The organism is Kocuria sp. CPCC 205260, assembly GCF_040981045.1.
Classification (GTDB): domain Bacteria; phylum Actinomycetota; class Actinomycetes; order Actinomycetales; family Micrococcaceae; genus Kocuria; species Kocuria palustris.
This window is the reverse complement of record NZ_JAVKPT010000001.1, coordinates 1-115,343: the sequence shown is the minus strand read 5'-3', so window position 1 is coordinate 115,343 and position 115,343 is coordinate 1. Positions and strand designations below refer to the sequence as shown.

Here is a 115,343-nt window from a genome sequence, read left to right as displayed (position 1 = left end):
ACCATCCGCTGAACCGCCGCCGAGCGCAACGCAGCGGCCATCCCGTCCTCACCACGACACCTGAGAGCAGCACCTGAAGATGAGCGAGACAACCCGGACCGGCGGCCCCGCGCAGTGGGATGACCCCGCACAGACGCGCGCGGGCTTCGCCGTCTTCGTGGGACGGCCCAACGTCGGCAAGTCCACGCTGACCAATGCGCTGGTCGGCGAGAAGATCGCGATCACGTCCAACCGCCCGCAGACCACGCGCCACACCATCCGCGGGATCGTGCACCGGGACAGCGGCCAGCTCGTGCTCGTCGACACGCCGGGGGTCCACCGCCCGCGCACGCTGCTGGGGGAGCGGCTCAACGAGCTCGTGAGCGAGACCCTCAGCGAGGTCGACGTCCTGGGCATCTGCATCCCGGCGGACGAGAAGATCGGCCCCGGCGACCGCTTCATCGCCCAGCAGCTTGCCAGTGCTGGGCGCAAGCCGATCGTCGCGATCATCACCAAGGCGGACAAGGTCGATCGCGGGGAGCTCGCCGAGCAGCTCATGGCCGTGGAGGCCATGGGTCGCGAGGTGCTCACCGCGGAGCACGTGGAGTTCCAGCGCCGTCAGGCCATCAGGGCCAGGAAGCGCGGGCGCGACTACACGCCGACTCCGGTGCCCGAGGACATCGGATTCGCCGATGTCATCCCCGTCTCGGCGGTCGACAGCTTCAAGCTCGAGGAGCTGGCCGAGCTGCTGATCTCGCATATGCCGATCTCCCCGCCCCTGTACCCGGACGGCGACCTCACGGACGAGCCGGAGATGACGCTCGTGGCCGAGCTCGTGCGCGAGGCGGCCCTGGAGGGCGTGCGCGACGAGCTGCCGCACTCCCTGGCTGCCGTGTGCGACGACATGATCCCGCGCGAGGACCGGCCCGAGGACGATCCCATGCTGGACGTGCACGTCTCGCTGTATGTGGAGCGCCCGTCGCAGAAGGCCATCGTGATCGGCAAGCAAGGGGCCCGCCTCCGCGAGATCGGCGCCACGTCCCGTGCTTCGATCGAGCGGCTGCTCGGCACCCGGGTCTACCTCAGCCTGCACGTGAAGGTGGCCAAGGAATGGCAGCGCGACCCGCGGCAGATGTCACGGCTCGGCTTCTAAAAGCCCCGAGGCCACCCCCCCAGATCGACCGGAACAGAGCACGTGAGCACACACCCCCGAGATGACGCAGCAGCCGACGAGCGCACCACCGAGCCGGAGCAGCTCGGTCGTCACTGGAGTGCCGCGTCCGCGCCGCCGGAGGGGCGGCGCTGGGGACTGATCATCGCGGCCATGCTTCTGGCCGTCGTGGTGGGCATCGGCGGGCTGAGCATCTTCAAGCTGCAGCAGAACCTGGTCACCAGCCCGCTGAACCTGGGGCAGGAAGAGGCGGAGGACTCCGGGGCCACCGACATCCTCATCCTCGGCTCGGACACCCGCGCCGGTGAGGGGAACTCCCGCTACGGGGAGGTCGAGGAGGGCAACGGCGGCGGCAAGACGGACGTCATGATGCTGGCCCACATCTCGGAGGACCGCGAGGACGTCACGGTCGTGTCCTTCCCCCGCGATCTGATGGTGGAGATCCCCGAGTGCACGGACCCGGAGAGCGGAAAGACCTACCCTGCGCAGGATGCCGCCATGCTCAACTCGGCGGGGGAGAACGGCGGCCCCGGCTGTACGGTGGCAGCGATCAATGAGCTCACCGGCCTGAGCATCGATCACTTCATGCTCGCCGACTTCGACGCCGTGACCGAGCTGTCGCGCAGCGTGGGCGGCGTGGAGGTCTGCGTGAACCACGAGGTCGAAGACCCCAAATCCGGGCTCGAGCTGCCGGCAGGCACCTCCACGGTCGAGGGCGAGCAGGCCCTGGCCTTCCTGCGCTCCCGGGCGGCCTTCGGCGACGGCGGCGACGAGTCCCGCATCCGCTCGCAGCAGCAGTTCATGTCCTCGCTGGCGCGCAAGCTCAAGGCCGAGGGCACGCTGAGCAACATCCCTGCCCTCTACGACATCGCCGATGTCATGACGCAGAACCTCCACGTGGACGAGCAGCTCGGCAATGTGACCCGCATCGTGGGGCTGGCCGGGGAGCTGGCGGACGTGGACCTCTCGCGGGTGGTGTTCGTCTCGGTGCCCTCCGAGGTCTACCCCCAGGACCCCAACCGCCTGCAGCTCGACGAGAAGCCGGCCGAGGAGCTCTTCCAGGTCCTGCGCCAGGACGGCTCCCTGACCGAGGACGGTGAGCCGGAGGCCTCCGCATCCCCGTCGGCCTCGGCCGGCGCCAGTGCCACAGCCACCGCCGCACCCACCGGGAATGCGGCCGCCGAGCCCACGGGCGCGGCCTTCAGCCCCGACACGGTGCCCGTGACGGTGAACAACGCCTCGGGCGCCGAGGATCGGGACCAGGAGCTCGTCGACCGGCTCGGCGAGGCTGGCTACGACCTCGCCGAGCTCGGCGAGCAGTCCGAGGAGGACCTGCCGGGCACCCAGCTGCACTACGCCATGGGCTGGCAGGGCGCCGCGGAGCAGGTCGCCGACGAGCTCGGCATCCCCGAATCGCAGATCGCCCCCGGCGACGACCTGCTCAGCGGCCTCTCGCTGACGGTCGGCGAGGACTTCGCCCAGGGGGAGATCATGGACGTCGATGCCGAGGTCCCGGACGAGTACAGCGGCCAGACTGCGGAGCAGTTCACCTGCCAGCAGTGAGGCCTCAGGCGGTGCGCGGGCGGCTCTCGCGTGGTGATACGGTCAGGAGCATGTGCACGGCCGCGAAGCTACTGCTGATCTGCCGCAGCGGGTCCTGATCCTGGCCGGATCCCGTCCCCGACCTCACGGTCGCTCGGACGTCGAGATCGCCAGGAAAGGGCCGGATCCCGCTGCGGCGTCTGCCATGCCCGGCCCGATCCGCTCCGCACCCCTGCCGCCCGGCGCTCCCGCGCGGCGAGAGAGACAGGTTCCACTCATGCAGAATCGCCAGCAGCCCTCGGGAATGCCCACGCACAAGTACCGTCCTTTCCACGAGCAGATCCCGTTCTCGCTGCCGGATCGCACCTGGCCGGACCGCACGATCACCCAGGCCCCGCGCTGGTGCGCCGTCGACCTGCGCGACGGCAACCAGGCCCTGATCGATCCCATGGACTCCCAGCGCAAGCTGATGATGTTCGAGCTGCTCGTGAAGATGGGCTACAAGGAGATCGAGGTCGGCTTCCCGTCCGCCTCGCAGGTCGACTTCGACTTCGTGCGCCGCCTCATCGACGAGGACCGCATTCCCGAGGACGTCTCGATCCAGGTGCTGACCCAGTCGCGCGAGCACCTGATCCAGCGCACGTTCGAGGCCATCGCCGGCGCCCCGCAGGCGATCGTGCACCTCTACAACTCGACGTCGGTCCTCCAGCGCCGGGTGGTGTTCCGCTCGGATGAGGACGGGATCGTCGACATCGCCCTGACGGGTGCGCGCCTGTGCATGAAGTACGAGGAGCAGCTCGCGGCCACGACCGACACCAGGATCGTCTACGAGTACTCGCCCGAGTCGTTCACCGGCACCGAGCTCGAGTTCGCGGCGCGGATCTCCAACGAGGTCGCCGAGACCTTCGAGATCGGCGGCGACCGCGAGATGATCCTCAACCTGCCGGCCACCGTCGAGATGGCGACCCCCAATGTCTACGCTGATTCGATCGAGTGGATGACGCGCAACCTGTACCATCGCGATTCCACGATCCTGTCGCTGCACCCGCACAACGATCGCGGCACCGGCGTGGCCGCCGCCGAGCTGGGCTACCTGGCCGGGGCGGATCGCATCGAGGGGTGCCTCTTCGGCAACGGCGAGCGCACGGGCAATGTGGATCTGGTGACCCTGGGGCTGAACATGCTCACCCAGGGCGTGGATCCCATGATCGACTTCTCGGACATCGCCCACATCCGCTCCACCGTGGAGACCGCGAACCAGCTTCCGGTCCCCGAGCGCTCCCCGTACGGCGGCGACCTGGTCTTCACGGCCTTCTCCGGCTCGCACCAGGACGCGATCAACAAGGGCTTCGACGCCATGCAGGCCGATGCCCAGCGCCAGGGCGTCTCGGTCGAGGAGCTCGAGTGGGCCGTGCCGTACCTGCCGATCGATCCCAAGGACCTGGGCCGTTCCTACGAGGCCGTGATCCGCGTGAACTCGCAGTCCGGCAAGGGCGGCGTGGCCTACCTCCTGAAGACCGAGCGCGGGCTCACCCTCCCGCGCCGTGCGCAGATCGAGTTCTCCGGCGTGGTCCAGCGCCACACGGAGGACAGCGGAAGCGAGATCAGCGGCGAGCAGATCTGGGAGATCTTCCAGGACGAGTACCTGCCTGCCGATCACGAGGGCAACCGCTGGGGCCGCTACCGCCTCACCTCGATCAGCACGCACTCCGAGGACGACGGCGACACTCGCCTGGACCTCGGCCTGGAGATCGACGGCGCCGCGCGCCAGCGCTCCGCCAGCGGCAACGGCCCCATCGACGCCCTCATCCAGATCCTGCGCGCAGAGGGAGTCGACCTGCGGCTGCTCGACTACTCCGAGCACACGCTCTCGGCCGCCTCGGACGCCCACGCCGCCTCGTTCGTCGAGCTCGCGGTGGGGGAGAAGGTCCTGTGGGGTGCGGGCATCGACTCCTCGACCACGCGCTCGTCGCTGAAGGCCGTCGTCTCGGCGGTCAACCGGGCGGCCCGCGCGGCGTCCCAGGAGGCTTGAGGCCGAGATGGCCCGGGGCTCGTCGTTCGCCTCGGCGTCCTACCGGGACACCGGGGTCGTGCTGCGGACCTACCCGCTGGGGGAGGCCGACCGGATCGTGGTCCTGCTGACGCGGGAGCACGGTCAGGTCCGGGCCGTGGCCAAGGGCGTGCGGCGCACGAGCTCCAAGTTCGGCTCCCGGCTCGAGCCCTTCACCCTCTCGGACCTGCAGCTCGTGCACGGCCGCAGCCTGGACATCGTCTCCCAGGCGGTGGCACGCAAGACCTGGTCCACGGCCATCGCCTCGGACTACTCCCGGTTCACCGCGGCGGCTGCCATGGTCGAGGCCGCCGAGCAGCTCTCGACCGACGACGGCCAGCAGACCCGACCGCAGTACGACCTGCTGATCGGGGCGCTGTCGGCGATGGCCCGGGGGCTGCACGCCCCGGATCAGCTGCTGGACTCCTACCTGCTGCGGGCCATGTCAGCGGCCGGGTGGGCGCCGTCGTTCACGGTCTGCGCCCAGTGCGGCGATCCGGGCCCGCATCGGTCGTTCGTCGCCCAGCTGGGCGGGATGGTCTGCGATCGCTGCCGTCCGCCCGGCTCGCTGTCCCCGGACGTGCGGGTGGTCGCCCACCTGCAGGCGCTGCTGGACGGCGACTGGCCCCGGGTGGATGCGGTCGAGCCCCGCACCGCCCGGGCGGCCGCCGGTATCATCGGCGCCTACGTCCAGTTCCATCTGGAGCACGCCGTGAAGTCGCTGCAGCTCGTCGAGCGCGACTGATCCCCGTCGAGAGGACCCCTGTGAGGCGCTTCGCACCGCCCCCGGCCCACCCTTCCGGTGCCGTGGCTCCGCCGATCCCGGCCCAGTTCGTGCCGCGGCATGTGGCCGTGGTGATGGACGGCAACGGGCGCTGGGCCAATGAGCGCGGCCTGCCGCGCAACGAGGGCCACCGCGCCGGCGAGCGCGCCCTGGTGGACGTGGTCGCCGGTGCCATCGAGATGGGCATCCCCTATGTCTCGGCCTACGCGTTCTCGACCGAGAACTGGAAGCGCTCGCCCAGCGAGGTCGCCTTCATCATGAACTTCACGGCCGAGGTCATGCAGCGCCAGCTCGACACGTTCCACGAGTGGGGCGTGCGCATCCGCTGGGCGGGGCGCCGGCCTCGCCTGTGGCGCTCGGTGATCGACCGGCTCGAGACCGCCGAGCGGGAGACCCGCGACCACGACGTCGCCACGCTGACCATGTGCGTGAACTACGGCGGACGGGCCGAGATCGCCGATGCCGCAGCCGCCATGGCCCGCGATGCCGCCGACGGCCGCCTCAACCCTCGGAAGATCGACGAGAAGACCCTTCAGGCCTACCTCGACGAGCCGGATCTGCCGGACGTCGATCTGTTCCTGCGCTCCTCCGGAGAGCAGCGGATCTCCAACTTCATGCTGTGGCAGTCGGCCTACGCCGAGCTCGTCTTCCAGGACGTCCTGTGGCCGGACGTCGATCGTCGGACGCTGTGGGCCGCCGTCGAGGAGTTCGCCCGTCGCGACCGCCGCTACGGCGGGGCCGTGGACAAGGTGACCGGCGGCGCCTGAGCCGGTCCTCAGCCGCCGGGCAGGCGCTGTGCGATCTCGCGCAGCCACCCGCTGAGATCGGCGAAGGCCCGCTCGCGCACCTGCGGGGCGGAGCGGTGGATGTCGTGCAGGCCGCTGTCGTAGGAGATCACCCGCGGCGTGCGGGACAGCACCCCGATCCCGCGCCGCACCTGCCGCACGTCCAGCACCGTGTCGCGGCGGCTGGCCAGCGGAGTCCACCACGGCAGGAACAGGCTGGCGCGGGCGGTCTGCAGCAGCACCGGGGCCTGCACCTGGGATCCGGCGAGGTGCAGCTGGCGCAGCCGCAGATGCCCCTGGTGCGCGGCCAGCAGGAAGCCGACCGTGAGCGGGAACGAGGTCTGCGGGCGCCAGCGCGGGTCCAGCTCCCATTCACCCTCGTGGTCGGCCGAGAGGCTGCGGTAGTAGCTGCTCGTCAGCCGCAGCGGCAGCGGACGGCCGTGCCAGCGCCGCGGCACCCTCCGTAGCACGGCGACCAGGGCCCGGCCCGTGAGGTCGTGGGCATGCGAGGCGATCCACGGCGTAGCCAGTGCGAGGCCCGCCGGAGGCTCCTGGGCCAGCAGGGCCGCAAGGCTGAGCAGCAGCCCTCCGGTCGAGTGCCCGATCCACACGATGCGCCCCGGTTCGGCCGGTGCGCCGTCCTCGGCGATCGCGCGCACGGCCTGCTGCAGGTCCTCGCGGTACTCGCGCATGGACTCGGCGTAGCCGGGGACGTCCGGACGGGCCAGGACGTCGTCGTCCAGGGCGCGGCCGTAGCCGTGCAGGTCCACGGCGTAGAAGCGGAACCCGGCCGCCGAGACCGTGCGGGCGAGCTCGGGATTCGCGAAGTAGTCCGACCACCCGTGGACGTAGATCACCGTGCCGGCGGGCCGCTGCCGCGCCTCGGCGTCCGTGGGACCGCGGTCGGGATCCTGCTCGCAGCCGGGGTCCTGCCCGGGGAGGTGGCGCACCAGCGTGGCGCGATCGTGGACCCCGCGCCCCGTCACCCGAAGCCGTCGGGCCTGGAACCCCGGTCCCAGCACATCCTCGCTCCACGGCCCCTCCGCACTCCCGCCATCCGGGGCGAGGGCCTGCTCCTGCGCGCTGTGCACGATGGCGGGCCTCCTGGGGCGCGATGCGAGGGAAGTGCGCCGGCATTCTGCGAGAATGTCGGACATGCGCCTCTACCCTATGTTCTTCCGCCTCGCGTTCTCCGGGATGGATCCCGAGCGGGCCCATCGCCTCGGCTTCCTGGGCATCCGCCTGTGCCGCAGCCTCGGCGTCTCGGCGGTGCTGCGCCGGCTGTGCAGGCCCGGTCGCGATCAGGCCGTGGAGGTCATGGGCCTGCGCTTCCCGTCGCGCTTCGGACTGGCTGCCGGCTTCGACAAGGGCGCCCAGGGGATCCCCGCGCTGGCGGACCTGGGCTTCGGGCACGTGGAGATCGGCACGGTGACCGCCCAGGCGCAGCCGGGCAACCCGCAGCCGAGGCTGTTCCGCCTGGTCCAGGACCGCGCCGTCATCAACCGGATGGGCTTCAACAACGACGGCGCCGCAGCCGTCGCACCTCGCCTGGCCCAGGCCCGTCGCGAGCTCGACGCCGACTGGTCCGGGCGGGCCCGTCCGGTCATCGGGGTCAACATCGGCAAGACCAAGGCGGTCGCGCTCGAGGACGCCGTGGCCGACTACCGCGCCTCGACCCGCCAGCTCGCTCCGCTGGCCGACTACATGATGGTCAACGTCTCCTCGCCGAACACCCCGGGACTGCGCGAGCTGCAGGCCGTCGAGTCGCTGCGGCCTATCCTCGCCGCCGTGCGGGAGGAGTCAGAGGCCGCTGCGGGGCGCCGCATCCCGCTGCTCGTGAAGATCGCCCCGGACCTGGCCGATGACGACGTCCGCGCTGTTGCCGACCTGGCCCTGGAGCTGGGCCTGGACGGGATCGCCACCACGAACACGACGATCGCCCGCGATGGCCTGGGGCTGCGCACCGATCCGGGGGCGGTCGCGAAGATCGGCGCCGGAGGCCTCTCGGGCGCGCCGCTGGCCCCGCGGGCCGAGGAGGTCCTGCGCATCGTCCGCGCGCACGTGGGGGACCGGCTCACGATCATCGCCGCCGGGGGAGTCGCCTCCGCCGAGGACGCCCGGCGCCGGCTGGAGGCCGGTGCCGATCTGGTCCAGGGCTACACGGCCTTCCTCTACGAGGGGCCGTTCTACGCCGCCAGGATCGTGCGCGGGCTGCGTCGCGGGAGCCGCCGTCCGGGCCTCCGCGCGCGCCGGGGCTGAGCACGAGCCTGCAAGAGCGGCTGAAGGCCCTCTCCCCGCGGGGAGAGGGCCTTCAGCGCAGCTGCTCGCACCGCGCCGGAGCGAGGAGGGAGACTCAGGAGGGGCGCTGGCCCCGCTTGACCTGGGGGCGGGGCATGCGGGTCGAGCGCAGGTTCATGGCGCGGGTGACCGCGTAGAAGCTCGTGCCGGACTCGCGGCTGCCGAACTTGCGGTTCAGGCCGCGACGCACGCCGATGACCAGCAGGATGCTGTCGAGCACCGCCATGGCGATCAGCGCGTAGAACACGGCCACACCGATCTGCTGCAACCCGGAGGGGATCAGCAGGAAGACCAGGGCGATCAGCGCGATGGGCATGAGGAACTCCGCGACGTTCCAGCGGGAGTCCACGAAATCGCGCACGAAGGCCTTCTGCTCGCCCTGATCGCGTGCGGGCAGGTAGCGGCGGTCGCCGGCGGCCATCCCCTGCTGGGCCGTGAGGCGCTGCTCGCGCCGGGCGGCGCGGTCGGCCTGCTTGGCGGCCTTGCGGTCCTCCGGGACCAGCGGGCGCACGCGCGCGGCCTCCTGCTGACGGCGTGAGGGCGTGGGACGGCCCTTGCCCTCGGTCTTGGGACCGCGGTGCCGAGCCTCGTCGTGCTCCGTCTGCTCGGCCTCCGGGGCGGCGGCCGTGGAGCCGCCGACGGGCTCGTCGGTGGTCTGTGCTTCCTTGCTTCTGCGTCCGATCACCCGTCGAGTCTAGACGACCGCCCGCGACGCAGCGCGCTGTCGTCGCTAGGATCGGCGTCCATGAGCGACAGCGAGCAGACACCGCCCCTGACGGCCCCCGCCCATGTGGCCGGCATCGACCGCGAGGCCTTCCGCCGGGCGGTCGACGACGATTTCGAGACTGTGATCGATCAGCTCACCGAGCTGGTGGCGATCCCCGGCATCGCCTGGGACTCGTTCGACCAGGAGCCCCTCGAGCGATCGGCGAAGGCCGTCGCCGCGCTGATCGAGGCCGAGGGCTTCGACTCGGTCGAGATCCACGCGGCCGACGGCTCCGAGTCCCACCCGGCGATCCTGGCCCGGAGGGAAGCCGCAGAAGGGCGCCCGACGGTCCTGCTCTACGCCCACCACGATGTCCAGCCCCCAGGAGAGCTCTCCGCCTGGACCACCCCGCCGTTCGAGGCCCAGCAGCGCGACGGCCGCCTGTGGGGCCGAGGCGCAGCCGATGACAAGGCAGGCGTGCTGGCCCACGTGGCCGCCGTGCGCGTGCTGCGCCGGATACTCGGAGAGGACCACGGCCTGGGCATCACCATGTTCATCGAGGGGGAGGAGGAGGCGGGCTCCCCACACTTTGCCGAGTTCCTGGCCCGCCACAGCTCGGCCCTGGCCGCCGATGCGATCGTCATCGCCGACTCCGCCAACTGGCAGGTCGGGGTCCCCACGCTGACCACCAGCCTTCGGGGCGTCGTGGGCGCGATCGTCGAGGTCAGCGGCGTGGACCACACCCTCCATTCCGGCGGCTACGGCGGGCCGGTGCTGGACGGGCCCACGCTGCTCTCCCGTCTGATCGCCACGCTGCACGACGACGACGGCGCCGTGGCCGTCGAGGGCCTGCAGCGCCACGAGGGAGCCGAGAGCGGCGAGCAGCTGCACTACGACGAGCAGCAGTTCCGCGCCGATGCCGGAGTGCTGCCGGACGTCCGGCTGGCCGGGCGGGGGAGCCTGACCTCGAGGCTGTGGACGCAGCCGGCGATCTCGATCACCGGCTTCGACGCGACCGCCGTGGATGTCGCGTCGAACACGATCGCCCCGAGCGCCCGGGCCAAGATCTCGCTGCGCATCGCCCCTGGCCAGGATCCGAAGGAGGCCGCGCGGGCCCTGGTGAGCCACCTCGAGTCGCACGCTCCCTTCGGCGCCCGGGTGGAGGTCGAGATCGAGGAGACCGGTCCCGCCTTCGCCACCGACACCTCGGCCCCTCCCGCCCAGGAGATGCTCTGGGCGCTGGGCGCGGCCTGGGGACGTCCCAGCGTGGAGATGGGCATGGGCGGATCGATCCCGTTCACGGCCGACCTGCAGGCCATGTACCCGGAGGCCGCGATCCTCGTCACGGGGATCGAGGACCCGGACACGCGCGCCCACGGGATCGACGAGTCCCTGCATCTGGAGGACTACCGCCGAGCGATCCTCGCCGAGGCGCTGTGGCTCGCGGCTCGGGCGGCCTCGTCGGGCAGCTGAGCCGCTGCCCCGGCGCGCCGGAGCCGGCGTGCGCGCCGCGACCGCGCGGCGGATGGACGCGGGAATGTTCTCGGGTCCACACTGGTTCTACGGCGCAGGAAGGCTGCCACGTCCCGCTCCTCAGCTCGAGGAGCGGACAGCAAGGAGGAGAGAGCGCATGACCGTCACCACCGACACCGTCACCACCGAGGGACTGCCCACGCACGGGGTCAATCTGACCGATACCGCCGCGCAGAAGGTCAGCGGCCTGCTCGAGCAGGAGGGGCGCACCGACCTGCGCCTGCGCGTGGCCGTGCAGCCCGGCGGCTGCTCCGGTCTGATCTACCAGCTCTACTTCGACGAGCGCGTCCTCGACGGCGACGCCGCCAAGGACTTCGGCGGGGTCGAGGTCATCGTCGACAAGATGTCGGTGCCCTACCTCGAGGGCTCCACCATCGACTTCGAGGACACGATCGAGAAGCAGGGCTTCTCCATCGACAACCCCAACGCCCAGGGCTCCTGCGCCTGCGGCGACTCCTTCAGCTGATCCGCGCCGGGGCGAGCCTCGGCAGCGCATCAGCACGGGCCCCGCGCCTCCTGATCAGGAGGCGCGGGGCCCGTCGTCGTCCCGCCCGGGATCCGGCCCAGGGGGACGCGAGCATGCCCCGGCAACAAGGACACACGGCTGACGAAGTGTCAGCACGTTCGGGGCGCAGGGGGTAAACTCCAGGAGAAACCCCAGGCTCCCGACCCGCGCCAGCAGCGTGACGGGCGGGACCGCGATCGAGAACAGGAAGGGCTGTCTGTGAGTTCGCTTTCCCGAACCGTCAGCCGACGCCGTCGGACGCTCACGCTGAGCGCTCTCGGAGGCGCAGCGCTGCTCGCCCTGACGGGCTGCTCCGCGGAGCTGAACCAGCAGGTCCGCAACGGCTTCATGCCAGTGGGGGACTCCGCCCCCACGGACAACGCCCAGGCCATCCTCGACCTCTGGGTCGGCTCGTGGATCGCGGCCATGCTGGTCGGGCTCGTGACCTGGGGACTGATGCTGTGGTGCATGATCGCCTACCGCCGTCGCAAGAACGAGGTCGGCTACCCCCGCCAGGTGGCCTACCACCTGCCGCTCGAGATCTTCTACACCTTCGTGCCGATCGCTCTGGTCGTCACGCTGTTCGTGTTCTCGGAGCGCGTACTGGCGGACATCACCCCGCGCCATGACAACCCGGACACCACCATCCAGGTCATCGGCAAGCAGTGGGCCTGGGACTTCAACTACACCGATGACGACGTCTACTACTCGGGCACGCAGGCGCATCTGAACACGGACGGCTCGGAGGGCGTCGAGGACACGCTGCCCACGCTGTATCTGCCGGCCGACAGCGATATCGAGCTGGAGATCACCTCCCGCGACGTCATCCACTCGTTCTGGGTCCCCGCCTTCCTCGAGAAGATGGATATGATCCCGAACCAGACCAACTACCTGTCGTTCACCACCGGCGATGAGGGCACCTTCCAGGGCAAGTGCGCCGAGCTGTGCGGCGAGTACCACTCGGAGATGCTCTTCAACGTCGAGATCGTCTCCCAGGAGGAGTACGACCAGCAGATGCAGACTCTGCGCGACCAGGGCAACACCGGCCAGCTCGGCACCGAGTACGACCGCAACCCGAACACCAATGACGAAGCGATCGAGAACCAGGACTCCATGCCCGGCTCGACGTACGACGAGAACTGAGGGACGGAGAGAATATGACCACTCTCGAGTACTCAGCCAATGACTCCGCCGCGGTCGCACCGCGGGTCGTGCCCCGCTCCAAGGGCCGGATCATCGTCAGCTGGCTGACCACCACGGACCACAAGACGCTCGGGTACATGTACCTGATCACGTCCTTCGCCTTCTTCTGCCTCGGCGGCGTCATGGCGCTGCTGATCCGTGCAGAGCTCTTCGCTCCCGGCATGCAGATCCTGGAGACCAAGGAGCAGTACAACCAGCTGTTCACCATGCACGGCACGGTGATGCTGCTGATGTTCGGAACCCCGCTGTTCATCGGCCTGGCCAACGTGCTGGTGCCGCTGCAGATCGGCGCGCCGGATGTCGCCTTCCCGCGACTGAACGCGCTGGCCTTCTGGTTCTTCCTCTTCGGCTCGACCGTCGTCGTGATCGGCTTCCTGACCCCGCAGGGCGCCGCGTCCTTCGGCTGGTTCGCCTACGCTCCGCTGAACTCCACCACGTTCTCGCCGGGAGTCGGCGGCGACCTCTGGGTCTTCGGCCTGGTCCTGCAGGGCTTCGGCACGATCATGGGCGGCGTCAACTTCATCACCACGATCCTGTGCATGCGGGCTCCGGGCATGACCATGTGGCGCATGCCGGTGTTCGTCTGGACCTCGCTGATCACCGCGCTGCTGATCATCATGATCTTCCCGCCGCTGGCGGCCGCGCTGTTCGCACTGGGCATGGACCGTCGACTGGGCGGGCACATCTTCGACGCCGAGAACGGCGGCGCGATCCTGTGGCAGCACCTGTTCTGGTTCTTCGGCCACCCCGAGGTCTACGTGCTGGCGCTGCCGTTCTTCGGCATCGTCTCGGAGATCATCCCGGTGTTCTCCCGCAAGCCGCTGTTCGGCTATGTCGGCCTGGTCTTCGCGACCATCGCCATCGGCGCGCTGTCCGTGACCGTGTGGGCCCACCACATGTACGTCACCGGCTCGGTCATGCTCGGGTTCTTCTCGTTCATGACCATGATGATCGCGGTGCCCACGGGCGTGAAGTTCTTCAACTGGATCGGCACCATGTGGCAGGGCTCGATCACCTTCGAGACTCCCATGCTGTGGGTCCTGGGCTTCCTGTTCACGTTCCTCTTCGGCGGCCTGACCGGCGTCATCCTGGCCACCCCGCCGCTGGACTTCCAAGTCTCGGACTCCTACTTCGTGGTCGCCCATTTCCACTACGTGATCTTCGGCACTGTCGTGTTCGGCATGTTCGCCGCGTTCTACTTCTGGTGGCCCAAGTTCACCGGCAAGATGCTCAACGAGCGTGTCGGCAAGGTCCACTTCTGGATGCTCTTCGTGGGCTTCCACATGACCTTCCTGATCCAGCACTGGCTCGGTGTGGTGGGCATGCCCCGCCGCTACGCCGATTACATGCCGGAGGACGGGTTCACGTTCATGAACCAGTTCTCGACCATCGGCGCCTTCCTGCTGGCAGCCTCGATGGTCCCGTTCTTCTGGAACGTGTACATCACGCACAAGCGCGGCAGGAAGGTCGAGGTCGACGATCCCTGGGGCTTCGGCGGCTCGCTCGAGTGGGCGACGTCCTGCCCGCCCCCGCGGCACAACTTCGTCTCGCTGCCGCGCATCCGCTCGGAGCGCCCGGCCCTGGACCTGCACCACCCGGAGCTGGCGGCCCTGTCGCCGGATCCTCACACCGGTGACACCGAGGCCAACCCGACCGAGCGGGATCGCCGCGAGCACGACACCATGGAGGCCACCCGATGAAGGCAACGATCCAGGTCATGTGGCTGCTGACGGCGTTCTGCATCGTCGTGGGCTTCATCTACGGGTTCGTGACCGACTTCCACGAGCTGGCCGGCTTCCCGGCCCTGCTGGCCGTCGGCGTGATGTCCGCCTTCCTCGCGGTCTACTTCCAGCTGACGCTGCGTAGCGCCAAGGCGATGCTCCCTGAGGATGACCTCGAGGGCGAGATCTCGGACAGCGCCGGCGACTACGGGCACTTCTCCCCGTGGTCCTGGACGCCGCTGCTGTTCGGCGCCGGTGCCATGATCTTCGTGCTCGGCCTGGCCATCGACTGGTGGATCGTGGGCCTCGCGTTCCCGATCGCCATGCTCGGCGTGTTCGGAATGGTCTTCGAGCACAGCCGCGGAGAGCACGCCCACTGATCTCCGGCTCCGTCGGTCGAGGGCCCCGCCGTTCCCTGAAAGGAGCGGCGGCGCCTTTCGCATGTCCGGGTGCAGGCTGCTGAGGCGGCCGAGCGCCCACCTGCCTGGGACGGACTTGATGCTGGGCCGTCGTCCAGTGGGGCATCGCCGCATGTCACTGCGTGACGGCGGAATTGGGAGGTCTGCATCCCGGTCCTAGGCTGAGCCGGGTCCGCGGCGATCGCTCGACTCCTCGACTCGCCGACGCCCCCTCGAAGGCCGGAGCCCATGGACAGCCGTTCGCCCTCCACCCCCGAGCCGGACAGCCCCGTGCGGGTGCTGCCGGCTCGCCACCCCTGGCGCAGCCTCGCCTCGATGCTCGGCGTCATCGTCATCCTGGTCATCGTCTGGGCCCTGATCACCAACCCCCGCTGGCAGTGGGGAGTCGTGGCGCAGTGGTTCACCGCCGAGTCGATCATGCGAGGCCTGGGGCTGACGCTGTCACTGACGGCCATCGCCGGCGTCGCCGGGTTCGTGCTCGGCTTCGCGCTGGCCCTGCTGCGGATGTCGAGCTCGCCGGTGCTCGCGGGACTGGCCTGGACCTACATCTGGATCTTCCGATCCGTGCCGCTGCTCGTGCAGCTGCTGCTCTGGTACAACATCGGCTATCTCTACGAGACGCTCGTCCTGGGCATCCCGTTCACCGACGTGGTCCTCTTCGAGGCGAGCACCACGGAGCTCGTCGGGAAGTTCGCCGCCGCCGCCCTGGGACTGAGCCTGCATCAGGCCGCCTACGCCGCCGAGATCATCCGCGGCGGCATCCTCTCGGTGGATGCGGGGCAGCTCGAGGCGGCCAAGGCGCTCGGGCTTCCGGCATGGCGGCGATCCGTGGGGATCGTGCTGCCGCAGGCCCTGCGCGCGATCCTGCCCCCGGCCTTCAACGAGATCATCAGCCTGGTCAAGGGCACCTCGATCGTCTACGTCCTGGCGCTGGGGGATCTGTTCTACACGGCGCAGATCATCTACTCGCGCACCAACGAGGTCATCCCGATGCTCATGGTCGCCACCATCTGGTACATCGTGATCACCACTGCGCTGAACATCGTCCAGTACTACGTCGAGCGGCGGGTCGCGCGCGGTGCGGTGCGCACCTTGCCGTCCACCCCCTGGCAGCGGGTGCGCGCACGGCTGGCGAGTGAGCGGGCCGACGCCCGCGAGCGGAAGAGGACCCGGCTGCACACGGAAGGGAGCTCGCTGTGAGCGCGAAGGAGACGAACCGCTTGATCGAAGACCGGGTGCCCACGCGAGGACGGGTCGTGCTGGAGGGCGTGCGCAAGTCGTTCGCGGGCCGGGAGATCCTCCACGGCGTCTCCCTGAACGTCGAGCCCGGGCAGGTCGTGGTCCTGATGGGCCCGTCGGGGTCCGGGAAGTCCACGCTGCTGCGCACGATCAATCACCTGGAGGCCCAGGACGCCGGCCGGGTCACGATCGACGGCGAGATGATCGGCTACCAGCCCGAGGGCCAGGCCCTGCGCGAGCTGCCCGAGCGCGAGGTCCTGCGCCGCCGCGCTCAGGTGGGAATGGTCTTCCAGCAGTTCAACCTGTTCCCGCATATGACGGTGGAGCAGAACATCATCGAGGCTCCTGTGCACACGCAGGGGCGCCCCCGCGCGGAGGCGCGACGCACCGCCCAGGCCCTGCTCGATCGCGTGGGGCTGGGGGACCGGGGCGGTGCCTATCCCCGCCAGCTCTCGGGCGGGCAGCAGCAGCGGGTGGCGATCGCCCGAGCCATGGCGCTGCACCCCAAGGTGCTGCTCTTCGACGAGCCGACCTCCGCCCTGGACCCCGAGCTCGTCGAGGAGGTCCTTGAGGTCATCCGGGGCCTGGCCGATGAGGGCGTGACCCTGATCGTGGTGACCCACGAGATGTCCTTCGCCAGGGAGGTGGCCGATCACGTGGTGTTCATGGCCGACGGGGAGATCGTGGAGCAGGGCCCGCCGCAGAAGCTGTTCTCCGCCCCGCAGCATGCCCGGACCCAGGAGTTCCTGGGCCGGCACCTCGACCCGGAGTACGTGCTGTGAGCCCGGTCGGAGGGAGGTCGGGGCGGATGGGGCGCGGACTGATCGCCGGTGCCGCGGTGCTCGGCCTGGGCATCCTGCCGGGGTGCACGGCCGATCCCGTGGATATCGGCACCGCAGCGGCCGGCGGCGGCGTGGAGGCCGCCCAGCGCTTCGACTTCTCGCCGGAGCAGGACGATCGGGTGCGCACGGACATCGATCCGAAGGCGGCAGCGCTCGTGCCGGAGTCGGTGGCCGCGGACGGCAAGCTCACGGTGGCGGCCACCCCGGCGGCGGTGCCGCTGGGCTTCGCCGCCACGGACCAGTCCACGGTAGTGGGCTCCGAGGTCGACCTCGCCCAGCTCATGGCGGACAAGCTCGGCCTGGAGCTCGAGGTCGAGGCCACCACCTGGGAGAACTGGCCGCTGCGCCTGGAGACCGGTCAGATCGAGACCGTGATGATCAACGTGGGCCTGACCGAGCCGCGGCTCGAGCTCTACGATTTCGCCACGTACCGCACCGCGTACATGGGCTTCGAGGCCAGGCAGGGCAGCGAGTTCCACGTCGAGGGCCCGGAGGACATCTCCGGGCTGAAGGTCTCCGTCTCGCCGGGCACCAACCAGGACGCCATCCTGCTCGAGTGGAACCGCGAGCTCGAGGAGCGGGGTCTGGAGCCGGCCGAGCTGTCGTACTACCTCAACGACGCCGACGCCATCCTGTCGCTGGTCTCCGGAAGGACGGATCTGCACCTGGGGCCGTATCCCGGCGGCTCGTTCCGGGAGGACTCCGGATCCGAGACGGAGGTCGTGGGGCGGATCAGCGCGGGATGGCCGAACAACACGCTCGTGGCCGCGCCCACCGCCAAGGACAGCGGGCTGGCCCCGGCGCTGGAGGCCGCGCTGGACTCGGCGATGGGAGACGGCAGCTACGAGGCGGCGCTGGAGCGCTGGGGGCTGCAGGATGAGGGGCTCGACGACTCCCGGACCGTCACCGACGCGCAGCAGATGCGCGACGCACTGTCCGCGAGCTGAGCCGCCTCAGGCGCCCTCGTACTGGTTGTCGGCCGCCGGCAGTCCCCAGCGCTGCCGCAGCGATCCGGTCTCGCTGGCCACCGGCTTCAGCCCCGCCCGGGACAGGGCCGAGATCGCCCGTTCGGCGAGTTCGGCGGCATCGTTCGGCCGCGCGTCGAGGTGCACGCCGGCGAAGACGAGGCCCCGACCGTCGGACCCCGCCGCGGCGAGGCGCTCGACGAGTGCGTCGATCGCCCCGGCGAGATCCTCGCGGGGAAGTGCTGCCAGAAGGCGCGCATGCGGGGCCCCGCGGCGCAGCACGGCGAGCTCGTCGTCGCTGATCGCCGCCGGCACGATCACGGCATCCGTCTGGGCGGCCGCGACGGCCACGTCGGAGGCGGTGCCCGGGAGGGGACCGCGCAGGCCGTGCCCGTCCTCGAGCCGCACGACGATCACCGGATGGCCCTGCGGCGGACGCGGCACGATCGAGGGGCCCTTGACGGTGAAGGGCTGCCCGACGGAGTCCGTGCCCTCGAAGTCCGTGTAGTGCAGCCGCTCGCGATCGATGAAGCGGTCGGTGGAGGTGTCCGCGATGATCGCGTCGTCCTGCCACGAGTCCCACAGGCGGCGCAGCAGATCCGCGACCTCGCCGGTCTCGCGCCAGGCCTCTGCCGGCTCGGCGAGCGGTCGGCGCCCCACGACGGCGGCCTCGGAGGCGCGCAGGGACGGCGCCAGCTGCACGCCGGCGCGACCGCGGCTCGCGTAGTCCAGCGTCGCGGTCATGGTCCCCAGCAGGAAGGGCTCGGTGTGCGTGGTGGTCAGCGTGGGCACCAGGCCGATCCGCTGCGTGGCCGGTGCGAGCCAAGCGGCGAGCTCCAGGGCCGAGAGCCGGATCGCGGCGGAGTCGGTGCCGTCGCCGGCGTCGAGGACGTCGTCGAGCATCAGCTGCGTGACGCCCAGCGCCTCGAGGTCCTGGGCGGCGCGCAGATGCAGCCGGCCGGTGAGCAGGGCGGCGGGATCGTCGTGAGGGCCGTCGAGGTCGGGCAGCGTTCCCAGCCCGACGGAGAGGATCGTCTCGGTCATGGGTTCAGGCCTCCTGGCTCTGCTGGGCCGCTGCTGCGGCGTCGGATGCGGCGGCCGCCTGCCCGTCCCGCAGCGCTGCCCACTGCTCGGCGGGGCGGTGCTCGGGCAGCCCGAGCCTCTGGCGCAGCGTCGCGGGCTCGTGGTGATCGGGGTAGACGCCCATCTCCTGCAGCTCGGGCACCACCCGGTCCACGACCTCCCGGAAGCCGCCCGGGACATAGGCCGGCACCAGGATGAAGCCGTCGGCCGCGCCCTGATCGACCTCCCGGCTCATGGCCTCGGCGATCGAGCGGGGCGTGCCCACGAAGTGATGCCGCGAATCCACGACGGAGACGACCTTGCGCAGCGACCAGCCGTTGCGCCGCCCGAGCTCGCGCCAGGACTCTGCCGTGCCCACGGGGTCGGGGTAGTGGTTCACCCGGCCCTGGGAGAGCTGGGGGCCGTCGACCACCGGGTCGAAGTCCGGGACCGGATCGTCGGGATCGCGCTCGGAGAGGTCCATGTTCCACAGCCGCGAGGCGGTGGCCAGCGCAGTGGCCCCGGAGTGCTGCGCCCAGGCGAGCTCCAGGCTCTTCTCCTGCGCGTCCTCCTCGGTGTCCCCGATCACGAAGGACACGCCGGGATAGATCTGGATCTCGTCGGGATCCCTGCCGATCGCGGTGAGCCGGGAGCGGATGTCGTCGCGGAAGGCCCGCCCGTTCTCCGGGCCGGAGTGGCGGGTGAAGATCAGATCGGCCGAGCCCGCCGCGAAGTCGCGCCCGGAAGGGGAGTCGCCGGCCTGCATCACCACGGGGTGGACCTGCGGGCTGCGCGGCACCCCGAAGCGGCCCTCCAGATCGAAGAACTCGCTGCGGTGGACGAAGCGCCCGGCGTCCGGGCCTGCCTGCGCCGGATCGAGCGGCCAGGACTCCCACATGGTGCGGGCCGCCTGGATGAAGTCGACGGCGCGCTCGTAGCGCTGCTCGTACGGGAGGTAGCCGCCGCGGCGGAAGTTCTTGCCGGTGAAGGCGTCCGGGCTGGTCACGACGTTCCAGGCCGTGCGCCCGCCCGAGAGGTGATCCATGGTGGCCAGCTGCCGGGCGAGCTCGTACGGCTCGTGGTAGGTGGCCGTCAGGGTGCCGGCCACGCCGATGTGGTCCGTGGCCCCCAGCACGGCCGAGAGCATCGTCAGCGTGTCGGGGCGGCCCACGACGTCCAGGTCGTGGATCTGCCCGCCCTGCTCGCGCAGGCGCAGACCCTCCGCCAGGAAGAGGAAGTCCATCAGGCCCTCCTCGGCGTCGCGGGCCATGCGCACGAAGGACTCGACGGCGATGTTGGAGCCGGAGCGCACGGGATCCGACCACACGGTCTCGTTGTTCACGCCCGGGAAGTGCGCCGCGAGATGGACACGGCGGCGTGGGCGGTTCTCGGCAGTGCTCATGCTCCCCATCCTCTCGCCAGACGTCCCAGCACGCGCCTCCGACCTCATATTTCGTCATACGGCCGGGCGCTCGGCGCCCCGGCTGGACTAGCGTCGAGGCTCCGACGACGCGGCGCGGAGCGCGGCAGGCCGGCAGCGGCCTGCGCAGCCCGGACCGCGGGGACGACAGCCCCGGAGGACACACGATGACGCAGCACACGAGCTCGGCAGCCGGACGCCGCCCCGGCGGCGCGCGCAGGACCAGGGAGCTGGTGCTGATCGGAGGCGGCCCGCGCGCCACGCTCGTGCTGGAGCGTCTGGCCGCCAATGCCGCACAGCTGTCCGGGACGGTGGACCGGCCCGTGCGGGTCCACGTGATCGAGCCCTTCGAGGCCGGCTCAGGGCGGATCTGGCGCCACGACCAGTCACCGCTGCTCAAGCTCAACTCGATGGCCCGTGACGTGACGATGTTCACCGACGAGACCGTGGTCGCCGAGGGTGCGGCTTGGGACGGCCCCTCGCTCGAGGAGTGGGCGGCCGGTGTGGCCGACGGTTCGATCGAGGACGCCGAGATCGACGACGAGGACGACCTGCGCCGCATCCGGCAGCTGCGCGGCGCGGACTTCCCGACCCGGCGCGTCCACCAGCGCTACCTGCAGTGGGTGTGGCGCCGCGTGGTGGACCGCGCGCTCGCCTCGCCGGGCATCGACGACGTGATCGTGCACCCCACGTGGGCCGATGAGATCACGGAGTGCTCCCGCGGCGGCCACGACGTGCGCCTGAAGGACGGGACCGTCCTGCACGCCGATGCCGCCGTGCTGCTGCTCGGGCACACCGATGCCCTGGCCACCCGCGGGCAGCGCCGCCGCGGCGCCGCCGCCAGTGCGTCGGAGGGCAGCTACACGCGGCCCTCCTACACCGAGGAGGTCGACTGGAGCGCGCTCGGGCCCGGTCAGCGCGCGGTCGTCACCGGCATGGGCCTGGGCTTCATCGACCTGATGGTGCTGCTCTACGAGGGCCGCGGCGGGCGCTTCCGCACGCGCGACGGCTCCGCGGATCCCGCCAGGATCGAATCCGGCGAGGCGCTGGTCTACGAGCCCTCGGGCAGCGAGCCCCTGCTGTGGGTCGGCTCGCGCCGCGGCGTGCCCTTCCACTCCAAGATCTCCACGCAGCTGCGCGCCCCCTTCGCCCCGGACGGGCTGCAGTTCGTCACCGCAGCCGCCATCGAGAGGCTGCTGGACGAGAACTCCCAGCTGGACTGGGATGAGCACCTGTGGCCCCTGATCACCCGCGAGGCCGGGCACCACTGGTACCGCGAGATCGTCCTGGGCCACCCCGAGCGCGTCCGCGACGGCGTGCGCTGGGAGGACTTCGCCCGGCGGTACGCGGCGGCCGGGCCCAGCGAGCTGTCGCGGCTGCTGCACGAGACGTTCCGGGACTCGCGCGATCTGCTGGACCTGCACGCGATCGACCGGCCGCTGGAAGGGCTGACCTTCGAGGACGCCGAGCAGGTGCAGGAGGCGGTGCTGCGCAGCATCCGCCGGGACATGGACGAGCGCAGCGATCCGCAGCGCAGCCAGACCCTGGCGCTGTTCCTGGCACTGCTGCACCTGCGGGTGGCCCTGATGGACCTGGTGCCGGAGGACCGGCTCACCGAGGCCGGGCTGGGCATGATGAACCGCTGGTGGCCGGGGTTCTTCAGCTTTGTGGACTCCGGTCCGCCGGCGCACCGTCTCCAGGAGCTGCTGGCCCTGCACGAGGCGGGGTTCGTGCGCTTCCTGGGTCCGGACGTGATCGTCGAGCACGACGAGGCCGGCGGAGGGTTCGCCGCCCGCTCCCGGGCGGGCGGTCCGTGGATCAAGGCCCCGCACTTCGTCGAGGCCCGCCTGCCCGGCCCGTCGATGGCGGGCACGGCCAATCCGGTCCTGCGCTCCGTGCTGGCCGGGGAGCTGGGGGAGGAGCAGTCCTTCCCATCGGACGACGGGTCGACCATGGTCACCACCGGCAAGCTGGAGGTGGATGCCCAGTACCGAGTGGTGGACCGCCACGGCCGGGCGCATCCGGACCTGTTCGCCGCCGGCGTGTTCACGACCGTGCCGACGCTGGGAGCCTTCGCCCGGCCGCGGCAGAACTCCGAGCCGTTCCGCAGCAGCGACGCTCTGGCCCGCAGCCTGTGGCAGGCCCTGGCGGGCAGCTCCGCGGACAGGGAGGACGCGGCGCAGCAGCGCGCCATCGAGGCGACGACGTACACGTTCTGAGGCGCCGCGGCGCCGGGAGGCTCGCGCCGTCCGGGCACCGACAGCGGACGGGCTGCGCGCGGGAGCACCCCGCCGCCGCAGGATAGGGTGAGGCCCGTGAAAACGTTCGAGCAGCTCTTCGCAGAGATCACAGAGAAGGCCGAAACCCGCCCCGAGGGCTCGGGGACCGTCGCCGAGCTGGACCGCGGAGTCCACGGCATTGGGAAGAAGGTGGTCGAGGAGGCCGCCGAGGTCTGGATGGCCTGCGAGCACGAGACCCACGACGAAGCCGCCGAGGAGATCTCCCAGCTGCTGTATCACCTGCAGGTGATGATGGTGGCCAAGGGCATCTCCCTCGAGGACGTCTACAACCACCTCTGAGCCGGCCCGGCTCGGAAGGCCCCGGGGCGCCCTCACCCCTGAACGAAATCCGCCGCACGAATCCTCAGGAGCTATCACCGACCATGCTGCGCGTCGCCGTGCCCAACAAGGGCGCCCTGTCAGAGTCCGCCGCCGCCATGCTGAGCGAGGCGGGCTACCGCCAGCGCCGCGACAGCCGAGAGCTCGTGCTGGTCGACCCGGAGAACCACGTCGAGTTCTTCTACCTGCGTCCGCGCGATATCGCCGTCTACGTCGGGGGAGGAGTGCTGGACGTCGGGATCACCGGCCGCGACCTGCTGCTGGACTCCGAGGCCGACGCCGTCGAGGACCTGGGCCTGGACTTCGCCCGCTCGACCTTCCGCTTCGCCGGCCCGGCCGGGCAGTTCTCCTCGCTTCAGGACCTCGAGGGCCGCCGAGTGGCCACGAGCTACGACAGCCTTCTGCGCCGCCACCTGGCGAAGCAGGGAGTCCAAGCCGAGGTCGTGCGCCTGGATGGTGCCGTCGAGTCCTCGATCCGCCTGGGCGTCGCAGACGCCATCGCCGACGTCGTGGAGACCGGCAACACGCTGCGGGCGGCCGGACTGGAGATCTTCGGCGAGCCGATCATGCGCTCGGAGGCCCTGCTCATCCGCAACGCCGCCAAGGCGGAGGCCGAGGGCCTGGAGGTCCTGCGCCGGCGCATCCAGGGTGTGCTCGTGGCCCGGCAGTACGTGATGATCGACTACGACATCACGGAGGACCTTCTTGAGGCCGCCACGGCCGTGACCCCCGGCATGGAGGGTCCCACGATCTCGCCGCTGGGCCACCACGGAGCCATGGCGGTGCGCGCCATGGTCCGCCGCTCGGACACCAACAAGGTCATGGACGAGCTCTACGCCGTGGGCGCCCGGGCCATTCTGGTCTCGCCGATCCACGCCGCCCGGCTGTGAAGCCCCCGGGGCTGCGGCCCCGGAATCCTCAGAGCCGACCGATCCCGAATCACCAGCCCGCCTGCCCGGGCACCGCAAGGAGCAGCCATGAGCGTGGCCATCCGTGTCATCCCCTGCCTGGACGTCGACGCCGGGCGCGTCGTGAAGGGCGTCCACTTCGAGAACCTGCTCGATGCAGGCGATCCGGTCGAGCTGGCCTCCCGGTACAACGACGCCGGTGCGGATGAGCTCACCTTCCTGGACGTCACCGCCTCGTCATCGGACCGGGCCACCACGTTCGACGTCGTCGCCCGCACCGCCGATCGGGTCTTCATCCCGCTGACCGTCGGCGGCGGTGTGCGCACCGCCGAGGACGTCGACCGCCTGCTGCGCTGCGGGGCGGACAAGGCCTCGATCAACACGGCCGCGATCAAGCGCCCGGAGGTCATCGACGAGATCACCCGCCGCTTCGGCAATCAGGTGCTCGTGCTGTCCTGCGATGCCAAGCGCACCGGGAACACCCCCTCGGGCTTCGAGGTCACCACGCACGGCGGCCGCGAGCTCACCGGCATCGACGCCGTGCAGTGGGCTGTGGAGGCCGAGCGCCGCGGCGTGGGGGAGATCCTGCTCAACTCCATGGACGCCGACGGCACCCGTGACGGCTTCGACCTGGAGATGATCCGCGAGGTCCGCTCCGCGGTGAGCGTGCCCCTGATCGCCTCCGGGGGCGCGGGCGCTCCCGCCGACTTCCCGCCCGCCGTGGCCGCCGGCGCCGATGCCGTGCTGGCAGCCTCGATCTTCCACTTCGGGCCGGTCGACGCCATCGCCGAGGTCAAGGCGGCGCTGCGCGCCGAGGGCCACGAGGTCCGCTGAGCGGATCGCTGCGAGCGCTGAGCCGAGCTGCGCGGCCGAGGCGTCCGAGCGCGGGCCTATAGTGTCCGGTGATGTCCGAACAGCCCAGCCCCTCAGCCCGCCCGTCCTCGCCCGAGCTGGACCCCGCGGTCGCCGCGCGCCTGAAGCGCGATGCGGACGGCCTCGTGGCCGCGATCATCCAGCAGCACGACACCCGAGAGGTGCTCATGCTCGGCTGGATGGACGAGGAGGCTGTGCACCGCACCCTCACCACCGGTCGCGTGACGTTCTGGTCCCGGTCCCGCCGGGAGCTGTGGCGCAAGGGCGACACCTCCGGACACATCCAGCTCGTGCGCCGCGTCAGCCTGGACTGCGACGGCGATGCCCTGCTGGTCGAGGTCGAGCAGGTGGGGGCGGCCTGCCACACGGGCACCCGCACCTGCTTCGAGGACCGGCAGCTGAAGGCCGTCCAGGGGCAGCGCTGACCGGCACGCTGCGCCCGGGCGCCGCCGCAGGCGCCGGGATCCCCACGTGAGCGGCGCCAACCCCAGATCACGGCCGGGCATCGCCCGGCAGGAAGAAGTCGCATGATGCACCAGATGGGCACGGTCTCCCCGAGCCTCGAGGAGTTCCGCGAGCTGGCCAGGCACCACCGCGTCATCCCGGTGCGCACCACCGTGATGGCCGATGCGCTGACCCCGATCGGGATCTACCGCAGCCTCGTGCTGCGCGAGGACGGCACGGCGCCGTCGGGCACCTTCCTGATGGAGTCCGCCGCTCAGGGGATCTGGTCCCGCTGGTCGTTCATCGGCGCGGGCTCCAGGGCCACCCTGATCAGCCGGGACGGCCAGGCGCACTGGGTCGGCGACGTCCCCGTCGGGCTGCCCACGGAGGGCAGCCCGGTCGAGGCTCTGCGCGAGACCCTGGCGGTGCTGGCCACCGAGCGCTTCGACGACGCCCCTCCGCTGTCCTCGGGCATGGTCGGCTTCCTCGGCTGGGAGGTCGTGCGCCGCTGGGAGCGGCTGCCCGATCCGCCGCTGGACGACCTGCGCATCCCCGAACTGGCCATGAACCTGGTCTCGGAGATGGCCGTGCACGACAACACGGACGGCTCCGTGACGCTCGTGGCCAACGCGTACAACGCCGACGGCACGGACGAGCGCGTGGACGAGGCCTGGCTGGATGCCGTCGAGCGCCTCGACGGGATGCTCGAGAAGCTGGACCGGCCGTCGTCCCAGGCCCCGGTCTCGATCGCCGAGGACGTGATCGACCGGGACCGGATCGAGGAGGCGGTGCAGCAGTCGTGGCCGCGCGAGGACTTCCTCAGCGCGATCGAGGAGGCCAAGCAGGCCATCGTCGACGGCGAGATCTTCCAGGTCGTGATCTCACGGCGCTTCGAGACCGAGTGCACGGCCGACCCGCTCGAGGTCTATCGCATGCTGCGATCGATCAACCCGAGCCCCTACATGTACCTGTACGCCTTCGAGGATGCCGAGGGCAGGCCCTTCCACGTGGTCGGGTCCTCGCCCGAGGCGCTCGTGAACGTCTCGGACGGGCAGGTCGTCACGCACCCGATCGCCGGCTCCCGTCCTCGCGGTGCCACCGCGGAGCAGGACCAGGCGCTGGGGCAGGAGCTGCTGGCCGATGAGAAGGAGCGCGCCGAGCACCTCATGCTCGTGGACCTCTCCCGCAACGATCTCTCGAAGGTCTGCGAGCCGGGCTCCGTGGAGGTCACCGAGTTCATGGCGATCGAGCGCTTCAGCCACATCATGCACCTGTGCTCCAACGTGGTCGGGCGCATGCGCCCGGACGTGAGCGCGTACGACGTGCTAGCCGCAGCCTTCCCCGCTGGAACGCTCTCCGGGGCGCCCAAGCCCCGGGCGCTGAAGCTGCTGGACGAGTACGAGCCCCGTCGCCGCGCCGTCTACGGCGGAGTGGTCGGCTACATGGATTTCGCGGGCTCCATGGACGTGGCCATCGCGATCCGCTCGGCGCTGCTGGTCGACGGACGCGCGTACGTCCAGGCCGGAGGCGGCATCGTCGCCGACTCGGTGCCGGAGACGGAGGCGCTGGAATCGCTGAACAAGGCCGCCGCGCCGCTGCGCGCGGCCCTAGCCGCCCAGTCCGTGCGCCGCCCTCGCCGCCTGAGCGCCGATGCCCGGCAGCAGGTCGACGCAGCCGAGGGAGCCGCCCGATGACGGCCCTGAAGCGCAAGCCTATCGTCGTCCTGCTGTGCCTCGTGCTGGGTGCGGCGCTGTTCGGCACCTCCGCCATGAGCTGGGTGCACGCCAGCGTGGCCACGGCGGTCTCGCAGATCGACGTGGACGTGCGCGGCAGCGATGCCGCACCGGCCGTCTCGGCCCTCGGACTGGTCGCCATGGCTGGCGCGGTCGCGCTGAGCATCGCCGGTCCGCGACTGCGACCCGTGGTGTCCCTGGTGATCGCCGGTGCCGGACTGGGCTCCCTGATCGCCGTGATCGGCGCCATCGCCGACCCCGTCGGGGTCTCCGAGGGCGTCGTCGGGGAGATGACCGGCGTGGTCGGCACGGGAGCCGAGCACGAGCTCACCGTCGGCCCCTGGCTGTGCGCCGCGGCCTCCGTGCTCGTGATCCTCGGCGGCGTCTGGGCGCTCATCTCGTCCAGGACCTGGCCCAGGCCGGCGGCCTCGCGCTTCGAGCGCGGCACCGCCCAGCGTCGGGCCGCGGGCGACGACGATCGCGAGTCCGAGCGCCGCGATGACATCGACTCCTGGGACGCCCTCACCGAGGGACGGGACCCCACCGGCTCCTGAGCAGCCGTCACCGCACCTGTCGGTCACCGTCACAGTCGCGGTGAGTGGCACAATGAAGACGAGCACCGCCATCAATGGTCGGAGTCCCTCAGCGGACCCCGACCCCGAGCACCACAGGGAGACCTGAACTCATGTCGCACGCGACCACCAGCTCCAGCACTGCGTCGGAGGCCGCATCCCGCCTCGAGGCCGAGCGCGAGGCCCACGGCCCCGACGTCATCGTCCTGGATCACACCGCCTACGTCGGGCACGGCAACACCGTCGCCGCCTGGACCTGCATCGCCATCATGGCCGTGGGCGTCGTCCTGGGGCTCATCGGCCTGGTCCAGGAGCTCGGCAGCGTCCTGATGTGGGTCGGCGTGGGCGTCATCGTCCTCGGCCTGATCGTGGGCGCCGTCCTCAAGGGCATGGGCATGGGTTATGAGGGCGAGGTCCGCAAGCACGAGCGCGGCGAGCTCAAGCACTGAGCCCCTCCTCATCGGGGCGGCTGACACGCCCCTGAGCCGCAGACCGCATCGTCTCCGCGCTCTGCCCGACCCGCACCGGCGCCGCCGGCCTGCGGGTCGGCGCATGCCGCGACCATCGCAATCTTCCAGGAGAGGACACGTCACCGCATGACCGAGCATCCCGAGGGAAGCGTGAGGGCCACCGGAACGGTCCTCGACTCCATCATCCAGGGGGTCCGCGAGGATCTGGAGGCTCGGCGCGCCGCCGTTCCGCTCGAGGAGATCCGACGCAGCGCAGCGCAGGCGCCGGCGCCCCGCGACGCGATCGCGGCACTGCGCGGATCCCACGAGGACACGCTCGAGATCATCGCCGAGGTCAAGCGCTCGTCGCCCTCGAAGGGCGCCCTGGCGCCGATCGAGGACCCCGCCGCTCTGGCTGCCGCGTACGAGCGCGGGGGAGCGGCCGTGATCTCCGTGCTCACCGAGCAGCGCCGCTTCGGCGGCTCGCTGGCCGACCTGGACGCGGTGCGCGCTGCCGTGGACGTGCCGATCCTGCGCAAGGACTTCACGGTCGACGAGTACCAGATCCTCGAGGCCCGTGCCCACGGCGCCGATCTCATCCTGCTGATCGTCGCGGCCCTCGACGACGACGCGCTGGCCCATCTGCTGAAGGTCACCGAGGACCTCGGGATGCAGGCGCTCGTGGAGACGCACACGGAGGAGGAGATCCGCCGTGCCGCGGCGGTGGGCGCCAAGATCGTGGGCGTGAACACCCGTGATCTGAAGACCCTAGACGTCGACACCGACCGCTTCGGGCACCTGGCCGAGCACCTTCCCGCAGACGCCGTCCTGGTGGCGGAGTCCGGTGTCAGCGGCCCCGAGCAGATCGAGGACTACGCGCGTCAGGGCGCTCATGCGGTGCTCACCGGCGAGGCGCTGGTCCGGGCGGGCGACCCCGTGGGCACCGTCGCCCAGTTCCGCACCCTCGGCGAGTCCATCCGCGCCGCGCACCGGGGGGAGCAGGAGGCCCGCGACGGGCAGCGGCGCTACTCGAACGCCCAGGGCCCGTACTTCGGCGACTTCGGCGGGCGCTGGATGCCCGAGTCGCTGATCGCCGCCCTGGACCAGGTCACCGACACCTTCGAGAAGGCCAAGGCCGATCCGGAGTTCCTGGAGGAGTTCCAGCGGCTGTCGCGCGACTACGCGAACAGGCCGTCGCTGCTGACGGAGGCCGAGCGCTTCGGCGCCCACGCGGGCTGCCGCGTGTTCCTCAAGCGCGAGGACCTCAACCACACCGGCTCGCACAAGATCAACAACGTCCTGGGCCAGGCCCTGCTGGCCCAGCGCATGGGCAAGACCCGCCTGATCGCGGAGACCGGGGCCGGGCAGCACGGCGTGGCCACGGCCACCGCCGCCGCGCTGCTGGGCATGGAGTGCGTGGTCTACATGGGCGCGGAGGACACCCGGCGCCAGGCGCTGAACGTCGCGCGCATGAATCTGCTGGGCGCCGAGGTCGTGGCCGTGGAGCACGGCTCGCAGACGCTCAAGGACGCCATCAACGAGGCGCTGCGCGACTGGGTGGCCTCCGTGGACACGACCCACTACCTGCTGGGCACCGCCGCCGGGCCGCATCCCTTCCCGGCCATGGTCCGCTGGTTCCACCAGCAGATCGGCGACGAGGCCCGCGCCCAGATCCTGTCGCAGACCGGTCGGCTGCCGGATGCCGTGGCGGCCTGCGTGGGCGGCGGATCGAATGCGATCGGCATCTTCCACGCGTTCCTCGACGACGCCGACGTCGAGCTGCACGGCTTCGAGGCGGGCGGCGACGGGGTAGACACCCCTCGCCACGCCGCGACCATCACGCTGGGGCGCCCCGGCGTGCTGCACGGGGCCAAGACGTTCCTGATGCAGGACGAGGACGGGCAGACGATCGAGTCGCACTCGATCTCCGCCGGCCTGGACTACCCGGCAGTGGGTCCCGAGCACGCCTACCTCGCCGCCAGCGGACGCGCCGTCTACACGGCGATCACCGATGACCAGGCCATGGACGCCTTCCGCGCCCTGTGCCGCACCGAGGGCATCATCCCTGCGATCGAGTCCTCGCACGCCCTGGCAGGCGCCGTGCGGCTCGGCCAGACCTGGCGCGAGCAGCTCGGCGAGGAGGCCGCAGCGCAGAAGATCGTCGTCGTGTCCCTGTCGGGCCGCGGCGACAAGGACGTGGCCACGGCCGCCGAGTGGTTCGACATGCTGCCGGGCGGCTCCAGGGAAGAGAAGATCGCCGAGAAGGGGGAGCAGCTGTGAACCAGACCACCAGTGCCGGGTCCCAGGACCCCTCAGAGGCCTCAGCGACCGAGCAGACCGGTGCGCCGCAGGCGGCCGTGCAGGCCGAGCGCCTGTCCGGGCCGGGATCCCTGATCGATCGGATCATCCCCGCGGGCCTGGCCCCGGACCCCGACTCCCGGCTGGCCGCGCGCATCGAGCAGTGCCGCGCGCAGGGCCGACCCGCGCTGATCGGCTACCTGCCCGCCGGCTATCCCAGCGTCGAGGAGTCCATCGAGGCCGCCGTCGCACTCGGGCTCGGCGGGGCCGATGTCATCGAGGTCGGTCTGCCGTACTCCGATCCCGTCATGGATGGCGAGGTCATCCAGGCAGCCACCACGCAGGCCCTCGCCCAGGGCGTGAGCACGGATGACGCCTTCCGCGTGGTCCGGGCGATCACCGAGCGAACGGACGCCGTGGCCGTCCTGATGACCTATTGGAACCTGGTCATGCAGCACGGCGTGGACCGCTTCGCCGCAGACCTGGCGGCAGCGGGTGGGTCGGGGATCGTGACCCCTGACCTGATTCCGGACGAGGCCCAGGAGTGGTTCGAGGCCTCCTCCGCCCACGGCCTGGACCGGATCTTCCTGGTCGCCCCGTCCAGCACTCGGGAGCGCATGGAGATGACGGCGCGGGCGTCGTCGGGCTTCGTGTACGCCGTGTCGGTCATGGGCGTCACCGGTGCGCGGGACTCCGTCTCCGACGCCGCCCAGGACGTCGTCCGGCGAGCCCGCGCCGCCGGTGCGCAGAACGTGTGCGTCGGTCTGGGCGTGTCGCGCCGCGAGCACGTCGAGGAGATCGGCGCCTACGCCGACGGCGCGATCGTGGGCACCGCGCTCGTGAAGGCCCTGCGCGACGGTGGACCCAAGGCCGTCGGCCGCCTGGCCGCCGAGCTCGCCGGCCGCAGCTGACCCGCAGCCGGTGCGGACGCTGCGCCCGCACCGGCTCCCCTCCCACCCCGCCCGGGCGCACCGGAACCAGGAAGGCACTCATGCTCGTCTCGCCGACGCTGTCGATCCCCTCGCCCGGCTGGAGCGGGTTCTCGCTGGGGCCGTTCGAGGTCCACGCCTACGCTCTATGCATCCTGCTCGGGATGGCCGCGGCCATCGCGATCACGACCCGGCGCATGGACGCCCGCGGTCAGGACGGCGACTTCGTCATGGATGCGGCGCTGCTGGCCATCCCGCTGGGCATCATCGGCGCCCGGTTCTACCACGTGGTCATCACCGACCCCGGTTACTACTTCGGCTCCGCGGAGGGGCTGATGGAGATCCCGCAGCTGTGGAAGGGCGGGCTGGGGATCATGGGCGGCGTGGCCTTCGGCGCCCTGGCCGTGTGGATCATGTGCCGGGTGCGCGGGACCTCCTACGCCCTGTTCGCGGACTGCGTGGCTCCGGCCCTGCTGGTGGCCCAGGCCCTGGGCCGCTGGGGCAACTGGTTCAACCAGGAGCTCTTCGGCCGCGCCACCACGCTTCCCTGGGGCCTCGAGATCGCCCCCACGTCCCCCAACTTCCCGGACGGGCTTCCGGCGGGCACGCTGTTCCACCCCACGTTTCTCTACGAGTCGCTGTGGAACCTGCTGGGGGCGGCGCTGATCATCTGGCTCGGGCGCAGCCGCCGCACGGCGCACCGGGTCGACGGCGGCCGCTCGATGGCGCTCTACCTGATCTGGTACGGGACCGGTCGCATGCTGATCGAGATCTTCCTGCGCATCGACCCCTCCGCCATGTTCCTGGGCGTGCGCATCCACGTGTTCACCGCTGCGGCGCTGATCGTCGTCGGCCTGCTGCTCTACGCGTGGCTCTCCCGCCGCAAGGCCGCCGTCCTGGGCTCGGTCGCCGAGCACCCTGCCTCGACCCGCGCCGCGAACGGCAGCGGCAGCCACCGGGCCGTCGCTGCGGCTCGGCAGTCCGAGGCCGCCGCTGCCCCCGGGGCCGAAACCGCCTCCGAGCCCTGGCGCGGTGCCCGGATCAACCGGCTGCCCGATCTCGAACGCGCAGACCGCACCGCGGCAGCTGCCGAGCCCGAGCCCGACAGCGCCGAGCTCGGCGAGCAGGCTGACCCCTCCGGTGACGTGCGGCTGCAGGCCTTCGTCGAGACGCGCGCAGCCGATCCGTCGCGCCAGCCGGTGCGCGGCTGAGACGCACCGGATCGCCTCCGCATCGGCCGGGGCGGCCGCCCTGTGACGCGGCATGAAACAGCCAGGAAACACCCCGGCAGTATCCTCATCGCCGCATCAGCATGCGCTCCGCTGACGCCGCTCGGTCCCATCGGCTGAGGCAGGCACCGTCGGGCGGTGCCGAGCCGCAGCCATCAGGTGAGGAGAATTCCATGTCGCAGTCCGATCCCGGTCCCCGGGCGCACCCGGCCCCGCAGAGCGAGGACCAGGTCCCTGAGGCCGTCCCGACCGAGTCCTCGGACGGGTCCGTCCGCTCGCCGTTCACCGAGTTCTCCACCGCCCCCGAGCAGCAGGGCCTCTACCGACCGGATCAGGAGAAGGACGCCTGCGGCCTGGCCGTGATCGCGACTCTCGACGGGCAGCCCCGCCACGAGATCGTGGACAAGGCGCTGATCGCTCTGCGGGCCCTGGAGCACCGAGGCGCCGTGGGCGGCGACTCCGGCTCCGGCGACGGCGCGGGCATCCTCCTGCAGATCCCCGACGCCTTCTTCCGCGAGGTCCTCGACTTCGAGCTGCCCGCTCCGGGCACCTACGCCGTGGGCTCGGCCTTCCTCCCCACCGGCGGTCGCGACGAGGCGCAGATCCGCGCCCAGATGGAGGAGATCGCCCAGGCAGAGGGCCTCGAGGTCCTCGGCTGGCGCGAGGTCCCCGTCGACGACTCCGCGATCGGCAGCGCGGCGCGCTCGGTCATGCCGTACTTCGTCCAGCTCTTCGTCCAGGAGCGTCGTGACGCGCAGGAGGCCTTCACCGGCCACATCCCGGTCCAGGACCTCGACGGCTCCGCCGCCCGCCTGCAGCTCGATCAGAAGGCCTTCCGGCTGCGCAAGCGCTCCCAGAACCGACTGGGCATCTACTGCTCGTCGTTCTCCACCTCGACCATCGTCTACAAGGGCATGCTCACCACGGCCCAGCTCGAGCCGTTCTACCCGGATCTGTCGGACGAGCGCTTCGGCACGCGGCTGGCGGTGGTGCACTCGCGGTTCTCGACCAACACGTTCCCGTCGTGGCCGCTGGCTCAGCCCATGCGCACCCTGGCCCACAACGGCGAGATCAACACCGTCAAGGGCAACCGGAACTGGATGCGCGCGCGCCAGTCGCAGCTGAAGTCGCCGCTGCTGGGCCGCAATCCGGAGGAGCTGTTCCCGATCTGCTCCGTGGGCGCCTCCGACTCGCAGTCCCTCGACGAGGTGGCCGAGCTGCTGATGCTCTCCGGCCGTCCGCTCGTGCAGGCCATGATGATGATGATCCCGGAGGCCTGGGAGAACCACGAGACCATGGACGTCGACCGGCGCTCGTTCTACGAGTACCACTCCACGCTCATGGAGCCGTGGGACGGCCCCGCCGCCGTGGCCTTCACCGACGGCCGCCGCGTGGGCTCGGTGCTGGACCGCAACGGGCTGCGGCCCGGGCGCTTCTGGGAGACCGAGGACGGCCTGGTCGTCTTCGCCTCCGAGGTCGGCGTGGTCGACCTGTCGGACCGCACGATCGTGCGCAAGGGCCGCGTGGCCCCCGGCACCATGTTCCTGGTGGACACGGTCGAGGGCCGGATCGTGGAGGACGCCGAGCTCAAGCAGGAGATCGCTGACCTGCAGCCGTGGCAGGAGTGGTCCGAGGGCAACACCGTCCGCATCGCGGATCTGCCCGAGCGCGAGCACATGCGCCACCCGCGCTCGTCGATCGAGCTGCGGCAGAAGACCTTCGGCTACACCCACGAGGAGCTCGCCAAGATCATCGGCCCCATGGCCGAGAAGGGCGCCGAGCCCATCTACGCCATGGGCACCGACACCCCGGTGGCCGTGCTGGCCGAGCGCCCGCGCCTGCTCTTCGACTACTTCGTGCAGTCCTTCGCCCAGGTGACGAATCCGCCGCTGGACTCGATCCGCGAGGAGCTTGTGACCTCCATGCGGTGCGCGCTGGGGCCCATGGGCAATCTGCTGACCACCAAGCGCGTCCGCACGCACCAGGTGATCCTCGAGTTCCCCGTCATCAACAACGACGAGCTCGATCAGGTCCTGCACCTCACCGACGAGGACGAGATGCCGATCGCCCTCAAGGTGCGCGGCCTCTATCGCCCCGAGGGTGGGGGAGCGGGGCTGCGGGCGCGCATCGCGGAGATCTGCGAGAAGGTCTCGGCCGCGGTCAACCGCGGCGTGCAGTACGTCGTGATCTCAGACCGCGACTCGAACGGCTCGTGGGCGCCGATCCCCTCGCTGCTGCTCACCAGCGCGATCCACCACCACCTGCTGCGCTCGGCCACCCGCACCAAGTGCTCGCTCGTGGTCGAGGCCGGCGATGTCCGCGAGGTCCACCACGTGGCCCTGCTGCTGGGCTACGGCGCCTCGGGCGTGAACCCCTACCTGGCCATGGAGTCCGCGGAGGACCTCGTGCGCGCCGGGCAGATCGCCGGGGTCACGGAGGAGCAGGCGGTCGCCCACCTCATCAAGGCGCTCGGCAAGGGCGTGCAGAAGATCATGTCCAAGATGGGCATCTCGACCGTCTCGTCCTACTGCGGGGCCCAGACCTTCGAGGCGCTGGGCCTGTCGAAGGAGCTGATCGAGGACTTCTTCACCGGAACCGTCTCGCAGCTCGACGGCGTGGGCCTGGACGTCATCGCCGAGGAGACGCATGCGCGGCATCGTCGGGCCTACCCCGAGGACGGCGTGGTGGAGCCGCACATCGGGCTGGACACCGGCGGCGAGTACGACTGGCGCCGCGACGGCGCCCCGCACCTGTTCAGCCCGGAGGTCGTCTTCCGGCTGCAGCACTCGACCCGCACCGGCAGCTACGACATCTTCCGCTCCTACACCCGGCTGGTGGATGAGCAGTCGGAGCAGCTCAAGACCATCCGCGGCCTGCTGTCCTTCGACTCGGACCGCACCCCGGTCCCGCTCGAGGAGGTCGAGCCGGTCGAGGAGATCTTCAAGCGGTTCTCGACCGGGGCCATGTCCTACGGATCGATCTCCATGGAGGCCCACGAGACCCTGGCGATCGCCATGAACCGGATCGGCGCCAAGTCGAACACGGGCGAGGGTGGCGAGGACGTCGAGCGGCTCATGGATCCGCAGCGACGGTCCAAGATCAAGCAGATCGCCTCCGGGCGCTTCGGGGTCACGAGCCTGTACCTGACGAACGCCGAGGATCTGCAGATCAAGATGGCCCAGGGCGCCAAGCCCGGCGAGGGCGGCCAGCTCATGGCCCAGAAGGTCTACCCGTGGGTCGCCCGGACCCGTCACTCGACCCCGGGCGTGTCGCTGATCTCGCCGCCGCCGCACCACGACATTTACTCGATCGAGGACCTGGCGCAGCTGATCTACGACCTTAAGCGCTCCAACCCCTCGGCGCGGGTGCACGTCAAGCTGGTCTCGGAGCTCGGCATCGGCACCGTGGCCTCGGGCGTGACCAAGGCCCGCGCGGACGTCGTGCTGGTCTCCGGCCACGACGGCGGTACGGGCGCTGCCCCGTTGAACTCGCTCAAGCACGCCGGGCTGCCCTGGGAGATCGGGCTGGCCGAGACCCAGCAGACCCTGATGCTCAACGGGCTGCGCGATCGGGTGGTCGTGCAGGCGGACGGGCAGATGAAGACCGGGCGCGACGTCGTGATCGCGGCGCTGCTGGGCGCGGAGGAGTATGGCTTCGCGACCGCGCCGCTGGTGGTCGAGGGCTGCATCATGATGCGCAAGTGCCACCTGGACACCTGCCCGGTGGGCGTGGCCACCCAGAACCCGCTGCTGCGGGAGCGGTTCACGGGCAGGGCCGAGCACGTGGTGAACTTCTTCACGTTCCTGGCCGAGGAGGTCCGCGAGCTGCTGGCCCAGCTGGGCTTCCGCAGCCTCGACGAGGCCATCGGCCACGCCGAGATCCTGCGCACGGACCGGGCGATCAGGCACTGGAAGGCAGAGGGACTGGACCTGACCCCGGTGCTGCACTCCTCGGTGCTCGAGCACGAGGGCAAGGAGGTCCGGTGCCGTAGAGGCCAGGACCACGAGCTCGATCAGCACTTCGACGTCGCCCTGATCCGCGAGTCCCAGCCGGCGCTGAGGGACCGGGAGCCGGTGCGGCTGCAGCACGAGATCGTGAACACCGATCGGTCGGTGGGCACCATGCTCGGGCATGAGGTGACCCGCACCTTCCAGACCGACGAGCTCGGCCACGACACGATCGACATCACCCTCCTCGGGCAGGCCGGGCAGTCGCTGGGGGCCTTCCTGCCCCAAGGCATCACCCTGCGGCTGGAGGGCGATGCGAACGACTACGCCGGCAAGGGCCTCTCCGGCGGTCGGATCATCATCCGCCCCGCTCGGGATGCGTCCTTCACCGCCGAGGACAACGTGGTGGCCGGCAACGTGATCGGCTACGGCGCCACGAGCGGCGAGATCCTGCTGCGCGGCCAGGTGGGGGAGCGCTTCCTGGTGCGCAACTCCGGAGCGACCGCGGTGGCCGAGGGCATCGGCGATCACGGCTGCGAGTACATGACCGGCGGCACCGCGCTGATCATCGGGCGCACCGGCCGCAACTTCGGGGCCGGGATGTCCGGCGGCGTCGCCTACGTCCTGGACCTGAGCGAGGCGGCGGTGAACCTCCAGTCGCGCACCAGCGGCGAGCTGCAGCTGCTCGAGCTCGACGACGACGACCGCGCCACGGTGCAGGGACTCCTGCGCCGCCATGCCGAGGAGACCGGATCGCAGCTGGCCCAGCGCCTGCTCGACGACCTCGAGACCACCTGCGCGCGCCTGACCAAGGTGCTCCCGCGCGACTACTCGACCGTGCTCGGCATCCGTGCCGATGCCGAGCGCGACGGCCTGGACCCGGACGGGACCGAGGCCTGGAACCAGATCCTGGAGGCGACGACCCGTGGCTGATCCCCGTGGATTCCTCAAGACGACCGAGCGCGTGGACCGGCCCAAGCGGCCGGTGCCGGTGCGCATCATGGACTTCGCCGAGGTCCAGACCCGGCAGGATCCGTCCGTGATCCATCAGCAGGCGGGTCGTTGCATGGACTGCGGCATCCCGTTCTGCCACCAGGGCTGCCCGCTGGGCAATCTCATCCCGGAGTGGAACGACCTCATGTGGCGCGGACGCGACCGCGAGGCCGTGGCCCGCATGCACGCGACCAACAACTTCCCGGAGCTGACGGGGCGCGTGTGCCCGGCCCCGTGCGAGTCGGCGTGCGTGCTGGGCATCAACCAGCCCGCGGTGACGATCAAGCAGGTCGAGTACGAGATCGGCGAGAAGGCGCTCGACGACGGCCTGCTCGAGCCGTTCATCCCGGATCGCCTGGTCGGGCAGACCGTGGCCGTCGTGGGCTCGGGCCCGTCCGGTCTGGCCGCGGCCCAGCAGCTCACGCAGGCCGGGTTCACGGTGGCGGTCTTCGAGCGCGACGACCGCATCGGGGGGCTGCTGCGCTACGGCATCCCCGACTTCAAGCTCGAGAAGGAGGTGCTGGAGCGCCGCCTGGAGGTCATGCGCCAGGAGGGCACCCGCTTCCGCACCGGCGTGGAGATCGGCCGGGACATCACCTGGGACCAGTTGCGCCGCCGCTACGACGCCGTCATCGTGGCCACCGGAGCCTTGAAGCCCCGCGAGCTGCCGGTGCCGGGCCGCGAGCTGGACGGGGTGCACCAGGCGATGGAGTACCTCACCCAGTCCAACCGCGTCGTCGCCGGCGACGAGGTCGCGGATCAGATCCGGGCCGATGGGAAGCACGTGGTGGTGCTGGGCGGCGGGGACACCGGCTCCGACTGCATCGGCACCGCCAACCGTCAGGGCGCCGCCTCGGTGACGAACATCGCGATCGGCTTCGAGCCGCCCGCCCAGCGTCCGGACTCCGAGCCGTGGCCCATGGCGCCCAAGGTGCTCGACGTCTCCTCGTCGCACGAGGAGGGCGTGGACCGCGTGTACCTGTCCTCGACCGTCGAGCTGATCGCCGGTGAGGACGGCCGGGTGCGCGCCCTGCGCCTGGCCGAGACCGAGTACCTTCCGGACGGCAGCCGCGGGCCCAAGGCCGGCACCGAGCGCGAGATCCCCGCGGATCTGGTGCTGCTGGCGCTGGGGTTCACGGGCAACGAGTCGGATGAGCTGGTCTCGCAGCTGCAGGTCAGCTGCGAGCCCCGCGGCACGGTCGCCCGCGATGACCACTACATGACTTCGGTGCGCGGCGTCTTCGCCTGCGGGGACTCGGGCCGCGGTGCGTCGCTGGTGGTCTGGGCCATCGCCGAGGGGCGCGCCTGCGCCGCCGAGGTCGAGAAGCACCTCACCGGCAGCACGCGCCTGCCCGCGCCGGTGCGGCCCAGCACGCGGGCCATCGACCTGCGCTGAGCCACTCGGCACCGCCCTGAGGGTTCCGGCCCTGCGCAGGCACCTCCGTGAGCCCGCGGGCGCACGGGCCGCGCACCCCTGGTCCGGGGGTCGCGGCCCGCTCGTGGCTGCGGCGGATCGTCTCCGTCACCAGGAGTGACGAGCATCTCGCTGTTAGCCCTCAGCGCGCATCCGACTTCGCCCATCTCCGACCGATCGCCTGCAGGGCGAGTATGGTGGGGAGAAGAGCGGGTCCTTTCGAGGCCCGCAGCATGACCCCGGCAGAGCTGCCGCGCAGGATTCCTCCCTCGCAGCTTCGGGGGTCTGCGCGTCGGTCTGCCAGTTCCGACATCGAGCAGGAGGAAGTGCCTTGCGCAGAGCGAAGATCGTGGCGACCATCGGTCCGGCCATCAGCTCCTACGAGAAGATCACCGAAGCCATCCAGGCCGGGCTGAACGTCGCCCGCCTCAACATGAGCCATGACACCCACGACACCCACCTGGCGTCGTACCAGAACCTGCGTCGCGCCTCGGAGGATCTCGGCCAGACCGTCGCGATCATGGCCGACCTGCAGGGGCCCAAGATCCGCCTCGGCCGCTTCGCCGACGGCCCCCACGAGCTGGCCGTGGGCGATGTCTTCACCATCACCGTCGAGGACATCCTGGGCGATCGCACCCGCTGCTCCACCACGTTCAAGGGGTTGCCCCAGGACGTGAAGCCCGGCGACCCGCTGCTGATCGACGACGGCAAGGTCGCCCTGCGGGCCACCGAGGTCACCGACACCGACGTCACCACCGTCGTGGAGGTGCCCGGCAAGGTCTCGAACAACAAGGGCATCAACCTGCCCGGCGTGGCCGTGAACGTCCCCGCCCTGTCCGACAAGGACGAGGTGGACCTGCGCTGGGCCCTGAACACGGGCTGCGACCTCGTCGCTCTGTCGTTCGTGCGCACCGGCGACGACATCACCCGCGTGCACGAGATCATGGACGAGGAGGGCCGCCGCGTCCCCGTCATCGCCAAGATCGAGAAGCCGCAGGCCGTGGAGAACCTCCACGAGATCATCGACAGCTTCGACGGCATCATGGTCGCTCGCGGCGATCTCGGCGTCGAGCTGCCGCTGGAGGAGGTCCCGGTCGTGCAGAAGCGCGCGATCGAGCTGGCGCGCCGCTGGGCCAAGCCGGTCATCGTGGCCACCCAGGTCCTCGAGACCATGATGGAGAACCCGCGCCCCACGCGCGCCGAGGCCTCGGACTGCGCCAACGCCGTGCTCGACGGCGCGGATGCGGTCATGCTCTCCGGCGAGACCTCGATCGGCGCCTACCCGATCGAGGCGCTGCAGACCATGTCGCGCATCATCCTGGCCACCGAGCGCCAGGGCTGGGAGCGCATCAGCCAGATGGTCACGGAGCCGCGCACCCGCGGCGGTGCGATCACCCGCGCGGCCGTGACCATCGCCCGTCAGCTGGACGTCCAGTACCTCACCACGTTCACGCAGTCCGGTGACACGGCCCGCCGCCTGTGCCGTCTGCGCCCGCAGCAGCCGATCCTGGCCTTCACCCCGGACCCCAACGTCGTGGCGTTCTGCTCGCTGCTGTGGGGCGTCCAGCCGATCCTCAGCGATCAGGTCGACCACACGGACGAGATGACCCGACAGGTGGACCTCTACCTCCAGTCGCATGATCTGGCTTCGCCGGAGGACCTGGTGGTCATCTGCGCGGGCTCGCCCCCAGGCGTGGCCGGTTCGACCAACCTGGTCAAGGTGCACCGCGTCGGCGATGCCAACGACTCCGGGGCCACCGTCGAGGATTCCCAGAAGGAGCGTCACGAGTCCGTGAGGCCCTGGAACCACTGATCAAGGAGCAGGCGGACTGATCCCGCGGAGCGGATCTGATCCTGCGAGGTCTGCGGCCCCGTCCACGAGCAGCGGCTCGTGGACGGGGCCGCTGCGCGTCCGAGGTGCGAACGCAGCTGCTGGCTGGTCTGTCGGTCATGACTCGATCCAAGGCGGCGGGCCGCACAAAGCCCTCCCGTTGCGCTGTTCCATGGCTGGGCAGAGACTGTCGCGCGCTCAGGCAGGCGGGGGAGTCCCTTGCCCTCGGGATAGACGAGAAGCGCCCCGAGCCTGTGGCTCGGGGCGCTTCCGTGGGGCCGGGGATGGCCCAGAGTGCCCAAGGTGGGACTCGAACCCACACTCCGAAGAACCGCATTTTGAGTGCGGCGCGTCTGCCGATTCCGCCACTTGGGCGCGCGAGGCGCACGCAGAACCCTACCGCAGGGATCCGGCACGCCGCGGCATGGATGACTAGGCTGGGAGCATCGCCTGTTGGGGCGCAGTCCTGCGGCTCCGACACGTGCTCGAGGTCCCCGGAGCAGTGAGCGGGAGGCCCAGCCCATCCTGTCGCCTGTGCCGAAGGAGCCACCGCCGTGACCGAGAACACCGAACCGCTGGATCTCCCCGTCCCGGGCGGCTCCGAATCCCAGGCCGACGACGCTGGAGCATCGGAGGCAGCACACCGCCGACGCGTGGTCGTGGCCGAGGACGACTCCATGATCCGCATGGACGTGGTGGAGATGCTGTCCTCCGAGGGCTACGACGTCGTGGGGGAGGCCGCCGACGGCCGCCGTGCGGTGGAGCTGACCCGCGAGCACGAGCCCGATCTGGTGCTCATGGACGTGAAGATGCCGGTGCTCGACGGCATCTCGGCCGCCGAGGAGATCGCCGCCGAGCGCATCGCCCCGGTCGTGCTGCTGACGGCCTTCAGCCAGAAGGAGCTCGTAGAGCGGGCCCGGGAAGCCGGGGCCATGGCCTACGTGGTCAAGCCCTACACCGCCGCAGAGCTGATCCCCGCGATCGAGATCGCCGTCTCGCGCTTCGACGAGATCGTGGCGCTCGAGGACGAGGTCACCGAGATGAAGGACCAGTTCGAGACCCGCAAGCTGGTTGAGCGCGCCAAGTCGCTGCTGATCTCGCGCATGGGCCTGACCGAGCCGGAGGCCTTCCGCTGGATCCAGAAGACCTCCATGGACCGCCGCCTGTCCATGCGCGAGGTCGCCGACGCGATCCTCAACCAGGTGGGCTGAGCACCCACCCGTGTCCCGCGCGCCCATCGGGGAGGGCGCGCCCATCGGGGAGGGGATGAGGGGCGTCGTGCTGTCCGGGCGCGCCCCTAGGATGGGCCCGTGAGCACGAAGACCAGCACCGAGACCGCCGCCCCCGCCTCCGTCACGATCGGGATCAAGACGGACGACCCCGTCGAGATCCCGCTGCCTCAGCGGATCGAGCGCCCGGAGCGGCGCCTGCTGCTGATCGACGGCCACTCGCTGGCCTTCCGCGCCTTCTTCGCTCTGTCGCGGGCCGCGGAGTACGGCAGCGGTCCGTCGTTCGTGACCTCGGACGGCACGCACACGGAGGCCGTCTACGGCTTCCTGAACACCATGGCCAAGATGCTGCGCGAGCAGAAGCCCACGCATCTGGTGGTGACCTTCGACCTCGACGGCCCCACGCTGCGCTCCCAGGAGTACGGCGAGTACAAGGGCGGCCGCGATGAGACGCCCGAGGAGTTCCACGGACAGGTCCAGCGCATCCAGGAGATCCTGCAGGCGCTGAACATCCCGATCGTGACCAAGGAGGGCTACGAGGCGGACGACGTCCTGGCCACCCTGTCGGCTGCGGGCTCCGCTCAGGAGTTCGAGGTCCTGGTCTTCTCCGGCGATCGCGACGCCTTCCAGATGGTCGACGAGAACGTCACCATCGTCTACCCGGGACGCACGCCGTCGGATCTGCGGCTCATGGACGCGGCGGCGGTCATGGAGAAATACAAGGTGGCCCCGCAGAACTACCCGGACCTGGCGGCTCTCACCGGAGAGCAGGCGGACAACCTGCCCGGCGTCCCCGGCGTGGGACCGGGCTTCGCGGCCAAGTGGATCGAGGCCTACGGCCGCGTCGAGTCGATCATCGACAACGCGGACAAGATCACGGGCAAGAAGGGCGAGGCCCTTCGCGAGAACCTGGACCTGGTCCGTCGCAACCGGAAGCTCAATCGCCTGGAGACCACGCTCGAGCTCGGCTTCGACCTGGCGGACGCGGCGCTGCCCGCCCCGGATGCCGAGAAGGTCGACGAGCTGTTCGATGCCCTCGAGTTCGGCTCGGGCCTGCGCGGGCGCCTCTTCGACGCCCTCGCCGCCGACGACGACTCCCCCCGAGCCTCCGCACCCACGATCGAGTCGGTCGAGGACGCCGAATCCTCCGCAGAGCTCACGGCCTGGCTGGAGGACGCCGAGGGCGAGGTCGTCGTGCGCCCCATCCGCCACGACGACGACGCCCGCCTGCCGGGTGCGCGCGAGATCACCGAGCTGCTGCTGGTGCGCGCAGGCGCCGAAGCGAAGTCACCGTCCGCACTGCGACTGGATCTCACGGCCTCGGACGCGCAGCTGGAGTCGACCCTGGCCGCGTGGCTGGCCGATGCCGAGCAGCCCAAGGTGGCCGTGGGCCTCAAGGAGCTGTGGAAGTCGTTGACCGTCCGCGGGCTCGAGCTCGCCGGTGCGGTCGATGACATCCAGCTCTCGGCCTACCTCCTGGAGCCGGCGCGCACGCACTACGACCTCGAGGGCCTGCTGGCCACCCACCTGGATATCGAGGTCGAGCAGTTCCGGGAGGACGACTCCGCCGCTGAAGGCCAGACCGCGCTCGACGTCTCCGCGGGGGAGCCCGGTACCGCTGCCCGCACCTCCCAGGCGCGGCTGCTGCATGAGGCCTCGCTGGCCCTGTCGACCCTGGAGCTCTCGCGCGTTCTGCGCGAGAAGCTGCAGGCCGACGACCAGCTCGGGCTGCTCACGGACATGGATCTCCCGCTGGCCCGGATCCTGGGGCAGATGGAGCTCACCGGCGTGGCCGTCGACGCCCAGCGCGTGGCAGAGCTGATCGACGACCTCGACGGCCCGATCCAGCAGGCGTGGGACACCGCGCAGGAGATCGTGTCCCGGAAGGAGGGCGCGGCGGAGATCAACCTGGGCTCCACCAAGCAGCTGCAGGTCGTGCTCTTCGAGACCCTCGGGCTGCCGCCGACCAAGAAGATCAAGACCGGCTACACGACCTCCGCCTCCGCAGTGGCAGACCTGCTCGGCAAGGTCGATCCCGATTCCGAGGGCGCCCGCTTCCTGCTCGCCCTGATGCGCTGGCGCGATTTCACCAAGCTGCGGCAGATCGTGCAGGGCCTGCGCCAGGCGGTGGCCGAGGATGACCGCATCCACACCGACTACCAGCAGACGGTGGCCGCCACCGGCCGGCTGTCCTCGACCGATCCGAACCTGCAGAACATCCCGGTGCGCAGCCAGGAGGGGCGCCGCACCCGTGCGGTGTTCGTGGTGGGCCAGGACGATCAGGGCCCATTCGAGACCCTGGTGACCGCCGACTACTCCCAGATCGAGATGCGCGTGATGGCGCACCTGTCCGGCGATGAGGGCCTGATCGAGGCCTTCCGTGCGGGTGAGGACCTCCACCGGTACGTGGGCTCCAAGGTCTTCGGGGTCGCCCCGGAGGACGTGACGCCGGAGATGCGCTCCAAGGTCAAGGCCATGAGCTACGGACTGGTCTACGGGCTGAGCTCCTACGGCCTGTCTCAGCAGCTGCAGATCTCGGTGGACGAGGCGCGGACCATGATGTCCGACTACTTCAAGCGCTTCGGCGGCGTGCGCGACTTCCTGCGCGGCGTCGTCGAGGAGGCTCGGGAGGTCGGCTACACCGCCACGATCGACGGTCGCCGCCGCTACCTCCCGGATCTGGCCAGCGACAACCGCCAGGCGCGTCAGGGAGCCGAGCGCGCCGCGCTGAACGCCCCCATCCAGGGTTCGGCCGCGGACATCATCAAGCGCGCCATGATCAACGTGGACGCCGAGCTGTCCCGCGAGGGACTGCGCTCGCGCGTGCTGCTGCAGGTCCACGACGAGCTCGTGGTCGAGGCCGCTCCGGGAGAGGTGGAGCGGGTCACCGAGATCCTGCGCGAGCAGATGGGCGCGGCCGCCGAGCTGACCGTTCCGCTCGAGGTCAACGTGGGCACCGGCCCCGACTGGAACGCCGCGGCGCACTGAGCTCCGGCACCTCCGGCTTCGGCTTGACACGGCGAGACGGAAGCGTCCGGACGTGTTGAAGGCCGCAGACCGGCCGGCTAGACTTCCGTCGGTGCGTACTGCGCACTCGTACGAACTGCAAGCCATCGGCGCATGCGCTCCACAGGCGAGCAGCAGCCCGAACTGACCATCATCAATTCCATCGGAGTCCCTACTACATGACCACCACCACCCCGCAGGTTGCCGTCAACGACATCGGAACCGAGGAGGACTTCCTCGCCGCCGTCGATGCGACCATCAAGTACTTCAACGACGGCGACCTGGTGGAAGGCACCGTCGTCAAGGTCGATCGTGACGAGGTCCTCCTCGACATCGGCTACAAGACCGAGGGCGTCATCCCTTCTCGCGAGCTCTCGATCAAGCACGACATCAACCCCGACTCCGTCGTGGCCGTCGGCGATGAGATCGAGGCCCTGGTCCTCACCAAGGAGGACAAGGAAGGCCGCCTGATCCTCTCCAAGAAGCGCGCCCAGTACGAGCGCGCCTGGGGCGACATCGAGAAGATCAAGGAGGAGGACGGCGTCGTCAACGGCACCGTCATCGAGGTCGTCAAGGGCGGCCTCATCCTCGACATCGGTCTTCGCGGCTTCCTGCCCGCGTCGCTCGTCGAGATGCGTCGCGTCCGCGATCTGGCTCCGTACATCGGCCAGCAGCTCGAGGCCAAGATCATCGAGCTCGACAAGAACCGCAACAACGTCGTGCTCTCGCGTCGTGCGTGGCTCGAGCAGACCCAGTCCGAGGTCCGCTCCGACTTCCTCAACAAGCTCCAGAAGGGCCAGGTCCGCACGGGCCACGTGTCCTCGATCGTCAACTTCGGCGCCTTCGTCGATCTCGGCGGCGTCGATGGCCTGGTGCACGTCTCGGAGCTGTCCTGGAAGCACATCGATCACCCGGGCGAGGTCGTCGAGGTCGGCCAGGAGGTCAAGGTCGAGGTCCTGGACGTCGACATGGACCGCGAGCGCGTCTCGCTGTCGCTGAAGGCCACCCAGGAGGATCCCTGGCAGCTCTTCGCCCGCACCCACGCCCTGGGTCAGGTCGTGCCGGGCAAGGTCACCAAGCTCGTCCCCTTCGGCGCGTTCGTGCGCGTCGAGGACGGCATCGAGGGCCTGGTGCACATCTCCGAGCTGGCTCAGCGCCACGTGGACATGGCCGAGCAGGTCGTCTCCGTCGGCGAGGAGCTGTTCGTCAAGGTCATCGACATCGACCTGGACCGCCGCCGCATCTCGCTGTCGCTCAAGCAGGCCAACGAGGGCGTGGATCCGGACTCGACCGAGTTCGATCCGGCTCAGTACGGCATGGCCGCTGAGTACGACGAGCAGGGCAACTACAAGTACCCCGAGGGCTTCGATCCCGAGACCAACGAGTGGATCGAGGGCTTCGAGGAGCAGCGCGCGGCCTGGGAGCAGCAGTACGCCGAGGCTCAGGGCCGCTGGGAGGCTCACAAGGAGCAGGTGCGTCGTCACCTCAATGAGGATGCCGAGGCCGCCGTCGCCGGCGCCGGTGTCGCCACCTCGTCCTCCTCGTCGTCGAGCTCCTCGTCGTCCGCTTCGTCGGCTCCGTCCTCCTACTCGTCGGATGCTCCGGCGGAGGACGGCGGCACGCTGGCCTCGGACGAGGCTCTCGCCGCTCTGCGCGAGAAGCTCACCGGCAACTGATCACCTGCTGATCAGCGTCGCCGTCGGCTCTGACCTGACGGACATCCACGAAGGCCCTCTTGCGATGCGCAAGGGGGCCTTCGCGCTGCCCGGGGGAGGCGGCAGGGAGCTGGGGACACGCGATTCGGCAGAGCGCTGAGCATCGCGAGGATCCCGATAGTGTGTTCCGGGCGCCAGACGGCCCCACCCGCTCATGCCGCGGACCGGCACGCGCAGCCCATCCTCTCCACACCACCGGGAGACCCCCTCATGCTCACCAGGCTCCACGACCGACTGGGGCTGCGGACCAGCCCGCAGATCTTCTTCTCGACCTCCGGCTTCGTGGTGGTCTTCGCGATCATCATGGTGGTCTTCCCCGACGGCGTCGCCGGTATCTTCGGCTCCCTGGCCGCGTGGATCACTGCGAACCTGGGCTGGTTCTACGTCACGGCGATCACCTGCATGCTGATCTTCGCCTTCTCCCTGGCGATGAGCCGTTACGGTCGGATCAAGCTGGGGGACGACGACGCCGAGCCCGAGTACTCCGGGCTGGCCTGGTTCGGGATGCTCTTCGCCGCCGGCGTGGGCGCTGTGCTCATGTTCTGGGGCGTGGCCGAGCCGGTGACGCACTACGCCGATCCGCCCATGTACGGGGTGGAGCCGCAGTCGGTGCAGGCCGCCTCCGATGCGCTGGGCATCGCGAACTTCCACTTCGGGCTGCACATGTGGGGGATCTTCATCGTTCCGGGACTGGCTTTCGCGTACTTCACGTACAAGCGCAAGCTGCCGCCGCGGGTCTCGTCGTCCTTCCAGCCGCTGCTCGGCGACGGCATCCACGGTCCGATCGGCAAGACCATCGACTCGGTGGCCGTGATCGCCACGATCTTCGGGCTGGCGGTGTCCATCGGTCAGGGCGCCATGCAGATCAACGGCGGCCTGGACGTCATGTACGGGATCCCCATGTCCGGGTGGCTGCAGGCGCTGATCGTCGCCGTGATCACCGCCGCGGCGCTGGTGTCGGTGGTCGCGGGCATGGACAAGGGCGTCAAGCGGCTGTCCTACGCCAACATCTTCCTGGCGATCGCGCTGCTGCTGTACCTGCTGATGTTCGGAGCGACCACCGAGGTCCTGAAGGGCACCGTCGAATCCGCGGGCCGCTACCTGGCCATGCTGCCCACGCTGTCGTTCTTCAACACGGCCTGGGGCGAGAGCGACTGGACCGGCACCTGGACGGTGTTCTACTTCGCGTGGACGGCCACCTGGGCCCCGTTCGTGGGCATGTTCATCGCCAAGATCTCGCGCGGACGCACGATCCGCGAGTTCGTGATCGCCGTGCTGATCATCCCGTCGCTGTTCGTGCTGTGCTGGATCGGCATCATGGGCGTCAACGCGTTCCGGATCCAGCGCGAGAGCGGCAACCTGGTGGAGACGATCGTCGATGAGGGCAACGTCCCGGCCTCGCTGTTCGAGTTCCTGGGCCACTTCCCCCTGCTGGAACTCACGGCTGTGGTGGCGCTCGTGCTGATCACGGTCTTCTTCATCACCTCCCTGGACTCCGGGGCGCTGGTGCTGGATGCCATGGCCTCCGGGCACGAGGACGAGGCGCCGGTGCGCCAGCGCGTGTTCTGGACCCTGGCGGTGGGCGCGATCTGCGTGTCGCTGCTGCTGGGGGCCGGCGAGGACGCGCTGGCGGCGCTGCAGGAGGTCATCAAGGTCATCGGGCTGCCGATCACGGCCATGATGTTCGTGCAGGCGCTGATGGTGATCCAGGCGGTGCGCGAGGACTTCGGCGGTGCCCGTCCCATCCGTACAAGGCAGTGGAAGCAGGTGCTCCCGCTGGAGGAGTACCACCGACGCTCCCAGGACGACGACGTGGACATGAGCGAGTACACGATGCGTCCTGACTTCGAGCCCGGCACCGAGCCGGAGTACGAGACGCACCAGCCCCGCACCTGGCGCACCGAGCGCGGGGCCACGGGTCAGCTGCCTGCCGTGCAGCCTGGTGATCTCCAGCGCTCGGCCCGCGATCAGGACTGAGCCCGGGGCAGCTGGCCACCCCGGGTTCGGTGACCATCGGACCGAGCCCACGGCGAGCGAGTCCTCAGGCCAGGTCGACCCACCCCGTCCCGCCGTCGTCGATCCTTCCCTGACCGGAGGTCACCTCGGACACGACGGCGCGCAGGTGCTCCACGGCGTCGTCCCTGTCCGGAACCCCCGTGTGCAGCACGGCCTCGGAGGCCCCGTAGTCGGTGTCGAGCACGGCGATGCCCGAAGCCCGCAGCTCGTTGTCGACCTTGCCCGCGAAGGCGGGGGAGACGGCGACGCTGAGGTGCCGACGACGCTCCCGCACCAGCGTAGGCGCCGAGTCCAGGGTCTCGGTCACGGCCTGCGAATAGGCGCGCACCAGACCACCGGCGCCCAGGAGGGTGCCGCCGAACCAGCGCACGACGACCGCGCAGACATCGGAGAGCTCTGGCTGCTCCTCGGCGCCGGCGTCGTGGGCTGCCTCTGGCGAAGGGGGGGACCGGTGCTGCGTCAGCGCCTCGAGCATGGGCGCCCCGGCCGTGCCGGAGGGCTCGCCGTCGTCGTTGGAGCGCTGGATCATCCGATCGGCCCCCAGCACGAAGGCGCTGCAGTGATGCCGGGCGTCGTGGTGGCGGCGACGCAGCTCGGCGATCAGCTCGCGCGCCTCGTCCTCGGACTGCACGCGCCGCAGCACGCACAGGAAGCGGGATCGCTTGATCTCGATCTCATGGCTGATCTCGCGGTGATGGGCCAGGACGGTGTAGCGCTGGGGCATGCGAACGATCCTAGAGCCCAGGAGGAGCCCGCCGACGGGCGCTAGCCTGGGCCCATGACGATGATCGGGCTCACGGGAGGCATCGCCTCCGGCAAATCCACGGCGGCCAGACGGCTTCAGGACCACGGCGCGGTGCTGATCGACGCGGATGCTGTCGTGCGGCAGCTGCAGGCTCCCGGGGGTGCCGCGATCGCACCCATGGTGGAGGCCTTCGGGCCGGGGATCCTGGACGACGCCGGCGCCCTGGACCGTCCCGCGCTGGGGCGGCGGATCTTCTCCGATCCGCAGGCGCGCGAGCAGCTCAACGCGATCGTGCACCCCCTGGTGCGGGATCGCTCCCTCGAGCTCGTGAAGCAGGCCAGGGCGCAGAAGGGCCCCGATGCGGTGATCGTGCGGGATATCCCCCTGCTCGTGGAGACCGGGCAGGCGGATCAGATGGACCTGGTCCTGGTGATCGAGGCCCCGCGCGCCCAGCGCATCCGGCGCATGGTCGAGGACCGGGGGATGAGCCCGGAGGATGCCGCCGCGCGCATCGACGCCCAGGCCACCGACGAGCAGCGCCGCGAGGCCGCCGACGACGTCCTGGTCAATGACGGGACCGTGGCCGAGCTCGAGGCCGCAGTGGACGCATGGTGGCAGAGGAGGATTGTGTGACGTGGACGAAGCCCCAGGTCAGCTCGGCGTTTTCCGTTCGGCCTGGGTCAGTGCCGTCGTCGGCCTACTGTGGAAGTGCGCTCGAGGCGGCTAGAGTCCATGCTTCATCGCTGCTGGTGAGCACGCATGGGCGACCTCCGCACTCGTCACCCACCACCTCCGCCGACGCAGCGGCGCATGCGAGTCGGCCCTGGACGCTCTCATGCTCGACAGACTCCACGACGCTGCGCGTCTTCGCACCAATCCGATCATCTTCTTCTCCGCCGTGGCCATCGTGCTCGGCTTCGTCCTGTGCTCGCTGCTGTTCACCGAGACCATGAACGCGGTCTTCGTCACCGGAGCGGGCTGGGTCATGGAGAACCTGGGCTGGTTCTACATCCTCGGTGTCTCCGTCTTCCTCCTCTTCCTGATCTACGTGGGGATCAGCAGGTTCGGCGGACTCCGGCTGGGGACCCAGGACTCCCGTCCGGAGCATTCGACGCTGGCGTGGTTCGCCATGCTCTTCGCGGCAGGCATTGGCACGATCCTCATGTTCTGGGCGGTCGCCGAGCCGATCTCCCACTTCGCTGCACCGCCCTTCCGAGGACTCGAGCCGGAATCCAAGGATGCTGCCCGCAGCGCCATGGCCATCACGCTGTACCACTTCGGTCTGCACACCTGGACGATCTTCGCCCTGCCTGCGCTGTGCTTCGGGTACTTCATGTACAAGCGCAACCTGCCGCCGCGAGTCTCCTCCATGTTCCAGCCCCTGCTCGGGGCCCGGATCCACGGCCCCATCGGCAAGCTGATCGACATCGTCGCGCTGGTGGGGACGCTGACGGGCGTGGCCGTGTCCATCGGCCTGGGCACGCTGCAGATCAACGCCGGACTGGCCAGCCTCTTCGGCATCTCCGAGTCCGCTCTCAGTCAGATCCTCATCATCGCCGCAGTGACCATCGTGGCCTCGGTCTCCGTGGCACTGGGTCTCGACCGCGGCATCAAGGTGCTGTCCAACACGAACATCCTGCTGGCGATCGGCCTGCTGGTCTTCGTCCTGGTCTCGGGCCCGACCGTGATGCTGCTGCGCGGCACCATCGAATGGTTCGGCGTGTACATGCAGGAGCTGCCGGGACTCATGTTCTGGAACGACACCCTCGACGACACCGGCTGGCAGAACGGCTGGACGGTCTTCTACTGGGCCTGGACGATCACCTGGTCGCCGTTCGTGGGCATCTTCATCGCTCAGATCTCCAAGGGGCGCTCCATCCGTCAGTTCATCGGCGGAGTCCTGGGGCTGCCCGTGCTGTTCTCCGTGATCTGGTTCGGGATCTTCGGCACGGCGGTGTTCGACATCGAGTTCAACCAGGGCGGTGGTCTCGTGGAGACGGTCGTGGGGGAGGGAGACATCCCCGGAGCCATCTTCGCCTTCCTGGGCCATTTCCCGCTCACGGAGGCGCTCTCGGTGCTGGCGATCGTGATCGTCACGCTGTTCTTCATCACGTCCATGGACTCGGCAGGACTCGTCATGGACAACATGGCGAGCGGGCATGACGACGCCGCACCGGCGCACCAGCGGGTGTGGTGGGTCGTGGCCATCGGCCTCGTGGCGGCCACGATCCTCGTCGGCGCCGGCAAGTCGGGTCTCAGCGCCCTGGAGAACGTCGCGATCCTCATCGGGCTGCCGTTCTTCGTGCTCGGCTACTTCCAGATGTGGTCGCTGCTGCGCGCCATGCGGGAGGACGCCGGGGAGGTGGCTCCGCTGAAGAGCCGCCGCTGGCGGCGCACGCTGCCCCCGGAGGAGTACGAGCGCCGTGCGCAGACCGGCGCGCTGGATCCGGAGTACGTGATCGCCCCAGATCACTACCACGGCACGGAGCCGGAGCACTCGCCCGAGCTCGAGCACCCGGAGCAGCCTGACGTGGTGCAGGACTACCGCCGCCGCACCGGCGAGCAGGACGTCGTCGACTCGGACGAGACAGCGGCGGCGGGCCGCCGCCGCTGAACGCCGTACCCGCGCCGACCGACCTTCGGGTGCCCCGACATCGCCCTCCACAGCTGCGCTGTCCGCGCAGCTGTGGAGGGCTGCTGTGCTGTCGGTGCCTGGCCGTAGCCTGGACCCATGAGTCTGGCCCAGGAGATCCACCGCGTCGTCGCCCCGTTCGAGGTCATCTCGGAGTTCAAGCCCGCCGGCGACCAGCCCAAGGCCATCGCCGAGCTGACGCGGCGCGTGGAGGACGGGGAGAAGGACATCGTCCTGCTCGGCGCCACCGGCACCGGCAAGTCGGCCACGGCCGCCTGGCTGATCGAGTCGGTGCAGCGGCCCACGCTGCTCATGGTCCAGAACAAGACCCTGGCCGCCCAGCTGGCCAGCGAGCTGCGGGAGCTGCTGCCGAACAACGCGGTCGAGTACTTCGTCTCCTACTACGACTACTACCAGCCGGAGGCCTACGTCCCGCAGACGGACACCTTCATCGAGAAGGACTCCTCGATCAACGAGGAGGTCGAGCGGCTGCGGCACTCGGCCACGAACGCTCTGCTGACCCGTCGGGACGTCGTGGTGGTCTCCACCGTGTCCTGCATCTACGGCCTGGGCACCCCGGAGGAGTACATCCAGCAGATGGTCACCCTGCGGGTGGGGGACCAGCTCGATCGCGACGACCTGCTGCGCCAGTTCGTGAACATGCAGTACGCCCGCAACGACATGGACTTCCACCGCGGGACGTTTCGCGTGCGCGGGGACACGGTGGAGATCATCCCCATGTACGAGGAGCACGCGATCCGCATCGAGTTCTTCGGCGATGAGATCGAGGCCATCTACACCCTGCACCCCGTCACCGGCGAGATCATCCGAGATGAGCAGGAGATGTACGTCTTCCCGGCCTCGCACTACGTCGCCGGAGCCGAGCGCATGTCCCGTGCCATCGGCCAGATCGAGGACGAGCTGCGGGATCGGCTGGAGGAGCTCGAGTCCCAGAACAAGCTCGTCGAGGCCCAGCGGCTGCGCATGCGCACCACGTACGACCTCGAGATGATGGAGCAGATGGGCTACTGCAACGGGATCGAGAACTACTCCCGCCACATCGACGGCCGCGCCCCCGGCTCCGCCCCGCACTGCCTGCTGGACTACTTCCCGGACGACTTCATGCTCATCGTGGACGAGTCCCACGTGACGATCCCGCAGATCGGCGGCATGTACGAAGGCGACATGTCCCGCAAGCGCACGCTCGTGGACCATGGCTTCCGCCTGCCCTCGGCGCTGGACAACCGCCCCCTGACCTGGGACGAGTTCCTGGAGAGGATCGGGCAGACGGTCTACATGTCCGCCACGCCCGGACCGTACGAGCTCGGTCAGGCGGACGGCTACGTCGAGCAGATCATCCGCCCCACCGGCCTGGTCGACCCGGAGATCGTGGTCAAGCCCACCAAGGGCCAGATCGACGACCTCATGGACGAGATCACCGCCCGCACCGAACGCGACGAGCGCGTGCTGGTCACCACGCTTACCAAGCGCATGGCCGAGGACCTCACCGACTACCTGCTCGAGCACGGCGTCAAGGTCCAATACCTCCACTCGGACGTGGACACCCTGCGCCGGGTGGAGCTGCTCTCCGAGCTGCGGCAGGGCGTGTTCGACGTCCTGGTCGGCATCAACCTGCTGCGCGAGGGCCTGGACCTTCCGGAGGTCTCGCTGGTGGCCATCCTGGACGCGGACAAGGAGGGCTTCCTGCGCTCCACCACCTCGCTGATCCAGACCATCGGCCGTGCCGCGCGAAACATCGACGGCCAGGTGCACATGTACGCGGACAAGATCACCGACTCCATGCGCACCGCCATCGATGAGACCAATCGCCGCCGCGACGTCCAGATCGCGTACAACAAGGAGCACGGGATCGACCCCACTCCGCTGCGCAAGCGGATCGGGGACATCACCGAGCAGCTGGCCCGCGAGTCGGAGGACACCCACGAGCTGCTGGCCGCGCGTGCCGGGGCCAGCGGCAAGCTGGCGCCCACCAAGGGCAGGCGGGACGAGCGCACCAAGGAGGCGGATGCCGAGGCCGCCAAGCTGCGCGAGTCGCGCTCGGACGTCCCGGCGGACAGCCTCGAGGACCTGGCCCAGCAGCTCACGGAGCAGATGAACCAGGCGGCCATGGACCTCAAGTTCGAGCTCGCCGCGCGCATCCGCGACGAGCTGCACGACGTCAAGCGGGAGATCCGCCACGTCCGCGAGGCCAGCGGATCCTGAGCACTGCTTGAGCGGCACAGCCGGATCGCAAGAGTTGCCTGTGTAAGATGCAGGTCAGCGTAGGGGAGTATCCGATCGCACTGTGCACGTCAGCACGCGGGGCGCCTAACCCCCGCCGGGTGCAGTGATCGGGCCGCCGTCGTTCAGCGCGCACAGCGCGATGAACTGGTCGGGCCGATGGAGAGACTTGCGTTTCCGCCCCGATCTGCCATCGAGAGGACCTCCCCATGGATGTCTCACCCCTCGTCTGGGGGCTGACCATCGCCGTGATCATCGGCATGCTCGCCTTCGACTACTTCTTCCACGTGCGCAAGGCGCACGAGCCGCACATCAGGGAAGCCGCCATCTGGTCGGCGATCTACGTGGGAGTCGCACTGATCTTCGGCCTGTTCGTACTGATCGAATGGGGCGGGGTCTACGCCACCGAGTACTACGCCGGCTACATCACGGAGAAGGCGCTGTCGGTCGACAACCTCTTCGTCTTCCTGATCATCATGGCCTCCTTCAAGGTGCCGCGCGCTGATCAGCAGAAGGTTCTGCTCTTCGGCATCACCTTCGCCCTGGTGGCCCGCACCGCGTTCATCTTCATCGGCGCCGCGGCCATCAACCAGCTGGCCTGGCTGTTCTACATCTTCGGCGCCTTCCTCGTCTTCACGGCCATCGGACTCATCCGGGGCGAGCTGTCCGGCGAGGACGACGACGAGGCGGACAACTTCATCGTCCGCACCGCCAAGAAGTACATGCACACCACCGACTACTACGACGGCGACAAGCTGTTCACCTACGAGAACGGCAAGCGGGCCATGACCCCCATGCTGCTCGTGATGGTGTGCATCGGCGGCACGGACATCCTGTTCGCCTTCGACTCGATCCCTGCCATCTTCGGCCTCACCCAGGAGACCTACCTGGTCTTCACCGCCGTCGCGTTCTCGCTGATGGGCCTGCGCCAGCTCTACTTCCTGATCGACGGCATGCTCGATCGCCTCATCTACCTCTCCTGGGGCCTGGCGGTCATCCTGGGCTTCATCGGCTACAAGCTGATCGTCCACGCCCTCCACGAGAACGATCTGCCGTTCATCAACGGCGGCGAGGCCGTGCACTTCCCGCCGGAGGTCACCATCGGCCAGTCGCTGTCCGTGATCGTCGGCGTCCTGCTCGTGACCGTCGTGGCCTCCTTGCTCAGCCCCAAGGGCCGCGCCCTGCGCGTGGTCGACGGCCTGCGCCGCGTGTCCAAGGAGTACATCGCCCTGCCGAAGGACGCCTCGGACGAGCAGCGCCAGAAGCTGGCCGCCAAGGGCGCCGCCCTGGTCGAGAAGATGCCGTCCATCAAGGACAAGCACCGCGACGAGCTCATCGACGACCACAGCGCCTACCAGGACCTCGTGGAGCGCGCCCGCGGCGCCCACCAGGAGTACGAGCGGACCGGCGAGGCGCCCAAGCCGGTGACCGTCCCCAAGGACACCGACGCCGTCCCCGGCACGTCGTCAGACAACGGCTCGGATACCGCCGCGAACGGCACCGGCAGCACAGCCGCTGATCAGTGACCGCCTGACCCGATGATCGGCGCCGCTGATCATCGGCCGCAGTGCCTGAGCGAAGACCCCGCCGCCCCTTCTGGGGCGGCGGGGTCTTTCGCCTGTCCGCTCGAGCAGGCTCGTGGATCCGAAGCACCCGGCTCGGCGAGCGCGATGCTCGACGTCCTGGAGCTCGATGCTCGTCAGGCGCGCGGCAGCAGGATCTGGAAGGGCTCGACCCTGCTGACGGGGCTGCACTCAGCCGACGGGGGAGACCAGCAGCACGAGACCGGCCGTGCCGGCGGCCCAGAGCAGCGAGGCGAGGGTGCCGATGATGAACTGCTCGCGCTGGCTCGGCGAGGTGAACTCCCCGTAGCGGGCCAGGCCCTTGATCGCCACGACCACGGCGATGCCGGTCGCGTAGCCGCTGATCACGCACACGCTCACGGCGATGCGCTCGAGCACGCCGATCACGAGGCCTCCGCGCAACGGCGGGGCGTCCTGCTCCTCCTGCTCGGAGGGCTCCGGCTGCGGTGCGCTGAGCACCGGGTCCGCGCGCAGCTGCTCCAGGTGCTCCAGCCGGGCGCGCTCGGCGGTCTCCGTGTCCCGGGCGATCTCCAGCACGAGCCGCACCGCCGGATCGCCCAGCAGAGCACCGGCGACCGTCAGAGCGGGGGCCGACCACCACAGGGGGACTCCCTCGAGCAGCCACCAGAGGAGAGTCACAGCGAGCACGACCCCCGGCAGCCACACGGTCAGCGCCCCGCGCAGGCCTGTGAGCGATCCGGAGGTGAAGCGGGGCTCGGGGGAAGCCGCGGAGGTCATGAGACCAGCTTGGCCTCTGCGTCCATGCCGCGCTCATGGGCCCGGCCCAGCAGATCCACGAGGACGGTGCGCGCCTCGGACTCCTCGTACCAGAGGGCGGTGCGCAGTCGTCGGGAGACGGAGGACTGATCGATGCCCAGCACCTGAGAGATCTGCTCCTGCGTCATGCCCTGATCCGCGTACCGGGACGCCTCACGGGCGGCGTCCGTGCGGCGCTGGCGCATGACCGACAGCAGCGCCAGCAGGGCGTCGGCGTCGCGAGCCGCACGAGCACCGGGGCGCAGCGCGCGCACCGCGGTGCGGCTGGTCAGCTTCTTGGCGGCTTCGACGGCGTCGCGGGCCAGGACCAGGCACGGCCCGGTCGCCTCGGCCACCGTCTCCGGCAGCGGCGTCTCCACCGGCCCCAGGCCGATCCCCACGTGCCAGCGGCCGGTCTCGGCCAGCTCCAGGGCGGCGGTCACCACTGTCTGCGGATCCTCGAACAGGGCCTGCAGCTCGTCGCCGGCGGAGATGCTCCAGGGGAGCACCGCCTCCGGATGCCGCTGGTTGAGCCGATCGCGCGCGCCCGCCATGTCCAGCTCGGCCCCCTCCGAGCGCGAGCGGCGACGATCGACCGTCAGTGCGTACATGATGTCCCCCTATGCGGATCTGAACGCATCATAGACCACTATGGTGCTGCAAGCGCATTATCTGCCGGTCTCGGTGATGGGGCCCACGTTGTCGACGCGCACCACGGGGAATCCGTCCTCGTCCGAGGCCGCCAGGTCGATCCTGGCGTTGATCCCGAAGTCGTGGTGGCCGTCGGGGTCGTCGAAGACCTGCTGGACGCTCCAGAAGCCGTCCAGGCCGTCGGGCCTCTCGTCGATGCGGATTAGTGCGGGACCGCGGGACTGGGCATCGGTGTAGATGTCCTGGTACTCGCCGAAGTAGGCGTCCATGGCCTCCGCCCAGCGCTCCCGGTCCCAGCCGGACTCGCCGTCGAGGGCGCCCAGGACCTTCTCCTTCTCGTCGGCGAACAGCTCCACGCGCTGGAACAGCGCATTGCGCACCATGACCCGGAAGGCCCGAGGATTGCGGGTGATCGCGGGGGCCTGCTCCTCGAGCAGCTCCTCGACCGAGTCCTGCGGGGTGCCGGCGGGGGAGCCGCCCTCGGTGAGCTTCTCCCACTCGTCGAGCAGGGAGTTGTCCGTCTGGCGGATGGTCTCGCCGAGCCACTCGACGAGGTCGTCGAACGGCTCGGTGCGCAGGTCCTGGGGCACGGTCTGGCGCAGCGCGCGGTAGGCGTCTGAGAGGTAGCGCAGCAGGATGCCCTCGGAGCGGGCCAGCCCGTAGTGCTGGACGTAGTCCCCGAAGGTCATGGCGCGCTCGAACATGTCGCGGACGACCGACTTGGGCGTCAGCTCGTGCTGGGCGACCCAGGGGGCGGAGGTGCGGTAGGTCTCGAACGCGTCCTCGAGCATCTCTCGCAGCGGCATGGGCCAGGTGATCTCGTCGAGCTCGCGCATCCGCTCGTTGTACTCGAGGCCCTCGGCCTTCATGGTGGCCAGGGCCTCGGTCTTGGCCTTCTTCTCCTGCATGATCAGCACCTGGCGCGGACGGTCCAGGGTGGCCTCGATGACGGAGACGATGTCCAGCGTGTACTCCGGCGCCTCCGGATCCAGCAGGGTGAGCGCGGCCAGGGCGAACGGCGAGAGCGGGCTGTTGAGGGCGAAGTTCTCCTGCAGGTCGATGGTGAGACGGTAGCGGCTGCCGTGCTCATCCGGCTCGGGCAGCTTCTCGACGACCTCGGTGGCCAGCAGCTCGCGCAGGATCGACAGGGCGTCGCGGACCATCTGGCGGCGCTCCGGTGCCGGGGCGTCCGTGTGGGCGATCAGATGGGCGGTCGCCCGGACGGGGTCTCCAGGGCGCTGCAGCAGGTTCAGCAGCATGGCGTGCGTGATGTGGAACGACGCCCGCAGCGGCTCGGGCTGGGCCTCGATGAGGGTCTCGAAGGTCTTGCGCGACCACGCCACGAAGCCCTGCGGGGGCTTCTTGCGCGGGATCTGACGCAGCTTCTTCTCGTCGTCCCCATGCTTGCGTCGCGCCTTCTCCAGCGCCCTCTTGTTCTCGATGTCGTGCTCGGGAGCCTGCACCACGACGGTGCCCTGGGTGTCGAATCCCGCACGCCCTGCGCGGCCTGCGATCTGGTGGAACTCGCGCGCATTGAGCCTCCGGGTGCGGTTGCCGTCGAACTTGGACAGCGCGGTGATCAGCACGGTGCGGATGGGGACGTTGATGCCCACCCCCAGGGTGTCGGTGCCGCAGATGACCTTGAGCAGACCGCGCTGGGCCAGCTGCTCCACGAGCCGCCGGTACTTGGGCAGCATCCCCGCGTGATGGACGCCGATCCCGTGGCGCACGAGCCGGTTCAGGGTCTTGCCGAAGCCGGCCGCGAAGCGGAAGCCTGCGATCATCTCGGCGACCTGCTCCTTCTCCTCCTTGGACAGCACGTTGACGCTCATCAGCGCCTGTGCCTGGTCCATGACCTGCAGCTGGGAGAAGTGGACCACGTAGACGGGCGCCTGGTGCGTGCTCACCAGCTCGTCGATCTGCTCGTGGACCGGGACCTCCGAGTAGTAGTAGCTCAGCGGGACCGGGCGCTCGGCATCGTCGACGACGGCGGTGTCCCGACCGGTGAGCTCACGCATCCGGTCATCGAACCGGGTGACGTCGCCCAGGGTGGCGGACATCAGCAGGAACTGGGCCTGCGGCAGCTCGATCAGCGGCACCTGCCAGGCCCAGCCGCGCTGCGGGTCGGCGTAGAAGTGGAACTCGTCCATGACGACGGGCCCGAGGTCGGCGTCCGTGCCCTCGCGCAGCGCGATGTTGGCCAGGATCTCCGCCGTGCAGCACACGATCGGCGCGTCCGCGTTGACCGCGGAGTCGCCGGTGACCATGCCGACGTTCTCCGCCCCGAAGGCCTGGCACAGCGCGAAGAACTTCTCCGACACGAGCGCCTTGAGCGGGGCGGTGTAATACGAGCGCTGTCCCCGGGCCATGGCCGCGAAGTGCGCGCCCATGGCCACGAGCGACTTCCCGGATCCGGTGGGCGTGGCCAGGATGACGTTGGCGCCGCCTGCGAACTCGAGCACGGCCTCGTCCTGATGCGGGTAGAGCTCGATCCCGGCCTCGGCGGCCCAGCCGTGGAACCCCTCGTAGATCTCGTCCGAGCTCAGAGGGTTGCGCGCGAAGTCACCGCGCAGATATCGGGAGCCGGCGGCGGCGAGGGCGGGGGAGAGGGCGCTCAGCAGTGTCATCGTGGGCCAAGCCTAGCCAGGCCCGACGACAGCGCAGCACCGCCGCAGCCCGGTGCCCGCCGGCGCAGCACTCAGGCCTGCTGCGGCCGGTCCATCGCGTGGATGGTCCCCAGCTGCGCCCATTCGTTGCGCCCCAGACGGCTCATGGGGTCGAGCAGACGCGCATCCGGCAGCGTCCGGCCGCGGTCGTCAGTGCGCAGGACCGACTCGTCCACGCTCACGTGCAGGACGCGTCCCAGGACCACGAAGCTGTCCCCGACCGGGATGACCTGCTCGCACCGGCACTCCAGGACGGCGGGGGAGTCGGCGACCGCCGGGGCCGAGACGAGCTGGGAGGGCAGAGCGGGGATGCGTGCGGCGTCGAACTCGCTGATCTCGGGCGCGTAGGGCGCTGAGGTCTGGTTCGCGGCCTCGCGCTGGGCGGCGCTGATGAGCGAGATCGTGAACTCGCCGGTCTGCTCGATCGCCCGCAGGGTGTCCTTGCGCCCGCTCGAGGTGAACAGCACGATCGGCGGATCCTCGGAGGCCATCGTGAAGAACGAGTGCGGAGCGAGGTTGTCCGTGCCGTCGGCGTCGCGGGTGCCGACCCAGGCGATCGGCCGCGGGATCAACAGGGACTTGACCAGCAGCGTCGTCTCGCGAGCGCCGAGCTCATCCGGGTCGAAGGACCTGCGCTGGATCTCCATCTCAGCGGGCGGAGGCTGTGGACGGGCTGCGGCTCACCAGCCGCGCTCGCGCCACTCGTCCAGCGACGGGCGCTCCTGGCCCAGCGTGGTGGATTCGCCGTGGCCGGGGTGGATCACGGTGTCGTCGTCGAACCGGTCGAAGATCCGCTCGACGACTGACGTGTAGGCCTGCTGGAAGGCCTCCGGCGAGTTCGTCTTGCCGACGCCGCCCGGGAAGAGGGCGTCACCGGTGAAGATGCGCACCGGGCCCTGGGGGTCGCGGTAGACCAGGCCGATGGAGCCGGGGGTGTGACCCGGCAGGCCGATGACCTCCAGGTCGAAGCCCTCGAACTCCGCGACGTCTCCGTCATCGAGCGTCAGGTCCATCTCGACGGCGATGTCGTCCTCGTCGTCGGTGCCGCAGGCCGTGACGGCCTCGGAGCGGGACTTGACCTCCTCGAGCGCCCCGATGTGATCGTGGTGGGAGTGCGTGGTGATGATCATCTGCAGGCTGCCCGACAGCGAGCAGTCCGTGGAGCCGGCGCCCACGAGCCCGGCGATGGCGCGAGCATCGGCCGCAGCATCGATCAGCACCTGGGAGCCGTGCTCCTTGGAGGTGAGCAGGTACACGTTGTTCTGCATCTCGCCGACCACGATGCGGCGGACGGTGATCTCCGCCAGCTCGATGGCGGCGGTCTCGGTGACGTTCATGGCGCCCACTGTAGAGATTCTTCCGGCCCGCGGCACCCCGGCGTGGCACGTGACAGCACTGATGTGAGGCCACTCTCACCCCTCGGCTGCGGAGACGTGCCACGGGTCCGACCCCGATACCCTGGCCGCGGGCGCTGCCGCGCTCGAGACCGACCAGGCCGTCCGCCGACCCCCAGGAGCCCGCCGTGCCTCAGATCCTCCCGCCCGCCGACGAGGTCTGGGAGACGCGTCGTCCGCCGCGGCTGATCGTCCTGAGCCTCGCCTCGCTGCTCAGCTTCCTGGCCATGATCTACGTGCAGAGCCACGACGCCGAGATCGTCGAGGCCTCCTCCCTGCCCGAGGTCCAGGGGACCGAGCCGGGCCCCTCGCTGACCACAGCCCTGGGCCTGACGATCCTCTACGTCGTGCCGCTGCTGATCTGGCTGTGGGGCCAGCACTGGCTGCTGCACGTCATGGCGGTGCTGTGCTTCCTGGGTCTGGTGGTCTTCGCGCTGTCGGCGGCCACGGGCCTGCTGTGGAGCTTCGGGGTCGCGCTGCCGGCGATCATCGGGATCTTCGTGAACGTGGGCTGGCTGCTGGTGGCCTACCGGCGCGGCCTGCACTGAGTCGCCTGGTGGGGCCTTCGCGGTGGGCTGATCCGTGCCTGCGGTGTCGGCTCCTGCCGATACCATTCCGGACGTGTCCGAACGAACTCTCACCCCCAGCCAGCACGCTCCTGAGAGCCCCCGCAGCACCGCGCCCGGAGCCGACCTGAAGGAGATCGTGATCCGCGGCGCCCGCGAGCACAATCTCAAGGACGTCGACCTCACCATCCCCCGCAACTCCATGGTCGTGTTCACCGGCCTGTCCGGGTCCGGGAAGTCGTCCCTGGCGTTCGACACCATCTTCGCGGAAGGCCAGCGCCGCTATGTCGAGTCGCTGTCCTCCTACGCCCGCATGTTCTTGGGGCGGGTGGACAAGCCGGACGTCGACTTCATCGAGGGCCTGTCTCCGGCGGTGTCGATCGACCAGAAGTCGACTTCGCGCAATCCCCGCTCCACGGTCGGCACGATCACCGAGATCTACGACTACATGCGACTGCTCTGGGCGCGCGTGGGCCACCCCCACTGCCCGCAGTGCGGAGAGCCGATCACGCGACAGACCCCGCAGCAGATCGTGGACCGCGTCATGCAGCTGCCGGAGCGCACCCGCTTCCAGGTGCTGGCCCCCGTCGTCCGCCGTCGCAAGGGCGAGTTCGAGGACCTGCTGTCCTCCCTGACCACGTCCGGCTACTCGCGCGCCGTGATCGACGGCGAGCAGATCTCGCTGGACGATCCGCCCAAGCTCAAGAAGCAGATCAAGCACGACATCGAGGTCGTCGTCGACCGCCTGGTCATCAAGGAGGGCGCCGAGCGCCGCCTCACCGACTCCGTCGAGACCGCGCTGGGGCTGGCCGACGGCCGCGTCGTCATCGAGATCGTCACCCGCGGGGGGGAGGAGCTGCCGGAGGGCGTGGAGCGTCGGCACACGTTCTCGGAGCACCTGGCCTGCCCCAATGACCACCCCATCGGGGCCGCGGAGATCGAGCCCCGGTCGTTCTCGTTCAACGCTCCGTTCGGCGCGTGCCCGGAGTGCGACGGCATCGGCTCGCGCCTGGAGGCGGACGAGACCCTGGTCGTGCCGGACGAGGACCTCACGCTGGTCGAGGGCGCCATCCAGCCGTGGTCGCAGGGCAAGGCCCACAGCGACTACTGGAACCGCCTCATGGCGGGACTGGGCGAGGAGATGGGCTTCGATCTCGTCACTCCGTGGAAGGACCTGCCCAAGGCGGTGCGCAAGGCGCTGCTCGAGGGCAAGGACTTCAAGGTCACCGTCTCCTACAAGAACCGCTGGGGCCGCGAGCGCCGCTACACCCAGGGCTTCGAGGGCGTCTACGGCTACATCCGCCGCAAGCGGGAGGAGACCGAGTCGGACTCGGCCAAGGAGCGCTACGAGCAGTACATGCGCGTGGTGCCCTGCCCGGCCTGCGACGGCAAGCGGCTGAACCCCACCATGCTCAGCGTGACCGTGGGCGGGCTGTCCATCGCCGATGCCACGCGCCTGCCCATGCGCGAGGCCCTCGAGTTCTTCCAGTCGCTGGATCTCTCCACCCGGGAGGCGCAGATCGGCGACCAGGTGCTCAAGGAGATCCACGCCAGGCTGAACTTCCTGCTGGACGTCGGACTGGACTACCTGGACCTCGAGCGCCCGGCCGCCACGCTCTCGGGCGGCGAGGCCCAGCGCATCCGCCTGGCCACGCAGATCGGCGCTGGGCTGGTCGGCGTGCTCTACGTCCTGGACGAGCCGTCCATCGGCCTGCACCAGCGCGACAACAGGCGCCTGATCCAGACCCTGATCAAGCTGCGGGACATGGGCAACACGCTGATCGTCGTCGAGCACGACGAGGACACCATCCGGGAGGCCGACTGGATCGTCGACGTCGGCCCGGGCGCCGGCGAGCGCGGCGGCAGGATCGTGCACACCGGCGGCTACGACGAGCTGCTCGAGAACCGCGAGTCGATCACCGCCGACTACCTGGCCGGTCGCCGGGAGATCGCGGTGCCCGCTCAGCGCCGGCCGATCGACCGGAAGCGCATGCTCAAGGTCATCGACGCCAAGGAGAACAACCTGCGCGGGGTGGACGTCGAGTTCCCGCTGGGCGTGCTGACCGCGGTGACGGGCGTGTCCGGATCGGGCAAGTCCTCCCTGGTCAACGACATCCTCTACACCCGCCTGGCCAACGAGCTCAACGGCGCCAAGCAGGTTCCCGGACGGCACAAGCGCATCGAGGGCATGGACCAGCTCAAGAAGATCGTGCACGTGGACCAGTCGCCGATAGGACGGACCCCGCGCTCCAACCCGGCCACCTACTCCGGCGTGTTCGACCGGATCCGCAAGCTGTTCGCGGACACCCAGGAGGCCAAGATCCGCGGCTATCAGCCGGGCAGGTTCTCGTTCAACATCAAGGGCGGGCGCTGCGAGGCCTGCGCCGGCGACGGCACCCTGAAGATCGAGATGAACTTCCTGCCGGACGTCTACGTCCCGTGCGAGGTCTGCAAGGGCGCGCGCTTCAACCGCGAGACCCTCGAGGTCCAGTACAAGGGCAAGAACATCGCCGAGGTCCTGGACATGCCGATCGAGGAGGCCGCCGAGTTCTTCTCCGCCTACACGGCGATCGCCCGGCACCTGAACACCCTCGTGGATGTGGGGCTTGGCTACGTCCGACTGGGCCAGCCGGCCACCACGCTCTCCGGCGGGGAGGCCCAGCGCGTCAAGCTCGCCGCGGAGCTGCAGCGCCAGTCCCGGGGTCAGACCATCTACGTGCTGGACGAGCCCACCACCGGACTGCACTTCGAGGACATCTCCAAGCTGCTGCAGGTCCTGCACGCCCTGGTCGACAAGGGCAACACCGTCATGGTGATCGAGCACAACCTCGACGTCATCAAGACCGCGGACTGGGTCGTGGACATGGGCCCCACGGGCGGGTCGGGCGGCGGCACGGTCGTGGCCCAGGGCACCCCGGAGGACGTCGCCGCGTCGCCGGACAGCTTCACGGGCGAGTTCCTGCGGGAGATCCTGGACGGCGCCGTCATCGAGGGCCAGGCCGAGGCCGTCGGGGCGGGGGGCGCACGATGAGCGCGCTGGACAGGCTGCGTGCGGTCCCCGCGCAGATCGGGCTCTACCGCACCACGCAGCGTGCCGTGGCCGCCGCCTTCATGGTCCTGTGCCGCGCGCAGATCCGCGGCAAGGAGAACTTCCCGGCCGAGGGGCCGGTGATCGTGGCCTCGAACCACCGCGCGCTGATCGACAGCATCATCCTCTCCGCGATCTTCCCGCGACGGGTCTCCTTCATCGCCAAGGCCTCGCCGCTGAACACGCCGGGGATCCGCGGCTGGGCCATGCGCCAGGTCTACGAGCTGCTGGGCATCATCCCGGTGGACCGCTCGTCGCGTCGCGATGCGGCGGCCGCCATGGATCCGGCGATCGAGCTGCTCGAGGCCGGGGGAGTCTTCGGCGTCTTCCCGGAGGGCACCCGCTCCCGCGACGGACGCCTCTACCGCGGCCGCACCGGTGTGGCGCACGCCGCACTGAGCACGGGGGCTCCGATCCTCCCCGTCGCCCTGGAGGGCACGCAGGACGTCCAGCCGCTGGGGACCACGTGGCCGCGCCCGCGCCGGTTCACCGTGAGCGTGGGCGAGCTGATCGAGGTCCCGCGCGCCGAGGGCCGCCAGACCGGCAGGCAGCGCCGTGAGCTGACCGACCGGGTCATGGAGGCGATCGGGCAGCTGTCGGGCCAGGAGCGTGCGGAGACCTTCAACACCTCCACGACCTTGGAGGGGGATGCCCGGCGTGGCTGATCCGGCCTCCTACCGCCCCCAGCGATCCGAGATACCGCAGGACCCCGGCGTCTACCGCTTCCGCGACGAGACCGGGCGCGTCATCTACGTCGGCAAGGCCAAGAACCTGCGCAACCGGCTGTGGTCCTACTTCGCCCCGCCGTCCACGCTGGCCCCCAAGACCCGAGCCATGGTCACCACGGCCGCCGGCGTGGAGTGGGTCGTGGTCGGCTCGGAGATGGAGTCCCTGCAGCTCGAGTACACCTGGATCAAGCAGTTCCGCCCGCGCTTCAACATCGCCTACCGGGACGACAAGTCCTACCCCTACCTGGCCATCACGCTGGGGGAGGAGGTGCCCCGGGCCATGGTGACCCGAGGCGCCAAGCAGAAGGGCACCCGCTACTTCGGCCCCTACTCCCAGGCCTGGGCCATCCGCGAGACCCTCGACGCCTTGCTGCGCGTCTTCCCGGTGCGCTCCTGCTCCAAGGGCGTCTACCGCCGCGCCGAGCGCTCGGGGCGGCCCTGCCTGCTGGGCTACATCGGCAAGTGCTCGGCACCCTGCGTGGGGCAGATCTCGGTCGAGGACCACCGTGACCTGGTCGATGACCTCTGCCGGTTCATGGCCGGGCACGCCGAGCCGTTCATCCGCGAGCAGGAGCGGCTCATGAAGCAGGCGGCGGCGCAGATGGACTTCGAGACCGCGGCGGCCCGCCGCGACGACGTCGAGGCCCTGCGCAAGGCCTTCGAGCGCAATGCCGTCGTGCTCTCCGACGCCGTCGACGCCGACTTCTTCGCCCTGGCCGACGACGAGCTCGAGGCCGCCGTCCAGGTCTTCCACGTGCGCGGCGGACGCATCCGGGGCCAGCGCGGCTGGGTGACCGAGAAGGTGGAGGAGACCGATGCCGGGCACCTGCTGCAGGTGCTGCTGCAGCAGGTCTACGGCGAGACCGAGTCCGCCGCCGTCGAGCAGCGCGAGGTCCAGCGCGCCCGCGAGGCCGCGGAGGGCAGCCACCACCGTCCGCGCAGCGCCGAGATGGACTACCGAGAGGACGCCGTCCCGCGCACCGTGCTGGTCTCCCAGGAGCCCGAGGACCGCGAGCAGATGGAGCAGTGGCTCACCGAGCTGCGCGGCTCCCGGGTCTCCGTGTCCACGCCGCAGCGCGGCGAGAAGGCCCAGCTCATGCAGACGGTTCAGGAGAACGCGCGGCAGGCCCTCGCCCTGCACAAGTCGCGGCGCGCCGGGGACATCACCACCCGCTCCGCCTCCCTGCAGCAGCTGCAGGAGGCCCTGGATCTGCCCGATGCCCCCATGCGCATCGAGTGCTATGACATCTCCCACGTGCAGGGGAGCAACGTCGTGGCCTCCATGGTCGTCTTCGAGGACGGACTGCCCCGGAAGGCCGAGTACCGGAAGTTCTCCATCACGGGAGAGGCAGCCCGCGATGACACCGCCTCCATGTACGACGTCATCCACCGGCGCTTCCGCCGCCACCTCGAGCAGCAGCAGGAGCAGCAGGCCCCGCGCACCGGAGAGCTCGACCAGGAGGACCTGGCCGATGACCCCGCCCAGCGCAGGCGCTTCGCCTACCCGCCGAACCTCGTGATCGTCGACGGCGGCCCGCCCCAGGTCGCCGCGGCCGCCCGAGCCCTGGAGGATCTGGGCATCGACGATGTCGCCGTCGTCGGGCTGGCCAAGAGGCTCGAGGAGGTCTGGGTCCCGGACGACGAGTTCCCCGTGATCCTGCCGCGCGCCTCCGAGGCCCTGTACCTGGTCCAGCGCTTGCGCGACGAGGCCCACCGCTTCGCCATCACGTTCCACCGCGCCAAGCGCGGCAAGGCCATGACGGCCTCCGTGCTGGACGACCTCCCGGGCGTGGGTCCCGCCAAGCAGAAGGCCCTGCTCAAGCACTTCGGCTCCGTCAAGAAGATCAAGGAGGCCCGCGTCGAGCAGCTCGAGGAGGTCCCCGGCTTCGGCAGCGCCCTGGCGCTGAAGGTCTTCGCTGGGCTGCACGCCGAGCAGGACGGCTCCGAGGAGCCGCTGCCGGCCGTCGACATGGACACCGGCGAGATCCTCGACTGAGACCCCCGCGCGTCGGGATAGGCTCTGGAGCCAGGAGGCAGAACATGACGGAGAACACCCACTCGACCCCGGGCCAGGATCAGGCGCGCCCGGAGCGTCCGCGCACGGCCGAGCTGCTCGTGGTCACCGGTCTGTCCGGGGCGGGGCGCTCCACGGCGGCCAACGCCCTGGAGGACCAGGGCTGGTACGTCGTCGACAATCTGCCGCCGCAGATGCTGCAGACACTGGCGGATGTGGTCTCCCGCTCGCCGGAGGCCATCCCGCGCCTGGCGGTCGTGATCGACGTCCGCGGCAAGGCCCTGTTCGACGACATGCAGGACACGCTCTCGGCGCTGGAGGCCAACGGGGTCGAGTTCTCGATCCTCTTCCTCGAGGCCTCGGATGAGGTGCTGGTCGCTCGCTACGAGCACCAGCGCCGTCCTCATCCGCTGCAGGCCGGAGGCCGGATCCTGGACGGCATCGCAGCCGAGCGCCGGCTTCTCTCGGCGCTGCGCGAATCCGCCGACGTCGTGCTGGACACGTCGTCGTTCAACGTCCACGGCCTGTCCAAGGCGGTCGCGGATCTGTACTCCACGAACGGCCCCGTGGTCCTGCGCCTGACCGTCATGAGCTTCGGCTTCAAGTACGGCGTGCCCGCCGACGCCAACTACGTCGCCGACGTCCGCTTCATCCCGAACCCCCACTGGGTGCCGGCCCTGCGCCCGCGCACCGGACGGGACAAGGAGGTGCGCGACTACGTCTTCCAGGGCGACGGCGCCCGCACGTTCGTGGAGCGCTTCACCTCCATGCTGGAGCCGGTCTTCGAGGGCTACCGCACGGAGAACAAGCACTATGCGACCATCGCGATCGGCTGCACCGGTGGCAAGCACCGCTCGGTGGCCATGACCGAGGAGGTCGCCAAGCGGCTGTCCAAGCTGCCGCGCGTCGTCGTGAACGTCGAGCATCGGGACGTGGGCCGCGAGTAGGCCGCTGCCCCGACCCACGACCGCCACGATCACCTGGACCGCACCATGACCGAGAACCGACTGTTCGACGTTTCTCCGCAGGGACGCTCGCCGCAGAGCCCCCGCCAGGGCGGCGCAGCGCCGCGACCGCGGCGCCAGAGCGGCCGCTCCGTCGTCGCCCTGGGAGGCGGCCACGGCCTGTCCGCCTCGCTGTCGGCGCTGCGCCTGCTGACCAAGCGACTCACCGCCGTGGTCACCGTCGCCGACGACGGCGGCTCCTCAGGTCGGCTCCGCCAGGAGCTCGACGTCCTTCCCCCCGGCGACCTCCGAATGGCGCTGTCGGCGCTGTGCGATGACTCCGACTGGGGGATGACCTGGCGCGACGTCATGCAGCACCGCTTCGACTCCGGGCCGGAGCGGCTGAGCTCGCTCGACGGCCACGCGCTGGGCAACCTGCTGATCGTGACCCTGTGGGAGCTGCTCGGCGATCCCGTCGAGGGCCTGCGCTGGGCCGGCGCCCTGCTGGAGGCCGAGGGCACCGTGCTGCCCATGTCGCTGACTCCGCTGGTCATCGAGGGCGAAGTCCCGGATGACACCGCCCCCGACGGCCTGCGCACCGTCACCGGCCAGGTGGATCTGGCGCGCGAGCCGTACATCCGCGACGTCCGGCTCCTGCCGGTCGACGCCGAGCCGTGCCTGCAGGCCCTGAGCGCGATCGAGTCCGCCGACTGCGTGATCCTGGGCCCGGGCTCGTGGCACACCTCGGTGCTGCCGCACCTGCTCATGCCGGAGATGCGCCAGGCGATTCGCGACACCGAGGGCATGAAGTTCGTGACCATGAACCTGTCCCGGGATTCGGAGACGCAGGGCAAGACGAGCGCACAGGAGCTCGAGATCCTGCGCCACTACGCCCCGGACGTCGGGATCGACGCCGTCGTGGCCGATCCGAGCTCCGTGGAGGACCGCGAGGCCCTGGAGCGGGCGGCGGCGCGGATGGGCGCGATCGTGCACTTCGCCGATCTGCGCCGGGCTGAGGGGCTGTCGATCCACTCGCCGCTGAAGCTGGCGGCGGCGTATCAGGAGGTCATGGAGCGCTGAGCCGCTGCCGCGACCGCCCTGGTCGCACCGGGAACGATGCACCGTCGAATGGGCGGTGAGCAGGGGCTGCCGCTATGGTGTCCCGGTGCCTCCCACGCGCTTCGGGCTGACGCGCGCCGGAGCACCCCCACAGCTTCTGCACCGAAAGGAATCTGATGTCCCTCACGGCATCGGTCAAGGAGGAGCTCGCCCGCACCGAGGTCACCAAGGCCTCGGAGCGCCGCGCTGAGCTCTCCGCCGTCCTGCGCTTCTCCGGCGGCCTGCACATCGTCTCCGGGCGCATCGTCATCGAGATCGAGCTGGACACGGCTGCGGTCGCCCGGCGCATGAGGTCCATCGTCATCGAGGAGTTCGGCCACGCCTGCGAGCTCGGCGTGATCTCCGGCGGAGGAGGACTGCGCCGAGGCAGCAACTACGTGCTGCGCGTGGCACGGGACGGCGAGGCCCTGGCCCGCCGCACCGGCCTGCTGGATGCGCACGGACGACCGGTGCGCGGGCTGCCTCCGGTCGTGGTCAACGGCTCGGTCGGCGATGCCGCCGCCGTGCTGCGCGGAGCCTTCCTCTCCCACGGCTCGCTCACAGAGCCCGGGCGCTCCGGTGCCATGGAGTTCACCTGCCCCGGCCCCGAGGCGGCTCTGGCGCTGGTGGGTGCGGCCCGTCGCCTGGACGTGATCGCCAAGGCGCGCGAGGTCCGCGGCGGCGACCGGGTGGTGATCCGCGACGGAGATGCGATCGCCGCGCTGCTGACCCGCATGGGCGCCCATGACTGCCTCATGACATGGGAGGAGCGGCGCATGCGCAAGGAGGTCCGTGCGACCGCCAACCGCCTCGCCAACTTCGACGACGCCAACCTGCGCCGCTCGGCGCAGGCAGCCGTGGCCGCTGGCGCGCGCGTCGAGCGGGCCATGGAGATCCTCGGCGACGACGTCCCCGAGCACCTGCGCATGGCCGGCGAGCTGCGCCTGGCCAACAAGCAGGCCTCCCTGGACGAGCTGGGGCGCCTGTCGGATCCGGTGCTGACCAAGGACGCGATCGCCGGGCGCATCCGCCGACTGCTGGCCATGGCCGACCGCCGCGCCGAGGAGCTGGGCATCGCCGGGACCGAGGGCGGGGAGCCGGGCGAGCGCGCCTGAGCCGGAAGGCGACCTCCGGGCCGCCTCCATCGGCCTGAATGTTGGTTTGTGTGTGTTTTTGCGCAGAGGGCGCCCGAGGAAGTCGAGCTTTTCTCTGCGATCCTCTGGGCAACTGCGGTCCATGCCACTAGACTGGAGGGGACGAGAGGCTGAAGGGCCCGGAACGGCAGCGTCGATCCGGGAGCGCCCGGACGGACGTGCGAACAGTTGCGTTCCCTCGGAAGCCCACTCAACCTCGAGCGATCAGATGTGCGCCCGGCTCTGAACCGCTGGGGCGGACTGGTCGCGCACTCGTCGAACGACGTCACCTCAGACAAGGAGATCGATCGCAGTGACCATCAAGGTTGGCATCAACGGCTTCGGCCGCATCGGACGCAGCTTCTTCCGCGCAGTCCGCGAGCAGGGCGAGAACATCGAGATCGTCGCCGTGAACGACCTCACCGAGGCGCAGACGCTGGTTCACCTGCTGAAGTATGACTCCATCAACGGCCGCTTCCCGGGTGAGGTCTCGCTCGAGAACGACACCCTCACCGTGGACGGGCACGAGGTCAAGCTGCTGGCCGAGAAGGATCCGGCGAACTTGCCCTGGGGCGAGCTCGGCGTGGACATCGTCGTCGAGTCCACCGGCTTCTTCACCAACGGAGACGCTGCCAAGGCCCACCTGGAGGCCGGCGCCAAGAAGGTCGTCCTGTCCGCTCCGGGCAAGAACATCGACGGCACCTTCGTGTTCGGCGTCAACGCGGACTCCTACGATCCCGCCACGCAGAACATCGTCTCCGGCGCGTCCTGCACCACGAACTGCCTGGCTCCCATGGCCAAGGTCCTCAACGACGAGTTCGGCATCGAGCGCGGCCTGATGACCACCATCCACGCATACACCTCGGATCAGCGACTGCAGGACGCCCCCCACAAGGACCTGCGCCGCGCCCGTGCCGCCGCCCTGAACATGGTCCCCACCACCACCGGTGCGGCCGCGGCCGTCGGCCTGGTGCTGCCGGAGCTGCAGGGCAAGCTGGACGGCTTCGCCGTGCGCGTTCCCACCCCCACCGGCTCGCTGGTGGACCTCACGATCGACGTCGCCAAGGACGTCACCGTCGAGTCGGTCAACGCGGCCATGAAGAAGGCCGCCGAGGGCTCCATGAAGGGCATCATCGAGTACAGCGAGGATCCCATCGTGTCCAAGGACATCGAGGGCTACCCGGTCTCGACCGTATTCGACGCCCCGCTGACCAAGGTCATCGACAACCAGGTCAAGGTCATCGCCTGGTACGACAACGAGTGGGGCTACACCTCCCGCCTGGTCTCCCTGACGAACCTGGTCGCCTCCAAGTTCTGATCAAGCCTCTGCACGACCGCCTGCTCGGCCCCGGCCGGCACCTGGTCGTGAGGCACCTCGCGCGCGGGGCACTGCAGCTGTTCGCTGCGGCGCCCCGCGCTGTCGTCTGCGCACCCGCGCACCGACATCCGAGCTGTAACCGCCGTTCCGCCCGCGCAGACGGGATACTGGAGGCAAGTCCGCGGCGGACCCGCCGGACCCCGCGCGGGCACCGCCAGAAGCCACAAGAAGGGAACACCGCCATGGCCAAGTCACTGGATGATCTGCTCGCCGAGGGCGTCTCCGGACGCCGCGTCCTGGTCCGCTCCGATCTCAACGTGCCGCTCGACGGCTCGACCGTCACCGACGACGGCCGCGTCCGCGCCTCGCTGCCCGTGATCACCAAGCTCTCGGAGGCCGGCGCCCGCGTCATCGTGTGCGCCCACCTGGGCCGCCCCAAGGGCCAGGTCGACCCCCAGTACTCGATCGCCCCGGCTGCCCAGAAGCTCGCCGAGCTCTCGGACCTCGACGTCCAGGTCGCCTCCGATGTCGTGGGCGCGGACGCCCAGGCCAAGGCCGAGGCACTGAGCGACGGCCAGGTCCTGGTCATCGAGAACGTGCGCTTCGATCCCCGCGAGACGTCCAAGGACGAGGCCGAGCGCCAGCATTTCGCCCAGGAGCTCGCTGCCCTCACCGGTGAGAACGGTGCGTTCGTGGGCGATGCCTTCGGTGCCGTGCACCGCAAGCACGCCTCCGTCTACGACGTCGCCAAGATCCTGCCGTCCTACCTGGGCGATCTCGTCAAGACCGAGGTCGACGTCCTGACCAAGGTCGTCTCGAATCCCGATCATCCGTTCGTGGTCGTCATGGGCGGATCCAAGGTCTCGGACAAGCTCGCCGTGATCGAGAACCTCATCGGCCGCGCCGATCAGCTGCTGATCGGCGGCGGCATGGTCTTCACCTTCCTCAAGGCGCAGGGCTACTCGATCGGCTCCTCGCTCGTGGAGGACGATCAGCTCGACACCGTGAAGGGCTACCTCGATCGCGCGGCGGGGGAGGGCACGGAGATCGTCCTGCCCACCGACATCGTCTACGCGGCCTCCTTCAGCGCCGACGCCGAGCACGAGGTCCGTCCCGTCGAGGACATCGAGGGCGGCTCCATCGGCGACTCCGGCATGGGCCTGGACATCGGACCGGACTCCGCCAAGGCCTTCGCGGAGGCCATCCGCGCCGCCAAGACGATCTTCTGGAACGGGCCCGCGGGCGTGTTCGAGATGGAGGCGTTCTCCGGCGGCACCCGGGCGATCGCCGAGGCGCTGACCGAGGGCTCGGGCATGTCCGTCATCGGCGGCGGCGACTCCGCAGCCGCCGTGCGCACGCTCGGCTTCTCGGACGACCAGTTCGGACACATCTCCACCGGCGGCGGCGCATCCCTGGAGTTCATCGAGGGCAAGGAGCTGCCGGGCGTCGCCGTGATGGGCTGATCCGCCCCCGCTTCATCGCCGCCGTCGTCGTGCCGAGCACGGGCTCCGCACGACGACGGCGGCGCACCACCGCACCGACAGGCCCCGTGGGCCGCACACGAAGGAGACTCGCATGACCTCGCAGACCAATGGCGCATTCGATCGCACTCCGCTGATCGCCGGCAACTGGAAGATGAACCTCGACCACCAGCAGGGCGTGGCTCTGCTGCAGAAGCTGGTGTGGACGCTGCAGGACGCCAAGCACGACTTCGACCGCGTCGAGGTCGCCGTGTTCCCGCCTTTCACCGACCTGCGCTCCGTGCAGACCGTCGTGACCGGCGATGACCTGCCCGTGCGCTTCGGCGGCCAGGACCTCTCCGATCAGGATTCCGGCGCCTACACCGGCGACATCTCCGGGGAGATGCTGGCCAAGCTCGGCTGCACGTACGTGCTGGTCGGGCACTCCGAGCGCCGCACGATCCACGGCGAGACCGACGAGCAGTGCCTGGCCAAGATCGAGGCCGCCCACCGCCACGGCCTGACCCCGGTGCTGTGCGTCGGCGAGGGCCTCGAGGTCCGCGAGGCCGGCCAGCACGTGGAGCACACGCTGGAGCAGGTCCGCGGCTCGATCAAGGGCCTGCCGGCCGAGAAGGTCGCCCAGCTCGTCATCGCCTACGAGCCCGTGTGGGCCATCGGCACCGGCAAGGTCGCCGGACCGGAGGATGCCCAGGAGATGTCGGCGGCTATCCGCGCCGAGCTCGAGAAGCTCTACGACGAGCAGACCGCCCAGTCGACCCGCATCCTCTACGGCGGCTCCGTGAAGTCCAAGAACGTCGCAGAGATCCTGCGCGGCAAGGACGTCGACGGCGCCCTGGTCGGCGGTGCCAGCCTCGATGCGGATGAGTTTGCTAGCATTGTGAAGTTCGAGCAGCACCTCACGACCGACTGATCTCGCTCGGTCGGCTGCCCGGACCACGATTTCAGAGGGAGATCCATGGAGATCCTGCAAGACATCCTGCTGGGGATCATCGTCCTCACCAGCGTTCTGGCGGTCGTCCTGGTCCTGCTCAACAAGGGCAAGGGCGGCGGACTGTCGGACATGTTCGGCGGCGGCATGACCCAGTCGCTGAACACGTCGGGCGTCGCGCAGAAGAACCTCGTGCGGCTGACCACCACGGTGATCATCGTCTGGGCTGTGTGCATCGCCGCCTACGGCATCTCGATGCGCTTCGTGGAGACCGCGGGTTCGACCGCCGGACTCTGAGCCGCAGTCGCCGCAGACAAGAGGCCCTGCCTCCCCGAGAAGGGGAGGCAGGGCCTCTTTCCTGTGCTCCGTCTCAGCCGCGGCCCTCGGGAAGGGCGTCGGGCGTGCCGTAGAGGCGCGTGCTGACGGTGCCCCGGGCACCGCAGGCCGGCGTCTGCTCGAGCGGACCTCCGGCCAGCAGGCGGCCCACGGCCTCGGTCTTGTCCTCGCCGGCCACCACGAACCACACGTGGGCGGCGGTGCGGATCAGCGGCAGCGTCATGGACACGCGCAGCGGGGGCGGCTTGGGGGAGTCGTGGACGGCCACCACAGTGGCCTCCTCGATCTCCAGCTCCGGACGCCCCGGGAACACCGAGGCCACATGGCCGTCCGGGCCCACGCCCAGCAGGGCGATGTCGAGGGGCGGAAGCCCGCCGGTGCCCTGATCGGCGGCCGCAGCGCGAAGCTCGTCGAGGTAGTCCTGCGCGGAGTCCTCCGGCGTGGAGAACTCATCGGCGCTGCCGATCACATGGACGTTCTCCGGCGGCAGCTGCAGTTCGGGGGCCGCGGCGGTCACGGCGTCCATGGCCTGCTGCACATTGCGCTCGGAATCGCCGCGGGGCAGGAAGCGCTCATCCGACCACCAGAAATCGATCCGGGACCAGTTCAGGTCCTGCTCCGTGGTCCGCGAGGCCGCGGCCAGAGCAGCGACTGACTTGGTGCCCATGGTCCCGCCGGTGAGGGCGATCGAGGCGCGGCCGCGCTGCTGCTGGGCCTGCGCGAGGACCGCGATCGCCTCGCGGGTCACCAGGTCGGCGAGCTCGTCCTTGGACGAGGCGGTGCGGATCTCGGGTGCGCTCATGACCGCTCCTCCGTGAGGTGCTCCTGCTCGGCTGCCTCGGCGTCGGCCTCCTGGCCGGAGACCCACAGCTGATCCGTCGATTCTGCGGGATCCGCGAATCCGGACCCGGCGGGGGACTGCCCGGCCTGGAACAGGGTCTCGAAGTCGACCACCGCGCGCAGGACGTCGCCGTAGACCTCATCCGGGTCCAGGCGGCGCAGCTCCTCGGCCAGGCAGGCGCTGAGGGTCCGGTGCGGCAGGGCGACCGTCTGGTCGTGCTGACCGGGCTGGCTCAGCGTGGCCAGGGTGTCGCCGGGGCGGTCCAGGACGATCTCGCCGTCCTCGCGGACCAGGCGGACCGTGTCCAGGCCGTGCTCGCAGCGCTCCGAGTGCTCCAGGCGCACGGGGCAGTCCAGCCGAGAACCCAGCCAGGACCCCAGCAGCCGGACGCGGGAGGAGTCCTCGGCGCCGGTGATGACGACCTCGACCATGGGGCTGGGCGGGGCCTGCTCGTAGGCCGCAGAGAGCTGGACGCGCCACATGGTCAGCCGCGTCCAGGAGATGTCGGTGTCGCCGGGACGGTAGTTGGCCGCCAGGTCTGCCAGCGTCTGCACGACGTCCTCCGCGGTGGTGGAGTCGGTGATGCGGCGGTGGGCGATCCGGCCGATCGACGACGCGGCGGGGCTGACCGGCACCCGATGCGGCCACCAGGCCACGATAGGGGCGTCCGGCAGCAGCAGCGCCGAGACCAGGGTCTCGGACGGCTCGGCGAGCTCGCCGTAGCCGTGCAGCACGACGACCTCCGAGGCACCGGCGTCGCCGCCGGCGCGGACCTGGGCGTCCAGGCGCGTGGAGTCGTTCACGGAGTGCGCCACGTGCATGATGATGCGGCACGGGTGCTCGTGGGAGGCCTCGATCGCGGCATCCAGGGCCTTCTCGGAGTGCCCGGCTTCGGCCACGATCACGAGCGTGAGGACGCGGCCCAGGGTGACCACGCCGCTCTCCTCGCGCAGGCGCTGCAGGGTCTTGTCGACGTCTGCGGTGGTGGTGTTCTCGAGGGTGATGATCACGGTCGCCTCCAGGTCCTTCCTTCTCGCTGCATCAGCCGGTCCGCCGATGCGGGTCCCCAGGAGCCGGGGGCGTAGGTCTCGGGGCGCACGTCATGGGCGGCCCAGTACTGCTCGAACGGGTCGAGGATCTTCCAGGACAGCTCGACCTCCTCGTGATCCGGGAACAGCGGCGGCTCGCCGAGCAGCACGTCCAGGATCAGGCGCTCGTAGGCCTCGGGGGAGGACTCGGTGAACGCATGGCCATAGCCGAAGTCCATGGTGACGTCGCGGATCTCCGACTGCGTGCCGGGGACCTTCGAGCCGAAGCGGATCGTCACGCCCTCGTCGGGCTGGATGCGGATCACGACCGCGTTCTGACCGAACTCCTCGGTGTCGTGCGGGGTGAACAGGCGGTTGGGGGTGCGCTTGAAGATCACGGCGATCTCGGTGACGCGCCGGCCCAGGCGCTTTCCGGCCCGCAGGAAGAACGGCACGCCCTGCCAGCGGCGGTTGTCGACCTCGAGGCGCAGCGCCGCGAAGGTCTCCGTGCGCGAGTCCGAGGGGATGTCCTGCTCCTCGAGGAAGCCCTTGACCTCCTCGCCGCCCTGAAGGCCCTCGCCGTACTGGCCGATGGCCGAGGACTCGCCGAGGTCGTCGCCGAGCACGACGGCCGAGAGGACCTTGGCCTTCTCGTAGCGCAGCGCACGGGCGGTGAAGCTGCCGGGCTCCTCCATGGCGGTCAGCGCCAGCAGCTGCAGCAGGTGGTTCTGGATGACGTCGCGGGCCGCGCCCACGCCGTCGTAGTACCCGGCGCGGGTCCCGATCCCGATCGACTCCGCCATGGTGATCTGCACGTGATCGATGTGGTCGGCATTCCACAGGGGCTCGTACATGGCGTTGGCGAAGCGCATGGCCAGGATGTTCTGGACCGTCTCCTTGCCCAGGTAGTGGTCGATCCGGAAGATCGCGTTGTGGGAGAACACGCTCTCCACGATCGAGTTGAGCTCCTTGGCGGATTCGAGATCGTGGCCGAAGGGCTTCTCGATGACCACGCGGCGCCAGCCCTCGGCCTCGGGGTTCTCCGCCAGGCCGTGCTCGGCCAGCTGCTGGCACACGAGCTCGAAGGCCTTGGGCGGGATCGAGAGGTAGAAGGCGTGGTTGCCCCGGGTGCCGCGGTCCTCATCGAGCTCGGCGAGGACCTCGGTCAGGCGGTCGTAGGCGGCGGAGTCGTCGAACTCGCCCTGCACGAAGCGCAGGCCGGCGGCGAACTGCTGCCACACGGTCTCCTGGAACTCGGTGCGGGCGTTGGCCATCACCGATTTGCGGGCGTAGGCGGCGAAGTCCTCGTGGCTCCACTCGCGGCGTCCGAAGCCGACCAGCGAGAACGACGGCGGCAGCAGGCCCCGGTTCACGAGGTCGTACATGGCGGGCAGCAGCTTCTTGCGGGCGAGATCGCCCGTCACGCCGAAGAGCACGAGGGCCGACGGTGCAGCAACGCGGGCGAGGCGGCGATCGCGGGGATCGCGCAGCGGATTGGTCGAAGGAGGTGCGGAATGCGGCACGGGGCTCCTCTGGAGAGCAGGGCTGGGGTGCGGGCACGACGTCGGGTGCGCTGAGCATCCGAGGACGTCGGGCGGGGATGAGACTACTCCTGCCCGACGACGGCCGAGCGGCGACGGCGGGGGAGCAGCGCGAGAACGCGGCGAGAGCCGGGTCCGGCGTGCGCGGCGCCGCCGCCCTGAGAGCGGGCGACGGCGCGGCGCAGGCTGAGGCCGGATGGGGTCCGGTTCTGCCAGGACCGGGTCAGCGGCCCAGGATCGCGTGCAGGACGTCGAGCACCTGGCTGACGCCGGTCTCGCGATCGGTGAAGCGCAGCTGCAGCACGGGGCGGTCGTGCTCGCGCAGCACCTGGGCGTCGCCGTCGGCCTGGGCGGAGATCAGCTCGCCGAAGGTGAAGTCGCCGCCCGGGATGTCCAGGTCGGTGTCCGAGGCTGCAGTGATCTGCAGGAACGAGCCCACGGGGGTGCCGCCCTTGTGGAACTGACCGGTCGAGTGGAGGAAGCGCGGGCCCCAGCCGAACGTGGTGGGGCGTCCGGTGATGCTGGCCAGCAGCGGACGGGCATCCTCGAGCTCGGTCCAGGTCAGACGGTCGAAGTACGCCTGGACAGCCAGGTAGCCGTTGTCCGGCAGCGTCTTCAGCAGAGCCTGGATGGCCCCGCGCAGGTCATCGGCTCCGTCCAGCAGCGAGGCGTCGCCGCGGATCTCCACGGAGCCGTCGACGAGGTCCGCCGGAGTCGGCTCGGGCTTGTCCGCGAGCACGGCGCGAGTGGCGATCTTGGCGGACTCGACATCCGGCTGATCGAACGGGTTGATCTTCAGCAGGGCGCCGGCCACGGAGGTGGCCACCTCCCACAGCAGCATCTGCGCGCCGAGCGAGCCGGCGACCGCCACGGCGTCGACGTCTCCAGTCAGGACGCTCTCGTCGTCCGAGGCCACCAGCAGCGCCGGCAGGACGTCGGCGGCCACGGGGGCCTGCAGCTCGGGAGCGTCCTGGCCCACGACGACGGGGAGGATGCCGGTGCCCAGCTTGCCGGTCGACTCTGCGATCAGCTGCTCGGCCCAGTCGGCGAATCCGACGATGCCGGAGCCGCGGTCCTGCAGCACGATCTTGTCGCGCAGCGGCGAGGTGCCGCCAAGGGCCGCACCGAGGCGCAGAGCCAGGTTGTCCTCGGCGTCCTCGCGCAGCATCTCGGCGGCGGCCTCGGCGTCATCCAGCAGGGCGGTGATGTCTGCGCCTGCCAGCCCCGAGGGGACCAGGCCGAAGGCCGTCAGGGCGGAGAAGCGCCCGCCCACCGAGGCATCGGCGTTGAAGACGGCGCGATACCCGGCCTCGCGGGCGGTCCGGTCGAACGGGGAGCCCGGATCGGTCACGACCACCAGACGGCGCGCCGGATCGATCCCGGCATCCGTGAAGGCCTTCTCGAAGGCGCGACGGGCCGAGTCGGTCTCGACGGTCGAGCCGGACTTGGAGGAGATGATCGCCGCGGTGCGGCCGATGCGATCCGACAGCGCCGCCTGGACCATCACCGGGTCCGTGGAGTCGAGCACGAACAGCTCCACGCCTGCGGTGCGGGTGATGACCTCGGGGGCCAGCGAGGAGCCGCCCATGCCCGCGAGCACGAAGCGGTCGACGCCCTCGGCCTCGAACGCCGAGCGAAGCTCGAGGATCTCCTCGATCAGGGGGCGGGAGACGTCGTGCGCCTCGACCCAGCCCAGGCGCTTCGAGGCCTCGTCCTCGGCGTCGGCGCCCCACAGGGTGTGGTCCTTGGCGAACAGCCGCGAGGCGAAGCGGTCCTCGACGAGCTGCGGCACGTGGCGATCGATGGCTTCGCGGGCGGCGCCCGCGGCGGTGACGGAAAGGGTGCTCATGATGTCCTCTCGATGAGCGGGGCTCCGGTTCGGCCGTCGGCGGCCGATCTGCCTCGCGATCCGATGCTTGAAGTCCTGCGATGCTGCGGTCCTGCGGTGCGTCGGCCCGTCCGCTGCGGCGACGGCCGGAGCGGACGGGCCGACGGGGGCCACCGGACAGCGAGCAGACGCGAGATCCGGTGGCCTGAGGGACTCAGCGCGAGGAGTCCAGCGCCGACTGCACGGTCTCGAGCAGCTCGGCCCAGGAGGCCTCGAACTTCTCGACGCCCTCCTTCTCGAGCAGGTTCACGACCTCGTCGTAGTCGATGCCCAGCTCGGCCAGGCGGTCCAGGTGCGCGTTGGATTCGTCATAGGTGCCGGTGATCGTGTCGCCGGTGATCTCCGAGTGATCGGCCACGGCGTCCAGGGTCTTCTCCGGCATGGTGTTCACGACGTCGGCGGCCACCAGTCCGTCCACGTAGAGCGTGTCCGGCAGCGACGGGTCCTTGGTGCCGGTCGAGGCCCACAGGGGGCGCTGGGCGTTGGCGCCGGCCGAGGCCAGGCGCTTCCAGCGCTCCGTGGAGAACGCCTCCTGGTAGACCTGGTAGGCCAAGCGGGCATTGGCCAGGCCTGCCTTGGACTTCAGCGCGGTCGCCTCATCGGTGCCGATGGCATCCAGGCGCTTGTCGACCTCGGAGTCCACGCGGGAGACGAAGAACGAGGCGACCGAGTGGATCTTCGAGAGGTCCTTGCCGTTCTCCAGCGCCTGCTCCAGACCGGTCTGGAAGGCGTTGATGACGGCACGGTAGCGCTCGAGCGAGAAGATCAGGGTCACGTTGACCGAGATGCCCTCGGCCAGCGTGGCCGTGATCGAGGGGAGGCCGGCCTCGGTGGCCGGGATCTTGATCAGCACGTTGTCGCGATCGATGGTCTGCGCCAGGCGCTGGGCCATCTCCGAGGTGGCCTGGGCGTCATTCGCCATCCGGGGATCGACCTCGATCGAGACGCGGCCGTCCTTGCCCTGGGTCGCCTGGGCGATCGGGGCGAAGACGTCGCATGCGTCGCGGACGTCGTCGGTCGTGATCCGGAGGACGGCCTCGTCGACGTCGACGCCCTCGGCGGCCAGCTCCTTGACCTGAGCCGCGTAGGACTCCCCGTTGGACAGCGCGCTCGCGAAGATCGTGGGGTTCGTGGTCACGCCCACGACGTCCTTGGTGTCGATGAGCTCCTGCAGGTTGCCGGTGCTCAGACGCTCGCGGGAGAGGTCGTCGAGCCAGATGGAGACTCCGGCCTGGGAGAGCTTGGCAGTGGTGTCGGTCATGATGATGCTCCTGTGATGTCGAAGGATCGTCAGTGCGTCTGCGGTGCAGGCGACGCTGCGTGGTCGTGCTGGGGCCGGTGACTGCGGCCGACGGATCGGCCGCAGTCACCGGGTGCGTCACTTCGCGGCGGCGATGGACTCCTGGGCCTTCTCGACGACGGCCTCGGCGGTGATGCCGAACTCGCTGTAGAGGCGCTCGTAGGCGGCGGAGGCGCCGAAGTGCTCGAGCGAGACAGCGCGGCCGTTCGAGCCGAGCAGGTCGTTCCAGGACATGGCGATGCCGGCCTCGACGCTCACGCGGGCGGTGAGCTCGCGGGGGATCACGGACTCGCGGTAGTCCTGGTCCTGGGCGTCGAACCACTCGCGGCACGGCATGGACACGACGCGCGCGCCGATGCCCTTCTCCTTGAGCTGCTCGCGGGCCTCCACGGCCAGCTGCACCTCGGATCCGGTGCCGATGAGGACGACGTCCAGGGACGTGCCCTCCGGGGCGTCGGCCAGGACGTAGCCGCCCTTGGCAGTGCCCTCGGCCGAGGCGAAGGCCTCGCCCTCGCCGTCCGGGTGGATGTCCTCGCGGCGGAACGTGGGGACGTTCTGGCGGGTCAGCGCCAGGCCGGAGGGGCTCTCCGTGGTCTCCATGATGGTCCGCCAGGCCACCGAGGTCTCGTTGGCGTCGGCCGGGCGCACGACGTTCAGGCCCGGGATGCCGCGCAGCGAGCTGAGCTGCTCGACCGGCTGGTGCGTGGGGCCGTCCTCGCCCAGGCCGATCGAGTCGTGGGTCCAGATGTAGATCGACGGGACCCGCATGACCGCGCCGAGGCGCACTGCCGGGCGCTGGTAGTCCGAGAAGATCAGGAACGTGCCCGAGAAGGCGCGCGTCTGCGACGACATGGTGATGCCGTTGACGATGGCGGCAGCGGCGTGCTCGCGGATGCCGAAGTGCAGGACGCGTCCGTACGGGTCCGCCGAGAACTTCTTGGTGGTGCGGCTGGACGGGTTGAACGAGTTGGCCGACTCGATCGTGGTGTTGTTCGATCCCGCGAGGTCGGCGGAGCCGCCCCACAGCTCGGGGAAGGTGTCGGCGATCGCGTTGATGACCTTGCCGGAGGCCGCGCGGGTGGCCACGGTCTCACCGGCAGGGAACTGCGGGAAGGCCTCGGCGTAGCCCTCGGGGAGGGTGCCGTCGCGCAGGCGGTCGTAGAGCTCAGCGCGGTCCGGGTGGGCCTGGCGCCACTCGGCGAAGCCCTTCTCCCACTCCTCGCGATCGGCCTTGCCGCGCTCGACGAGCTCGCGGGTGTGCGACAGGACCTCGTCCTCGATCACGAAGCTCTGCTCGGCGTCGAAGCCGAGGACCTTCTTGGTGGCCGCGAGCTCCTCGGCACCGAGCTTGGAGCCGTGGATGCCGCCGGTGTTCTGCTTGCTGGGCGCCGGATAGCCGATGATCGTCTTGAGGCAGATCAGCGACGGGGCGGAGGTCTCCGCCTCCGCAGCCCGGATGGCGTCGTGCAGGCCCTGGACGTCCTCGACGTACTCGTTGCCGTTGGGGCCGCCTGCGGTCCAGTCCACGGTCTGGACGTGCCAGCCGTAGGCCTTGTAGCGCTCGGCGACGTTCTCGGTGAACGCGACGTCGGTGTCGTCCTCGATCGAGATCTGGTTCTGGTCGTAGATCGCGATGAGGTTGCCGAGCTCCTGATGCCCGGCCAGCGACGACGCCTCAGAGGTCACGCCCTCCTGGAGGTCGCCGTCGGAGACGATCGTGTAGACGCGGTGGTCGAACGGGGACTGGCCCGGCGCGGACTCGGGGTCGAAGAGCCCACGGGTGTAGCGCTGCGCGTAGGCGAAGCCCACGGCCGAGGAGAGGCCCTGGCCCAGCGGGCCGGTGGTGATCTCCACGCCGGCCGTATGGCGGTACTCCGGGTGGCCCGGGGTCTTGGAGCCCCAGGTGCGCAGCTCCTCCAGGTCCTTCATCTCCAGGCCGAACCCGCCCAGGAAGAGCTGGATGTACAGCGTCAGCGAGGTGTGGCCCGGGGAGAGGATGAAGCGGTCGCGGCCGGTCCAGCGATCATCGCTGGGGTCATGGCGCATGACCTTCTGGAAGAGCAGGTAGGCGGCCGGGGCCAGGCTCATGGCCGTCCCGGGATGTCCCGAGCCCACCTTCTCCACGGCGTCCGCGGCGAGCACGCGGACGGTGTCCACGGCGCGGCGATCGACATCGGTCCAGGTGAGTGTCTGATCAGACTGAGGCACAGGTGCACTGTCCTTTCTCGGGGTGCGTGGCACCGCTCGCACGTGCGGCGATGCCTGAGTCGTGGGTCCAGCCTAGATCACCCGTCGGTCAGCGGAAGGGGTGATTCCGTGGTTTGCCTGAGGGCGTAGTCGATGCCTCCTCCTGTCGCATCGCCGGTGATGCGTCGCGGGCCACGGCGCGAGCGGCCATGAGGGTCTAGACTGGGCAGACCATCCCCGTCGCACGCCATCCGCCAGGCGCCGCGCACACTCCTTCCGGGCCCGGGTCGGCCTGGACGACGGGGAGTCCGTTTCCGAGTCGTCGACCCCGTCACCGTTCCAGGGAGTCAGTTCACGTGAGTTCAGCGCAGGTCTCCAGGCATGCAGCACCGACCGGTCCCCAGGATCCGTCGGATGCGCGTCGGGAGAGCGGGCGGACCACACCTGGTCAGCGCGTGCGGGCGTACCTGCAGCTGATGAAGCTGCGCATCGTCGAGCTGCTGCTCGTGGCCACGGTGCCGACCATGATCTTCGCCCACCACTACCACGGCAACGGCGGCTTCCCGAGCATCTGGCTGATCCTGGTCACCCTTGTGGGCGGCACGCTCTCCGCAGGTGCCGCGGGCGCCTTCAACTCCTACATCGACCGCGAGTCCGACCGGCTGATGAAGCGCACCTCCAAGCGCCCGCTGGTCACTCGCGTGGTCAACGACTGGGAGGCCCTGGTCCTGGGCTGGGTCCTCTCGGTGGCCTCGGTGCTGCTGTTCGCCCTGGCGGTCAACGTCCTGTCGGGCGTGCTGACGGCCGCGGCAATCTTCCTCTACGCGGTCTTCTACTCGATCATCCTCAAGCGGCGGACCAGCCAGAACATCGTCTGGGGCGGGATCGCCGGCTGCATGCCGGTGCTGATCGCCTGGGCCGCGGTGACGGGGACCGTCGAGTGGCCGGCCGTCGTGCTGTTCGCGGTGATCTTCCTGTGGACCCCGCCCCACTACTGGCCGCTGTCGATGAAGTACTCGGACGACTACGCCCGCGCCGGGATCCCCATGCTCGGGGCGATCGCCTCGGATGGGCGCGTGGCCAGCCAGGTCGTGCTCTACGCCTGGGCCACCGTCATCTGCTCGCTGCTGCTCGTCCCGGTCGGCGGCGCCGGCTGGGTCTACGCCGTGGTCACGCTGGCCGCCGGAGCCTGGTTCCTGCTGCAGTGCCACCGGCTGCTGGGGCTGGCCAGCCAGGCTGAGCCCACCTCCACACAGGCCATGAAGGTCTTCCACGGCTCGATCACCTATCTGAGCCTCGTGTTCGTGGCCGTGGCGCTGGATCCGTTCCTCGGCGGACCGATCCTCTGAACGTCGCTCAGCTGACGCACGGCGACCCTCGCGCCCGCCGACCAGCCGGTTCGCGCTGAGTCCCCGTTCCCCGGACCCGCACGGGTCGCGGCCCCATCACTTCCTCCAGAATCGAGAGCACGCTCAGGATGGACTTCTCCGGGCTGATCGCCTATCCGGTCACACCGTTCACGACCGCCGGCGCCGTGGACCTGCCTGAGCTCGCCCGCCAGGTCGAGGTCCTGGTCGGCTCGGGCGTGGACTCGATCTGCGTGCTCGGCACGGCCGGCTCCTTCGCCTATCTGAGCTCCGAGGAGCGTGCCACCGTGGTGCGCACGGCCGTCCAGGCTGCCGCGGGCTCCGGGATCCCCGTGGGAGCCGGAGTTTCCGCCATGACGACCCAGGACGTCCTGGAGCTGGCGTGGGACGCGGAGAGCGCCGGAGCGGACGGCCTGGTGCTGAACCCGCTGTCCTATGTGGCCCTGCGCTCGCCCGAGATCGCGGATCAGGTCGAGACCGTGGCCTCGTCGGTCGCGCTGCCGCTGTGCCTGGACAACAACCCCTCGACCACCGGCTTCGTCTACCCCGTGGACCTGGCCGCCGAGCTGAGCGATCTGGGCAACGTCGTGGCGTTCAAGGACACGGTCGACTCCGAGCGCGCCCTGCAGAACCGTCGCCACCTCTTCCTGGAGCTGGCCGAGCCCGGGACGAGCTTCGGGATCGCCGGGACCTCGCTGATCCTGAACTCGGCCGATGCCTCGATCGCCTGGCACACCGGCTTCGCCGCCGCACTGCCCCGGGAGTGGGTCGCGTTCCGCGCCGCCGCTGCGGCCAGGGACGTCGAGCTCGTGGACCGCTGGCGCCGGGCGTTCTCCCCGCTGATCGAGGTGCTGCGCTGGGAGCGGCCGCTGAGCTCGCTCTACGCCCTCAATGACATCTGCGGCATGCGCACCGCCCCGCCGAGGCGGCCCCTGCACCCGGTGGGCACGCCCAGCCGCGAGCGCATCCGCTCGGCCGTCCGCGATCTGCGCGCGGAGATGCAGCAGTGACGGCCGCGCTCGAGATCGAGGACCTGGTGATGGCGTTCCCACAGCGCCGTGCGCCCAGCCGGCGACGCCGGGGGAGCCGCGACCCCGAGACGGGCGCGGACACGCCTGCGCCGCGCTCGAGGCTCCGGGCCGTGGACGGCCTGAGCCTCACGGCCCGCAACGGCGAGGTCACCGCGCTGCTGGGGCCCAACGGGGCGGGCAAGACGACCACGCTCGAGTGCGCCCAGGGCCTTCGGCGGCCCACCTCCGGGACCGTCCGCCTGCTGGGCGAGCAGCCCTGGGGCGCCCGACCGGAGCTGCGCGCCCGCGCCGGCGTGATGCTGCAGGACGGCGGCCTGCCGCAGTCGGTCAGGGCAGGGGAGTACCTGCGCCACATCAGCGCGATGTACCAGGACCCGGTCCCGCAGCGCGAGCTCCAGGCGCGCCTGGGCATCGGCTCCTTCACCGGAACCCCCATCCGGCGGCTCTCCGGCGGCCAGCGCCAGCGCGTGTCGCTGGCCGCAGCGCTGGCCGGAAGGCCGGAGATCGTCTTCCTCGACGAGCCCTCGGCCGGCCTGGATCCCCAGTCGCGCGCGGTGGTCTTCGACCTGATCGACGAGATGCGCGGCGACGGCACCGCCGTCATCCTCACCACGCACCTGCTCGACGATGCCCAGCGCCTGGCCGACCAGGTGGTCATCGTGGATGAGGGCCAGGTCCGCGCCTGCGGCTCCGTGCAGGAGCTGATCGACGGCGACGGCCGCTCCGGAGCCCTGCGCGTGGAGCTCACCGCCGCCCAGCAGCAGCGCTGGGCGCAGCATCCCCCTGAGCTCGTGCAGCGCCCGGACCTGCAGGTCAGCGCGGAGGGAGCCCGGATCGTGATCAGCGGTGCGACGCGCCCGCAGGAGCTGGCCGAGCTGAGCCAGTGGCTCGCGGGCACCGGCGAGCTGCCCCTGTCCCTGAGCCTCCAGCCCCGCTCGCTGGAGGACGTCTTCCTGGAGCTGTCGGGGAGGCAGATCCGATGACCGAGAGGACCATCCTGTCCCGTACTGCTTCCGAGGACCCGGCCCCGTCGCGGCCGGCCCCTGCTGGCCGGCGCGTCGCCGCCCAGGCCGCTTACGAGACGCGCACCATGCTGCGCAACGGCGAGCAGCTGCTGCTGCTGATCATCCTCCCGGTCATGGCCCTGTTCGCCCTGACCTGGATGGATCTGCTCGACGGGGCGCTGCCGGCCGGTGCCGAGAGGATCGACCTGGCCGTGCCCGGGGTCCTGGCGCTGTCGGTGATCTCGAACGCGTTCTCCGGCCAGGGCATCCAGACCGGCTTCGACCGCCGCTACGGCGTGCTCCGGCAGCTGTCCACCACGCCCCTGGGCCGGTTCGGGCTCATCGCCGGCAAGCTCGGCGCCATCCTGGCGGTGCTGGCCGTGCAGACGGTGCTGATCTGCGGGATCGGTCTGGCCCTGGGCTGGCGGCCCGAGCCGCTGTCCGTGCTGGCCATGCTGCTGATCCTCGGGGTGGGCGCCGCGGTGTTCACCGGGCTGGGCCTGCTCGTGGCCGGCACGCTGCGCGCTGAAGCCACGCTGGCCGTCGTCAATCTGCTGTGGGTCCTGCTGGCGGCAGCCGGCGGAACCCTGGGCCCAGCCGCAGCCCTTCCGGGTGTGCTCGGCTGGGCGGCTTCGCTGCTGCCATCGGCTGCGCTGGGTGAGTCGCTGCGCATCGTGCTGGTCGGCACCGGCCACGGCCCCCTGGTGCTGCATCTGGCGGTCCTGGCCGTATGGGGCCTGCTCAGCTGGGCGGCGACCGTCCGTCTGTTCCGCTGGAGCTGAGACTGCGCACGGGCCGCCGGCTCCGGTCCGCGTGCACAGGGTGCGGGACTAGACTTGTCGGGCGCCCGGCGCTCCGGTCGCGCAAGCACTGACCCCCTTTCAGATCCTGGACGTGAGCACGTGAGCACCCCTTCCTCGGCCCCGACCGCCTCGGACCTCGGCGACGACCCGCGGGAGGCTCCGGGGCCCGGACCCGAGCCGCGCAGCGATCGAGCTCCGATCGGCTTCTTCCTGCGCGGCGAGGTCGACGGATGGGTCCGCTTCACGGCCTGGGCCTCCCTGGCGGCCAACATGCTGCTGATCCTCACCGGCGGCCTGGTCCGGCTCACCGGCTCCGGCCTCGGCTGCCCCACCTGGCCCCGGTGCACCGACGAGTCCTGGACCAACACCTCGGAGATGGGCATCCACGGGTTCATCGAGTTCGGCAACCGCACTCTGACGGGCGTGCTCATGATCGTCGCCGTGCTGGCCTTCCTGGCCGTCGTGCGCATGGCCCGCCGTCACGCGTCGCTGTTCGTGCTGACCCTGCTGCTCGGTCTCGGCATCCCCGTTCAGGCTGTGGTCGGCGGCGTCACGGTGCTGACCGGTCTGAATCCGTGGATCGTGGGCATCCACTTCATGATCTCCTCCGCCATGATCGCCATGGCCGCGATGCTCGTGAATCGGACCCGGCGGCTGAGCCTGGAGCACGTGGCGCAGGCGGAGCTGGCCGGACAGTCGCAGCAGCAGCGCGGCCCGATCCGCGGGCTGCTCATCGCACTGGCCGTGTTCGCGGCGCTGAGCATCTACCTGGGCACGCTGGTCACCGGCACGGGTCCCCACGGCGGCGACGCCGGCGACGTCGTGCGGCACACCTTCGACGCCCTGGTGATCGCCCGGCTGCACGCTCTGCCCGCCTACGCCGTCGTCGCGCTGGTGCTGATCGGACTGCTCGTCGGCCGCCGGACCTGGCCCATGGCGGTGCGCCGGTCGCTGCAGCTCGTGGGACTCGTCGTGATCATGCAGGCGCTGATCGGCTTCTACCAGTTCTTCAACGGCCTGCCGATCCTGGTGGTCGCGCTGCACCTCATCGGCTCGGCCCTGTTCGTGGCCGTCGTGTCCATGGCGGTGGAGAAGGGCTTCCACGTCACCTCCGAGGCTCCCGTGCTGACGGAGGCCGAGCGCCGCGACGGGCCCGTCACCGTCTGAGGGCGCATCGAAGCCCGCACCGGTTCGGGAGGGGCCGCTGGAATCCGTCGCTGCGGAATCCAGCGGCCCCTGTGCGTTCTGCGCCTGATCGAGTCGAAGGATGAGGTTCTCATCACATCCCGGCCTTTCTGAGGGTGACCTTGCTAGGAACGCGGAATGAATTTGGACATACTCGAGTTGTGTATTGGACAGGGTCCGCATCACGGACCCCCGAGACGGCGAGAGGCGGTACGAGCATGGTCCAGACGGAAGTCAGGAGCGCGCGCAGCACCGAGGACGCCGCCGAGTCCACCACCCGATCCCGGATCCTCAACGCCGTCCTGGAATCCGGACCCGTCTCCGCCAGCGAGATCGCAGCGCGGATGGGCCTCACGGCCGCGGCAGTGCGCCGTCACCTGGACGCCCTGGAGCGGGATCGGTTCATCGAGGTCACCCTGGTGCGCCGCCCCGGAGCAGGTGCGGGTCGCCCCGCCCGTCGCTACGTGGTGGCCCCGGAGGGCCACGAGCGTCTGGGCAACGACTACCTCGAGGTCGCCCACGACGCCCTGCGCACCCTGCGCGAGCTCGGGGGAGAAGAGGCCCTGCGAGGCTTCGTGCAGCGTCACCAGCAGCGCATCGAGAGCCGGTACCGCCCGGCCGTCGAGGCTGCAGGGGAGGACGTCGCCGATCGTCTGGACGCCCTCGTGCGCCAGATGGCCGCTGACGGCTACGCCGCCAGCTCCACCGTGGTGCAGGTCGGCTCCCAGCGCCGCGGAATGGCCTCCCTGCAGCTGTGCCAGGGGCACTGCCCCCTGCTCGAGCTGGCAGAGGACCACCCCGAGTTCTGCGAGGCGGAGACGAGGATGATCGGCTCCCTGCTGGGCGTCGACGTCCGTCGGCTGTCCACGCTGGCCTCCGGGGCGCACGTGTGCAACACGCATGTGCCCCTCGAGCGCCGGGACGAGGATCCACCACGCAGCGCCGAGTGCACCTGAGACTTTCCCTCACCATCCGAACGAACGCGGTCGACCGGGAAGAGCCCGGATCGGCAGCAGACCACCAGAGGAGGCCGTCGTGACAGATGTGACACACGCCAACGACACCACCATCTCCGACATCCTGGAGAAGAACCCCGAGCTCGAGGGCATCGGGACGTACGAGTACGGCTGGGCCGACAAGGACGTCGCGGGAGCCTCCGCGCGCCGCGGCATCGACGAGGACGTCGTGCGCGACATCTCGGCGCGCAAGAACGAGCCCGAGTGGATGCTGAACCTGCGCCTGAAGGCCCTGAAGTTCTTCCAGCGCAAGCCCATGCCCACCTGGGGCGCGGACCTGTCGGGCATCGACTTCGACAACATCAAGTACTTCGTGCGCGCCTCCGAGCAGCAGGCCGGCTCCTGGGAGGAGCTGCCCGAAGAGATCCGCGACACCTACGAGAAGCTGGGCATCCCCGAGGCCGAGCGCTCCCGCCTGGTGGCAGGCGTGGCCGCGCAGTACGAGTCCGAGGTCGTCTACCACCAGATCCGCGAGGACTTGGAGGCCCAGGGCGTCATCTTCATGGACACCGACACCGCGCTGCGCGAGCACCCGGAGTTCTTCGAGGAGTACTTCGGCACGGTCATTCCGGTGGGCGACAACAAGTTCGCCGCGCTGAACACGGCCGTGTGGTCCGGCGGATCGTTCGTCTACGTGCCCAAGGGCGTCCACGTGGACATCCCGCTGCAGGCCTACTTCCGCATCAACACGGAGAACATGGGCCAGTTCGAGCGGACGCTGATCATCGCGGATGAGGACTCCTACGTCCACTACATCGAGGGCTGCACCGCGCCGATCTACAAGACGGACTCGCTGCACTCGGCCAACGTCGAGATCATCGTCAAGAAGAACGCCCGCGTGCGCTACACGACCATCCAGAACTGGTCGAACAACGTGTACAACCTGGTGACCAAGCGCGCCATCGCCCACGAGGGCGCCACCATGGAGTGGGTCGACGGCAACATCGGCTCCAAGGTCACCCAGAAGTACCCGGCGGTCTACATGACCGGCGAGCACGCCCGCGGCGAGACCCTCTCGATCGCCTTCGCCGGCGAGGGCCAGCACCAGGACACCGGCTCCAAGATGGTGCACGTCGCCCCGCACACGTCGTCGTCGATCGTGTCCAAGTCGGTGGCCCGCAACGGCGGCCGCTCCGCCTACCGCGGCCTGGTCCAGGTCCGCGAGGGCGCCCACCACGCCAAGTCGAACGTGGTCTGCGACGCCCTGCTCGTGGACACCGTCTCGCGCTCGGACACGTACCCGTACGTCGACATCCGCGAGGACGACGTCTCCATGGGCCACGAGGCCACCGTCTCGCGCGTGTCCGAGGAGCAGCTGTTCTACCTCATGCAGCGCGGCCTGCCGGAGGACGAGGCCATGGCCATGATCGTGCGCGGCTTCGTGGAGCCGATCGCCCGCGAGCTGCCCATGGAGTACGCGCTCGAGCTCAACCGCCTGATCGAACTGCAGATGGAGGGATCCGTTGGCTGATAAGCCCAGCACCGCCGCAGCACCCGGCACCACCACCCCCGAGGAGGATGTGGTCGACGGCGTGCGCACCGATGAGGCGCGCATCGCCATCCCCGGGATGACCCAGGAGGGCGAGAAGCTCGCCACCGCCATGGTCGAGTCCGAGGAGGAGGCCATGGGGGTCTCCGCCTCGCAGGAGGACGGCAAGGTCAAGGGCACCAAGATCGCCGGCACCTCGCGCGCCGATCGGCAGGCGTCCTACGACCTCGCGGACTTCCCGGAGCTGACCGGGCGCGAGGAGGACTTCCGGTTCACCCCGCTCAAGCGCCTCAGGGGACTGCACACGGATGAGCTGACGGGGCCCGCCCCGGCGGTGACCGTGTCCGGCTCCGATCGCGTGCGCGTCGAGACCGTGGGCCGCGACGACGCCCGCGTGGGCTCGGCCGGCATCCCCGAGGACCTCCTCTCGGCCAGCGCCTGGGCCGCCTTCCAGGAGGCCACCGTGGTGACCGTGCCGGCCGAGGCCGAGATCGACGGCACCGTGATGATCGAGATCGAGGGCACGAGCCCGGATCCGGCCGCCTCCCACCTGGTCGTGGTCGCCGAGCAGTTCTCGAAGGCGCGCATCGTGCTGCGCCACCACGGCTCAGCCGTGGTCTCGCAGAACGTCGAGTTCTCCATCGCCGATTCGGCGAACATCACCGTGGTCTCCCTGCAGGAGTGGGAGGACGAGGGCACCGTGCACGCCTCGGCGCAGCACGTCTCGCTCGGCCGCGACTCGCGCTTCAAGCACGTGGTCGTCTCCCTGGGCGGCGACACCGTGCGCGTGACCCCGTCGGTGCGCTTCCGCGCACCGGGTGCCGACGTCGAGATGTACGGCCTGACCTTTGTGGACGACGGCCAGCACCTCGAGTCGCGGCTGTTCGTGGACCACTCGCAGCCCAACTGCCGCTCGCGCGTGACCTACAAGTCCGCGCTGCAGGGCGAGGGCGCCCACGGCGTGTGGGTCGGCGACGTCCTGATCCGCCCGGCCGCCGAGGCCACCGACACCTACGAGCTCAACCGGAACCTGATCCTCAACGACGGGCCCCGGATGGACTCGATCCCCAACCTGGAGATCGAGACCGGAGTGATCGCCGGTGCCGGCCACGCCTCCACCACGGGCCAGCTGGATGCCGAGCACCTCTACTACCTCATGTCGCGAGGCATCCCGGAGCGCGACGCCCGCGCCCTGGTGGTGCGCGGCTTCCTCTTCGAGATCCTGCAGCAGATCGAGGACGAGAGCATCGAGGAGCGCCTGCGCGAGATCGTCGAGGCCGAGCTGGCCAACGTCGAGCGCGGCGCCTGAGGTCCCGCCACCGAAGCACCTGCCGATCACGGCACCCACACCTTCACCATTTCAGGAGAGACTTTTGAGCACTCTGGAGATCAAGGACCTTCACGCATCGGTCCTGCTCGACGACGAGAACAGCAAGCAGATCCTCAAGGGCGTGAACCTCACCATCAACTCGGATGAGGTCCACGCGATCATGGGGCCCAACGGCTCCGGCAAGTCCACGCTGGCCTCGACCATCGCGGGCCACCCCAAGTTCCGCGTGGACTCGGGCGACATCCTGCTGGACGGCGAGTCCGTCCTGGAGATGTCCGTGGATGAGCGGGCGCGGGCCGGGCTCTTCCTGGCCATGCAGTACCCGGTCGAGATCCCGGGCGTGACCACCTCCAACTTCCTGCGCTCGGCCAAGACCGCCGTCGACGGCGAGGCCCCCGCTCTGCGGACCTGGACCAAGGACGTCAAGGAGGCCGTCGCTCAGCTGAAGATGGATCCGCAGATGATCCAGCGCAACGTGAACGAGGGCTTCTCCGGCGGCGAGAAGAAGCGCATGGAGATCATGCAGCTCGAGCTGCTCAAGCCCAAGATGGCGTTGCTGGACGAGACCGACTCCGGCCTGGACATCGATGCCCTCAAGGTCGTGTCCGAGGGCGTGAACCGCGCCAAGGCCGCCAACGGCATGGGCGTCATGCTCATCACCCACTACACCCGCATCCTGCGCTACATCGCTCCCGATCACGTGCACGTCTTCGCCGACGGCCGCGTGGTGGAGCAGGGAGGCCCGGAGCTGGCCGAGCAGCTCGAGGCCGAGGGCTACGACAAGTACGTCGCTGCCGCCAAGTGACCGGCTGAACCCGGACGAGGAGGACACCATGACCGAAACGACCGCCGACGCGGGCCAGGTCCCCGCGGGCGCGCCGCAGATCTCCGAGGTCGAGGACGCGCTGAAGAACGTCATCGATCCCGAGCTCGGCGTGAACATCGTCGATCTGGGCCTGCTCTACGGCGCCTCCTACATGGAGGACGGGGCCCTCAAGCTCGACATGACGCTGACCACGGCGGCCTGCCCGCTGCAGGACGTCATCGAGGAGCAGGTCGAGCAGAACCTCGGCCCGCTCGTCGACGAGTGGCACGTCAACTGGGTCTGGATGCCGCCGTGGGGCATGGAGCGCATCACCGAGGACGGCCGCGACCAGATGCGGGCCCTGGGCTTCAACATCTGACCCGCCTGCGGCGCACGACAGCGCCCGGTCGCGCAGCTGATCAGCTTCGCGACCGGGCGCTGTCGTCGTGTGTGCGGGCCCCATCGGGGCTGCGCGGGCCCGACGGCCCCGCGTCAGCGCTCGATCAGCGGATCGAGTTCGGGTGCTGGCACAGGGGAGTGGTCTCGATCGTCATGTACGGGTACATGGGGAAGCCCGAGAGGATCTCGTGCAGTCGCTGGTTGGACTCAACCTCGAAGATCGACACGTTGGCGTACTGCCCGACTACGCGGTAGATGGCCTCCAACTCACCGGCCTCCTGCAGCCCCTGGGAGTACTCCTTCTCCTGGGCCTGCTTCTGGGCCACCTCCTCGGCGGACATGGACTCGGGGAACTGGATCCGCATGCGGCAGAGGAACTTCACGATCGACTCTCCTGATCTCGGGTGCTGGTTCACGGCCACTCTAACGACCGTGGGACGGGTCACGGCCGAGGCGAGTCCAGTCCGCGGGCAGCCAGTGCCTCGCCGGTGCGCTGCCCGTGGGCCACGGCGGAGATCACCAGGGGAGCGGCGAGCCCGACGGGGCCGAGCCGGGTACCGCGCGCGGCGGCGGCATCGCGGAGGTCGTCGAGCACGCCGGTCAGGAACGGGATCGAGCGCAGCATGATCTGGATCGCCAGCCCGATCCGCTCCGGATCCGCCCCCATCAGCCGCAGCGGGGACAGCAGCCGCACGAGCCCGTCGAGCAGCTCGGGCAGGGGCGTGGTCTCCAGCAGGACCCGGGTGGCCAGCAGCGCGGTCACGACCGTGAGCAGCACCTCGGCGGCCATGGCGGGATCGCGGCGCAGCAGCAGGTGATAGGCCGCCAGCAGACCCAGGATCCACGAGGCGGGACGGAGACTGTGCCACCAGGCGCGCGGACCTATGCGTGCGGCGGCTGCCGCGAGCAGGACCAGCAGCAGGCACCCGGCGGGCACCGCCCAGGAGGTCTCGGGCGCCTCGATGCCGAGCCGTCGCAGCAGCCATGGGAAGGGCAGCATCAGCAGCACCGAGATCACCGCCACGCCGGAGGCCTTGAGCGCCAGCGGGGCGCGGTGGACCGGGGTGTCGGCCGGGCGGTGGAAGCCGAAGAGCTCGCGGCGCGAACGGCTCACGGAGCGTTCCCGGGGCCCGGTGGAGCGGTGGGGAAGCCTTCGCGGCAGCAGCGCCGGTAGCGGTCGATGACCTCCTCGGCGGGGCCGTCATCCAGCAGGAGGCCGTCGTGGATGAGCAGCGCCCGCTGGGCCGTGGCGGCCAGCTCCAGGTCGTGCGTGGAGATGATCTGCTGCTGGGACAGGGCGTCGAGGCGCTCGAGCAGGGCATCGCGGTGGCGCAGGTCCAGCAGCGTGGTGGGCTCATCGAGGGCCAGCACCCTGGGCTGCACGGCCAGCACCGCCGTCAGGGCCACGAGCTGGCGCTCACCGCCGGAGAGGTCGTGGATCGACTGATGGCGCTGCCGGGACAGGCCCGCCTCTTCGAGCAGCCGCCCGGCGATCTCGGCCCGTCGTCCGGAGGGCTCGCCCGCGACCCGGAGGGAGAGCTCGACGTCCTCCTGGGCCGTAGGCATCAGCAGCTGGGCGGCAGGATCCGAGAACAGGAACCCGACGGCGCGACGGGCCGCGCGGACGTCGTGCACCGCGTCCGTCCCGTGGACGCGGGCCGAACCCGAGGAGACCTCGGCCAGGCCGTTGAGCACGCGCAGCAGCGTGGACTTGCCGGAGCCGTTGAGCCCGATCACCGCGATCCGGCGCTCGTGCAGCTCGACGCTCAGCGGCCCGAGCAGGCGAACGGGCTCGCTGCTGCTCGGCGGGCCGGGGACCTCGACGACGATCTCGCGCAGCTCGATTCCGCGGTGCTGCCCGCCGCTCACGACCGTGCGGCCAGCCGGGGGAAGGCGCGGTGCACGGCAGCGGCGATCAGCGCCGCCAGCACGAGCTTGAGCAGATCGCCGGGCCAGTAAATCAGATCTGCCAGGAAGGCATCGCGCAGGGTGAGTCCGCCGTTGAGCATCATCCCGGGGATGCCGAAGACGCGGGTGATCAGGAACCCGCCGAGCAGCGCAGCGCTGATCAGCCCGAGGAGCACACGGCCTCGTGAGACGCCGCGGCGCAGGACGGCGTAGGCCAAGAACCCTACGCAGGCGGCGGCGATCGGGAACGCAATGATGTAGCCGGCGGAGGGGCCGGCGAGGACCGCCGGTCCGCCGCGGAAGCCGGAGAAGATCGGCAGACCGACGAGGCCCACCACCACATAGAGCGCGACGGCCAGGAAGCCGCGGCGCCCGCCCAGGACCAGTCCGGTGAGGTACACGGCCAGCGTCTGCAGGGTGATCGGCACGGCCAGGGGTCCCACGGGAATGGCCGGCAGGACGGCGCACACGGCCACGAAGGCCGCGAAGACGGCGATCAGGCCGAGATCCGTGCCCGCGCTGCGACCAGGGGCCGTCTGCTTCCGTGCGGCGGCAGGAGCGGTCTGTGCGGAGTCGGCGGAATCCTGAGGACGGGAGGATGCTGGCGTTGATGAAGGCATGGCACAAGGATAGGGGAGGGTTCGGATATCAATCGGCAGCAGGGCGCCGGTCGTGGCAAGAGTCCGCGGTCTCGCCCTCGTCGGGACCGCTGCTCGACCGGCCGCCCGCGCCTGCGGTCTCGCCCCACGGCGCGGGACGACCGAGATCGCCGATCTCCTCGGAGCGCGGCTCGGCGCGAGGCGTCCCGCCATTCGGCTGGTGCACCGGCCAGCCTGCGACGGGATCCCGCAGCGGCTGGGTCGGCGGATGCGCGGCCGGCAGCAGCTGACCGGTGGCGGCATCGGTCGCGGTCGCGCCACGGGAGGCATGGCGGGCAGGCTGCAGCCGCATGGCCTGATAGCGCCAGCGCTCGGCCAGCGAGGCCCGACGCGCCGCCGACGTCGCCGGGTCCACCGGGTCCGCCCCCAGCACGGGGTCATCTCCCGACTGGTAGCGATCCGACCAGATCTGGATCACCGACCAGGCCACCGCGGTCACGGGCGTGGCCAGGATGGTGCCCACGATCCCGCCGACCAGCCCGCCGATCGTCAGCGCCGTGAGCACGATCAGCGGGTGCAGGCTCAGGGACTTGCCCACGATCAGGGGCTGGAGGAGGTTGCCGTCGACGTTGTTGACGATGATGGTCAGCGCCGCGACCGCCAGCGCCGAGGGGAGCCCCAACGTCACCAGCGCCACGATGGCCGCGAAGAAGCCCGAGAAGAACGGGCCCACGATCGGGATGAAGGCGGACAGGAAGCACAGCACCGCCAGCGGCAGCGCCAGCGGGACGCCGATCGCCCACAGTCCGAGACCGATCAGGGTGGCGTCGACGGTGGCCACGATGACGATGCCCCGGACGTATCCGCCCAGGACCTCGGCCGTGCGATCACCTGTCTCGGCCATGCGGGCGCGGACCCCGCCGTGGAACCAGCGCAGCAGGAAGTTCCACATCCGGGGGCCGTCCTTCAGGAAGAAGAACAGCATGACCAGCGAGAGGATCGTGCCCGTGAGGACGCTGCCGGCGGTTCCGAAGCTCGAGAACAGAGTCGAGACGACCGCCTGCGACGAGAGCATGGACCCGGCGGAGGACGTCAGGTCGGAGAGCATCTGGGAGTCGATCGGCACGGAGGGATCCGTGAGCACGCCCTCGATGTCATCGACCCCCTGGGCGAACTGCTGGGACAGCGTGTCCCATTCGGCCGTGACCGTGGCGGCGACCGCGGCGACGATGCCCGAGACCACCACGATCAGCGCCACGAACACGATCGCGGAACCGGCCCAGCGCGGCAGGCCGCGGCGCACCAGGGCGTTGACCAGCGGCCCGACCGTGGTCGCCAGGATCAGGGCGACGAGCGCCGCGATGACCGCCAGCTGGACGACGATCATCACCCAGACGAGGGCTGCCGCCAGGACGCCGAGGATCAGGATCTGCGCGGCGCGTCCTGCGGCACGGCCCATCGCATCGCGCCAGACGCCGCCGCCGGCATCCAGCTTCTCCGGCGGCTGTGCGGGCCCCGGGGCATCCGAGTGCTGGTGCAGCACGGGCTCCGCCGCGGCGATGTGCGAGCCGCCGGACGACGCCCCTCCGCGCCGGGGCGAGCGATCGGGGTCGCCCGTGGACGCGGTGCCGGCCGGGGTCGGGTCACTGGTCATCGGGTTCGCCTTCGATCGGGATCTCATCTGTCGCCTCCATGGCGGGGGAACAGCCTCCGGTCGAGTCTAGGCCTGCGGGGAGGCGCCCCGACCGGGCGCGGGGGCGCGTCGCCGGTCCGGTCGATCCGGGCAGCGGTGTCCCAGCTGACAGCGCCGGGGAAGGCTCCCGGCTAGACTGCATCGGTTCCGCCGTCCGCCGACGGCGCCCGCCCCCGTCGAAAGGCCGTGCCTGAAGTGATCACCGTGTCGAACCTCGAACTGCGAGCCGGAGCCCGGCTGCTGATGGACGACGTGGACTTCCGGGTGCAGAAGGGCGACAAGGTCGGCCTGGTCGGGCGCAACGGCGCCGGCAAGACGACCATGACCCGCGTGCTGGCCGGCGAGGGCATCCCGGCCGGAGGCACCGTGACCCGCAGCGGCACGATCGGCTACCTCCCGCAGGATCCCAAGGTCGAGGACATGGAGCAGCTGGCCCGCGACCGGATCTTCTCTGCGCGCGGCCTTGCTGAGGTCATCGCCCGCATGCGCACGGCCGAGGAGGAGATGGCCTCCGAGGACGAGACCGTGCGGGACCGGGCCATGAAGCGCTACCCCCGCCTGGAGACCGAGTTCCAGGCCGGCGGCGGCTACGCGGCCGAGTCCGAGGCCGCCACGATCACCGCGAACCTGGACCTTCCGGACCGCGTGCTCAACCAGCCGCTGCGCACGCTCTCGGGCGGTCAGCGCCGACGCGTGGAGCTGGCCCGCATCCTGTTCTCGGACGCCGACACGATGCTGCTCGACGAGCCCACCAACCACCTCGACGCCGATTCGGTGGCCTGGCTGCGCGAGTTCCTGCGCAGCTACTCCGGCGGCGTCCTGGTGATCTCCCACGACGTCGAGCTCATGGAGATGGTGGTCAACAAGGTCCTCTACCTCGACGCCAACCGGGCGGTCGTGGATGTCTACAACATGGACTGGAAGCGCTACAAGGCCCAGCGCGAGCAGGACGAGCACCGCCGCAAGCGGGAGTACGCCAACGCGGAGAAGAAGGCCACGGCACTGAAGGCCCAGGGCGAGAAGATGCGCGCCAAGGCGACCAAGGCCGTGGCGGCGCAGCAGATGCTCAAGCGCGCCGAGCGGCTGATGGCCTCCGTGGAGGGCGAGCGCGTCCAGGACAAGGTCGCCGCGATCCGCTTCCCGGCACCGGCACCCTGCGGCAAGACCCCTCTGCGGGCCACCGGGCTGTCCAAGTCCTACGGCTCGCTCGAGATCTTCAACGACGTCGACCTGGCCATCGACCGCGGCTCGCGCGTGGTGATCCTGGGCCTCAACGGCGCGGGCAAGACCACGCTGCTGCGCATGCTGGCCGGCGTGGCCGAGCCGGACTTCGGGCAGGTCGAGCCCGGCCACGGCCTGAAGCTCGGCTACTTCGCCCAGGAGCACGACACCCTGGATCAGGACCGCACGGTCCTGCAGAACATGAAGACGGCGGCCCCGGAGCTCACCGACACCCAGGCACGCACCGTGCTCGGCTCGTTCCTGTTCCAGGGCGACGACGTCGACAAGCCCGCCGGCGTGCTCTCCGGCGGTGAGAAGACCCGGCTGGCCCTGGCCACTCTGGTGGCCTCCTCGGCCAACGTGCTGCTGCTCGATGAGCCCACCAACAACCTGGATCCTGCCTCCCGCGAGGAGATCCTGGCCGCGCTGCGCCGCTACGAGGGCGCCGTCGTCCTGGTCTCCCACGACGAGGGAGCCGTGGAGGCGCTGAACCCGGAGCGTGTGGTCATGCTTCCCGACGGCATCGAGGACCACTGGTCGCAGGAGTACCAGGACCTCATCTCGCTGGCCTGAGCCTCGCGGTCCCGGCTCCAGGGCACTGCGGGAGCCGGGCAGCCGCTGCGAGCGAGCCTCAGCGAACGTCCAGGGCGGCATCCTCCTCGGCGGCGTCCTGCACCCCGAAGCGCTTGCGGCGCTTGGGCCGGGTCAGATCGCGCAGATGCGCCGGCATGTCGTCGACCATCTCGAGCTGGCGCATGAGGTCCTCCTCGGTGCGTCCGTCGCCGATGCCGATGAAGCGGCCCTCGGCGTCGTAGTACTGGGCCAGCTCGGTCTCGATCCGGGCGGCGTAGTCGCGGTCCCAGGCGTCGTTGCGCACCTTCTGGCGCGCCGAGTAGCCGTACGCCACGAAGGCCAGCACCGCGAAGGCCGACCACTGCATCGAGTACGACAGCTGCGGCCCGTAGTCCAGGTCCGGCTCGGCGAATCCGGCCGGCCGCGTCTGCGCGGCAGGGTCCTCCGCCATCATCTGCCCGTAGGCCTGGTCCACGAGATCCGCGCCGGAGACCTCCTCCACGTCCGGCAGGTGGATCGAGGCGACCTGGCCCTCGGGAGCGGTGCGCTCGGGCGTGCCCTCCGAGGGCTGCACGCGGGCGGTGACCTCGACCTGGCCGGCGGGTGCCTCCGGGACCTCGGAGGGGCTGCCGTCGCCGGTCTCGGACGTGGGGATCCAGCCGCGGCTGATCAGCACGACGGCACCCTGCTGCGTGCGCAGCGGCACCAGGACCTCGTAGCCGATCTGCCCCTCGGAGGTCCGGTTGCGAGCCAGGACGGTGTCCTCCGTGAGGTACTCCCCGCGCAGCTGCACCGGGTGCCACTGCTGGGAGCCGTCGTAGTCCTCGAAGGCGGACAGGGCCTCCTGGCCGGTGAGGGGATCGGCGTCGTAGTTGTCGATGATCAGCTGGTTGCTGTGATCGATCTGCTCGGCGCGGTCGTACTGCCAGTTGCCCAGGTACAGGCACAGGGCCGCGCCCAGGCAGCAGACGATGAACCAGCCGATCCAGCGCCCGGAGAGCAGGAACGAGTAGGTCTGCAGGAACCGCCTCATGCCTGCACCTCTGACAGCGGACGGATCTCGAGCAGGAAGCCGCGAGCGTCCAGGAACTCGCCGAGGTGCTGCCGGTGCTCCTGGCAGGCCACCCAGCGCTTGCGCCGCTGAGGGGCGTGGACGCGCGGATTGTTCCACTCGAGCACCCACACGGCGGCCTGACGGCAGCCGCGGCGCGAGCACTGAGGGGCCGCGCCGTCCTGATCCGCCGAAGCGGCCTCCCGGGGCTCCCGGGGGCCGTCGGACAGCGAGCCGAGCAGATCGAAGGACATGGGGGAGAGGACTCCTGGTGGTCTGGTGAAGTGGTTCGCAGGCGGCGCGGGCGGGTCTCAGCCGGATCGGCCGCCCGTTCCATTGTCCTGCATTCCGGCAGCGGGGCGGCCCCGCCCGGATTCGAGCATGCGCTCGGTGTCCTCGCTCCACTCGCCATCGATCGTCTCCGCATCGGAATCGCTCGCGGGCTCGGCGGTCAGCTGGACGGGGGCCGGCTCCGGATCAGGGGCCATGTACGACGACGAGCGCTCGGTGCGGTCCGCGCCCACATTGGCCAGCAGCACGGCCGACCAGGGAAGCACGATGATGCCCAGCCCGCACACGATGCGCAGGATCCAGTGGTCCACGAGCACGAACGCGATCAGGCAGACCACGCGCAGCAGCATCTGGATGCCGTAGACGACCATGCGCCGGCCCATGTCCGCCGAGTGCGCCTCCGGTGTGGAGGTGATCGAGTAGGAGTCCGCGTCCTTTCCCCGACGCTTCCCGCCCGATCCTGAGGACGAGGAGGCTCGGGGCTCGACAGCGCGGGAGCGGGCGCGCGCTCGCTCGGCCGTGGCCTGCATGGCGGCGAGGTCGGAGGGGTTGAGGTATCGGGGCGTCATGTCCTCAGCTCCTTCCGCCGCGTTCAGACGGCGCAGCAGGAACCCGGTGCGCCGCGGCCGTCGGATCAGCCGCCCGACGGCCTCCCACCATTGTGCACCCGCGCGCTGACAGCCTCGGGCCGGGCGGCTGACTGCTGATCGGCACAAGCCGGAACGGGGAATCTCTGAGATGCTCCACCACGGATCGGCGGACGCCGGCCGGTAATGTGTCGCTGGACTTCTTCCGCTTCGAAAGGCTCGACACCACATGACAGCTCAGACGCAGGACGCGCAGACTCCGCGAGTGGTCCTGGTGACCGGCGGCAACCGAGGCATCGGCCGCAGCATCGCGGAGGCCTTCCGTGCCCAGGGTGATCAGGTCGTCGTGACCTACCGCTCGGGCGAGGCTCCGGAGGGCGTCGACGCCGTGCGCTGCGACGTCTCCGACACCGAGTCCGTGGACGCGGCCTTCACCGAGATCGAGAAGACCTGGGGCCCCGTGGACGTCGTGGTCGCCAACGCCGGGATCACCCAGGACACCCTGCTCATGCGCATGAGCGAGGACGACTTCACCTCCGTGGTGAACACCAACCTCACCGGGGCCTTCCGGGTCTCCAAGCGCGCGACCCGCGGCTTCCTCAAGAAGAAGGCCGGGCGCATCGTGTTCATCTCCTCGATCGTCGGCTACACGGGCGGTCCGGGGCAGGTCAACTACGCGTCCTCCAAGGCCGGGCTCCAGGGCATGGCCCGCTCCATCACCCGCGAGCTCGGCGGCCGCGGCATCACCGCCAACGTCGTGGCCCCGGGCTACATCCGCACCGACATGACGGCGGAGCTTCCCGAGGACGTCTCGGCCGGCTACGCCGAGCGCATCCCTGCCAACCGCTTCGGCGAGCCCGAGGAGGTCGCCGAGGTCGTGCGCTGGCTGGCCACCTCCTCCGGGGCCGCCTACATCAACGGAGCCGTGATCCCGGTCGACGGCGGCTTCGGCATGGGCGTCTGAGGCCTCCGCCTTCCCGGACACACCCGACACAGCATCTGAGGCCCTCGAGCGGTCGCAGACATCCAGCAGCAGCGAGCACAGGAGAGCACCATGGACTCAGTGGCAGGCAAGACTGTCGTCATCACCGGATCCTCGCGCGGCGTCGGCGCCGACACCGCCAAGATCCTCGCCGGACAGGGCGCGAACGTCGTCGTGAACTACCGGCAGAAGGCTCCGCGCGCCAATAAGGTCGTACAGCAGATCGAGGAGGCCGGCGGCAAGGCCGTGGCCGTGGGCGCCGACCTCACCGACGATCAGGGCATCAGCCCGCTGCTGCAGGCCGCGCAGGACAGCTTCGGGTCCGTCGACGTCGTGATCCTCAACGCCTCGGGCGGCATGGAGTCGGACCTCGGCGAGGACTACGCCATGCGCCTGAACCGCGACGCCCAGGTCCGCGCTCTGGAGACCGCGGCCGAGGCGCTGCCCCAGGGCGGCCGCGTGGTGTTCGTGACCAGCCACCAGGCGCACTTCATCCGCGAGGTCGAGACCATGCCCGAGTACGAGCAGGTGGCGCTGTCCAAGCGCGCCGGCGAGGATGCGCTCACCGAGCGGATCCCCATGCTCTCCGAGAAGGGCATCGACTTCGTGGTGGTCTCCGCGGACATGATCGAGGGCACCGTGACCGCCACGCTGCTCAACCGCGCTCGTCCCGGCGCGCTGGATCAGCGCCGCGAGTCGGCAGGCCGCCTCTATACGGTCCAGGAGTTCGCGCAGGAGATCGCCGCCATGGTCACCGCCGACGTCCCCACCGGACACGTGGAGCTCGTGGGCGGAGCCGAGGACTTCCTGGCCCAGTCGCAGGGCTGATCCAGCACCTTCGACATACGACGACGGCGGCGCCGAGCTCACTGAGCTCGGCGCCGCCGTCGTCGTGCAGGGGGACCTCAAAGGTCGGCGAAGAAGCGCACCGCATCCAGGTTGGGGATGTTGATCTGGGCGTCCGCGACCTCGCGCAGCACGGGCTTGGCGTTGAACGCGATGCCCACCGCGGCGGCCTCCAGCAGCTGGATGTCGTTCGCGCCGTCGCCCACGGCGATGGTCTGATCGGCAGCGACTCCGTCCGACTCGGCCCAGGCGCGCAGCATCGAGGCCTTCACCGAGGCGTCCACGATGGGGCCCAGGATGCGTCCGGTCAGGCGACCGTCCACGACCTCCAGCTCATTGGCCAGGTAGTGGTCGATCTCGTGCTTGGCCATCAGCGGCTCAAGCACCTGGCGGAAGCCGCCGGAGACGACGCCCACGGTCCACTCGGCGCGGTGGAAGGTCTCGACCAGCACGGCAGCGCCCACCGTGGGACGCAGCTCCTGGGCGACCTCGCCGATCACGGAGTCCGGCAGGCCCTCCAGCAGGGCGACGCGCTCGCGCAGCGACGCGGCGAAGTCGAGCTCCCCGCGCATGGCGCGCTCGGTGATATCGGCGACGTGGTCCTGCACTCCTGCCTTGGCGGCCAGCAGGTCGATGACCTCCTGCTGGATGAAGGTGGAGTCCATGTCCATGACGAGCAGCTTGCGGCGCTCGGGATCCAGGATCGAGGCGGGGACGACGCTGACGTCGACGTCGTCCCACAGGGACGAGAGGGGATCAGGCCGCACGATCCGGCGAGCCTCGTCCAGGGTCAGGCCCGTGAACTTCGCGTAGGCGGCGTTGTAGCCGTTGAGGTCTCCATCCGCCGAGCCGCCGCCGGAGGCGCTGGGCGTGACGCGGACGCGGCCGTGGGACTCGATGTCGCCCCCGGCCTCCTCGACGGTCTCCATGATCTGCCCGACGGTCTCCGGATGCGGTGTCCGTGCCAGGGCGATCAGGGCGAGTTGCTCGGTCATGGCGGCGAGTCTAGCGGCAGTGGGCTTGTCATCCGGCATCGTCCGGCTCTGCAGGTCGTCACGGACGGGAGCCCGCCGGAGGATAGAGTGGCGGGCATGAGCGCAGCCCTGTCGATGACCGATGTCGATCTCGTCCGCAGCGGGAAGAACCTGCTGGAGCAGGTGAGCTGGTCCGTGCAGGACAGCGAGCGCTGGGTGGTCCTGGGGCCCAACGGCGCCGGCAAGTCCACTCTGCTCTCCCTGGCCTCGGCACGTCAGCACCCCACCCGCGGCACCGTCGAGATCCTCGACGAGACCCTGGGCCGGGTGGACGTGTTCGAGCTGCGTCCGCGGATCGGCCTGACCTCTTCGCACCTGGCGGATCAGATCCCCGGCGGGGAGACCGTCGCCGACGTCGTCCTCACGGCCGCCTACGGCGTGGCCGGGCGCTGGCGCGAGCACTACGACGAGGCCGACACCGAGCGCGCCGCACAGCTGCTGTCGGACTGGAACCTTCAGGGACTGGCCGATCGGAAGTTCGGCTCGCTGTCCTCCGGGGAGAAGAAGCGGGTGCTGATCGCCCGCGCCCTGATGACCGACCCCGAGATCCTGCTGCTCGACGAGCCCGCTTCCGGACTGGATGTGGCCGGGCGCGAGGACCTCGTGACGCGGCTCGACGAGCTGGCCGCCTCCGAGCTGGCGCCTGCCGTGGTGATGGTGACCCATCACCTCGAGGAGGTGCCCCCGAACTTCACGCACGCCCTGCTGCTCAGCGAGGGCCGCGTGGTCGCCGCTGGACCGGTGGGCGAGGTCATGACGCAGTCCAACCTCTCGGAGACCTTCGGCATGCCGCTGAAGCTCGTGCGCGTGGGCGATCGCTTCGCCGCGTTCCGCCGCGACTGATCCGGTCCTCTCGATGGAGTGGATGTCCGGGCTGCTCGAGTCGTTCGAGTTCACCTGGTGGCAGGCGGGGCTGATCCTCGTGGCCGGGGTGTGGGCCGGTCTGATCAACACGATCGTGGGCTCCGGCACTCTGGTGACCTTCCCCGTGCTGGTCACCATGGGCGTGCCGCCGGTGACAGCGACCATGTCGAATGCCATGGGGCTGATCGCCGGGAACCTCACCGGTGCGTGGAACTACCGCGCCGAGCTGCGCGGCCTGCGCGGGACCCTGCTGAAGCTGCTGCCGTGCTCCATCGTCGGCGGCGCGATAGGCGCCGGGCTGCTCATGGTGCTGCCCGAGGAGGTCTTCTCCTATGTGGCGCCGGCGCTGATCGTCGTCGCTCTGTTCTTCGTGGTCTTCCAGCCCCGACTGCAGGGGATCGTGCGGCAGCGGAAGGAGGCTCAGGCTCAGGAGATCGCTGACGCCGCCCGGGCCCACGGCGAGGAGTCGGCACAGCTGGATCCGAACTCCCTGCCGCAGCCGTCGATCCTCTACGTGCTGGTCTTCATCGCGGGCATCTACGGCGGCTACTTCGTGGCCGCGCAGGGCGTGCTGCTGCTGGGGATCCTGGGCGTGTTCCTGCTGGCGTCCATGCAGTCGGCCAACGCCGTGAAGATCTTCCTGGTGGCCGCGGTGAACATCGTGGCCGCCGTGTCCTACATCCTCTTCTCCTTCGAGCGCATCGACTGGTGGGTCGTGGTGCTGATCGCGATCTCGTCGTCGGTCGGCTCGTGGCTGGGCGCCAAGGTGGGCCGCCGGCTCTCGCCGGTGGCTCTGCGCACGGTGATCGTCGTCCTGGGGCTGGCCGCCCTGGCCAACATGGTGAGGCAGGTGCTGTGAGCCAGCAGGTCCCCCCTTCCTTCGACGAGCTCGGCGCGCGGTTCCCGCAGCTGACGGTCCTGAGGGATCCGGCCGATCCTCGGGTGGCCGACTACACCTCGCTGACGGATGTTTCGCTGCGGCGCAAGCTCGAGCCCGAGCGCGGGATGTACCTGGCGGAGTCCTCCAAGGTGCTGCGCCGGGCCCTGGCGGCCGGGCATCAGCCGCGGTCGTTCTTCATGTCCCGCAAGTGGGTGCTCGATCTGGCCGACGTGCTCGACGCCCACCCCGAGGTCCCTCTCTATGTGGGGGAGGACGAGGTGCTCGAGGGCGTCACCGGGTTCCACCTGCACCGCGGCGCACTGGCGGCCATGCAGCGCCCGAAGCCGCTGCCGCTGGCCTCGGTGCTGGCCTCGTCGCAGCGCGTGGCGATCGTGGAGGACGTGGTCGATCACACCAACCTGGGGGCGATCTTCCGCTCGGCGGCAGCCCTGCAGGTCGATGCCGTGCTGGTGACCCCGCGCTGCGCCGATCCGCTCTACCGCCGGGCGATCCGGGTGTCCATGGGCACGGTCTTCCAGGTGCCGTGGGTGCGCTTGGAGCACTGGACGGCGGATCTGCAGCAGGTCAAGGACGCAGGCTTCCTCACCGCGGCCATGGCGCTCGAGGACGACTCCCTGGCCCTCGACGAGCTCGGCACGCGCGTGCGGGAATCAGGGGAGAAGCTGGCGCTGCTGCTGGGCACCGAGGGCCACGGGCTCACCGCGCCGGCCATCCATCACGCCGATCTCACTGTGCGGATCCCGATGTCCCACGGGGTGGACTCGCTGAACGTGGCCGCGGCGTCTGCGGTGGCCTTCTGGGAGACGCGGCCGGGGTGATGCAGGTGCTGGGCTGAATCGGGCTCGCGGATAAGGTGGATTCATTCAATGGACCTGCGATCGCGCTGCAGCGCGAAGGAGACCTTCTATGCCACCGACGACCAGCCAGACGCAGCGTGCTGAGCTTCACAAGACCATCTGGCGGATCGCGAACGATCTTCGCGGCAGCGTCGATGGGTGGGACTTCAAGACCTACGTGCTGGGCATGCTCTTCTACCGGTTCATCTCCGAGAACCTGACGGCCTACATCAACAAGGGCGAGCACGAGGCGGGCGACGCGTCGTTCGACTACACGAAGTTGCCTGACTCGCAGGCAGAGTTCGCGCGCAACGAGGTCCTTGCGGAGAAGGGCTTCTACATCCTGCCGTCAGATCTGTTCACCAACGTCCGTGAGCACGCCGCGAACGACGAGAACCTCAACGAGACGCTCGAGCGGGTCTTCAAGAACATCGAGGCGTCGGCGCTGGGTACGGACAGTGAGGACGACATCAAGGGGCTGTTCGACGACCTGGATGTCAACAGCAACAAGCTCGGCTCGACGGTCGCCAAGCGCAACCAGAAGCTGGCGAAGTTGCTCGACGCGATCGGTGATCTGCCGCTGGGGCGGTGGGAGGACAATTCGATCGATCTGTTCGGCGATGCCTACGAGTACCTGATGCAGATGTATGCGGCCAACGCGGGCAAGTCCGGTGGTGAGTATTACACGCCGCAGGAGGTCTCCGAGCTGCTGGCGCGCATCACGGTCGTTGGCAAGAAGCAGGTCAACAAGGTCTACGACCCGGCGGTCGGCTCGGGGTCGCTGCTGCTGAAGTTCGACAAGGTGCTCGGGAAGAACAACGTCCGCCAGGGGTTCTACGGTCAGGAGATCAATCTGACCACGTACAACCTTGCGCGGATCAACATGTTCCTGCACGACGTGAACTATGCCGACTTCAACCTCGCTCACGGTGACACCCTGATCGATCCGCAGCACTGGGACGACGAACCGTTCGAGGCGATCGTCTCCAATCCGCCCTACTCGATCAAGTGGGAGGGCGATGCCAACCCGCTGCTGATCAACGATGAACGGTTTGCGCCGGCGGGTGTCCTCGCGCCGAAGTCGAAGGCCGACTTGGCCTTCACGATGCATATGCTGAGCTGGCTCGCGGTCAACGGCACTGCAGCAATCGTCGAGTTCCCCGGCGTGCTGTACCGCGGGGGAGCTGAGAAGAAAATCCGCCAGTACCTCGTCGACAACAACTACATCGATGCCGTCATCCAGTTGCCGCCGGACCTGTTCTTCGGAACGACGATCGCGACTTGCATCCTCGTGCTGAAGAAGTCGAAGAAGACCAGCGACGTACTGTTCATCGACGCGTCGGCAGAGTTCAAGCGCGTCGGAAACAAGAACAAGCTGCTCGAGGAGCACCGGGCGAGGATCCTCGACGCGTTCACAACGCGTGAGCCAGAGGACTACTTCACCACGGTCGTCAGTGACGAGGACATCGCGGCGAATGACTACAACATCGCGGTGTCGTCGTACGTCGAGGCCGAGGACACTCGCGAGGAAGTCGACATCGCGGAGCTGAACGCCGAGATCGCGCGCATCGTGGCACGCCAGGCGGAGCTGAGAACAGCGATCGACGAGATCGTGGCGGATCTGGAGGGCTCCAAGTGAGCGGCATCGATGACCTGATCCAGGAACTTTGCCCGGACGGGGTGGAGCATACTGGCGTTCTCGATATCGCCGACTATGTGCGTGGCATCACTTACAGCAAGAACGACGAGGATTCGGCAGGGGAGATTCAGGTGCTCCGCGCCAACAACATCACGCTCGCCTCCAACACGCTCAACTTTGAGGACGTGAAGCGTGTTTCAAGTCATGTTCGTGTTCGCGACGCACAGCGCCTGCGAGCTGGCGACACACTCATCTGTGCTGGCAGCGGTAGCCGCGATCACATAGGCAAGGTCGCATACATTCGCGAGGACATCGGGCAGACGTTTGGTGGCTTCATGGCGGTCCTTCGCACGACTGATGCGCGTGTGGAAAGTCGATTTCTGTTCCATCTTCTTACGGGTGAGCGATTCAAAACTCACCTCGATCGCTCGCTCTCGACCTCGACGATCAATAACTTGAACGCCAGCGTCATGCGCGGGTTCCGCGTCCCAATACCGCCTCTCGAGGTGCAGCGCGAGATCGTGCGAAAACTGGATCAGTTCACCCAGCTGGAAGCGGAGCTGGAAGCGGAGCTGGAAGCGGAGCTGGAAGCCCGGCGCACCCAGTATGAGTACTACCGTGACAAACTAGTGCGCGGCAACTGGGGTCGAAGAAGTCGACTCGCTGATCTTGGGACTTTCGTTCGTGGCCGCCGGTTCACCAAAAGTGACATCGTTGAGAAGGGCATCCCAAGCCTTCACTACGGAGAGATCTACACCGATTACGGGACTTCAGCGACGCGCGCTGTGCGGCATATTCGACCTGAGCTACGGGAAAATCTTCGGTATGCGCAACCCGGAAGTGTTGTATTCGCCGGGGTCGGCGAAACGGTAGAAGATGTGGGGAAGGCAGTGGCTTGGCTGGGTGAAGAGCCGATCGCGACGCACGACGACACGTTTGTTTTCAGCTCCGGCCTCGATCCGAAGTACGTGGCATATGCGGTCCAGACGGCTGATTTCCATCGACAGAAAGAACGCCACGTGTCGCGCGCGAAGGTCAAGAGACTGTCGGCGGCGGGTCTTGGTGCGATCGAAATCCCTGTGCCGTCGCTTGAGGAACAGGCATCAATCGTCCGGTCACTTGACAAGTTCGACGCTCTCGTCCACGACATCAGCATCGGTCTGCCAGCCGAGCTCGCTGCCCGTCGCAAGCAGTACGAGCACTGCCGCGACCGCCTGCTGACGTTCAAGGAGCTGACGCCATGAGTTCGGTGACGAAGCCAGCTGGGGTCGAGCGCTGGGCAGACATCTCTCAAGACGGGCTGTACCGCTACCGTCTTGGGCGGCGATGGGACGACGCCCTTCCGGTGTGTGTGTTCATCATGCTCAACCCATCGACTGCGGACGCAGCTCAGGACGATCCCACGATCCGGCGGTGCATGGGGTTCGCCCGCGATTTCGGCTGCGGCTCGTTGCTGGTCGGCAATCTCTATGCGTTCCGAGCGACGGATCCACGGGATCTCTTCCGAGCGCCGGAACCGACCGGTGGAGCGCAGAACGATGCCGTTCTCACGGACCTCATGGGACGCGGAGAGCATGTGATCGCCGCGTGGGGGAACCACGGAAGGCTCGCTCGAGTGAATGAAGTCGCCAGCTTGCCTGGCGCGACGCGTCTGAAGGCGCTGGGCACGACGAAGTCGGGCGCGCCCCGTCACCCGCTGTATGTGCCGTCTTCAGCGAGACCGATGGAGTGGAGGCTGTCAGTATGAGTGATGCACTCGCACGGAGGTTCGACCCGATCGCTGTCTCGTCGGAGAGCACGGTCGTTGCCGAGTACGTCGCCGAGCCGATGAAGTCTGAGACATACCAGTCCGAGGCGGCGCTTGAGCGCGAGATGATCCGTCTGCTGGAGACGCAGGCGTATGAGTATCTCCCCATCACATCAGAGACGCAGCTGGTCGCGAATCTGCGCGAGCAGCTCGAGGCGCTCAACCGCATCACGTTCTCGGATGCCGAGTGGGAGCAGTTCTTCACGACGAAGATTGCTGGTGCCAACGACAGCCTCATCGAGAAGATGGTGCGTGTGCAGGAGGATCACGTTCAGATCCTCAGGCGCGACGACGGGACGACGAAGAACATCGCGCTGATCGACAAGTCGAACATCCACAACAATCGGCTGCAGGTCGTAAACCAGTACGAGATCGGACGCGGCGAGGGCGACGCCGGGGAGGATGGTGCCAGCTACGCGAACCGATACGACGTCACGGTGCTCGTCAACGGGCTACCGATGGTGCACATCGAGCTGAAGCGTCGCGGCGTGGACATCCGGGAGGCCTTCAACCAGATCAATCGCTATCAGCGAGAAAGCTTCTGGGCGGGCTCGGGTTTGTTCGAGTACGTGCAGCTCTTCGTGATCAGCAACGGCACGCTCACGAAGTACTACTCCAACAGCACCCGAGCGAAACACCTCAAGGACAGCCAGAAGCAGGCGGGAGCGAGCAGGGCGAAGCAGTCCAGCAACTCGTTCGAGTTCACCTCCTGGTGGGCCGATGCCAGCAACAAGCCGATCACCGAGCTGACAGCGTTCACCAGGACGTTCTTCGCGAAGCACTCGCTGCTGAACGTGCTGACGAAGTACTGCGTGCTGACTGCTGATCGCGACCTGTTGGTGATGCGTCCGTACCAGATTGTCGCCACGGAGCGGATCCTGCAGAAGATCCAGATCTCGACGAACTCCAAGAGGCTCGGCACCGTCAAGGCCGGAGGGTACGTCTGGCACACGACCGGATCGGGCAAGACGCTAACCTCGTTCAAGGCGGCGCAGCTCGCCTCGAAGATGCCGAGTGTCGACAAGGTGCTGTTCGTCGTCGACCGCAAGGACCTCGATTACCAGACGATGCGGGAGTACGACCAGTTCGAAAAGGGCGCGGCGAACTCGAACGCGTCGACGGCGATCCTGAAGAAGCAGCTCGAGGACCCCGGCGCGCGGATCATCATCACGACGATCCAGAAGCTGTCGACATTCATCAAGGCAAACAAGGGCCACGAGGTGTTCTCGGGCCACGCGGTGATCATCTTCGACGAGTGCCACCGTTCGCAGTTCGGTGACATGCACACCGATATCACGCGCGCGTTCAAGCGGTACAACCTGTTCGGGTTTACGGGCACGCCGATCTTCGCGGCGAACGCCGGAAGCGGCGGGAACCCTCAGCTGCGCACGACCGAGCAGGCGTTCGGCGACAGGCTGCACACGTACACGATCGTCGACGCCATTACGGACAGGAATGTACTGCCGTTCCGGATCGACTACGTCAACACCATCAAGGTCGGGAATCCCGATGACTCACAGGTGTCTGCGATCGACCGTGAAGGAGCTCTCCTGGACGTGCGTCGGATCCGGGAAATCGTGACGTACACCCTGGAGCACTTCGATCAGAAGACGAAGCGCACATCGAGCTACGAACACGGTGTCGTGACAAACGTTGCCGAATCGGTGCGGGGCCGACGTCAGGTGGAAGCACTCAAGGAACGGAAGCGGGTTCGCGGATTCAATGCCCTGTTCGCGACCGAATCGATCGATGCCGCACGCCGCTACTACAACGAGTTCCGGCGGCAGATGGATCAGCTTCCATCGGACAAGCGTCTGAAGATCGGACTGATCTTCAGCTACGGCGCGAATGAGGCCGAAACCGACGGCATCCTCGACGACGAAGCGTTCGACACCGATGCGCTCGACGGCCCCGCACGTGAATTCCTGGAAGACGCGATCCAGGACTACAACGACATGTTCGGGACCAGCTACGACACGAGCGCGGATCGGTTCCAGAACTACTACAAGGACCTGTCGCAGCGGATGAAGAATCGCGAGATCGACCTGGTCATCGTGGTGAACATGTTCCTCACCGGTTTCGACGCGACGACGCTGAACACGCTGTTCGTCGACAAGAACCTGCGCGCGCACGGCCTGATCCAGGCGTATTCGCGCACGAACCGCATCCTCAACTCGGTGAAGACCTACGGCAACATCGTCGCCTTCCGCGACCTCGAAGAAGAGACGAACGCCGCGCTGGAGCTGTTCGGCAACAAGGATGCCCGCGGCGTGGTGCTGCTGAAGCCGTACAGCGACTACTACGGCGAGTACGCAGACAAGGTCACCGAGCTGCTGACTCGCTTCCCGATCGAGCAGCAGATCGTGGGGGAGCAGGCGCAGAAGGCCTTCATCCAGCTGTTCGGCGCGATCCTGCGGCTGCAGAACATCCTGACGTCGTTCGACGAATTCGCCGGCAACGACCCGCTCACCGAGCGACAGCGGCAGGACTACACCAGCATCTACCTGCGCCTTCGGGACGAGTACACGCGCGCTCGCGACGGTGACAAGGAAGTCATCAACGACGACGTCGTGTTCGAGATCGAGCTCGTCAAACAGGTCGAGATCAATGTCGACTACATCCTCATGCTCGTCGAGAAGCTCCGAGCCGAGCAGGGAGACGGTGAGGACAAGGAGATCCACGCCGAGATCACCCGTGCCGTCGACTCGAGCCCAAGCTTGCGGAGCAAGCGCGATCTCGTCGAGGACTTCGTCGAGTCGGTGTCGTTGCAGGACGGGGTCGATGAGCAGTGGCAGGCCTACATCGCGGCGAAGCGCGAGGCCGAGCTCCAGGAGCTCATCGACACGCACAAGCTCAAGCCCGAGCAGACTCGGTCGTTCGTGGATGCGGCGTTCCGCGACGGCCGACTGCGCACAGCGGGAACGGAGATCACCCGCATCCTGCCACCCGTGTCACGGTTCAGCGGCGAGTCCAACCACGGCGACAAGAAGAAGCGGGTCATCGAAGCGCTTACCAGATTCTTCGAGCGGTTCCGGGGCCTTGCCTCGGAGAGTGAAGAGCCGATCGAAGCTCGTCGATAGGCTGGATCTCATCTTCATTCCGGAACAACGATCGCGTCGCTGCGAGAACGGAGACCCTTCATGGCACTGATCACCGCAGAAGCGCTGCGTGGAGAGCTGCGCTTCGTGCTCGCGGTATTCCCCGGGGGTATTGTCTGATGACCGAGATGCCCACGTGGGAAGGATTCATGATCCCGGTGCTGAGGGTCATGGGCGATGGAGCTGTCCGGCACCTGCGCGAAGTGCATCCGCTGGTCGCGGACGACATCGGCCTGACAGGGGTGCAGCGCGAGGAGATGCTGCCGTCGGGAAACCAGCCCAAGTACATGAATCGCATCGGATGGGCGGTGTCATTCCTGACGAACGTCGGTGCGCTCACCCGTCCGGAGCGCGGCCACTATCAGATCGCGGAGGCCGGCCGTGAAGTCGTCGGGCGCTTTCCCCAAGGGGCGAGAGAGCGAGACATCGCCGCGCTGGGCGAGGACCCGGGCTCACTGATCCGGCCTTATGTTGCGCGCGCAAAGAGCGCAAGAGCCTCCGTTGCCTCAGCAGACACCGACGACGATTCGTCTATGACGCCGATCGAGCAGGTGCAGAGCGGGATCGAGCGGATCCACGAGAAGACCGCGATGGAGCTCCTCACCCGGCTCAGGGGCAAAGACCCCGGCTTCTTCGAACAGGCAGTGGTCGACCTGCTTCTTGCGATGGGCTACGGCGGCACGACCGGACGCGGCAGTGTCACCCAGCTCTCGGGCGACGGCGGCATCGACGGGGTGATCGATCAGGACATCCTGGGACTGAACCGCGTCTACATCCAGGCCAAGCGCTACGGGGATGACAACACCGTCGGGCGCCCCGATCTTCAGGCCTTCGTCGGAGCTCTGAGCGGCAAAGCCGACAGCGGCGTGTTCATCACGAGCAGCCGCTTCTCCGAAGGCGCCCGCACCTACGCCAAGAATGTCCCGACGCGCATCATCCTCATCGACGGCAAGCGCCTCACGAGCTTGATGATCCGTTTCGGCGTCGGGGTGCAGGTCAAGGAGACCTACAAGGTGATCGAGATCGACGAGGACTTCTTCGCGTGATCTGGTGATGCGGGGTCGAACAGGGCTCAGCCCTGCTCGACCGGTCCCTGCACGTCGTAGCGCAGCCACAGGCTGCCGTCCTCCAGCGGTTCGACGCCCTTGAGCGAGAAGCCGATCGGCAGGGGGCTGGAGCGCTCGCCGCTGGCCTCGAAAAGGGAGGCCGTGTCGGTCTCGCCGTCGGCCAGCGGCATCATCACGATGCTGATCTCATCGCACAGGCCGTCGCGGACCATGGACCAGTTCAGGGTCCCTCCGCCGCCCAGGATCAGCTCGTCCACGCCGAAGACCTCCCCGATCCGGCGCACCGCGATCTCCATGTCCAGCTTTTCCTCACCGGCGATGAGGTAGGAGGCCCCCGTTACCTTTTCGGCGGCGCCTGGATCGATCAGGATGAGCAGGTGCCGGCCAGCCGGTCCTCGGCAT

The 115,343-nt window shown here is 69.5% G+C and carries 95 protein-coding genes and 1 tRNA gene (1 of these 96 running past the window's edge); 69 read left to right on the top strand and 27 right to left on the bottom strand.

Annotated elements, in window-relative coordinates:
* The 6 genes from ybeY to RF645_RS00455 form a co-directional block, all read left to right on the top strand.
* Positions 1–12, top strand: partial view of an rRNA maturation RNase YbeY gene (gene ybeY, locus RF645_RS00480; RefSeq protein WP_171004124.1) — the 3' end only. Its footprint begins 495 nt before the window's first position; only the last 12 of its 507 coding nucleotides appear in the window; its start codon lies off the left edge, out of view; it ends in the stop codon at positions 10–12.
* A gap of 67 nt (positions 13–79) precedes the next feature.
* A complete protein-coding gene (locus RF645_RS00475) occupies positions 80–1,132 on the top strand; it encodes a GTPase Era (RefSeq protein WP_137802344.1) in 1,053 nt (350 codons plus the stop codon).
* Positions 1,133–1,174: 42 nt separating this feature from the next.
* Positions 1,175–2,713: an LCP family protein gene (locus RF645_RS00470; protein ID WP_368818365.1), complete on the top strand. Its 1,539-nt coding sequence runs from the start codon at positions 1,175–1,177 to the stop codon at positions 2,711–2,713.
* Between the two features lie 256 nt (positions 2,714–2,969).
* Positions 2,970–4,724, top strand: a complete 1,755-nt coding sequence (gene leuA / locus RF645_RS00465; RefSeq protein WP_137802343.1) for a 2-isopropylmalate synthase — start codon at positions 2,970–2,972, stop codon at positions 4,722–4,724.
* 7 nt (positions 4,725–4,731) lie between these two features.
* Entirely contained in the window at positions 4,732–5,487 is a 756-nt protein-coding gene (gene recO, locus RF645_RS00460; RefSeq protein ID WP_024290493.1) for a DNA repair protein RecO, read from the top strand.
* Between the two features lie 20 nt (positions 5,488–5,507).
* The gene (locus RF645_RS00455) at positions 5,508–6,293 is read left to right on the top strand and encodes an isoprenyl transferase (protein WP_081609399.1); all 786 of its coding nucleotides are present in this window, start codon (positions 5,508–5,510) and stop codon (positions 6,291–6,293) included.
* Positions 6,294–6,301: 8 nt separating this feature from the next.
* Here the strand turns inward: RF645_RS00455 and RF645_RS00450 are convergent, their stop codons facing one another.
* Positions 6,302–7,402, bottom strand: coding sequence for an alpha/beta hydrolase (locus RF645_RS00450; RefSeq protein ID WP_006213236.1), 1,101 nt, complete (start codon positions 7,400–7,402; stop codon positions 6,302–6,304).
* Between the two features lie 64 nt (positions 7,403–7,466).
* Between RF645_RS00450 and RF645_RS00445 the strand changes: the two genes are divergently transcribed.
* A complete protein-coding gene (locus tag RF645_RS00445) occupies positions 7,467–8,570 on the top strand; it encodes a quinone-dependent dihydroorotate dehydrogenase (protein WP_040560226.1) in 1,104 nt (367 codons plus the stop codon).
* Between the two features lie 94 nt (positions 8,571–8,664).
* On the opposite strand, the gene RF645_RS00440 is transcribed toward RF645_RS00445, so the two are convergent.
* Positions 8,665–9,294, bottom strand: coding sequence for a DUF3043 domain-containing protein (locus RF645_RS00440; RefSeq protein ID WP_006213234.1), 630 nt, complete (start codon positions 9,292–9,294; stop codon positions 8,665–8,667).
* Between the two features lie 60 nt (positions 9,295–9,354).
* Here RF645_RS00440 and RF645_RS00435 point away from each other — a divergent pair, with 60 nt between their 5' ends.
* The 8 genes from RF645_RS00435 (at position 9,355) to RF645_RS00400 (ending at position 17,724) form a co-directional block, all read left to right on the top strand.
* Positions 9,355–10,788: a dipeptidase gene (locus RF645_RS00435; RefSeq protein WP_006213233.1), complete on the top strand. Its 1,434-nt coding sequence runs from the start codon at positions 9,355–9,357 to the stop codon at positions 10,786–10,788.
* Between the two features lie 157 nt (positions 10,789–10,945).
* Complete coding sequence (locus tag RF645_RS00430; protein WP_006213232.1) at positions 10,946–11,314, top strand: iron-sulfur cluster assembly accessory protein; 369 nt, start codon at positions 10,946–10,948, stop codon at positions 11,312–11,314.
* Between the two features lie 258 nt (positions 11,315–11,572).
* Entirely contained in the window at positions 11,573–12,496 is a 924-nt protein-coding gene (gene coxB / locus RF645_RS00425) for a cytochrome c oxidase subunit II (protein ID WP_006213231.1), read from the top strand.
* Between the two features lie 14 nt (positions 12,497–12,510).
* Positions 12,511–14,256 (top strand): cytochrome c oxidase subunit I, encoded by a 1,746-nt coding sequence (ctaD, locus tag RF645_RS00420; protein ID WP_006213230.1) that lies wholly within the window; start codon positions 12,511–12,513, stop codon positions 14,254–14,256.
* Entirely contained in the window at positions 14,253–14,657 is a 405-nt protein-coding gene (locus RF645_RS00415; protein ID WP_006213229.1) for a cytochrome c oxidase subunit 4, read from the top strand. Before ctaD ends, RF645_RS00415 begins: the two co-directional genes overlap by 4 nt.
* A gap of 267 nt (positions 14,658–14,924) precedes the next feature.
* Positions 14,925–15,896, top strand: a complete 972-nt coding sequence (locus RF645_RS00410; protein ID WP_006213228.1) for an amino acid ABC transporter permease — start codon at positions 14,925–14,927, stop codon at positions 15,894–15,896.
* A gap of 20 nt (positions 15,897–15,916) precedes the next feature.
* Positions 15,917–16,717, top strand: a complete 801-nt coding sequence (locus RF645_RS00405; RefSeq protein WP_275580792.1) for an amino acid ABC transporter ATP-binding protein — start codon at positions 15,917–15,919, stop codon at positions 16,715–16,717.
* A 26-nt stretch (positions 16,718–16,743) separates the two neighbouring features.
* Complete coding sequence (locus tag RF645_RS00400) at positions 16,744–17,724, top strand: transporter substrate-binding domain-containing protein (RefSeq protein WP_006213226.1); 981 nt, start codon at positions 16,744–16,746, stop codon at positions 17,722–17,724.
* Positions 17,725–17,730: 6 nt separating this feature from the next.
* Here the strand turns inward: RF645_RS00400 and RF645_RS00395 are convergent, their stop codons facing one another.
* Both RF645_RS00395 and RF645_RS00390 read right to left on the bottom strand, forming a co-directional pair.
* A complete protein-coding gene (locus RF645_RS00395; RefSeq protein ID WP_006213225.1) occupies positions 17,731–18,786 on the bottom strand; it encodes an LLM class flavin-dependent oxidoreductase in 1,056 nt (351 codons plus the stop codon).
* Between the two features lie 4 nt (positions 18,787–18,790).
* The gene (locus tag RF645_RS00390) at positions 18,791–20,206 is read right to left on the bottom strand and encodes an NtaA/DmoA family FMN-dependent monooxygenase (RefSeq protein WP_368818364.1); all 1,416 of its coding nucleotides are present in this window, start codon (positions 20,204–20,206) and stop codon (positions 18,791–18,793) included.
* Positions 20,207–20,391: 185 nt separating this feature from the next.
* Here RF645_RS00390 and RF645_RS00385 point away from each other — a divergent pair, with 185 nt between their 5' ends.
* The 14 genes from RF645_RS00385 to pyk all read left to right on the top strand — a co-directional run bounded on the left by RF645_RS00385 (position 20,392) and on the right by pyk (position 40,444).
* Positions 20,392–22,443 carry an FAD/NAD(P)-binding domain-containing protein gene (locus RF645_RS00385; RefSeq protein ID WP_006213223.1) on the top strand — a complete coding sequence of 684 codons (2,052 nt, stop codon included), beginning with the start codon at positions 20,392–20,394 and terminating at the stop codon, positions 22,441–22,443.
* 96 nt (positions 22,444–22,539) lie between these two features.
* A complete protein-coding gene (locus tag RF645_RS00380) occupies positions 22,540–22,803 on the top strand; it encodes a phosphoribosyl-ATP diphosphatase (RefSeq protein WP_006213222.1) in 264 nt (87 codons plus the stop codon).
* An 83-nt stretch (positions 22,804–22,886) separates the two neighbouring features.
* A complete protein-coding gene (gene hisG / locus RF645_RS00375; RefSeq protein WP_006213221.1) occupies positions 22,887–23,732 on the top strand; it encodes an ATP phosphoribosyltransferase in 846 nt (281 codons plus the stop codon).
* A gap of 87 nt (positions 23,733–23,819) precedes the next feature.
* On the top strand, positions 23,820–24,584 hold the full coding sequence (gene hisF, locus RF645_RS00370) for an imidazole glycerol phosphate synthase subunit HisF (protein WP_006213220.1): 765 nt from the start codon (positions 23,820–23,822) through the stop codon (positions 24,582–24,584).
* 71 nt (positions 24,585–24,655) lie between these two features.
* Positions 24,656–25,048: a phosphoribosyl-AMP cyclohydrolase gene (hisI, locus tag RF645_RS00365; RefSeq protein ID WP_029643801.1), complete on the top strand. Its 393-nt coding sequence runs from the start codon at positions 24,656–24,658 to the stop codon at positions 25,046–25,048.
* A gap of 105 nt (positions 25,049–25,153) precedes the next feature.
* Positions 25,154–26,761 carry an anthranilate synthase component I gene (locus tag RF645_RS00360; protein WP_040560255.1) on the top strand — a complete coding sequence of 536 codons (1,608 nt, stop codon included), beginning with the start codon at positions 25,154–25,156 and terminating at the stop codon, positions 26,759–26,761.
* Positions 26,758–27,354: a Trp biosynthesis-associated membrane protein gene (locus RF645_RS00355; protein ID WP_006213217.1), complete on the top strand. Its 597-nt coding sequence runs from the start codon at positions 26,758–26,760 to the stop codon at positions 27,352–27,354. The genes RF645_RS00360 and RF645_RS00355 overlap by 4 nt, the downstream gene beginning before the upstream one ends.
* 131 nt (positions 27,355–27,485) lie before the next feature.
* Entirely contained in the window at positions 27,486–27,821 is a 336-nt protein-coding gene (locus tag RF645_RS00350) for an HGxxPAAW family protein (protein ID WP_006213216.1), read from the top strand.
* Positions 27,822–27,968: 147 nt separating this feature from the next.
* The gene (gene trpB, locus RF645_RS00345; RefSeq protein ID WP_006213215.1) at positions 27,969–30,101 is read left to right on the top strand and encodes a tryptophan synthase subunit beta; all 2,133 of its coding nucleotides are present in this window, start codon (positions 27,969–27,971) and stop codon (positions 30,099–30,101) included.
* A gap of 137 nt (positions 30,102–30,238) precedes the next feature.
* On the top strand, positions 30,239–31,030 hold the full coding sequence (trpA, locus tag RF645_RS00340; RefSeq protein WP_040560252.1) for a tryptophan synthase subunit alpha: 792 nt from the start codon (positions 30,239–30,241) through the stop codon (positions 31,028–31,030).
* An 80-nt stretch (positions 31,031–31,110) separates the two neighbouring features.
* Positions 31,111–32,259 (top strand): prolipoprotein diacylglyceryl transferase, encoded by a 1,149-nt coding sequence (gene lgt / locus RF645_RS00335; protein ID WP_006213213.1) that lies wholly within the window; start codon positions 31,111–31,113, stop codon positions 32,257–32,259.
* Positions 32,260–32,450: 191 nt separating this feature from the next.
* Positions 32,451–37,157, top strand: coding sequence for a glutamate synthase large subunit (gene gltB / locus RF645_RS00330; RefSeq protein ID WP_006213212.1), 4,707 nt, complete (start codon positions 32,451–32,453; stop codon positions 37,155–37,157).
* Positions 37,150–38,613, top strand: coding sequence for a glutamate synthase subunit beta (locus tag RF645_RS00325; RefSeq protein ID WP_006213211.1), 1,464 nt, complete (start codon positions 37,150–37,152; stop codon positions 38,611–38,613). Before gltB ends, RF645_RS00325 begins: the two co-directional genes overlap by 8 nt.
* A gap of 349 nt (positions 38,614–38,962) precedes the next feature.
* Positions 38,963–40,444, top strand: coding sequence for a pyruvate kinase (gene pyk / locus RF645_RS00320; protein ID WP_006213210.1), 1,482 nt, complete (start codon positions 38,963–38,965; stop codon positions 40,442–40,444).
* A gap of 313 nt (positions 40,445–40,757) precedes the next feature.
* Here pyk and RF645_RS00315 read toward each other — a convergent pair.
* A tRNA-Leu gene (locus RF645_RS00315) sits at positions 40,758–40,837 on the bottom strand.
* Positions 40,838–41,115: 278 nt separating this feature from the next.
* Here RF645_RS00315 and RF645_RS00310 point away from each other — a divergent pair.
* The 4 genes from RF645_RS00310 to RF645_RS00295 all read left to right on the top strand — a co-directional run bounded on the left by RF645_RS00310 (position 41,116) and on the right by RF645_RS00295 (position 48,389).
* Positions 41,116–41,673 carry an ANTAR domain-containing response regulator gene (locus tag RF645_RS00310; protein ID WP_231861159.1) on the top strand — a complete coding sequence of 186 codons (558 nt, stop codon included), beginning with the start codon at positions 41,116–41,118 and terminating at the stop codon, positions 41,671–41,673.
* Between the two features lie 99 nt (positions 41,674–41,772).
* Complete coding sequence (gene polA, locus RF645_RS00305; protein WP_006213208.1) at positions 41,773–44,679, top strand: DNA polymerase I; 2,907 nt, start codon at positions 41,773–41,775, stop codon at positions 44,677–44,679.
* Between the two features lie 197 nt (positions 44,680–44,876).
* On the top strand, positions 44,877–46,373 hold the full coding sequence (gene rpsA / locus RF645_RS00300; protein ID WP_006213207.1) for a 30S ribosomal protein S1: 1,497 nt from the start codon (positions 44,877–44,879) through the stop codon (positions 46,371–46,373).
* Between the two features lie 249 nt (positions 46,374–46,622).
* A complete protein-coding gene (locus tag RF645_RS00295) occupies positions 46,623–48,389 on the top strand; it encodes a BCCT family transporter (RefSeq protein WP_006213206.1) in 1,767 nt (588 codons plus the stop codon).
* 64 nt (positions 48,390–48,453) lie between these two features.
* Here the strand turns inward: RF645_RS00295 and RF645_RS00290 are convergent, their stop codons facing one another.
* Positions 48,454–49,152 (bottom strand): YigZ family protein, encoded by a 699-nt coding sequence (locus tag RF645_RS00290; RefSeq protein WP_006213205.1) that lies wholly within the window; start codon positions 49,150–49,152, stop codon positions 48,454–48,456.
* A gap of 54 nt (positions 49,153–49,206) precedes the next feature.
* Between RF645_RS00290 and coaE the strand changes: the two genes are divergently transcribed.
* From coaE to RF645_RS00270, 4 genes are all read left to right on the top strand, one after another.
* Complete coding sequence (gene coaE / locus RF645_RS00285) at positions 49,207–49,806, top strand: dephospho-CoA kinase (RefSeq protein WP_006213204.1); 600 nt, start codon at positions 49,207–49,209, stop codon at positions 49,804–49,806.
* A gap of 202 nt (positions 49,807–50,008) precedes the next feature.
* Positions 50,009–51,787 (top strand): BCCT family transporter, encoded by a 1,779-nt coding sequence (locus tag RF645_RS00280; protein WP_006213203.1) that lies wholly within the window; start codon positions 50,009–50,011, stop codon positions 51,785–51,787.
* A gap of 117 nt (positions 51,788–51,904) precedes the next feature.
* Complete coding sequence (gene uvrB / locus RF645_RS00275) at positions 51,905–54,028, top strand: excinuclease ABC subunit UvrB (protein WP_006213202.1); 2,124 nt, start codon at positions 51,905–51,907, stop codon at positions 54,026–54,028.
* Between the two features lie 227 nt (positions 54,029–54,255).
* The gene (locus RF645_RS00270) at positions 54,256–55,572 is read left to right on the top strand and encodes a TerC family protein (protein ID WP_285729821.1); all 1,317 of its coding nucleotides are present in this window, start codon (positions 54,256–54,258) and stop codon (positions 55,570–55,572) included.
* A 228-nt stretch (positions 55,573–55,800) separates the two neighbouring features.
* Here the strand turns inward: RF645_RS00270 and RF645_RS00265 are convergent, their stop codons facing one another.
* From RF645_RS00265 to RF645_RS00245, 5 genes are all read right to left on the bottom strand, one after another.
* Positions 55,801–56,367 (bottom strand): hypothetical protein, encoded by a 567-nt coding sequence (locus RF645_RS00265; RefSeq protein ID WP_006213200.1) that lies wholly within the window; start codon positions 56,365–56,367, stop codon positions 55,801–55,803.
* Entirely contained in the window at positions 56,364–56,996 is a 633-nt protein-coding gene (locus RF645_RS00260) for a hypothetical protein (RefSeq protein ID WP_006213199.1), read from the bottom strand. Before RF645_RS00260 ends, RF645_RS00265 begins: the two co-directional genes overlap by 4 nt.
* 57 nt (positions 56,997–57,053) lie before the next feature.
* The gene (locus RF645_RS00255; RefSeq protein ID WP_006213198.1) at positions 57,054–59,663 is read right to left on the bottom strand and encodes an RNA helicase; all 2,610 of its coding nucleotides are present in this window, start codon (positions 59,661–59,663) and stop codon (positions 57,054–57,056) included.
* A 71-nt stretch (positions 59,664–59,734) separates the two neighbouring features.
* Positions 59,735–60,349 (bottom strand): flavin reductase family protein, encoded by a 615-nt coding sequence (locus RF645_RS00250; RefSeq protein ID WP_006213197.1) that lies wholly within the window; start codon positions 60,347–60,349, stop codon positions 59,735–59,737.
* A gap of 33 nt (positions 60,350–60,382) precedes the next feature.
* Complete coding sequence (locus RF645_RS00245) at positions 60,383–61,039, bottom strand: MBL fold metallo-hydrolase (protein WP_040560244.1); 657 nt, start codon at positions 61,037–61,039, stop codon at positions 60,383–60,385.
* A gap of 185 nt (positions 61,040–61,224) precedes the next feature.
* On the opposite strand from RF645_RS00245, the gene RF645_RS00240 reads away from it, so the two are divergent.
* The 11 genes from RF645_RS00240 (at position 61,225) to secG (ending at position 74,691) form a co-directional block, all read left to right on the top strand.
* On the top strand, positions 61,225–61,644 hold the full coding sequence (locus tag RF645_RS00240) for a hypothetical protein (RefSeq protein WP_368818363.1): 420 nt from the start codon (positions 61,225–61,227) through the stop codon (positions 61,642–61,644).
* Positions 61,645–61,789: 145 nt separating this feature from the next.
* Positions 61,790–64,693, top strand: coding sequence for an excinuclease ABC subunit UvrA (gene uvrA, locus RF645_RS00235; protein ID WP_368818664.1), 2,904 nt, complete (start codon positions 61,790–61,792; stop codon positions 64,691–64,693).
* Positions 64,690–65,415, top strand: coding sequence for a 1-acyl-sn-glycerol-3-phosphate acyltransferase (locus tag RF645_RS00230; RefSeq protein ID WP_082676867.1), 726 nt, complete (start codon positions 64,690–64,692; stop codon positions 65,413–65,415). The genes uvrA and RF645_RS00230 overlap by 4 nt, the downstream gene beginning before the upstream one ends.
* Positions 65,408–67,474 (top strand): excinuclease ABC subunit UvrC, encoded by a 2,067-nt coding sequence (uvrC, locus tag RF645_RS00225; protein ID WP_058871105.1) that lies wholly within the window; start codon positions 65,408–65,410, stop codon positions 67,472–67,474. Before RF645_RS00230 ends, uvrC begins: the two co-directional genes overlap by 8 nt.
* A 44-nt stretch (positions 67,475–67,518) precedes the next feature.
* Entirely contained in the window at positions 67,519–68,439 is a 921-nt protein-coding gene (rapZ, locus tag RF645_RS00220) for an RNase adapter RapZ (protein WP_006213191.1), read from the top strand.
* A gap of 45 nt (positions 68,440–68,484) precedes the next feature.
* Entirely contained in the window at positions 68,485–69,516 is a 1,032-nt protein-coding gene (yvcK, locus tag RF645_RS00215; RefSeq protein WP_235586717.1) for a uridine diphosphate-N-acetylglucosamine-binding protein YvcK, read from the top strand.
* Between the two features lie 155 nt (positions 69,517–69,671).
* Positions 69,672–70,649 carry a DNA-binding protein WhiA gene (gene whiA, locus RF645_RS00210; protein WP_058870897.1) on the top strand — a complete coding sequence of 326 codons (978 nt, stop codon included), beginning with the start codon at positions 69,672–69,674 and terminating at the stop codon, positions 70,647–70,649.
* A 331-nt stretch (positions 70,650–70,980) separates the two neighbouring features.
* Positions 70,981–71,985, top strand: a complete 1,005-nt coding sequence (gene gap / locus RF645_RS00205) for a type I glyceraldehyde-3-phosphate dehydrogenase (RefSeq protein WP_058870896.1) — start codon at positions 70,981–70,983, stop codon at positions 71,983–71,985.
* Between the two features lie 242 nt (positions 71,986–72,227).
* Entirely contained in the window at positions 72,228–73,448 is a 1,221-nt protein-coding gene (gene pgk, locus RF645_RS00200; protein WP_058870895.1) for a phosphoglycerate kinase, read from the top strand.
* 112 nt (positions 73,449–73,560) lie between these two features.
* Positions 73,561–74,376: a triose-phosphate isomerase gene (gene tpiA / locus RF645_RS00195; RefSeq protein WP_058870894.1), complete on the top strand. Its 816-nt coding sequence runs from the start codon at positions 73,561–73,563 to the stop codon at positions 74,374–74,376.
* Between the two features lie 45 nt (positions 74,377–74,421).
* A complete protein-coding gene (gene secG, locus RF645_RS00190; RefSeq protein WP_058870893.1) occupies positions 74,422–74,691 on the top strand; it encodes a preprotein translocase subunit SecG in 270 nt (89 codons plus the stop codon).
* A 73-nt stretch (positions 74,692–74,764) separates the two neighbouring features.
* Here the strand turns inward: secG and pgl are convergent, their stop codons facing one another.
* The 6 genes from pgl to tkt form a co-directional block, all read right to left on the bottom strand.
* Positions 74,765–75,532: a 6-phosphogluconolactonase gene (gene pgl, locus RF645_RS00185; RefSeq protein ID WP_058870892.1), complete on the bottom strand. Its 768-nt coding sequence runs from the start codon at positions 75,530–75,532 to the stop codon at positions 74,765–74,767.
* Complete coding sequence (locus tag RF645_RS00180) at positions 75,529–76,581, bottom strand: glucose-6-phosphate dehydrogenase assembly protein OpcA (RefSeq protein ID WP_058870891.1); 1,053 nt, start codon at positions 76,579–76,581, stop codon at positions 75,529–75,531. The genes pgl and RF645_RS00180 overlap by 4 nt, the downstream gene beginning before the upstream one ends.
* The gene (zwf, locus tag RF645_RS00175) at positions 76,578–78,122 is read right to left on the bottom strand and encodes a glucose-6-phosphate dehydrogenase (protein WP_058870890.1); all 1,545 of its coding nucleotides are present in this window, start codon (positions 78,120–78,122) and stop codon (positions 76,578–76,580) included. Before zwf ends, RF645_RS00180 begins: the two co-directional genes overlap by 4 nt.
* Positions 78,123–78,363: 241 nt before the next feature.
* Positions 78,364–79,989: a glucose-6-phosphate isomerase gene (locus RF645_RS00170; RefSeq protein ID WP_368818362.1), complete on the bottom strand. Its 1,626-nt coding sequence runs from the start codon at positions 79,987–79,989 to the stop codon at positions 78,364–78,366.
* A gap of 193 nt (positions 79,990–80,182) precedes the next feature.
* Positions 80,183–81,289, bottom strand: coding sequence for a transaldolase (gene tal / locus RF645_RS00165; protein ID WP_368818361.1), 1,107 nt, complete (start codon positions 81,287–81,289; stop codon positions 80,183–80,185).
* Positions 81,290–81,406: 117 nt separating this feature from the next.
* Positions 81,407–83,536 (bottom strand): transketolase, encoded by a 2,130-nt coding sequence (gene tkt, locus RF645_RS00160; protein ID WP_058870887.1) that lies wholly within the window; start codon positions 83,534–83,536, stop codon positions 81,407–81,409.
* A 335-nt stretch (positions 83,537–83,871) separates the two neighbouring features.
* Here tkt and RF645_RS00155 point away from each other — a divergent pair, with 335 nt between their 5' ends.
* The 10 genes from RF645_RS00155 to RF645_RS00110 all read left to right on the top strand — a co-directional run bounded on the left by RF645_RS00155 (position 83,872) and on the right by RF645_RS00110 (position 93,924).
* Positions 83,872–84,864, top strand: a complete 993-nt coding sequence (locus RF645_RS00155) for a heme o synthase (protein WP_061711449.1) — start codon at positions 83,872–83,874, stop codon at positions 84,862–84,864.
* A 128-nt stretch (positions 84,865–84,992) separates the two neighbouring features.
* Entirely contained in the window at positions 84,993–85,892 is a 900-nt protein-coding gene (locus RF645_RS00150) for a dihydrodipicolinate synthase family protein (RefSeq protein WP_006213176.1), read from the top strand.
* Positions 85,889–86,896: an ABC transporter ATP-binding protein gene (locus RF645_RS00145; protein ID WP_368818360.1), complete on the top strand. Its 1,008-nt coding sequence runs from the start codon at positions 85,889–85,891 to the stop codon at positions 86,894–86,896. The genes RF645_RS00150 and RF645_RS00145 overlap by 4 nt, the downstream gene beginning before the upstream one ends.
* On the top strand, positions 86,893–87,699 hold the full coding sequence (locus tag RF645_RS00140) for an ABC transporter permease (RefSeq protein ID WP_280613526.1): 807 nt from the start codon (positions 86,893–86,895) through the stop codon (positions 87,697–87,699). Before RF645_RS00145 ends, RF645_RS00140 begins: the two co-directional genes overlap by 4 nt.
* Positions 87,700–87,819: 120 nt before the next feature.
* Entirely contained in the window at positions 87,820–88,887 is a 1,068-nt protein-coding gene (locus RF645_RS00135; protein WP_368818359.1) for a heme A synthase, read from the top strand.
* A 236-nt stretch (positions 88,888–89,123) separates the two neighbouring features.
* Positions 89,124–89,861, top strand: a complete 738-nt coding sequence (locus tag RF645_RS00130; RefSeq protein ID WP_285729828.1) for a metalloregulator ArsR/SmtB family transcription factor — start codon at positions 89,124–89,126, stop codon at positions 89,859–89,861.
* Positions 89,862–89,940: 79 nt separating this feature from the next.
* Positions 89,941–91,392 carry a Fe-S cluster assembly protein SufB gene (gene sufB, locus RF645_RS00125; RefSeq protein WP_053447386.1) on the top strand — a complete coding sequence of 484 codons (1,452 nt, stop codon included), beginning with the start codon at positions 89,941–89,943 and terminating at the stop codon, positions 91,390–91,392.
* Between the two features lie 154 nt (positions 91,393–91,546).
* Entirely contained in the window at positions 91,547–92,719 is a 1,173-nt protein-coding gene (gene sufD, locus RF645_RS00120; protein ID WP_259903021.1) for a Fe-S cluster assembly protein SufD, read from the top strand.
* Between the two features lie 64 nt (positions 92,720–92,783).
* The gene (sufC, locus tag RF645_RS00115; RefSeq protein ID WP_006213169.1) at positions 92,784–93,545 is read left to right on the top strand and encodes a Fe-S cluster assembly ATPase SufC; all 762 of its coding nucleotides are present in this window, start codon (positions 92,784–92,786) and stop codon (positions 93,543–93,545) included.
* 28 nt (positions 93,546–93,573) lie between these two features.
* Complete coding sequence (locus tag RF645_RS00110; RefSeq protein ID WP_006213168.1) at positions 93,574–93,924, top strand: metal-sulfur cluster assembly factor; 351 nt, start codon at positions 93,574–93,576, stop codon at positions 93,922–93,924.
* Between the two features lie 124 nt (positions 93,925–94,048).
* Here the strand turns inward: RF645_RS00110 and RF645_RS00105 are convergent, their stop codons facing one another.
* From RF645_RS00105 to RF645_RS00085, 5 genes are read right to left on the bottom strand one after another with little or no spacing between them, the layout of a single operon-like run.
* The gene (locus tag RF645_RS00105) at positions 94,049–94,327 is read right to left on the bottom strand and encodes a muconolactone Delta-isomerase (RefSeq protein WP_368818358.1); all 279 of its coding nucleotides are present in this window, start codon (positions 94,325–94,327) and stop codon (positions 94,049–94,051) included.
* Between the two features lie 59 nt (positions 94,328–94,386).
* Positions 94,387–95,058 carry an energy-coupling factor transporter transmembrane protein EcfT gene (locus RF645_RS00100; protein WP_058870882.1) on the bottom strand — a complete coding sequence of 224 codons (672 nt, stop codon included), beginning with the start codon at positions 95,056–95,058 and terminating at the stop codon, positions 94,387–94,389.
* The gene (locus RF645_RS00095) at positions 95,055–95,813 is read right to left on the bottom strand and encodes an energy-coupling factor ABC transporter ATP-binding protein (RefSeq protein WP_368818357.1); all 759 of its coding nucleotides are present in this window, start codon (positions 95,811–95,813) and stop codon (positions 95,055–95,057) included. The genes RF645_RS00100 and RF645_RS00095 overlap by 4 nt, the downstream gene beginning before the upstream one ends.
* Positions 95,810–96,472, bottom strand: a complete 663-nt coding sequence (locus RF645_RS00090; protein WP_058870880.1) for a biotin transporter BioY — start codon at positions 96,470–96,472, stop codon at positions 95,810–95,812. Before RF645_RS00090 ends, RF645_RS00095 begins: the two co-directional genes overlap by 4 nt.
* Positions 96,473–96,500: 28 nt before the next feature.
* Positions 96,501–98,105: an AI-2E family transporter gene (locus RF645_RS00085; RefSeq protein ID WP_314301401.1), complete on the bottom strand. Its 1,605-nt coding sequence runs from the start codon at positions 98,103–98,105 to the stop codon at positions 96,501–96,503.
* A gap of 234 nt (positions 98,106–98,339) precedes the next feature.
* Between RF645_RS00085 and RF645_RS00080 the strand changes: the two genes are divergently transcribed.
* On the top strand, positions 98,340–99,938 hold the full coding sequence (locus tag RF645_RS00080; RefSeq protein WP_259903020.1) for an ABC-F family ATP-binding cassette domain-containing protein: 1,599 nt from the start codon (positions 98,340–98,342) through the stop codon (positions 99,936–99,938).
* 58 nt (positions 99,939–99,996) lie between these two features.
* On the opposite strand, the gene RF645_RS00075 is transcribed toward RF645_RS00080, so the two are convergent.
* The 3 genes from RF645_RS00075 to RF645_RS00065 are packed head-to-tail and all read right to left on the bottom strand — an operon-like array spanning position 99,997 to position 101,849.
* Positions 99,997–100,971 carry an SURF1 family protein gene (locus RF645_RS00075; RefSeq protein WP_206390188.1) on the bottom strand — a complete coding sequence of 325 codons (975 nt, stop codon included), beginning with the start codon at positions 100,969–100,971 and terminating at the stop codon, positions 99,997–99,999.
* Positions 100,968–101,243, bottom strand: a complete 276-nt coding sequence (locus RF645_RS00070) for a hypothetical protein (protein WP_006213159.1) — start codon at positions 101,241–101,243, stop codon at positions 100,968–100,970. Before RF645_RS00070 ends, RF645_RS00075 begins: the two co-directional genes overlap by 4 nt.
* Before the next feature lie 57 nt (positions 101,244–101,300).
* On the bottom strand, positions 101,301–101,849 hold the full coding sequence (locus RF645_RS00065) for a DUF3099 domain-containing protein (protein ID WP_206390190.1): 549 nt from the start codon (positions 101,847–101,849) through the stop codon (positions 101,301–101,303).
* A 247-nt stretch (positions 101,850–102,096) separates the two neighbouring features.
* Here RF645_RS00065 and fabG point away from each other — a divergent pair, with 247 nt between their 5' ends.
* Both fabG and RF645_RS00055 read left to right on the top strand, forming a co-directional pair.
* Positions 102,097–102,831, top strand: coding sequence for a beta-ketoacyl-ACP reductase (fabG, locus tag RF645_RS00060; RefSeq protein WP_058870877.1), 735 nt, complete (start codon positions 102,097–102,099; stop codon positions 102,829–102,831).
* 90 nt (positions 102,832–102,921) lie between these two features.
* On the top strand, positions 102,922–103,677 hold the full coding sequence (locus RF645_RS00055) for an SDR family oxidoreductase (protein ID WP_006213156.1): 756 nt from the start codon (positions 102,922–102,924) through the stop codon (positions 103,675–103,677).
* 77 nt (positions 103,678–103,754) lie between these two features.
* On the opposite strand, the gene serB is transcribed toward RF645_RS00055, so the two are convergent.
* The gene (serB, locus tag RF645_RS00050; protein ID WP_314302148.1) at positions 103,755–104,690 is read right to left on the bottom strand and encodes a phosphoserine phosphatase SerB; all 936 of its coding nucleotides are present in this window, start codon (positions 104,688–104,690) and stop codon (positions 103,755–103,757) included.
* 96 nt (positions 104,691–104,786) lie between these two features.
* On the opposite strand from serB, the gene RF645_RS00045 reads away from it, so the two are divergent.
* From RF645_RS00045 to RF645_RS00010, 8 genes are all read left to right on the top strand, one after another.
* Positions 104,787–105,572 (top strand): ABC transporter ATP-binding protein, encoded by a 786-nt coding sequence (locus RF645_RS00045; RefSeq protein ID WP_204781761.1) that lies wholly within the window; start codon positions 104,787–104,789, stop codon positions 105,570–105,572.
* Between the two features lie 13 nt (positions 105,573–105,585).
* A complete protein-coding gene (locus tag RF645_RS00040; RefSeq protein ID WP_082330931.1) occupies positions 105,586–106,452 on the top strand; it encodes a sulfite exporter TauE/SafE family protein in 867 nt (288 codons plus the stop codon).
* Positions 106,453–106,502: 50 nt separating this feature from the next.
* Complete coding sequence (locus tag RF645_RS00035; protein ID WP_368818663.1) at positions 106,503–107,312, top strand: TrmH family RNA methyltransferase; 810 nt, start codon at positions 106,503–106,505, stop codon at positions 107,310–107,312.
* Positions 107,313–107,400: 88 nt separating this feature from the next.
* A complete protein-coding gene (locus tag RF645_RS00030) occupies positions 107,401–108,969 on the top strand; it encodes a type I restriction-modification system subunit M (protein ID WP_368818356.1) in 1,569 nt (522 codons plus the stop codon).
* Positions 108,966–110,213, top strand: a complete 1,248-nt coding sequence (locus RF645_RS00025; protein WP_368818355.1) for a restriction endonuclease subunit S — start codon at positions 108,966–108,968, stop codon at positions 110,211–110,213. The genes RF645_RS00030 and RF645_RS00025 overlap by 4 nt, the downstream gene beginning before the upstream one ends.
* Entirely contained in the window at positions 110,210–110,716 is a 507-nt protein-coding gene (locus RF645_RS00020; protein ID WP_368818354.1) for a DUF1643 domain-containing protein, read from the top strand. Before RF645_RS00025 ends, RF645_RS00020 begins: the two co-directional genes overlap by 4 nt.
* Positions 110,713–113,856, top strand: coding sequence for a type I restriction endonuclease subunit R (locus RF645_RS00015; RefSeq protein ID WP_368818353.1), 3,144 nt, complete (start codon positions 110,713–110,715; stop codon positions 113,854–113,856). The genes RF645_RS00020 and RF645_RS00015 overlap by 4 nt, the downstream gene beginning before the upstream one ends.
* Positions 113,857–114,023: 167 nt before the next feature.
* Positions 114,024–114,920, top strand: a complete 897-nt coding sequence (locus RF645_RS00010; RefSeq protein WP_368818352.1) for a restriction endonuclease — start codon at positions 114,024–114,026, stop codon at positions 114,918–114,920.
* 26 nt (positions 114,921–114,946) lie between these two features.
* Here the strand turns inward: RF645_RS00010 and RF645_RS00005 are convergent, their stop codons facing one another.
* Positions 114,947–115,261 carry a dihydrofolate reductase family protein gene (locus RF645_RS00005; RefSeq protein WP_368818662.1) on the bottom strand — a complete coding sequence of 105 codons (315 nt, stop codon included), beginning with the start codon at positions 115,259–115,261 and terminating at the stop codon, positions 114,947–114,949.
* Positions 115,262–115,343 lie beyond the last annotated feature (82 nt).

Excerpts from the sequence above, each read along its gene's own strand:
- hisI (WP_029643801.1), top strand. The coding sequence starts at position 24,656 with ATGTCCGAACAGCCCAGCCCCTCAGCCCGCCCGTCCTCGCCCGAGCTG.
- RF645_RS00230 (WP_082676867.1), top strand. The coding sequence starts at position 64,690 with ATGAGCGCGCTGGACAGGCTGCGTGCGGTCCCCGCGCAGATCGGGCTC.
- RF645_RS00280 (WP_006213203.1), top strand. The coding sequence starts at position 50,009 with ATGCTCGACAGACTCCACGACGCTGCGCGTCTTCGCACCAATCCGATC.
- RF645_RS00410 (WP_006213228.1), top strand. The coding sequence starts at position 14,925 with ATGGACAGCCGTTCGCCCTCCACCCCCGAGCCGGACAGCCCCGTGCGG.
- secG (WP_058870893.1), top strand. The coding sequence starts at position 74,422 with ATGGAGATCCTGCAAGACATCCTGCTGGGGATCATCGTCCTCACCAGC.
- RF645_RS00385 (WP_006213223.1), top strand. The coding sequence starts at position 20,392 with ATGACGCAGCACACGAGCTCGGCAGCCGGACGCCGCCCCGGCGGCGCG.
- serB (WP_314302148.1), bottom strand. The coding sequence starts at position 104,690 with ATGACCGAGCAACTCGCCCTGATCGCCCTGGCACGGACACCGCATCCG.
- RF645_RS00250 (WP_006213197.1), bottom strand. The coding sequence starts at position 60,349 with ATGGAGATCCAGCGCAGGTCCTTCGACCCGGATGAGCTCGGCGCTCGC.
- RF645_RS00110 (WP_006213168.1), top strand. The coding sequence starts at position 93,574 with ATGACCGAAACGACCGCCGACGCGGGCCAGGTCCCCGCGGGCGCGCCG.
- RF645_RS00350 (WP_006213216.1), top strand. The coding sequence starts at position 27,486 with ATGTCGCACGCGACCACCAGCTCCAGCACTGCGTCGGAGGCCGCATCC.
- RF645_RS00130 (WP_285729828.1), top strand. The coding sequence starts at position 89,124 with ATGGTCCAGACGGAAGTCAGGAGCGCGCGCAGCACCGAGGACGCCGCC.
- uvrB (WP_006213202.1), top strand. The coding sequence starts at position 51,905 with ATGAGTCTGGCCCAGGAGATCCACCGCGTCGTCGCCCCGTTCGAGGTC.
- yvcK (WP_235586717.1), top strand. The coding sequence starts at position 68,485 with ATGACCGAGAACCGACTGTTCGACGTTTCTCCGCAGGGACGCTCGCCG.
- RF645_RS00435 (WP_006213233.1), top strand. The coding sequence starts at position 9,355 with ATGAGCGACAGCGAGCAGACACCGCCCCTGACGGCCCCCGCCCATGTG.
- RF645_RS00245 (WP_040560244.1), bottom strand. The coding sequence starts at position 61,039 with ATGAACGTCACCGAGACCGCCGCCATCGAGCTGGCGGAGATCACCGTC.
- RF645_RS00270 (WP_285729821.1), top strand. The coding sequence starts at position 54,256 with ATGGATGTCTCACCCCTCGTCTGGGGGCTGACCATCGCCGTGATCATC.
- RF645_RS00085 (WP_314301401.1), bottom strand. The coding sequence starts at position 98,105 with ATGACCAGTGACCCGACCCCGGCCGGCACCGCGTCCACGGGCGACCCC.
- RF645_RS00070 (WP_006213159.1), bottom strand. The coding sequence starts at position 101,243 with ATGTCCTTCGATCTGCTCGGCTCGCTGTCCGACGGCCCCCGGGAGCCC.
- sufD (WP_259903021.1), top strand. The coding sequence starts at position 91,547 with ATGGGGGTCTCCGCCTCGCAGGAGGACGGCAAGGTCAAGGGCACCAAG.
- RF645_RS00355 (WP_006213217.1), top strand. The coding sequence starts at position 26,758 with ATGACGGCCCTGAAGCGCAAGCCTATCGTCGTCCTGCTGTGCCTCGTG.
- RF645_RS00445 (WP_040560226.1), top strand. The coding sequence starts at position 7,467 with ATGCGCCTCTACCCTATGTTCTTCCGCCTCGCGTTCTCCGGGATGGAT.
- ctaD (WP_006213230.1), top strand. The coding sequence starts at position 12,511 with ATGACCACTCTCGAGTACTCAGCCAATGACTCCGCCGCGGTCGCACCG.
- RF645_RS00360 (WP_040560255.1), top strand. The coding sequence starts at position 25,154 with ATGCACCAGATGGGCACGGTCTCCCCGAGCCTCGAGGAGTTCCGCGAG.
- RF645_RS00290 (WP_006213205.1), bottom strand. The coding sequence starts at position 49,152 with ATGCCCCAGCGCTACACCGTCCTGGCCCATCACCGCGAGATCAGCCAT.
- coaE (WP_006213204.1), top strand. The coding sequence starts at position 49,207 with ATGACGATGATCGGGCTCACGGGAGGCATCGCCTCCGGCAAATCCACG.
- RF645_RS00395 (WP_006213225.1), bottom strand. The coding sequence starts at position 18,786 with ATGACCGAGACGATCCTCTCCGTCGGGCTGGGAACGCTGCCCGACCTC.
- trpB (WP_006213215.1), top strand. The coding sequence starts at position 27,969 with ATGACCGAGCATCCCGAGGGAAGCGTGAGGGCCACCGGAACGGTCCTC.
- leuA (WP_137802343.1), top strand. The coding sequence starts at position 2,970 with ATGCAGAATCGCCAGCAGCCCTCGGGAATGCCCACGCACAAGTACCGT.
- rapZ (WP_006213191.1), top strand. The coding sequence starts at position 67,519 with ATGACGGAGAACACCCACTCGACCCCGGGCCAGGATCAGGCGCGCCCG.
- RF645_RS00040 (WP_082330931.1), top strand. The coding sequence starts at position 105,586 with ATGGAGTGGATGTCCGGGCTGCTCGAGTCGTTCGAGTTCACCTGGTGG.
- RF645_RS00020 (WP_368818354.1), top strand. The coding sequence starts at position 110,210 with ATGAGTTCGGTGACGAAGCCAGCTGGGGTCGAGCGCTGGGCAGACATC.
- recO (WP_024290493.1), top strand. The coding sequence starts at position 4,732 with ATGGCCCGGGGCTCGTCGTTCGCCTCGGCGTCCTACCGGGACACCGGG.
- RF645_RS00255 (WP_006213198.1), bottom strand. The coding sequence starts at position 59,663 with ATGACACTGCTGAGCGCCCTCTCCCCCGCCCTCGCCGCCGCCGGCTCC.
- RF645_RS00295 (WP_006213206.1), top strand. The coding sequence starts at position 46,623 with ATGCTCACCAGGCTCCACGACCGACTGGGGCTGCGGACCAGCCCGCAG.
- RF645_RS00090 (WP_058870880.1), bottom strand. The coding sequence starts at position 96,472 with ATGCCTTCATCAACGCCAGCATCCTCCCGTCCTCAGGATTCCGCCGAC.
- RF645_RS00075 (WP_206390188.1), bottom strand. The coding sequence starts at position 100,971 with ATGAGGCGGTTCCTGCAGACCTACTCGTTCCTGCTCTCCGGGCGCTGG.
- RF645_RS00430 (WP_006213232.1), top strand. The coding sequence starts at position 10,946 with ATGACCGTCACCACCGACACCGTCACCACCGAGGGACTGCCCACGCAC.
- RF645_RS00475 (WP_137802344.1), top strand. The coding sequence starts at position 80 with ATGAGCGAGACAACCCGGACCGGCGGCCCCGCGCAGTGGGATGACCCC.
- RF645_RS00065 (WP_206390190.1), bottom strand. The coding sequence starts at position 101,849 with ATGACGCCCCGATACCTCAACCCCTCCGACCTCGCCGCCATGCAGGCC.
- pgl (WP_058870892.1), bottom strand. The coding sequence starts at position 75,532 with ATGAGCGCACCCGAGATCCGCACCGCCTCGTCCAAGGACGAGCTCGCC.
- hisG (WP_006213221.1), top strand. The coding sequence starts at position 22,887 with ATGCTGCGCGTCGCCGTGCCCAACAAGGGCGCCCTGTCAGAGTCCGCC.
- RF645_RS00140 (WP_280613526.1), top strand. The coding sequence starts at position 86,893 with ATGACCGAGAGGACCATCCTGTCCCGTACTGCTTCCGAGGACCCGGCC.
- rpsA (WP_006213207.1), top strand. The coding sequence starts at position 44,877 with ATGACCACCACCACCCCGCAGGTTGCCGTCAACGACATCGGAACCGAG.
- RF645_RS00150 (WP_006213176.1), top strand. The coding sequence starts at position 84,993 with ATGGACTTCTCCGGGCTGATCGCCTATCCGGTCACACCGTTCACGACC.
- fabG (WP_058870877.1), top strand. The coding sequence starts at position 102,097 with ATGACAGCTCAGACGCAGGACGCGCAGACTCCGCGAGTGGTCCTGGTG.
- RF645_RS00045 (WP_204781761.1), top strand. The coding sequence starts at position 104,787 with ATGAGCGCAGCCCTGTCGATGACCGATGTCGATCTCGTCCGCAGCGGG.
- RF645_RS00015 (WP_368818353.1), top strand. The coding sequence starts at position 110,713 with ATGAGTGATGCACTCGCACGGAGGTTCGACCCGATCGCTGTCTCGTCG.
- hisF (WP_006213220.1), top strand. The coding sequence starts at position 23,820 with ATGAGCGTGGCCATCCGTGTCATCCCCTGCCTGGACGTCGACGCCGGG.
- RF645_RS00390 (WP_368818364.1), bottom strand. The coding sequence starts at position 20,206 with ATGAGCACTGCCGAGAACCGCCCACGCCGCCGTGTCCATCTCGCGGCG.
- RF645_RS00055 (WP_006213156.1), top strand. The coding sequence starts at position 102,922 with ATGGACTCAGTGGCAGGCAAGACTGTCGTCATCACCGGATCCTCGCGC.
- RF645_RS00010 (WP_368818352.1), top strand. The coding sequence starts at position 114,024 with ATGATCCCGGTGCTGAGGGTCATGGGCGATGGAGCTGTCCGGCACCTG.
- lgt (WP_006213213.1), top strand. The coding sequence starts at position 31,111 with ATGCTCGTCTCGCCGACGCTGTCGATCCCCTCGCCCGGCTGGAGCGGG.
- RF645_RS00415 (WP_006213229.1), top strand. The coding sequence starts at position 14,253 with ATGAAGGCAACGATCCAGGTCATGTGGCTGCTGACGGCGTTCTGCATC.
- RF645_RS00260 (WP_006213199.1), bottom strand. The coding sequence starts at position 56,996 with ATGTACGCACTGACGGTCGATCGTCGCCGCTCGCGCTCGGAGGGGGCC.
- RF645_RS00400 (WP_006213226.1), top strand. The coding sequence starts at position 16,744 with ATGGGGCGCGGACTGATCGCCGGTGCCGCGGTGCTCGGCCTGGGCATC.
- whiA (WP_058870897.1), top strand. The coding sequence starts at position 69,672 with ATGTCCCTCACGGCATCGGTCAAGGAGGAGCTCGCCCGCACCGAGGTC.
- pgk (WP_058870895.1), top strand. The coding sequence starts at position 72,228 with ATGGCCAAGTCACTGGATGATCTGCTCGCCGAGGGCGTCTCCGGACGC.
- RF645_RS00265 (WP_006213200.1), bottom strand. The coding sequence starts at position 56,367 with ATGACCTCCGCGGCTTCCCCCGAGCCCCGCTTCACCTCCGGATCGCTC.
- gltB (WP_006213212.1), top strand. The coding sequence starts at position 32,451 with ATGTCGCAGTCCGATCCCGGTCCCCGGGCGCACCCGGCCCCGCAGAGC.
- tpiA (WP_058870894.1), top strand. The coding sequence starts at position 73,561 with ATGACCTCGCAGACCAATGGCGCATTCGATCGCACTCCGCTGATCGCC.
- RF645_RS00030 (WP_368818356.1), top strand. The coding sequence starts at position 107,401 with ATGCCACCGACGACCAGCCAGACGCAGCGTGCTGAGCTTCACAAGACC.
- RF645_RS00170 (WP_368818362.1), bottom strand. The coding sequence starts at position 79,989 with ATGAGCACCCTTTCCGTCACCGCCGCGGGCGCCGCCCGCGAAGCCATC.
- tal (WP_368818361.1), bottom strand. The coding sequence starts at position 81,289 with ATGACCGACACCACTGCCAAGCTCTCCCAGGCCGGAGTCTCCATCTGG.